The sequence below is a fragment of the Streptomyces sp. NBC_00096 genome, assembly GCF_045041305.1.
In the GTDB taxonomy this organism is placed as follows: domain Bacteria; phylum Actinomycetota; class Actinomycetes; order Streptomycetales; family Streptomycetaceae; genus Streptomyces.
The window spans coordinates 1,895,509-2,009,495 of record NZ_CP108221.1 but is presented as its reverse complement, the minus strand read 5'-3'; the positions used below and the strand labels follow the sequence as shown (position 1 = coordinate 2,009,495).

General features: G+C 72.1%; 105 protein-coding genes, 1 tRNA gene and 1 pseudogene (2 of these 107 only partly in view). 68 read left to right on the top strand and 39 right to left on the bottom strand.

Features of this window, described 5'->3' with window-relative positions; all coding sequences use genetic code 11:
- Positions 1-433 carry the 5' portion of a hypothetical protein gene (locus tag OG904_RS08385; RefSeq protein WP_405488907.1) on the bottom strand. It extends 170 nt beyond the left edge of the window, so 433 of the gene's 603 nt are visible here — the first part of the coding sequence; the start codon lies at positions 431-433; its stop codon lies off the left edge, out of view.
- A gap of 239 nt (positions 434-672) precedes the next feature.
- On the opposite strand from OG904_RS08385, the gene OG904_RS08380 reads away from it, so the two are divergent.
- Positions 673-2,097: a hypothetical protein gene (locus tag OG904_RS08380; RefSeq protein ID WP_405488905.1), complete on the top strand. Its 1,425-nt coding sequence runs from the start codon at positions 673-675 to the stop codon at positions 2,095-2,097.
- A gap of 487 nt (positions 2,098-2,584) precedes the next feature.
- On the opposite strand, the gene OG904_RS08375 is transcribed toward OG904_RS08380, so the two are convergent.
- Positions 2,585-2,857: a hypothetical protein gene (locus tag OG904_RS08375; protein ID WP_405488903.1), complete on the bottom strand. Its 273-nt coding sequence runs from the start codon at positions 2,855-2,857 to the stop codon at positions 2,585-2,587.
- A 36-nt stretch (positions 2,858-2,893) separates the two neighbouring features.
- Here OG904_RS08375 and OG904_RS08370 point away from each other — a divergent pair, with 36 nt between their 5' ends.
- The 5 genes from OG904_RS08370 (at position 2,894) to OG904_RS08350 (ending at position 7,470) form a co-directional block, all read left to right on the top strand.
- A complete protein-coding gene (locus OG904_RS08370; RefSeq protein ID WP_405488901.1) occupies positions 2,894-3,847 on the top strand; it encodes a transposase in 954 nt (317 codons plus the stop codon).
- A 121-nt stretch (positions 3,848-3,968) separates the two neighbouring features.
- Positions 3,969-4,820, top strand: coding sequence for a sulfurtransferase (locus OG904_RS08365; protein ID WP_405488899.1), 852 nt, complete (start codon positions 3,969-3,971; stop codon positions 4,818-4,820).
- A 96-nt stretch (positions 4,821-4,916) separates the two neighbouring features.
- Positions 4,917-5,717, top strand: a complete 801-nt coding sequence (locus OG904_RS08360; RefSeq protein WP_405488897.1) for a HEAT repeat domain-containing protein — start codon at positions 4,917-4,919, stop codon at positions 5,715-5,717.
- A 246-nt stretch (positions 5,718-5,963) separates the two neighbouring features.
- Positions 5,964-6,536 (top strand): suppressor of fused domain protein, encoded by a 573-nt coding sequence (locus OG904_RS08355; protein ID WP_405488895.1) that lies wholly within the window; start codon positions 5,964-5,966, stop codon positions 6,534-6,536.
- Between the two features lie 145 nt (positions 6,537-6,681).
- On the top strand, positions 6,682-7,470 hold the full coding sequence (locus OG904_RS08350) for a DUF4097 family beta strand repeat-containing protein (protein WP_405488893.1): 789 nt from the start codon (positions 6,682-6,684) through the stop codon (positions 7,468-7,470).
- A gap of 77 nt (positions 7,471-7,547) precedes the next feature.
- Here the strand turns inward: OG904_RS08350 and OG904_RS08345 are convergent, their stop codons facing one another.
- Together OG904_RS08345 and OG904_RS08340 are read right to left on the bottom strand one after the other, a co-directional pair.
- Positions 7,548-7,757, bottom strand: coding sequence for a hypothetical protein (locus OG904_RS08345; protein WP_405488891.1), 210 nt, complete (start codon positions 7,755-7,757; stop codon positions 7,548-7,550).
- A 32-nt stretch (positions 7,758-7,789) separates the two neighbouring features.
- The gene (locus OG904_RS08340) at positions 7,790-8,017 is read right to left on the bottom strand and encodes a DUF4259 domain-containing protein (protein ID WP_405488889.1); all 228 of its coding nucleotides are present in this window, start codon (positions 8,015-8,017) and stop codon (positions 7,790-7,792) included.
- A 149-nt stretch (positions 8,018-8,166) separates the two neighbouring features.
- Here OG904_RS08340 and lon point away from each other — a divergent pair, with 149 nt between their 5' ends.
- Together lon and OG904_RS08330 are read left to right on the top strand one after the other, a co-directional pair.
- Positions 8,167-10,563, top strand: coding sequence for an endopeptidase La (gene lon / locus OG904_RS08335; RefSeq protein ID WP_405488887.1), 2,397 nt, complete (start codon positions 8,167-8,169; stop codon positions 10,561-10,563).
- A gap of 172 nt (positions 10,564-10,735) precedes the next feature.
- Positions 10,736-11,176 carry a MarR family winged helix-turn-helix transcriptional regulator gene (locus OG904_RS08330; RefSeq protein WP_405488885.1) on the top strand — a complete coding sequence of 147 codons (441 nt, stop codon included), beginning with the start codon at positions 10,736-10,738 and terminating at the stop codon, positions 11,174-11,176.
- Positions 11,177-11,260: 84 nt separating this feature from the next.
- Here OG904_RS08330 and OG904_RS08325 read toward each other — a convergent pair whose 3' ends face one another.
- Positions 11,261-12,034 carry a protein phosphatase 2C domain-containing protein gene (locus OG904_RS08325; RefSeq protein WP_405488883.1) on the bottom strand — a complete coding sequence of 258 codons (774 nt, stop codon included), beginning with the start codon at positions 12,032-12,034 and terminating at the stop codon, positions 11,261-11,263.
- Positions 12,035-12,458: 424 nt separating this feature from the next.
- Here OG904_RS08325 and OG904_RS08320 point away from each other — a divergent pair, with 424 nt between their 5' ends.
- From OG904_RS08320 to OG904_RS08300, 5 genes are read left to right on the top strand one after another with little or no spacing between them, the layout of a single operon-like run.
- On the top strand, positions 12,459-15,533 hold the full coding sequence (locus OG904_RS08320; RefSeq protein ID WP_405488881.1) for a nitrate- and nitrite sensing domain-containing protein: 3,075 nt from the start codon (positions 12,459-12,461) through the stop codon (positions 15,531-15,533).
- Complete coding sequence (locus OG904_RS08315) at positions 15,530-16,009, top strand: roadblock/LC7 domain-containing protein (RefSeq protein ID WP_405488879.1); 480 nt, start codon at positions 15,530-15,532, stop codon at positions 16,007-16,009. The genes OG904_RS08320 and OG904_RS08315 overlap by 4 nt, the downstream gene beginning before the upstream one ends.
- Positions 16,006-16,395 (top strand): DUF742 domain-containing protein, encoded by a 390-nt coding sequence (locus OG904_RS08310; protein ID WP_405488877.1) that lies wholly within the window; start codon positions 16,006-16,008, stop codon positions 16,393-16,395. Before OG904_RS08315 ends, OG904_RS08310 begins: the two co-directional genes overlap by 4 nt.
- Before the next feature lie 40 nt (positions 16,396-16,435).
- Entirely contained in the window at positions 16,436-17,077 is a 642-nt protein-coding gene (locus OG904_RS08305) for a GTP-binding protein (RefSeq protein WP_405497866.1), read from the top strand.
- A gap of 11 nt (positions 17,078-17,088) precedes the next feature.
- Positions 17,089-18,339, top strand: a complete 1,251-nt coding sequence (locus OG904_RS08300) for a styrene monooxygenase/indole monooxygenase family protein (protein WP_405488875.1) — start codon at positions 17,089-17,091, stop codon at positions 18,337-18,339.
- Here the strand turns inward: OG904_RS08300 and OG904_RS08295 are convergent.
- The 3 genes from OG904_RS08295 to OG904_RS08285 form a co-directional block, all read right to left on the bottom strand.
- The gene (locus OG904_RS08295; protein WP_405488873.1) at positions 18,300-19,589 is read right to left on the bottom strand and encodes an NlpC/P60 family protein; all 1,290 of its coding nucleotides are present in this window, start codon (positions 19,587-19,589) and stop codon (positions 18,300-18,302) included. The two genes, OG904_RS08300 and OG904_RS08295, sit on opposite strands and share 40 nt — an antisense overlap.
- 287 nt (positions 19,590-19,876) lie before the next feature.
- The gene (locus tag OG904_RS08290; protein WP_405488871.1) at positions 19,877-20,224 is read right to left on the bottom strand and encodes a hypothetical protein; all 348 of its coding nucleotides are present in this window, start codon (positions 20,222-20,224) and stop codon (positions 19,877-19,879) included.
- A complete protein-coding gene (locus tag OG904_RS08285; protein WP_405488869.1) occupies positions 20,224-20,613 on the bottom strand; it encodes a DUF6325 family protein in 390 nt (129 codons plus the stop codon). Before OG904_RS08285 ends, OG904_RS08290 begins: the two co-directional genes overlap by 1 nt.
- A gap of 148 nt (positions 20,614-20,761) precedes the next feature.
- Between OG904_RS08285 and OG904_RS08280 the strand changes: the two genes are divergently transcribed.
- Together OG904_RS08280 and OG904_RS08275 are read left to right on the top strand one after the other, a co-directional pair.
- Positions 20,762-22,132: an FtsW/RodA/SpoVE family cell cycle protein gene (locus OG904_RS08280; RefSeq protein WP_405488867.1), complete on the top strand. Its 1,371-nt coding sequence runs from the start codon at positions 20,762-20,764 to the stop codon at positions 22,130-22,132.
- Positions 22,129-23,589 carry a penicillin-binding transpeptidase domain-containing protein gene (locus tag OG904_RS08275; protein WP_405488865.1) on the top strand — a complete coding sequence of 487 codons (1,461 nt, stop codon included), beginning with the start codon at positions 22,129-22,131 and terminating at the stop codon, positions 23,587-23,589. The genes OG904_RS08280 and OG904_RS08275 overlap by 4 nt, the downstream gene beginning before the upstream one ends.
- A 99-nt stretch (positions 23,590-23,688) precedes the next feature.
- Here the strand turns inward: OG904_RS08275 and OG904_RS08270 are convergent, their stop codons facing one another.
- Positions 23,689-24,795 (bottom strand): ferritin-like domain-containing protein, encoded by a 1,107-nt coding sequence (locus OG904_RS08270; RefSeq protein WP_405488863.1) that lies wholly within the window; start codon positions 24,793-24,795, stop codon positions 23,689-23,691.
- 185 nt (positions 24,796-24,980) lie between these two features.
- Between OG904_RS08270 and OG904_RS08265 the strand changes: the two genes are divergently transcribed.
- The 3 genes from OG904_RS08265 (at position 24,981) to OG904_RS08255 (ending at position 27,134) form a co-directional block, all read left to right on the top strand.
- Positions 24,981-25,910, top strand: coding sequence for a diiron oxygenase (locus OG904_RS08265; RefSeq protein WP_405488861.1), 930 nt, complete (start codon positions 24,981-24,983; stop codon positions 25,908-25,910).
- Between the two features lie 218 nt (positions 25,911-26,128).
- Complete coding sequence (locus tag OG904_RS08260; RefSeq protein ID WP_405488859.1) at positions 26,129-26,845, top strand: TetR/AcrR family transcriptional regulator; 717 nt, start codon at positions 26,129-26,131, stop codon at positions 26,843-26,845.
- 10 nt (positions 26,846-26,855) lie between these two features.
- Positions 26,856-27,134, top strand: a complete 279-nt coding sequence (locus tag OG904_RS08255) for a hypothetical protein (protein WP_405488857.1) — start codon at positions 26,856-26,858, stop codon at positions 27,132-27,134.
- Between the two features lie 332 nt (positions 27,135-27,466).
- Here OG904_RS08255 and OG904_RS08250 read toward each other — a convergent pair whose 3' ends face one another.
- The 3 genes from OG904_RS08250 to OG904_RS08240 form a co-directional block, all read right to left on the bottom strand.
- Positions 27,467-28,720, bottom strand: a complete 1,254-nt coding sequence (locus tag OG904_RS08250; RefSeq protein WP_405488855.1) for a histidine kinase dimerization/phospho-acceptor domain-containing protein — start codon at positions 28,718-28,720, stop codon at positions 27,467-27,469.
- On the bottom strand, positions 28,717-29,511 hold the full coding sequence (locus tag OG904_RS08245) for a hypothetical protein (protein WP_405488853.1): 795 nt from the start codon (positions 29,509-29,511) through the stop codon (positions 28,717-28,719). The genes OG904_RS08250 and OG904_RS08245 overlap by 4 nt, the downstream gene beginning before the upstream one ends.
- Before the next feature lie 424 nt (positions 29,512-29,935).
- Positions 29,936-30,562 carry a hypothetical protein gene (locus OG904_RS08240; protein ID WP_405488851.1) on the bottom strand — a complete coding sequence of 209 codons (627 nt, stop codon included), beginning with the start codon at positions 30,560-30,562 and terminating at the stop codon, positions 29,936-29,938.
- Positions 30,563-32,000: 1,438 nt separating this feature from the next.
- On the opposite strand from OG904_RS08240, the gene OG904_RS08235 reads away from it, so the two are divergent.
- A complete protein-coding gene (locus OG904_RS08235) occupies positions 32,001-32,792 on the top strand; it encodes a nuclease-related domain-containing protein (RefSeq protein ID WP_405488849.1) in 792 nt (263 codons plus the stop codon).
- A 436-nt stretch (positions 32,793-33,228) separates the two neighbouring features.
- On the opposite strand, the gene OG904_RS08230 is transcribed toward OG904_RS08235, so the two are convergent.
- Complete coding sequence (locus tag OG904_RS08230; RefSeq protein ID WP_405488847.1) at positions 33,229-34,404, bottom strand: Ku protein; 1,176 nt, start codon at positions 34,402-34,404, stop codon at positions 33,229-33,231.
- A 31-nt stretch (positions 34,405-34,435) separates the two neighbouring features.
- Here OG904_RS08230 and ligD point away from each other — a divergent pair, with 31 nt between their 5' ends.
- Together ligD and OG904_RS08220 are read left to right on the top strand one after the other, a co-directional pair.
- Positions 34,436-35,320, top strand: coding sequence for a non-homologous end-joining DNA ligase (ligD, locus tag OG904_RS08225; protein ID WP_405488845.1), 885 nt, complete (start codon positions 34,436-34,438; stop codon positions 35,318-35,320).
- On the top strand, positions 35,320-36,228 hold the full coding sequence (locus OG904_RS08220) for an ATP-dependent DNA ligase (RefSeq protein WP_405497864.1): 909 nt from the start codon (positions 35,320-35,322) through the stop codon (positions 36,226-36,228). Before ligD ends, OG904_RS08220 begins: the two co-directional genes overlap by 1 nt.
- 39 nt (positions 36,229-36,267) lie before the next feature.
- On the opposite strand, the gene OG904_RS08215 is transcribed toward OG904_RS08220, so the two are convergent.
- Positions 36,268-36,669, bottom strand: a complete 402-nt coding sequence (locus OG904_RS08215; RefSeq protein WP_405488843.1) for a DUF6479 family protein — start codon at positions 36,667-36,669, stop codon at positions 36,268-36,270.
- Between the two features lie 365 nt (positions 36,670-37,034).
- A complete protein-coding gene (locus OG904_RS08210; RefSeq protein ID WP_405488841.1) occupies positions 37,035-38,018 on the bottom strand; it encodes an XdhC family protein in 984 nt (327 codons plus the stop codon).
- 559 nt (positions 38,019-38,577) lie between these two features.
- Here OG904_RS08210 and OG904_RS08205 point away from each other — a divergent pair.
- From OG904_RS08205 to OG904_RS08195, 3 genes and pseudogenes are all read left to right on the top strand, one after another.
- Complete coding sequence (locus OG904_RS08205; RefSeq protein WP_405488839.1) at positions 38,578-40,011, top strand: ATP-binding protein; 1,434 nt, start codon at positions 38,578-38,580, stop codon at positions 40,009-40,011.
- Positions 40,012-40,184: 173 nt separating this feature from the next.
- Positions 40,185-42,665 carry a helicase-associated domain-containing protein gene (locus tag OG904_RS08200; protein ID WP_405488837.1) on the top strand — a complete coding sequence of 827 codons (2,481 nt, stop codon included), beginning with the start codon at positions 40,185-40,187 and terminating at the stop codon, positions 42,663-42,665.
- Between the two features lie 275 nt (positions 42,666-42,940).
- Positions 42,941-43,484, top strand: a pseudogene (locus OG904_RS08195) (transposase).
- A gap of 706 nt (positions 43,485-44,190) precedes the next feature.
- Here OG904_RS08195 and OG904_RS08190 read toward each other — a convergent pair.
- Positions 44,191-44,262 (bottom strand) — tRNA-Arg (locus OG904_RS08190).
- A gap of 106 nt (positions 44,263-44,368) precedes the next feature.
- Between OG904_RS08190 and OG904_RS08185 the strand changes: the two genes are divergently transcribed.
- From OG904_RS08185 to OG904_RS08065, 25 genes are all read left to right on the top strand, one after another.
- On the top strand, positions 44,369-44,839 hold the full coding sequence (locus OG904_RS08185; protein WP_405497862.1) for a response regulator: 471 nt from the start codon (positions 44,369-44,371) through the stop codon (positions 44,837-44,839).
- Positions 44,840-44,943: 104 nt separating this feature from the next.
- Positions 44,944-46,035, top strand: coding sequence for an ArgS-related anticodon-binding protein NrtL (gene nrtL, locus OG904_RS08180; RefSeq protein ID WP_405488835.1), 1,092 nt, complete (start codon positions 44,944-44,946; stop codon positions 46,033-46,035).
- Positions 46,036-46,110: 75 nt separating this feature from the next.
- A complete protein-coding gene (gene lysA / locus OG904_RS08175) occupies positions 46,111-47,502 on the top strand; it encodes a diaminopimelate decarboxylase (protein ID WP_405488833.1) in 1,392 nt (463 codons plus the stop codon).
- Positions 47,503-47,663: 161 nt separating this feature from the next.
- Positions 47,664-48,953, top strand: a complete 1,290-nt coding sequence (locus OG904_RS08170; protein ID WP_405497860.1) for a homoserine dehydrogenase — start codon at positions 47,664-47,666, stop codon at positions 48,951-48,953.
- A 6-nt stretch (positions 48,954-48,959) separates the two neighbouring features.
- Positions 48,960-50,030 carry a threonine synthase gene (gene thrC, locus OG904_RS08165; protein ID WP_405488831.1) on the top strand — a complete coding sequence of 357 codons (1,071 nt, stop codon included), beginning with the start codon at positions 48,960-48,962 and terminating at the stop codon, positions 50,028-50,030.
- A 365-nt stretch (positions 50,031-50,395) separates the two neighbouring features.
- Positions 50,396-51,322 carry a homoserine kinase gene (gene thrB, locus OG904_RS08160; protein WP_405488829.1) on the top strand — a complete coding sequence of 309 codons (927 nt, stop codon included), beginning with the start codon at positions 50,396-50,398 and terminating at the stop codon, positions 51,320-51,322.
- Between the two features lie 454 nt (positions 51,323-51,776).
- Positions 51,777-53,930, top strand: a complete 2,154-nt coding sequence (gene rho, locus OG904_RS08155) for a transcription termination factor Rho (protein ID WP_405488827.1) — start codon at positions 51,777-51,779, stop codon at positions 53,928-53,930.
- 320 nt (positions 53,931-54,250) lie between these two features.
- On the top strand, positions 54,251-55,354 hold the full coding sequence (locus OG904_RS08150; RefSeq protein ID WP_405488825.1) for an LCP family protein: 1,104 nt from the start codon (positions 54,251-54,253) through the stop codon (positions 55,352-55,354).
- Positions 55,355-55,518: 164 nt separating this feature from the next.
- Positions 55,519-55,734 (top strand): 50S ribosomal protein L31, encoded by a 216-nt coding sequence (gene rpmE / locus OG904_RS08145; protein ID WP_405488823.1) that lies wholly within the window; start codon positions 55,519-55,521, stop codon positions 55,732-55,734.
- 111 nt (positions 55,735-55,845) lie between these two features.
- A complete protein-coding gene (gene prfA, locus OG904_RS08140; RefSeq protein ID WP_328300817.1) occupies positions 55,846-56,925 on the top strand; it encodes a peptide chain release factor 1 in 1,080 nt (359 codons plus the stop codon).
- A 77-nt stretch (positions 56,926-57,002) separates the two neighbouring features.
- Positions 57,003-57,848 (top strand): peptide chain release factor N(5)-glutamine methyltransferase, encoded by an 846-nt coding sequence (gene prmC, locus OG904_RS08135; RefSeq protein WP_405488821.1) that lies wholly within the window; start codon positions 57,003-57,005, stop codon positions 57,846-57,848.
- 67 nt (positions 57,849-57,915) lie between these two features.
- A complete protein-coding gene (locus OG904_RS08130; RefSeq protein WP_054224695.1) occupies positions 57,916-58,563 on the top strand; it encodes an L-threonylcarbamoyladenylate synthase in 648 nt (215 codons plus the stop codon).
- Positions 58,560-59,192, top strand: a complete 633-nt coding sequence (locus OG904_RS08125; RefSeq protein WP_405488818.1) for a protein-tyrosine-phosphatase — start codon at positions 58,560-58,562, stop codon at positions 59,190-59,192. Before OG904_RS08130 ends, OG904_RS08125 begins: the two co-directional genes overlap by 4 nt.
- A gap of 235 nt (positions 59,193-59,427) precedes the next feature.
- The gene (gene glyA / locus OG904_RS08120; protein ID WP_405488816.1) at positions 59,428-60,666 is read left to right on the top strand and encodes a serine hydroxymethyltransferase; all 1,239 of its coding nucleotides are present in this window, start codon (positions 59,428-59,430) and stop codon (positions 60,664-60,666) included.
- A 104-nt stretch (positions 60,667-60,770) separates the two neighbouring features.
- A complete protein-coding gene (locus tag OG904_RS08115) occupies positions 60,771-62,105 on the top strand; it encodes an MraY family glycosyltransferase (protein ID WP_405497858.1) in 1,335 nt (444 codons plus the stop codon).
- A 275-nt stretch (positions 62,106-62,380) separates the two neighbouring features.
- The gene (locus tag OG904_RS08110) at positions 62,381-62,818 is read left to right on the top strand and encodes a hypothetical protein (RefSeq protein WP_405488814.1); all 438 of its coding nucleotides are present in this window, start codon (positions 62,381-62,383) and stop codon (positions 62,816-62,818) included.
- Positions 62,819-63,028: 210 nt separating this feature from the next.
- The gene (gene atpB, locus OG904_RS08105; RefSeq protein WP_328304093.1) at positions 63,029-63,865 is read left to right on the top strand and encodes a F0F1 ATP synthase subunit A; all 837 of its coding nucleotides are present in this window, start codon (positions 63,029-63,031) and stop codon (positions 63,863-63,865) included.
- 78 nt (positions 63,866-63,943) lie between these two features.
- Complete coding sequence (locus tag OG904_RS08100; RefSeq protein WP_328300823.1) at positions 63,944-64,186, top strand: F0F1 ATP synthase subunit C; 243 nt, start codon at positions 63,944-63,946, stop codon at positions 64,184-64,186.
- A gap of 41 nt (positions 64,187-64,227) precedes the next feature.
- Complete coding sequence (locus OG904_RS08095) at positions 64,228-64,770, top strand: F0F1 ATP synthase subunit B (protein WP_328300824.1); 543 nt, start codon at positions 64,228-64,230, stop codon at positions 64,768-64,770.
- The gene (locus tag OG904_RS08090; protein ID WP_328300825.1) at positions 64,767-65,582 is read left to right on the top strand and encodes a F0F1 ATP synthase subunit delta; all 816 of its coding nucleotides are present in this window, start codon (positions 64,767-64,769) and stop codon (positions 65,580-65,582) included. The genes OG904_RS08095 and OG904_RS08090 overlap by 4 nt, the downstream gene beginning before the upstream one ends.
- 133 nt (positions 65,583-65,715) lie before the next feature.
- Entirely contained in the window at positions 65,716-67,311 is a 1,596-nt protein-coding gene (atpA, locus tag OG904_RS08085) for a F0F1 ATP synthase subunit alpha (RefSeq protein ID WP_243336230.1), read from the top strand.
- Positions 67,312-67,331: 20 nt separating this feature from the next.
- Positions 67,332-68,249, top strand: coding sequence for a F0F1 ATP synthase subunit gamma (locus tag OG904_RS08080; protein ID WP_405488813.1), 918 nt, complete (start codon positions 67,332-67,334; stop codon positions 68,247-68,249).
- Positions 68,249-69,691, top strand: a complete 1,443-nt coding sequence (gene atpD, locus OG904_RS08075) for a F0F1 ATP synthase subunit beta (RefSeq protein ID WP_405488811.1) — start codon at positions 68,249-68,251, stop codon at positions 69,689-69,691. Before OG904_RS08080 ends, atpD begins: the two co-directional genes overlap by 1 nt.
- Positions 69,692-69,819: 128 nt before the next feature.
- The gene (locus tag OG904_RS08070; RefSeq protein WP_405488809.1) at positions 69,820-70,194 is read left to right on the top strand and encodes a F0F1 ATP synthase subunit epsilon; all 375 of its coding nucleotides are present in this window, start codon (positions 69,820-69,822) and stop codon (positions 70,192-70,194) included.
- Positions 70,195-70,326: 132 nt separating this feature from the next.
- Positions 70,327-70,776 carry a DUF2550 domain-containing protein gene (locus OG904_RS08065; RefSeq protein ID WP_405488807.1) on the top strand — a complete coding sequence of 150 codons (450 nt, stop codon included), beginning with the start codon at positions 70,327-70,329 and terminating at the stop codon, positions 70,774-70,776.
- Between the two features lie 85 nt (positions 70,777-70,861).
- Here OG904_RS08065 and OG904_RS08060 read toward each other — a convergent pair whose 3' ends face one another.
- The 3 genes from OG904_RS08060 to OG904_RS08050 form a co-directional block, all read right to left on the bottom strand.
- Positions 70,862-72,814: a glycosyl hydrolase family 18 protein gene (locus OG904_RS08060; RefSeq protein ID WP_405488805.1), complete on the bottom strand. Its 1,953-nt coding sequence runs from the start codon at positions 72,812-72,814 to the stop codon at positions 70,862-70,864.
- Between the two features lie 113 nt (positions 72,815-72,927).
- Entirely contained in the window at positions 72,928-73,569 is a 642-nt protein-coding gene (locus tag OG904_RS08055) for a response regulator (RefSeq protein ID WP_405488803.1), read from the bottom strand.
- Positions 73,566-74,819 (bottom strand): sensor histidine kinase, encoded by a 1,254-nt coding sequence (locus tag OG904_RS08050; protein WP_405488801.1) that lies wholly within the window; start codon positions 74,817-74,819, stop codon positions 73,566-73,568. The genes OG904_RS08055 and OG904_RS08050 overlap by 4 nt, the downstream gene beginning before the upstream one ends.
- A gap of 173 nt (positions 74,820-74,992) precedes the next feature.
- Between OG904_RS08050 and OG904_RS08045 the strand changes: the two genes are divergently transcribed.
- Positions 74,993-75,589, top strand: a complete 597-nt coding sequence (locus tag OG904_RS08045; RefSeq protein ID WP_405488799.1) for a hypothetical protein — start codon at positions 74,993-74,995, stop codon at positions 75,587-75,589.
- Here the strand turns inward: OG904_RS08045 and OG904_RS08040 are convergent.
- A complete protein-coding gene (locus OG904_RS08040) occupies positions 75,586-76,158 on the bottom strand; it encodes a cob(I)yrinic acid a,c-diamide adenosyltransferase (RefSeq protein ID WP_405488797.1) in 573 nt (190 codons plus the stop codon). The genes OG904_RS08045 and OG904_RS08040 overlap by 4 nt on opposite strands.
- A 163-nt stretch (positions 76,159-76,321) precedes the next feature.
- Here OG904_RS08040 and OG904_RS08035 point away from each other — a divergent pair, with 163 nt between their 5' ends.
- The 3 genes from OG904_RS08035 to OG904_RS08025 all read left to right on the top strand — a co-directional run bounded on the left by OG904_RS08035 (position 76,322) and on the right by OG904_RS08025 (position 80,272).
- Entirely contained in the window at positions 76,322-77,170 is an 849-nt protein-coding gene (locus tag OG904_RS08035; RefSeq protein ID WP_405488795.1) for a 3-hydroxyacyl-CoA dehydrogenase family protein, read from the top strand.
- 173 nt (positions 77,171-77,343) lie between these two features.
- Positions 77,344-77,667: an STAS domain-containing protein gene (locus OG904_RS08030; RefSeq protein ID WP_243336243.1), complete on the top strand. Its 324-nt coding sequence runs from the start codon at positions 77,344-77,346 to the stop codon at positions 77,665-77,667.
- A 202-nt stretch (positions 77,668-77,869) separates the two neighbouring features.
- Entirely contained in the window at positions 77,870-80,272 is a 2,403-nt protein-coding gene (locus OG904_RS08025; protein WP_405488792.1) for an ATP-binding protein, read from the top strand.
- Positions 80,273-80,386: 114 nt separating this feature from the next.
- On the opposite strand, the gene nucS is transcribed toward OG904_RS08025, so the two are convergent.
- Positions 80,387-81,058, bottom strand: a complete 672-nt coding sequence (gene nucS / locus OG904_RS08020) for an endonuclease NucS (protein ID WP_405488790.1) — start codon at positions 81,056-81,058, stop codon at positions 80,387-80,389.
- Between the two features lie 220 nt (positions 81,059-81,278).
- Between nucS and OG904_RS08015 the strand changes: the two genes are divergently transcribed.
- Complete coding sequence (locus OG904_RS08015; protein WP_356649321.1) at positions 81,279-81,671, top strand: SCO5389 family protein; 393 nt, start codon at positions 81,279-81,281, stop codon at positions 81,669-81,671.
- A 111-nt stretch (positions 81,672-81,782) separates the two neighbouring features.
- On the opposite strand, the gene OG904_RS08010 is transcribed toward OG904_RS08015, so the two are convergent.
- A complete protein-coding gene (locus OG904_RS08010; protein ID WP_405488788.1) occupies positions 81,783-82,814 on the bottom strand; it encodes an LLM class flavin-dependent oxidoreductase in 1,032 nt (343 codons plus the stop codon).
- Positions 82,815-83,058: 244 nt separating this feature from the next.
- On the opposite strand from OG904_RS08010, the gene OG904_RS08005 reads away from it, so the two are divergent.
- Complete coding sequence (locus tag OG904_RS08005) at positions 83,059-83,403, top strand: ATP/GTP-binding protein (protein WP_405488786.1); 345 nt, start codon at positions 83,059-83,061, stop codon at positions 83,401-83,403.
- A gap of 78 nt (positions 83,404-83,481) precedes the next feature.
- Here OG904_RS08005 and OG904_RS08000 read toward each other — a convergent pair whose 3' ends face one another.
- From OG904_RS08000 to mce, 7 genes are all read right to left on the bottom strand, one after another.
- Positions 83,482-84,348, bottom strand: a complete 867-nt coding sequence (locus tag OG904_RS08000) for an ABC transporter permease (RefSeq protein WP_405488784.1) — start codon at positions 84,346-84,348, stop codon at positions 83,482-83,484.
- Positions 84,345-85,505, bottom strand: coding sequence for an ABC transporter ATP-binding protein (locus tag OG904_RS07995; protein WP_405488782.1), 1,161 nt, complete (start codon positions 85,503-85,505; stop codon positions 84,345-84,347). Before OG904_RS07995 ends, OG904_RS08000 begins: the two co-directional genes overlap by 4 nt.
- A gap of 177 nt (positions 85,506-85,682) precedes the next feature.
- Positions 85,683-86,459, bottom strand: a complete 777-nt coding sequence (locus tag OG904_RS07990; protein ID WP_405488780.1) for an ABC transporter permease — start codon at positions 86,457-86,459, stop codon at positions 85,683-85,685.
- A 2-nt stretch (positions 86,460-86,461) separates the two neighbouring features.
- The gene (locus tag OG904_RS07985) at positions 86,462-87,484 is read right to left on the bottom strand and encodes an ABC transporter ATP-binding protein (protein ID WP_405488778.1); all 1,023 of its coding nucleotides are present in this window, start codon (positions 87,482-87,484) and stop codon (positions 86,462-86,464) included.
- A 103-nt stretch (positions 87,485-87,587) separates the two neighbouring features.
- On the bottom strand, positions 87,588-88,526 hold the full coding sequence (locus OG904_RS07980; protein WP_328300842.1) for a cellulose-binding protein: 939 nt from the start codon (positions 88,524-88,526) through the stop codon (positions 87,588-87,590).
- Positions 88,527-88,728: 202 nt separating this feature from the next.
- On the bottom strand, positions 88,729-93,318 hold the full coding sequence (scy, locus tag OG904_RS07975) for a polarized growth protein Scy (RefSeq protein ID WP_405488775.1): 4,590 nt from the start codon (positions 93,316-93,318) through the stop codon (positions 88,729-88,731).
- A 179-nt stretch (positions 93,319-93,497) separates the two neighbouring features.
- Positions 93,498-93,926: a methylmalonyl-CoA epimerase gene (gene mce, locus OG904_RS07970; RefSeq protein ID WP_405488773.1), complete on the bottom strand. Its 429-nt coding sequence runs from the start codon at positions 93,924-93,926 to the stop codon at positions 93,498-93,500.
- Between the two features lie 137 nt (positions 93,927-94,063).
- Between mce and OG904_RS07965 the strand changes: the two genes are divergently transcribed.
- The 3 genes from OG904_RS07965 (at position 94,064) to OG904_RS07955 (ending at position 96,424) form a co-directional block, all read left to right on the top strand.
- Positions 94,064-95,260 carry an acetyl-CoA C-acetyltransferase gene (locus tag OG904_RS07965; RefSeq protein WP_405488771.1) on the top strand — a complete coding sequence of 399 codons (1,197 nt, stop codon included), beginning with the start codon at positions 94,064-94,066 and terminating at the stop codon, positions 95,258-95,260.
- Positions 95,261-95,322: 62 nt separating this feature from the next.
- Positions 95,323-96,309, top strand: a complete 987-nt coding sequence (gene meaB, locus OG904_RS07960) for a methylmalonyl Co-A mutase-associated GTPase MeaB (RefSeq protein ID WP_405488769.1) — start codon at positions 95,323-95,325, stop codon at positions 96,307-96,309.
- Positions 96,310-96,349: 40 nt separating this feature from the next.
- Entirely contained in the window at positions 96,350-96,424 is a 75-nt protein-coding gene (locus OG904_RS07955; RefSeq protein WP_383947182.1) for a 50S ribosomal protein bL37, read from the top strand.
- Positions 96,425-96,533: 109 nt separating this feature from the next.
- On the opposite strand, the gene OG904_RS07950 is transcribed toward OG904_RS07955, so the two are convergent.
- From OG904_RS07950 to OG904_RS07930, 5 genes are all read right to left on the bottom strand, one after another.
- Positions 96,534-97,115: a PepSY domain-containing protein gene (locus tag OG904_RS07950; protein ID WP_405488767.1), complete on the bottom strand. Its 582-nt coding sequence runs from the start codon at positions 97,113-97,115 to the stop codon at positions 96,534-96,536.
- A 125-nt stretch (positions 97,116-97,240) separates the two neighbouring features.
- Positions 97,241-97,717 (bottom strand): MarR family winged helix-turn-helix transcriptional regulator, encoded by a 477-nt coding sequence (locus OG904_RS07945; protein ID WP_405497855.1) that lies wholly within the window; start codon positions 97,715-97,717, stop codon positions 97,241-97,243.
- A 72-nt stretch (positions 97,718-97,789) separates the two neighbouring features.
- Positions 97,790-98,593, bottom strand: a complete 804-nt coding sequence (locus OG904_RS07940) for an AIM24 family protein (protein WP_405497853.1) — start codon at positions 98,591-98,593, stop codon at positions 97,790-97,792.
- Between the two features lie 11 nt (positions 98,594-98,604).
- Positions 98,605-99,255 carry an AIM24 family protein gene (locus OG904_RS07935; RefSeq protein WP_405488765.1) on the bottom strand — a complete coding sequence of 217 codons (651 nt, stop codon included), beginning with the start codon at positions 99,253-99,255 and terminating at the stop codon, positions 98,605-98,607.
- Entirely contained in the window at positions 99,255-99,893 is a 639-nt protein-coding gene (locus tag OG904_RS07930) for an AIM24 family protein (RefSeq protein WP_405488763.1), read from the bottom strand. Before OG904_RS07930 ends, OG904_RS07935 begins: the two co-directional genes overlap by 1 nt.
- A 149-nt stretch (positions 99,894-100,042) precedes the next feature.
- Here OG904_RS07930 and OG904_RS07925 point away from each other — a divergent pair, with 149 nt between their 5' ends.
- Both OG904_RS07925 and OG904_RS07920 read left to right on the top strand, forming a co-directional pair.
- On the top strand, positions 100,043-100,387 hold the full coding sequence (locus OG904_RS07925; protein WP_328300851.1) for a DUF3817 domain-containing protein: 345 nt from the start codon (positions 100,043-100,045) through the stop codon (positions 100,385-100,387).
- Complete coding sequence (locus OG904_RS07920) at positions 100,384-100,680, top strand: MTH1187 family thiamine-binding protein (RefSeq protein ID WP_405488761.1); 297 nt, start codon at positions 100,384-100,386, stop codon at positions 100,678-100,680. The genes OG904_RS07925 and OG904_RS07920 overlap by 4 nt, the downstream gene beginning before the upstream one ends.
- A gap of 36 nt (positions 100,681-100,716) precedes the next feature.
- On the opposite strand, the gene OG904_RS07915 is transcribed toward OG904_RS07920, so the two are convergent.
- Both OG904_RS07915 and OG904_RS07910 read right to left on the bottom strand, forming a co-directional pair.
- A complete protein-coding gene (locus OG904_RS07915; RefSeq protein WP_405488759.1) occupies positions 100,717-101,190 on the bottom strand; it encodes a hypothetical protein in 474 nt (157 codons plus the stop codon).
- Between the two features lie 11 nt (positions 101,191-101,201).
- Positions 101,202-101,525, bottom strand: coding sequence for a ribbon-helix-helix protein, CopG family (locus tag OG904_RS07910; protein ID WP_405488757.1), 324 nt, complete (start codon positions 101,523-101,525; stop codon positions 101,202-101,204).
- 78 nt (positions 101,526-101,603) lie between these two features.
- Between OG904_RS07910 and OG904_RS07905 the strand changes: the two genes are divergently transcribed.
- The 3 genes from OG904_RS07905 (at position 101,604) to OG904_RS07895 (ending at position 105,844) form a co-directional block, all read left to right on the top strand.
- On the top strand, positions 101,604-101,795 hold the full coding sequence (locus OG904_RS07905; protein ID WP_405488755.1) for an MTH1187 family thiamine-binding protein: 192 nt from the start codon (positions 101,604-101,606) through the stop codon (positions 101,793-101,795).
- Between the two features lie 170 nt (positions 101,796-101,965).
- Complete coding sequence (locus OG904_RS07900) at positions 101,966-103,801, top strand: glycosyltransferase family 2 protein (RefSeq protein ID WP_405488753.1); 1,836 nt, start codon at positions 101,966-101,968, stop codon at positions 103,799-103,801.
- Between the two features lie 3 nt (positions 103,802-103,804).
- Positions 103,805-105,844: a galactose oxidase-like domain-containing protein gene (locus tag OG904_RS07895; RefSeq protein ID WP_405488751.1), complete on the top strand. Its 2,040-nt coding sequence runs from the start codon at positions 103,805-103,807 to the stop codon at positions 105,842-105,844.
- 467 nt (positions 105,845-106,311) lie between these two features.
- Here the strand turns inward: OG904_RS07895 and OG904_RS07890 are convergent, their stop codons facing one another.
- Both OG904_RS07890 and OG904_RS07885 read right to left on the bottom strand, forming a co-directional pair.
- Positions 106,312-107,349, bottom strand: coding sequence for a glycoside hydrolase family 6 protein (locus OG904_RS07890; RefSeq protein WP_405488749.1), 1,038 nt, complete (start codon positions 107,347-107,349; stop codon positions 106,312-106,314).
- Positions 107,350-107,837: 488 nt separating this feature from the next.
- Entirely contained in the window at positions 107,838-108,827 is a 990-nt protein-coding gene (locus tag OG904_RS07885) for a DUF5937 family protein (RefSeq protein ID WP_405488747.1), read from the bottom strand.
- Positions 108,828-109,172: 345 nt separating this feature from the next.
- Between OG904_RS07885 and OG904_RS07880 the strand changes: the two genes are divergently transcribed.
- From OG904_RS07880 to OG904_RS07860, 5 genes are all read left to right on the top strand, one after another.
- Positions 109,173-110,501: an MFS transporter gene (locus OG904_RS07880; RefSeq protein WP_405488745.1), complete on the top strand. Its 1,329-nt coding sequence runs from the start codon at positions 109,173-109,175 to the stop codon at positions 110,499-110,501.
- Between the two features lie 21 nt (positions 110,502-110,522).
- Positions 110,523-111,032 (top strand): MarR family winged helix-turn-helix transcriptional regulator, encoded by a 510-nt coding sequence (locus OG904_RS07875; protein ID WP_405488743.1) that lies wholly within the window; start codon positions 110,523-110,525, stop codon positions 111,030-111,032.
- Positions 111,033-111,163: 131 nt separating this feature from the next.
- Positions 111,164-111,493 (top strand): DUF3817 domain-containing protein, encoded by a 330-nt coding sequence (locus OG904_RS07870; RefSeq protein ID WP_328300859.1) that lies wholly within the window; start codon positions 111,164-111,166, stop codon positions 111,491-111,493.
- A gap of 88 nt (positions 111,494-111,581) precedes the next feature.
- On the top strand, positions 111,582-113,282 hold the full coding sequence (locus OG904_RS07865) for a methylmalonyl-CoA mutase (protein WP_405488741.1): 1,701 nt from the start codon (positions 111,582-111,584) through the stop codon (positions 113,280-113,282).
- Between the two features lie 47 nt (positions 113,283-113,329).
- Positions 113,330-113,878 (top strand): hypothetical protein, encoded by a 549-nt coding sequence (locus OG904_RS07860; RefSeq protein ID WP_405488740.1) that lies wholly within the window; start codon positions 113,330-113,332, stop codon positions 113,876-113,878.
- Here OG904_RS07860 and OG904_RS07855 read toward each other — a convergent pair.
- On the bottom strand, positions 113,820-113,987 hold the final stretch of the coding sequence (locus OG904_RS07855; protein WP_405488738.1) for a TetR/AcrR family transcriptional regulator. 495 nt of this gene lie beyond the right edge of the window; the window shows 168 of its 663 coding nt (coding positions 496-663); its start codon lies off the right edge, out of view; it ends in the stop codon at positions 113,820-113,822. The genes OG904_RS07860 and OG904_RS07855 overlap by 59 nt on opposite strands.

The following is a 113,987-nucleotide window of genomic DNA, read 5'->3' as shown; positions in this document are numbered from 1 at the left end:
CCTGCAGCGCGGTGCGCAGCTTCGCGAGGGACGCTGCCGGGAGCGTGTCGTGGTCGACCGTCGCGGCCTTCGCGTCGAGCCGCAGGAACGATCCGTCTTCCCTGATGATCAGGGTGCTGGCCTTCCCCGTGATGCCGCCGCTGCGGGTGACCGCGACGAGGGTGGCCTCCGAGGTGGGGGGCGAACCGCCAGGCGTTGGCTGTGTGGCGGTGGCGGTGGCGCCGGTGCCGGGGCTCTGGCTCTGACCGGAGCTCTGCCCGGGGGACGGCGCGCCCGTGCCCGTCGCCGAAGGAGTACTCGCGCCCGTGGTCGTCCCGGGCGTCGGGGAGGCCCCGTGCTTCGCCCCGCCGGACGAGCAACCGCCCAGGGCCGCCGCCGCGGCCAGCGCCACGGTCGCCGCCGTCAGGCCGACTCGCCATCCGCGTGCTCGCACGTCCCACCCCCACAGGTATCCCGCTCGAACCCCGAGTATGGAGTCAGCACCACCCGCACGGATAGCACCCGGAGGCCGACATCCGCCGCTTCGCCCTTTGGCGCTGGCTGCCGCCACTCGCCGCCGTCGCCCTCGGCCTCTGGGGACTTGCGCGCGGCGGCTCCGCGTGGCGCGACGAGTCCGTCACCTGGCAGGTCGCGCACCGGCCGCTCGGCGGGCTCTGGGAACTGCTCGGCCAGGTGGACGCCGTGCACGGCCTCTACTACGCACTGATGCACGCGGTGTTCGCGGTGTCCGCGGCGTTCGGGCCGGCGGGCGGCGCGGGCGGCGGCATCGGCACCGGCGCCGACCTGTGGGCCCTGCGCCTCCCGTCCGTGGCCGCCACCGCCCTGGCCGCCGCCGGGGTGGCCGCCGTGGCCCACCGGCTGGCGGGGGACCGGAGCGGGGACGACGAGGCTGGTGGGGTTGATGGCGATGGCGATGGCGATGGCGATGGCCGGGGCCGTGACCGGGGCCGTGATCCGGCCGGGCGGGGCGGCCACCGGGATCGGGTCGCCCTGCTGGCCGGGCTCGGGTACGCCGCGTTGCCGCCCGTGCAGATGTACGCCCAGGAGGGGCGCTCGTACGCCCTCGTCGCCGCGGCCGTCGTCTGGGCGACCTACCTGATGCTGCGCGAGCGGTGGGTCGCCTACGCCGTGGTCCTGCTGCTGGGGTGCTGGCTGCACGAGTTCGCCGTACTGGCGCTGCCCGCGCACGCGTTCGCCGCCCGGCGGTCGCGCGGCTGGCGGCTCGCCGCCGGGGCCGTGGTGGCCGGGCTGCTGCCGCTCGCCCTGGTCAGCGCGCGGCAGGCGCAGCAGCAGCTGGGCTGGCTCGGGCGGCCGGGCTGGCAGGACTGGGCGGCGTACGGGGTGGTCGCGGCCGTGGCGCTGCTCCTGGCCCGGCGGGGGGTCGCACGGGAACTCCTACGCGTCGCGCTGCCGCTGACGCTGCTGCCGCCGGGGGTGCTGCTGACGGTCTCGCTGGTGCACCCCTGGTACGTGGACCGGTACGTCCTCTACTCGCTCGCCGGCCTCGCCCTCCTCGCGGGGGCACGGCTCGCGGCGGTGCGGGGGTGGGTGCCGTGGCTGCTGGTCGGAGTCCTCCTGGTACCCCTCGGGTTCTGGTCCGCGTGGCTGCGCACTCCCGAGAGCCGCAAGGACGACGTCCCGGCCGTCGCGGCGGCCGTCCACGAGCTCGCGCGCCCGGGCGACGCGGTGCTCTTCCTCCCCTCGCGGCGGCGGGAATGGCTGCTGTCCTCGCCGGAGGTCTACGGCTCCCTGCGCGACCTGGCTTTGTCCCGCACCCCGGCGGCTTCGCGGAGCCTGCAGGGCGTGGAGCGGAGTCCGGAGGGGATCCAGGAGGCGCTGCTGGACCCGGCGGTCGGGCGGGTGATCGTACTGCTGGACCCGGCGGGGGAGCCGGTGGACGGCTACCCGGCGGAGGCGGTGAAGCGCCAGACGCTGGTCTCCGCCTTCGACCTGTGCTCGGTGACGGAGGTCCGGGGCGCCCGGGTGGCCCTCTTCGCCCGGCCGGGCACCTGCGGGGAGCAGGCCGCCCGATCCGGAGCGGCGGCCGTTGGGCCGGTTGCTGCCGGCGAACCCTTTCTGCGGTTCCCGTCCAGGTGACATCGCGTGCCCGGGGATTCTCCCGGAGGTGTGGTGGGCCGGACCGTGGGGTTGTTCCCCACCTGGGAGATGGAGAGTTCCCGTGTCCGCAGTCACCCGGAGGACCGCCACGGCCGCGGCGGCGGCCCTGGCCGGTGTCGCCGTGGCGTGTCCCGCCCGGGCCGGTCCCCTCCGGACCACCGGCGCGGCATCGTGGCGTGCCCAGGAGCCGCCCGCGGTGTTCGCGGAGCCGGGCCGGCACACGCTGGTCCTGCCCGGGCCCGGCCCGAGCGACAGCCAGGGCGCCGGAGGCGAAGGCGAATCCATCGACGTCAATGGGGACGTGAGGCCCGCGCTCACGGGCGCCACCGGATTCGTAGCGGTCACCTGGACCACCGGCTGCTCAGCCGCCCGAGCCCGTGGCACCTGCGGGGGCGGATCCGCTCGAGCGAACGGATCCGTACCCGCACGGCCGCGGTCGGTGCCGGACCCCGGAGAGCGGCTTCTCCTAGGGCGCCTCGCCCACACCCGTCGGCAAGTGGCGGAAGGACCAGGAGTGCAGCGACGCCAGACGCACCGTCCGCTCGCGCGGCGCGCCGTGTCCGGGACCGAAGTACGGGCCGCAGCCCTGCAGCGAGACCAGGTGGGCGACGTAGCTCCCGGCGGTGCGCGGCACGCGGTGGGCCCGGACGCGGAATCCGCCGGAGGCGTCGGCGGGTTCGATGAGCGCGGGCAGGTCGTGCAGGGGCGCTATCACCTCGGTGAAGGTCTCCCGCGCCATCTCTAGTATTCGGCAGGGTGAGGCATCGTCGCTCCAATGGTCCGGCGCGGTACGGGATTCCGTGTCGCGGCAGACGAGCACCGCCAGCCACGGGACGCTGAGCGGTGTACCGGCGGTGTCCCGTTCACAGGGCGGCGGTGCGCCGTGCAGTACGACTTGGGGTGCCACCGTGCTGAAATCTCCGCTGCTTCCGTCGTGGGGCAGCACCTCGTCGATCGCCCCTGGCCCGATCCCGATCCGGGTCCCGACCCCGCTCCCGATTCCGCGAAACGGCGTTCCGTCCGTGTTTCCCTCCTCGGCGCCCATCACCGGTTCCTTCCTCTGAGCCGGGGAACGGCGCTCTGCCGGCCCGGATGGGGTCAGCATCAGGTGCCGCAACCGCCGGTACCACCCGTCCCCGCGGTCGTATGGCCGTCTCATTTCGAATCACTGGACTCGGTCGCTGTGGATCTCGTGGAACGGCTGGTGCCCGATGAGATGTGGAACCTCTTCCAGCGCGTCGTGCCCTGCCATCCCAAACGCCGCCAAGGCGGCGGGCGACGCCGCTACGGAGACCGCGAGGTCTTGGCCGCCATCGTGTTCGTGACGACCTCCGGGTGTTCCTGGCGCCAGCTCCCGCCCTCTTTTGGGCCGTCCGGACCGACCGCGCACAGACGGTTCACCGAATGGACCCGGGCCCGCGTCTGGCCCAGGCTCCGGCACCTCATCCACCGGGAAGAGCACACACGGGACCTGCGCCAGTGGCAGCGCACCGTCATCCGCTCCCTGGCCCTGCGCAGCCGCCCCGCCGGGCGGCCCGGCAGGGCGACCGGCCGGAACCCCTGGCGCGGACTTGACCAAATGAGACGCACCCGCCGAACCGTGAAACGCGGTGAACCCCGGCCCGCGGAGGCCCCGAAGACGATGCGGTGCGGTGGCGCGGCTTCACCCATCCGGGGGACTCACAGCCAGGCCACCAGGGTTGAACCGGGCATCCGCCCCCCGCCGTGACCGTGCCGACCCCCGGGAGTCGATGGGTGGCGGGCGGAGTGGGGCGAGGTGGGGGGGCGTAGGAGGATGGGGGCGAGGGCCGGTGAGTGGGGGGCCCGTTCGTCAATGCCGGAGGTGGCTCATGGCCGTTGCCCGTTCTCTCGCACTGCCCGGGCCGCTCGTCGGGGGCGACTGGCTCGCCGAGCGCCTCGGCGCACCCGGGCTGGTCGTCTTCGACGCATCCGTCGGGGCGCACCGCGACGCGGACCGGCGCATCCCGGGGGCGCGGCCCTTCGACCTCGACGGTGCGCTGTCCGACCACGAGGCCGCCGCCCCGCACACCATGCCGGGCGCCGCCGCCTTCGCCGGGGCGATGCGCGCCCTCGGCGTCGAAGACACCAGCACGGTCGTCGCGTACGACGGCGCCGGGATCTATTCCAGCGCCCGCGCCTGGTGGATGCTCCGGGCCATGGGCTTCGACCGGGTCGCCGTCCTCGACGGCGGGCTGCCCGCGTGGGTCGCCGCCGGACGGCCGGTGGAGGAACACGGACCGGCGTACGAGGGCCCGCGCGGCTCCTTCACGGCCCGCCCCCGCGCCGGGCTGCTGGTGGACGCCGCCACCGTCGCGGCGGCCCTGGCCGATCCGGCCGCGGCGGTGCTCGACGCCCGTACCCGCGAGCGGTTCGCCGGTACCGCCCCGGAGCCCCGAGCGGGCCTGCGCGGCGGCCACATGCCGGGCGCGGTGAGCCTCCCCTTCGGCGAACTCCAGTGCCCCGACGGCCTGATGCGCCCCGCCACCGAGCTGCGCGAGGCCTTCGGCGCCGCGGCGGGGGAGCGGGAGCGGCTGTACTTCAGCTGCGGCTCCGGGGTCACGGCGTGCGTACTGGCGCTCGGCGCGGATCTCGCCGGCTACGGGGACCTCGCGGTGTACGACGGCTCCTGGAGCGAGTGGGGCATGCCCTCCCCGGACCGACCGGTGGTCCAGGGCCCCTAGACCGTCTCTTTCGGATCTTGTCGGTCGGCCCGGCAAGATCCGAAAGAGACGGCCTGGGCCCAGTGCCGTGGCCGTGGTGGCCTAGCATCCCCTCACATGGCGATGTTCGTGCACCTGACCTCAGCGGCCAACGCGCCGCGGATCCGGCGGTCCGGGATCCGGGCAGTCAGCCACGGGCAGGGCAACGCGCGCGGGGTCTACTGCTTCCCGGTGCTGCCGTCGTACACCCTCACCCACCAATGGCTGCGCGAGCTGGCCCGCTTCGGTACCCGGGGCGGGCTCGTGGCCGTCCACGTACGGCTGGACGACGCCCAGCCCGTGCTCGTCGGACGCTACGGCGACCGGGCGCGAGGCGTACAGGTCACCGTTCCCGCGGCGGAGGCGGTGCGGCGGATCGCCGCACTGGAGGATCCGCGGGGGTGGGAGGTGTTCGTACCCCGGGCGGTCCGGCCGTACGAGGTGCACCGGGTCCGCGGCGCACCGCAGGTGGCGGGCTGGCGGTACCTGCCGGACGCGCACGGGGTGCGGCCCTGTACCTGTTTCGGGTGCCGGGTGCGCGGCGGGTACGGGGCGCGGCGCCTGCGCGAGCGGTTGCCGCATCCGCTGGACGGTCCGCCGCCGCCCACCCGGGTGCTGCTCGCCCGGGTCGCCGCAGCCGGTGAGCCCGGGGACCCGGCCGTGCTGCGGGAAGCACTGCACTGGTTCGCCATGCGCCGCCGGGGCCCGCTCGCCCAGTTGGGCCGCCTAGCCGCCCACCCCGACCCCGGGGTGCGGGAGGAGTTGGTGTGGGCGGTCGCCGGCTGGTCCACCCCCGGGGTCACCGATCTGCTGGACGGCCTCGCCGACGATCCGCACCCGGACGTCCGCGAAGCGGTGGAGTCGGTCCGCACTCCGTAGCGTCCACGCCCCCCCCCGCAACCGACCTCCCCGGCCCGGCCCTTGGCCCCGGCTCCGGCCCGCCCCTCCGGCCCCGGCTCCGGCCCGCCCCTCCGGCCCCGGCCTCGGCTCCGGCCCCAGCCCTTGCCTCGGCTCCCGCCTCGGGGTGGGTCTGACGGACTCCGGCCTCGTCCCGATCGGTACTGTCCAGGGGACATTGGCCATCGCCGGGCCCGACGTGCTCGGACGTCAGACAGGAGCGCCCGGGTGCCGGAGCTCATAGACCACCTCGAGCGCCGACTCGGGCGCATGATCGGTGCTTGGTCCCCACCCGCGGGCGCCGCGCAGGGCGCTCCTCAGGTGGCGTGCTTCCGGGAGGGCCGGATCCCGGGCGTGCAGGCGTTCGCGACGGTCGGCCTCTCCCGCACTCCCTTGTGGCATCCGACCTCGGACAGTCACTTCCACCTGGAACTGCTGGCCTGCGAGAACGCCGGCCGCACCAAGGGCTACGGTCACTTCCCCGATGTACTGGAATACGTGGCCGGGCAGCTGACGGCGAGCGGCGGGGCGATCCTCCGCGGCGACGTGGTGCCGCTTCCCGCACCGTTGCCCGGCGGAACCATGACGTCCCTCTACGCGGGGTTGCCCGTCTACTTCGACGAGGACTTCTTCTCGGTCACCGTCGAGAACGGCACGGCCGTGGCCGTCGTCTGGCTGATCCCCATCACGGCGGAGGAGACCGCCTTCATCCGCGACAAGGGCTGGGAGGCCTTCGAGGACGCGCTGGTTCGCCAGGACCCCGATCTCCTCGATCCCGACCGTCCCCAGCTCGACCTGTAGTGCCCTGCCCGTAGTGCCCTGTCCGCGCGGCCCTGCTCGTGCCGGCCGGCGACAGCGGGCGGACAGCGGCCGGGGGTTAACCCCACCGGGGATCCGGGCACGTGCCCCATGCCGCCCGGGCTCCGGCGGCGGCACGATCGGGAACATGACCACGAAGACGCGTACGCGCGGCACGACGGCCACCGCCGCCACCTACACCGCCCTGGCCCTCTCCGCGGGGCTGCTGCTGACCGGGTGTGCCGTCGGGTCGCTCGTCACCCGCGGCGGTCCGGAGAAGACGGCGAGCGCCGACACCGCGGTGGCCGAAGCCGTCACCGCGGTCGAGGTGGCGGACGCCCGCAGCGGGTCGATCGAGGTCATCGCCGGTTCCGGCCCGGGCGTCACCGTCCGCCGTACGGTCCACTACCGGGGCGACCTCGTGCCCGAGCCCGCGCAGCGGGTCTCCGGCGGTGTACTGACCCTGACCAACGGCAGTTGCTCCGGGAGGTGCGCCATCGACTACCGGCTGGAGGTCCCGGCCTCCGCCACCGTCCGGCTCGACGGCAGCAGCGGCCGCATCACGGTGGCGGGAGTGGCCGGGGCCGACATCGCGACCTCCTCCGGCGCGGTCGGGGCCGACCGGATCTCCGGCCCGCTGAAGATCCGTACCTCCTCGGGCTCGATCACGGCCGAGGGCCTGGCCGGTCCGGGCGCGGACGCCCGCTCCGACTCCGGTGACGTCCGCCTGGCCTTCGCGAAGGCTCCGGGCTCGGTCGCCGTGGAGACCTCCTCGGGCGATGCCCGGGTGAGCGTCCCGCAGGCCCCGTACGCGCTCGACGTCTCCACCGACTCCGGCGCGCGCGAGGTCACCGTCCCCGCCGACCCGTCCGCCACCGCCCGCCTCGCGGTGCGGACCTCGTCGGGGGACATCCGGATCTCGACGCTCCCGGTCTGAGCGGTCTGAGCGGTCTGAGCGGTCCGAGCGGTCCGAGCGGTCCGAGAAGTCCGGATGGACGGCCCGCCACGGAGCCGCTACGGAGCCTCCACGACCTGCCAGTCCTCGATCGGCTTCGTCCGGAACATCGCCCGGTACACCCGCCGCGTGAGCACCTCCGCGCCCGGCCCGTACTCGTCGAGCTCCCCGAAGGCCTCGGCGGCGGATTCGTAGACGAACTTCTTGCCCCTCGCGTTCCGGATGACCCACTCCCGAACGGCGGTGACCCCCACACCTTCCACGTACATGCGGTGAGACTAACCCTCCCCCGAGCGGGCCTTCAGGCGGGGCGCGCGGCGGAGCGGCCGTCCGCCGGTGCGGGGGCGAGGAGGGAGCTCCGGAGCCGGACGACGGTCTCCCGCCACGGGCCGGCGCTGTCGGTCCCGCCCCAGAGCTCCAGGAGTTCGCTGGGCTCGGTGACCACGCGGTCGAGGGCCCGGACGGCGAGGTCGCGCAGGTCGGCGGAGAGCCGGGGGAGCGGCGAGTCCGGGCCGTAGGCCGTGGTCACGGGTTCGCCTAGCCCGATGCAGCCGCCGGAACAGACCGGAATCGGGTGTTCACCATCTGTTCGCCCCCGGCGAACGGCCGTTGGGGAACATTGGCGCGCGCACATGCATTGAGTCGGCATAGCTCAACTTCACTGCCGGAGGGAAGATCATGGCTTCGACGTCCGTAACGCTCACCCTGCCTGTGCTGCCGCTTGACGACGAGGTCGTGCTGCCCGGGATGGTCGTTCCGCTGGACCTGTCCGATGCCGAGGTGCGGGGTGCCGTCGAGGCCGCGCAGGCCGCCGCGGCCGGGGGCAAGCCGAAGGTGCTGCTCGTGCCACGGATCGACGGGACGTACGCCGCGACCGGCGTGCTCGGGACCGTCGAGCAGGTGGGACGGCTGTCCGACGGGGATCCCGGGGCGCTGATCCGGGGGCGCGGGCGGGTCCGTATCGGGGCCGGGACGACCGGGCCCGGGGCCGCGCTCTGGGTCGAGGGCGAGACCGTGGACGAGGCCGTCCCCGATCCACTGCCCGGGGCCGTCACCGAGCTCGTCAAGGAGTACAAGGCGCTCGCCACCAGCTGGCTCAAGAAGCGCGGAGCCTGGCAGGTCGTGGACCGGGTGCAGCAGATCGAGGGCGTGGGCGCCCTCGCCGACAACTCCGGGTACTCGCCCTTCCTGACCACGGCCCAGAAGGTCGAGCTGCTGGAGACGGCGGACCCGGTCGCGCGGCTGCGGCTCGCGGTCAAGGCGCTCAGCGACCACCTCGCCGAGCAGGACGTCGCCGAGTCCATCGCCAAGGACGTGCAGGACGGCGTCGACAAGCAGCAGCGCGAGTTCCTGCTGAAGCGTCAGCTGGAAGCCGTCCGCAAGGAGCTGCGCGAGCTCAGCGGAGAGAAGGACGGGGAGGAGTCCGACGACTACCGGGCCCGGGTCGAGGCCGCCGACCTGCCCGAGAAGGTACGGGAAGCCGCGCTCAAGGAAGTCGACAAGCTGGAGCGCTCCAGCGACCAGTCCCCCGAGGGGTCCTGGATCCGCACCTGGCTGGACACCGTCCTCGAACTGCCCTGGAACGAGCGGACCGAGGACGAGTACGACATCCGCGGAGCGCGCGCCGTCCTGGACGCCGAGCACGCCGGGCTCGGTGACGTGAAGGACCGGATCACCGAGTACCTCGCCGTGCGCAAGCGGCGCTCCGAGCGCGGCATGGGGGTCGTCGGCGGTCGCAGGGGCGGCGCCGTGCTGGCGCTCGTGGGCCCGCCCGGGGTGGGCAAGACTTCCCTGGGGGAGTCCGTCGCCCATGCCATGGGACGCAAGTTCGTCCGCGTGGCCCTCGGCGGAGTCCGGGACGAGGCCGAGATCCGCGGCCACCGGCGTACGTACGTGGGCGCGCTGCCCGGCCGGATCGTACGGGCGATCAAGGAGGCGGGGTCCATGAACCCGGTCGTCCTGCTCGACGAGATCGACAAGGTCGGCTCCGACTTCCGGGGCGACCCGGCGGCCGCCCTGCTGGAGGTCCTGGACCCGGCCCAGAACCACACCTTCCGGGACCACTACCTGGAGGTCGAACTCGACCTGAGCGACGTGGTGTTCCTGGCCACCGCCAATGTCCTGGAGGCCATCCCCGAGGCCCTCGCCGACCGCATGGAGCTGGTGCGCCTCGACGGCTACACCGAGGACGAGAAGGTCGTCATCGCCCGTGACCACCTGCTGCCCCGGCAGCTGGAGCGGGCGGGCCTGGGCGCGGAGGAAGTGGTCCTGGAGGAGGACGCGCTGCGCAGGCTGGCGGGGGAGTACACCCGCGAGGCGGGCGTACGCACCCTGGAGCGGGCCATCGCCCGGCTGCTGCGCAAGGTGGCCTCCCAGCACGAGCTCGGGGAGCGGGAGCTGCCGTACCGGATCGGCGCCGCAGACCTGCGGGACCTCATCGGACGGCCGCACCACGTACCGGAGTCCGCGCAGGACCCGGCGGAGCGGCGCACCGCCGTACCCGGCGTGGCCACCGGTCTCGCCGTGACCGGGGCGGGCGGTGACGTGCTGTTCGTCGAGGCCTCGCTGGCCGATCCCGAGACGGGCGCGGCCGGGCTCACGCTGACCGGCCAGCTCGGGGACGTGATGAAGGAGTCGGCGCAGATCGCGCTCAGCTTCCTGCGCTCGCACGGCGCCGAGCTGGAACTCCCGGTCGCCGACCTGAAGGACCGGGGCGTGCACATCCACTTCCCGGCGGGCGCGGTGCCGAAGGACGGCCCGAGCGCGGGCATCACGATGACGACGGCGCTGGCCTCGCTGCTCTCCGGTCGGCAGGTCCGCACGGACGTGGCCATGACCGGTGAGGTCTCGCTGACCGGGCGGGTACTGCCGATCGGCGGGGTCAAGCAGAAGCTGCTGGCCGCGCACCGGGCCGGGCTGACCACGGTCATCATCCCGAAGCGGAACGAGGCCGACCTGGACGACGTCCCGGCAGAGGTGCTGGAGGGGCTGGAGGTGCACCCGGTGACGGACGTACGCCAGGTCCTGGAGCTGGCCCTCGCCGCCGACGCCGTCCCGGTGACGGCCGTCGCCTGACCGGACCCGTCCGGCCGTTCCCGACCGGACCCATTCCGGCCGTTCCCGACCGGACCCATCCGGCCAGGGCCGACCACGACAGGGCCCGGGATCCCGCTCCGGCGGGGTCCCGGGCTCCCGGCGTTTCCGCTGCGAAATACTGGTGCCCCACACACCACCGAAGGAGCGGGACGTGCACGGGAGCGAAGACCAGGAGTTCCTTGCCCTGGAGCGGGAGCTGTCCGTCTTCCTCCGGCGCGCCCGCGCCTCGTCCGGAGAGATGGCGCGCGCCCTGCACCCCGAGCTGGAGCCGGCCGCCTACGGGCTCCTCGTACGCCTGGAGGCGGCCGGCCGGCAGCGGGCCACCGAGCTCGCGGCGTACTTCGGGGTCGGCAAGGCCACGATGAGCCGGCAGCTGCGGGCCCTTGAGGTCCTTGGCCTGCTGGCCCGCGAACCGGACCCGGCGGACGGCCGGGCCTTCCTGGTCGGGCTCACGGAGGAGGGCCGGGAGCGCTTCCTGCGGGTCCGGGGCGCCCGCCGCGAGCAGTACATGCGCAAGCTCGCGGACTGGGACCGGGGAGAAGTGGCGGAACTGGCGCGGCTGCTGAACCAGTTGAACGCGGGCGAGGAGTAATAAGAGGAGTAGGGGGATTGGGCGGTCCCCACGGCCCTACCCGTCACTTCCCCTACCCGTCACTTCCCCTACCCGTCACTCCCCCTACAACTCCGCGTACCCCGCCGACGCGTCGTCGTGGCGTTTGCCGCGGGTGTGCGGGCGGGTGGGGTCCAACTCCAGGGTGCGGACGCGGTCGATCAGGGACTGGGCGCCCTCCTTGCGCAGCACGGCCAGGCACTCGGCCCAGTCGCCCTCCCCGAACGTGTCCGTCCAGCGGCTCGCCCCGTCCGTGAGCGCCGCCAGCGCCCGGACCTCCGCGCGCGGCGTCCGCCCCGTCACCGCGCGGGCCGCCACCGCAGGGTCCGCGGCGGCGGTGAAGAAGCCGCCCTCGGCGTTGCGCAGCTCGTCCGCCGAGGCCTCCGTACGCAGCCGCTCGCGCGGGATCCGGTCCAGCCGGTCGTCGAGGACCGCCCGCACCTCGCCGCCGGGGGCCTCGAGGAGGAGTACGGAGTCCGAGAGCACCAGGTGCTCGACCCAGGACCCGTCCCAGCGGACCACGACCACCGTCGCCTGCGGCGTCCGAACGTGAGAAAGGTCACAGGTGGCGCGATGGGCGTCGGCGGTGGCCCCGATGGCCTCCGCCAGGACGCGGTCCAGGGGCATGTCCCTTCGGGATCCGGACAGTTCGGCCAATCGGCCACCGAGCCGGGCCGCGAACCAGGGGACTCCGTGCGTGCATCCGACGTCGCCGGGCGGCGGGGTGACCCCGTCGAGCGCGACCAGGACTCCGCCGCCCGACGCGGGCGTCGCGGCCGACAGCCAGTCCTCGTTGGGGCGTTCCGGGTCGCCGGGGGCCGAGGAGAGATCGATGCGCATGTGGACATTCTGCCCGCGCGGGGTGCCCTGGGGCGGCAGAATCCGGGAAAGGTACGGACCAAAGTGGGGTGAGTGGGGCAGGTGGGGAGGGAAGGAACCCTGTGGCCAGGGGGGTGACCGCCGGTATGTGGGCGGGCATCCTGCCAAAAGCCGCATCGATCTTTCAACCACCCGTCCACGGCCGCGCCCTGACACCCGGTCGCCGAGTTGGTCGCCAACTCTTCCGTGCTGTTCACTCCTTCGTGTGGCCGGGTGGGTGATGAGCGGCCCTCCCCCCAACTCACTGCGAAGGTCTGAGGCGGTACGGCGGTACAGCGCAGCGGTACAACGGGGGCGAGGGGGCGTTCACTCGCCGGCCGGCCGTCACCTCGGCCACCCGAGCAGACGGGCACGAGCAGCACACGTAACAGGATTGCGAGCACCGGTGCAGAAGAAGCGGCCGCGGAAGAACGGCACCGTCGCGAACGGCACCGCACCCGACGGCACCGCACCCGACCGGCGAGCCACCGACCGGCGGGCCCCCGACGGCCCGGCCGGCGCGCCCGCTCCCGCGGGCCGCCGCGTCCGCGTGCGCCGCAGGCTGGTCATCGGCGTCGCCGTGGCCGGGCTCGCCGTCCTCGCGGCGGGAGCGCCCGCGGCGATCTCCGCCTCGGCCGACCTGAAGGACTCCCAGCACCTGGTCACCCTCGCCGACCGGAGCCGGCAGACCCTCACCCTCGCCCACCTGCTCGGAGACGAGCGCGACGCCGTCACCGAGTACGTGGCCAAGGGCCGCCCCGGCGGCGCGCAGGCCGCGGTCCAGGAGCGCACCGCGGGCACCGACCGGCAGCTCGCCGAGGTCCGGGCCGACGCCGACGCCGACGAGGAGCTCGCCCGCTCCCTCGGCCGGGTCCGCGCCGTGCGCACCGAGGCCCTCCAGGGCAAGGGCGGCGCCCTCGCCGCCCACCAGGCCTACTCCGGTGTCATCGCCGAACTCCTCGCCCCCGGTGCCCGGATCGCCGAACTGACCCCTCCGCGCGCCGCGGACGCCCTCGTCACCACCCGCCCGCTCGCCCCCCTCGGCCAGGCCGTCGAACAGGCCTCCGCCACCCGGGGGCTGCTGCTCGCCGCGCTCGCCGTCCCCCGCGGCGAACAGTCCCCGGGCGCCGCCGCCGTCGACGAACTCACCACCGCCGCCCAGCGGGCGCGCGTAAGGGAGCAGGGCGCGCTCGAGGATTTCGCCCGGGCCGCGCGTCCCGACGTACGCCAGACCCTCGCCGCCACCGTCACCGGACCCGAGGTCAAAACGGCCGACGACTACCTCAAGCGGCTCACCGACCGGCCGACCCTCTCCAGCGCCGACCGCAAACTCGACCCCGGCACCGTGGGACCCGCCCTCACCGCCCGCGTGGACCGGATGCGCTCGGTCGAGGCCACCCTCGCCTCCCAGCGCGCCACCGCCCTCGCGGCGCTGCGGGACGACGACGTGACCGCGCTGGAAAGCCTGCTGGCCTTCCTCGGCGTGCTGTTCCTGCTCACCCTCGGCATCTCCACCGCCATCGCCCGCTCCCTGACCCGCCCGCTGTCGGTGCTGCGGCGCGGCGCGGCGCGGCTGGCGACGCCGGAGGGCTCGGTGGAGCCGGTCCGGTTCACCGGCCGCAACGACGAGTTCGCCGAGGTCGTGCGCCACCTCAACGCGGTGCGCGACCAGACGGTCTCCCTGCACACCCGGATCGCCGGACTCGACGCCGACCGGCGCCGCCTCATCGGCCGCACCGAGGCGCTCGCCTCGGGCCGCGAGGCCCTGGAGGACGAACTCGCGCAGCTGCGGGCGGGGCTGGAGGAGCACCGGCGCATCATGTCGACCACGTCCGTGTCGCTGTCCCTGCGGACCCTGGGGCTCGTCGAGCGGCAACTCGCCGTCATCGAGGAGCTGGAGTCCGAGGAGCAGGACCCGGAACGGCTCTCCACCCTCTTCAAGCTGGACCACCTGGCGACCGTGATGCGCCGCCACAACGAGAACCTGCTCGTCCTCGCCGGCCAGGAACACGGCCACGGGCAGAGCCTGCCGGTGCCGCTCGTCGACGTCATGCGGGCGGCGGTCAGCGAGATCGAGCGCTACGAGCGCGTCGAACTCGGCGTGCTGCCCTCGTACACGCAGGTCGCCGGGCACGCCGCCGACGACATCTCGCACGTGCTCGCGGAGCTGCTGGAGAACGCGACGACCTTCTCGCCGCCGGACGCCAGGGTGAAGGTGTCCGGATGGCTGCTGGACTCCGGTGACGTGGTGCTGTCCGTCCTGGACGAGGGCATCGGGATCACCGGGGACCGGCTGGGCACGCTGAACGAGCGGCTGGCCACCCCCGAGGCCTACGACGAGGAACCCGAATCGGAGCACGGCCTGGGCCTCGGCCTGTACGTGGCCGGGCGGCTCTCGGCCCGGCACGGCGTGGGCGCGGAGCTGCGCACCTCGCGGCACGGTGGCACGGAGGCCCTGGTCGTCGTACCGGCGGCGCTGCTCCCCGCCACCCCGCCGGTGTCACCGGTCCACACCCTGAGCGCGCCGGGGGCACCCGCGCTGCACCTGCCCGGGGTGATCGCGGAGGCCAACGAGAACACGCTGCCCGCACGGGTACGGGGCCTTGGCGCCGCGGAGGCACCGCTCCCGGCGGAGCCGGCGGTGGCCGCCGGACCGGCCGCGATCCCGGAACGGGCCGTCGCCGCCGAGCACGCCGCCGCTGCCGAGCCCCTCGGGTACCCGGAGCCGGCCGCGGCCCCGGAGCCCGTGTCGACCCCGGAGCTCTTCATGGACGCCGCCGGCACCGGGCCCGCCGTGACCTCCGAGCCGGCCCCGGGTCCGGAGGCGTTCCCGGAAGCGTTCCCCGGGCCGTTCCCCGAGCCCGAGCCGGCGCACGAGACCGCGACGGCGCCAGCTGCTGAGCTGCCCGTCAGGACGGTGGCCGCGGAGCCCGCTCCGTCGGCGTTCGCGCCCCCGGCCGGTCAGCTGCCGCCCACGGAGCAGGTGTTCCGGGTCCAGGCTCCGGCCGAGGTGCCCGCGGAGCGGGTGTTCCGCGTGCCGCCGCAGGCGGAGGTGCCCGCCGAGCAGCTGTTCACCGTAGGGGCACCCGCCGAGGCACCCGCACCCGCCGGGGCACCCGCACCTGCCGGGATCCCCGTGGCGGAACCCCTCACCGACAAGGGCCTGCCCAAGCGGACCCCCCGCGTGGTGGCCACCGGCCCGGCGCAGGACGCGCGCCCCGCGCCGGGCCGCGTGGACGCCGGTGAGCTGCGCCGCAGGCTCGGCGGGTTCTACCGGGGCGCCCAGGACGGGCGGCGCGTGGTGGAGGCCGAGCTGGCGCAGGATCGGCAGCAGGACCCGCGGCGGGACGCACGGCAGGACCAGCGCCAGGACCATGGGCGGGCCGACTACGGGCAGACCGACTACGGGCAGACCGACTACGGGCAGACCGATCAGGGGCAGACCGACCGGGGGGACACCGCACAGGAGGCACGCACATGAACGCGCCCAGTACGTACGGACTGAGCACCCAGGCCCGCAACCTTCAGTGGCTGCTGACCGACCTCGTCGAGGAGGTCCCCGGGGTCAACTCCGTGGCCGTCGTGTCCTCGGACGGGCTCCTGCTGCTGTCCTCGGATCCGGCGGCGCCCGAAACGCCCGCCGCCGCCCGCCCCAAGGGCCCGCGCGGCGCGTCCGCCGATCTCGCGACCATCGTCTCCGGCCTCGGCTCGCTCACCACGGGCGCGGCCGCCCTGATGGACGGCGGCCCGGTCAAGCAGACGATGGTGGCGATGGAGCACGGCTCCGTCTTCGTCATGTCCATCAGCGACGGCTCGCTCCTCGGAGTGCACGCCACGCCGGACTGCGACATGAGCGTCGTCGCCTACCACATGGCCTTGTTCGTGGGCCGTGCCGGCCACGTCCTGACCCCCGAAGTCCGCAGTGAGCTGCGCCAGTCGATGGAGAACACCCCTTGAGGAGTCCGGCCTCCGACCGGCTGCCGATACGCGGCGCCGACCGCCGTCCCGCCCGCGTGCGCCCGTACTCCCTCACGGGCGGCCGCACCCGCTTCACGCAGGTCCTGCACGTCGAGACCTTCGTCGCGGCCCTCGACACCAAGCTGTCCGAGCCGCGGAAGCCCGACCGGATGCCGGAGATGCCGGCGATCGTCGAGGTCTGCCGCCGCATGCGCACGATCGCCGAGATCGCCGCGCTGCTGCAGCTGCCGCTCGGCGTGGTCCGCGTCCTGGTCAGCGACCTCGCCGACCAGGGCAGGATCCGCGTCTACGGGACCGGGCACGGCAGCGGCCGTCCCGACCGCGCGCTGCTCGAAAGGGTGCTCAGTGGGCTCCGCCGTCTCTGAAACCGGGCTCCGCGTCCAGGACCCGAACCCGCGCCCGAACCTGCGCCCGAACCCGCGCCCGGCCCAGAACCCGGCCCCGAATCCCGCCCCGCGCGCGGACGAGCCCGTACAGCCCTGGCAGTACGACCGCTCGCGCGCGCCCGTCGCCGTCAAGGTGCTGGTGGCGGGCGGGTTCGGCGTGGGCAAGACCACGTTCGTCGGTTCCGTCTCCGAGATCGAGCCGCTGCGCACCGAGGCCTTGATGACCGCGGCCGCCGCTCCGACCGACGACCTGTCCGCGACTCCGGACAAGCACACCACCACCGTCGCCATGGACTTCGGCCGCGTCACGCTCGACGACGACCTCGTCCTGTACGTGTACGGGACGCCCGGCCAGGAACGCTTCTGGTTCATGTGGGACGACCTGGTGCGGGGCGCCATCGGCGGGATCGTGCTCGCCGACACCCGCCGGCTGCGCGACTGCTTCCCGGCGCTCGACTACTTCGAGAGCTGCGGGCTGCCGTACGCCGTCGCCGTCAACCACTTCGAGGGCACACCGTCGTACGAACCGGACGACGTGCGGGAGGCGCTGACCATACCGGCCGGCGTACCCGTCGTGATCATGGACGCGAGGCGCCGGGTCACGGTGGTGGAATCCCTGCTGACCCTCGTGGGCCACGCCCTCGACTCGACTCCCGAATAGAGAACGTGCACATGCGCAAGATACTCGTCGTCGGTGCCGGCCAGTCCGGCCTCCAGCTCGCCCTCGGACTCCAGGCGAAGGGGTACGAGGTCACCCTCATGTCCAACCGGACGGCGGACGAGGTCCGCACCGGCCGGGTCATGTCCACGCAGGTCATGTTCGACACCGCGCTCCAGCACGAGCGGGACCTCGGGCTGAACTTCTGGGAGCAGCAGGCCCCGAAGATCGAGGGCCTGGGCGTTTCCGTCGCCGCCCCCGACACCAGCCGAGCCGTCGACTGGCTCGGCAGGCTGAAGGGCCACGCCCAGTCCGTCGACCAGCGCGTGAAGATGGCCGGCTGGCTCGACACCTTCGCGCAGCGCGGCGGCCAGCTGGTCATCCACGGAGCGTCCGTCTCCGACCTCGACTACTTCTCCCGCACCTACGACCTGGTGCTGGTCGCGGCCGGCAAGGGCGAGCTGGTCTCGCTGTTCGGCCGGGACGCGGCCCGCTCCCCGTACGACGCCCCGCAGCGCGCGCTCGCGGTGTCGTACGTGCACGGGCTCGGTCCGCGCCCCGAGCACCCGGAGACCGAGGCCGTGCGCTGCAACCTGGTCCCCGGAGTCGGCGAGCTGTTCGTGATGCCGACGCTGACCACCTCCGGCCGGGCCGACATCCTGTTCTGGGAGGGCGTCCCGGGCGGACCGCTGGACGTCTTCGCGGGCGTGCAGGACCCGGCGGACCATCTCGCGCTGACGCTGGAACTGATGGAGAAGTTCACGCCCTGGGAGTACGCGCGGGCGACGAAGGTGGAGCTGACGGACGCGGGCGCCACGCTCGCCGGCCGTTACGCGCCCGTCGTGCGGGGCCCCATCGGCCGGCTGCCCGGCGGCGGTCTGGTGCTGGGCGTCGCGGACGTGGTCGTCACCAACGACCCGATCACCGGGCAGGGCTCGAACTCCGCGGCCAAGTGCGCGGCCTCGTACCTCTCGTCGATCCTCATGCACGGGGACAACCCGTTCGACGAGGCGTGGATGAAGGCCACCTTCGACAAGTACTGGTTCACCAGCGGCAAGCCGACCACCCAGTGGACGAACGCCATGCTCGGCGTCCCGCCGGAGCACGTGCTGAACCTGATCGGCGCGGCCGGGCAGCTCCAGCCGGTGGCGGATCGTTTCGCCAACGGCTTCGACAACCCGGCCGACTTCGACGCGTACTTCTACGACCCCGAGGACGCGGCGGACTACCTGTCGGAGGTCGCGGGAGCCTCGGCCTCCGAGTAGCCCGTGTCGTCCCCTGCCGCCGTCCCCGTCCCCGTCCCCGCCGCCGACGTCCCGGACTCGGGCAGCGGCGGCGGGCTGAAGGCGGTGAGCGGCGCCCCGTCGGGGTCCGGCCGTACCGCGCCGAGCAGCGGATTCGCGGCGATCGGCGAGACCTTGACCTTCGCGCCCGGCCGGGGCGCCTGGATCACCTTGCCGTCGCCCACGTACAGGGCCACGTGCGTGGCGGTCGGGAAGTACACCACCAGGTCCCCGGGCCGGAGCTCGTCCAGGGGCACCCTGGGCAGCTGGGCCCACTGCTCCTGACTGGTCCGGGGGATCGTGCGGCCCGCGTGCGCCCAGGCCTGCGAGGTGAGCCCGGAGCAGTCGAAGGAGGCCGGCCCCTCGGCGCCCCAGACGTACGGCTTCCCGATCTGGGCGGTCGCGTACGTGAGGGCCGTGCCGCCGGCCGCGGTGGGGTTACGGGACTGCGCGCCGAGCTTCCCCGACTCGACCAGCTCCCGCTGCGCGGTGGCGGTGACCTCGGCCTCGCGCGTCCCCAGCTCGGTGAGCTGGGCGGGGGTGAGGGAGGCGATCATGCGCTCGACCTCCCCCAACTGCGCGGCGGCCTCGTCCTTGCGCTTCTTCGTGTCGGCGGCCAGCTTCTGCTCGGAGTCCAGGGCCTTGCGGGCGGCGGCCGCGAGGACGTCGGCCTGCTGCTCGCCCCGGGCGAGCCGGTCCAGCGCGGCCGCCCGCCGGGTGCCCTCGCGCTCCGCGATCCGGCGCTGGTCCAGGGCCCCCTGGGGGTCCCCGGCGAACAGCATCCGGGCGTAGGGGGAGAACCCGCGGGCCCCCTTGTACTGCTCGCGCGCCAGCCGGCCGGCGGTGGCCTGGGCGCCGTTGACCGCGGTACGGGCCTTGCCGAGCTCGGTGCTGAGCCGGCGCTCCTCGCCCTGGCGGGCGGTGAGGGCGGTCTCGGCGGCGTTGTAGGCCTCGGTGGCCTGCTCCGCCCGCTGGTAGAGGCCTTGGAGCCGGGTGAGGAGAACGCCGACGGGCTCGGCGGGGGCGTTTGGCTCCGCGGGTGCATTTGGCTCCGCGGGCGCTTCGGGTGCTTCAGGTGCTTCGGGTGCCCCGGCTGCCCCCGCTGTTTCGGCTGCTCCGGGCACCACCGGTGCGGCCGGCTCGGCGTGGGCGCCGGGGAGCGGGCCAGCCGTGACGAGGGCTGCGGCGAGGCAGGCGGCGCGAAGCAGCCGACGCCGATGTCGACGTGACATGTGGTCACCTCCAGGCGGCCGATGCTGCCACGCCCGGTATGACAAATCGCCCAACGGTGTCGGCCGGTCGCGCCGGGGTCACCCGGTCGGCCCCCTCCCGGCCGCCGCCCTCGCGGGAGCCCGCGGCCGGGCCCGGCCCGGCGGCTGACCGGGAGCCGCCTTCCCGGCTCGGCGGCCCCCGCCGGGTCGTCGTCACGTTCTCCCGGGCCCGCGGCCGGGCATATCCGGACCGGCAGCCGGCCGGGAGCCGCCTTCCCCGCTCGGCGACCCTCCGCCCGCCCGTGCCGTCAGTCCCGGAGCAGCCGGGCCTTGGCCGCCGTGAACTCCTCCGGGGTCAGCAGTCCTTCGCGGGCCAGGGCCGACAGCCGGGTCAGGCGCTCGGTGAGGTCGGTTCCGTCCGCCACCGGCCGGTCCGGGGGGCCGGCCGCGGGGGTCGTAGGGGCCGTGGCGGCCGGGCCGGGTCCGGGCTCGGCGGGGGCGGCCGGGCCGCTGCCGGTGTCCTGCGGGGGGCGGGGGTCCTGCTGCCGGGCCGTGTCCCAGACGTAGGCCCCGCCGGCCAGGATCCCGCGCAGCAGCGGGCTTCCCGAGGGGCGCCGGGAGGGGTTCACGACGGATCCGATGGGGCGGATGAACATCAGGCCGCCCCCAGCCGGTCGGCCGGGAGGCGTACCGCTCCGGCGATCCGGCCGCCCGCCGCCCGTACGGCGATCGCGGCGTCCTCGGCCCATACGTGTTCGACGACCAGGAGCAGGGCGCAGCTGCCGCGGGCCATCAGCCCGGCCGATTCCCGTACGTCCTCCGGGCCGATCAGCGGGGCGGCCTCGCGGTGGGCGAGCAGGCCCCGGAGTTCGACGAACTCGTCGAACTCCGCCGACAGCACCTCGCCGGCCGCGGTCTTGGTGGCGACCAGGCCGTCGATCAGCCGTACCACCCCGGCCTTGCGCAGCCCCATCACCGCCTCGACCGCCGCGACCCGCAGCTGTTCTTCCGGAAAGGCCAGGACGATGAACTCCGCAGGTCCCATGGGGAGAGGCTCCTGATCCGCTGATCTGCTGACCGGACGATCCGATCCGATCCGCTCCGCTACTTCGCTTCCGACCGGTTCTGACGACTCTTCGGCACACTATGACATAAGCGGACATACAACCAGGCTCCTTGCTACGTTTCCCCGTATGACCGCTCTGACGGCAAAGGTGGCGGAGCCCGCTCCGCCACCGCCACCCGATGCCCGCGCTCCCAAGCGCCGCGGAGTCGAGCTGTCGCTGCTCTGCGGCGCCGTCCTGATCGCCGTACTCGGCCACCTCTACGTGGGCCTCACCACCACCGGCCACGTCCCCCGCCCGGCCGCCCACTACGCCGCCGGACTCGCCGTCGCGGCGCTCGTCGCCCACCTCGCCGTCCGGCTGTTCGCCCCGTACGCCGATCCGCTGCTGCTCCCGATCGCCGTCCTGCTCAACGGCCTCGGCCTGGTCCTCATCCAGCGCCTCGACGCCACCACCCCCGGCAACGCCACCGCCGACGAGCAACTGCGCTGGTCCGCCCTCGGGGTGGCGCTCTTCGTGCTCGCGGTCGCGCTGCTGCGCGACCACCGGGTGCTGCAGAAGTACGCGTACCTCTCCGTGGCCGCCGCGCTCGCTCTGATGCTCGTACCGGTCTTCTTCCCGGCGGTGAACGGCGCCCACATCTGGATCCGGTTCGCCGGACTCTCCTTCCAGCCGGGGGAGTTCGCCAAGATCCTGCTCGCCGTCTTCTTCGCCGCCTACCTCGCGGCGAACCGCACCGCCCTGGCCCTCACCGGCCGCACCCTCTTCTGGAAACTGAAGCTGCTGCCCGGCAGGGTCCTCGGCCCGATCCTCGCCATCTGGCTGCTCTCCGTCGGGGTGCTTGTCCTGGAACGGGACCTGGGGACCTCGCTGCTCTTCTTCGGGCTCTTCGTCATCATGCTGTTCACCGCCACCGGCCGGATCGGCTGGATCGCCATCGGGCTGCTGCTGGCCGCCGTGGGCGCGTACGCCGTCGGGACGTTCGAGCCGCACGTGAACAGCCGCGTGGACGACTGGCTGAATCCTTTCGCCTCCATCGAACGCGGAGACGGCCCCGGCCAGCTGGCCCAGTCCCTCTTCGCCTTCGGGGCCGGCGGACTCCTCGGCGCCGGACTCGGCCACGGCCAGTCCTTCCTCATCGGCTTCGCCGCCAAATCGGACTTCATCCTCGCCACGGCAGGCGAGGAGCTCGGCCTGGTCGGCCTCACCGCGATCCTGCTCCTCTACGGGCTCCTCGTCGCCCGCGGCTTCCGCGCCGGGCTCGCCCTGCGCGACCCCTTCGGCCGCCTCCTGGCCACCGGACTCGCCTCGATCGTCGCGCTCCAGGTGTTCGTCATCGCCGGCGGAGTCACCGGGCTGATCCCGCTGACCGGGATGGCGATGCCCTTCCTCGCCCAGGGCGGCTCCTCCGTCGTCACCAACTGGATCATCGTCGCCGTCCTGGCCCGGCTCAGCGACAGCGCCCGCAGACCCCGGCCGGCCGAGGAGGCCGAAGCGTGATCCGCTACATCCGCTGGTGCGCGTACTTCTGCGCCCTGCTGCTCGTCGCCCTGCTGGTCAACGTCGCCCGCGTGCAGGTCTGGGAGTCCGCCGGCTACGGCGCGAACCCGGCCAACAAGCGCCCCGCCATCGAGCGCTACGCCGAACCGCGCGGCGAGATCACCGTCGAAGGCCGTCCCGTCACCGGCTCCCGGGACAGCCGCCAGCTGCTGCGCTACGAGCGGACGTACAAGAACGGCCCGCTCTACGCGCCGGTCACCGGCTTCTCCTCCCAGACCTACGGGACCAGCTTCCTGGAGCGCGCCGAGGACCCGGTCCTCTCCGGCACCGACCCCGGGCTCTCGGCCTTCCCGCTCTGGTACGAGCTCTCGCGCGGGCGTCCGGGCGGCGGCGTCGCCGCCACCACCATCCGGGCGAACATGCAGCTGGCCGCGTACACCGGGCTCGCGGGCAAGCGGGGCGCGGTCGCCGCGATCGAGCCCGCCACGGGCAGGATCCTCGCGCTGGTCAGCAGCCCCTCCTACGACCCGGCGGTGCTCTCCGGTACCGGGGCGCAGGTCAAGGCGGCCTGGGCGAGGCTCAACGCGGACCCCGCCAAGCCGATGCTCAACCGCGCACTGCGCGAGACGTACCCGCCCGGCTCCACCTTCAAGATCGTGACGGCTGCGGCCGCCCTCGACGCGGGCGTGGTCACCGACGTGGACGCGCCGACCCAGACCCCGGACCCGTACCCGCTGCCCGGCACCAGCACCCTGCTGCCGAACGCGGGCACGGGCTGCGCCGACGCCTCGATGGCGGACGCGATCCAGTGGTCGTGCAACACGGTGATGGCGAAGATCGGCGTTCAGGTCGGGCTGCGCGGGATGACGGAGGCGGCGCGCAGGTTCGGGTTCAACGACGGCGGACTGCGGGTGCCCTCCTGGGTGTCGCGGTCGAACTTCGACACCGACATGAGCCCGGACCAGCTGGCCCTGTCCTCGATCGGCCAGTTCAACACCAGGGCCACGCCGCTGCAGATGGCGATGGTGGCGGCGGCCGTCGCCAACGACGGGGAGCTCAAGGCGCCCTACCTGGTGGACCGCACGACACAGGACGACGGGGATCCGGTCCGCCGCACCGACCAGCGCAGCCTCGGCCGGGCGATGACCCCGGTGACCGCGATGCGGATGCAGGAGCTGATGGTGAAGGTGGTGGAGAACGGCACGGGCCGCAACGCGGCGATCCCGGGCGCGGTGGTCGGCGGCAAGACCGGCACCGCCCAGCACGGGGTCGGCAACGCGGGCACCCCGTACGCCTGGTTCATCTCCTGGGCCGGACCCGGGGGCGGGCGGCCACCGGCGGTCGCGGTCGCAGTGGTCGTGGAGGACGCCTCGGCCGTCCGCGGGGACATCAGCGGCAACGGCGCGGCCGCGCCGATCGCCCGGGCGGTGATGGAGGCGGCGCTGTCGACCCCCTGAAACCGGTGATGCGGAGTGACGGCGAGTGGGACCGGCTGCGGCCGTTCCCGCCGGTCACCTCACCTCACCTCACACGTCACCTCACCTCGCCTCACCGCATTAGCCGGCCGATCCCTCGGCGATGGTCCCGGCCACCTCCGCCACCCGCTGCTCCTCCTCGGCCGCGAACCGCTCGCGGTCGAGTGCCTCGGCGATCTCCTCGTCCTGGCGCATCAGCAGGTCCAGGTTGGAGTTGCCCATCTCGAAGACGCCCATGTCCAGGTACGCCTTCTGCAGCCGCTCGCCCCACAGCCCGATGTCCTTCACGCAGGGCACGATCCGGCTGAACAGCAGCTTGCGGAAGAGCGCCAGGAACTCGGAGCGCTCGCTGAAGTCCTCCGCCTCCTTGCGGGGGATGCCGAAGTTCTCCAGCACCTCCACCCCGCGCAGCCGGTCCCGCATCAGGTAGCAGCCCTCGATCACGAACTCCTCGCGCTCGCGCAGTTCGGCGTCCGACAGCTGCTTGTAGTAGTCGCGCAGCGCCATCCGCCCGAACGCCACGTGCCGTGCCTCGTCCTGCATCACGTAGGCCAGGATCTGCTTGGGCAGCGGCTTGTTGGTGGTGTCGCGGATCATGCCGAACGCTGCCAGCGCCAGCCCCTCGATGAGCACCTGCATGCCCAGGTACGGCATGTCCCAGCGGGAGTCGCGCAAGGTGTCGCCGAGCAGGCCCTGCAGGCTGTCGTTGATCGGGTAGAGCATCCCGATCTTCTCGTGCAGGAACCGCCCGAAGATCTCCGCGTGCCGTGCCTCGTCCATGGTCTGGGTGGCGGAGTAGAACTTCGCGTCCAGGTCCGGCACCGATTCGACGATGCGCGCCGCGCACACCATCGCGCCCTGCTCGCCGTGCAGGAACTGGCTGAAGTTCCATGCGCTGTAGTGCCGGCGCAGCTCGCCCCGGTCCCGTTCCGTGAGCTTGGCCCAGTGCCGGGTGCCGTGCAGCGGCAGCGCCTCGTCCGGGGTGCCCAGCGGATCGTACGGGTCCACCTCCATGTCCCAGTCGATGCGCTTGGCGCCGTCCCACTGCTTGTCCTTGCCCTTCTGGTAGAGCGCGAGCAGCCGTTCGCGGCCCTCCGCGTACTCCCAGCTGAAGCGGGCACTGCCGGACGCGGGGACCGACCAGACGGTTCCACCCGGGTCACTGGTGTAGAGCTCGTGCGTTGACACTGACGCCCCCCATGTCTCGCGTAGCCGTGTACTACTTCCGTACAGGACCGGACCGGACAGTTGGCAGCGTCACACGTTGGTAGACGCGCGGTCAACAAGTCGTGCGTGAGGGATTGACGGTCTTGCTGACAGGCAGTCTCATAAGAAGTGACCGCCGGTAACTCGACGACGAGGTGTCCGAAGCCATGACCACCGTGACCGAACGAGCCGAGCTCCGCGACGCCCTCGGCCTGCTCAAGGACCGCGAGCAGATCGCCGAGCGGCTGCTCGAATCCTCGGCGAAGCACTCCTTCGACCCGGACAGGGAACTCGACTGGGACGCCCCGCCCATCGACGGCAAGTACTACTGGCCGCCGGAGTTGCTCTCCCTCTTCGACACCCCGCTGTGGAAGAAGATGGGCGAGGAGCAGCGCATCGAACTCTCCCGCCACGAGGCGGCGGCGCTCGGCTCGCTCGGCATCTGGTTCGAGATCATCCTCATGCAGCTGCTCACCCGGCACATCTACGACAAGCCGCTGACCAGCAATCACGTCCGGTACGCGCTCACCGAGATAGCCGACGAGTGCCGCCACTCGATGATGTTCGCCCGCATGATCAAGACGGGCGGCGCCCCCGAGTACCCGGTCTCCCGCACCAACCACAACCTCGCCCGCGTGCTGAAGACCGTCTCCACCACCCCCGGTTCCTTCGCCTGCACCCTCCTCGGCGAGGAGATCCTCGACTGGATGCAGCGCCTGACCTTCCCGGACGAGCGCATCCAGCCCCTCGTGCGCGGAGTCACCCGCATCCACGTCATCGAGGAGGCCCGCCACGTCCGCTACGCCCGCGAGGAGCTGCGCCGCCAGATGCTCACGGCCCCGCGCTGGGAGCAGGAGCTGACCCGCGTCAGCTGCGGCCAGGCGGCCCGCGTGTTCTCGCAGGCCTTCGTGAACCCGGCGGTCTACGACAACGTCGGCCTCGACCGGCGCGAGGCACTGGCCCAGGTCAAGGCGAGCGGCCACCGCCGGGAGGTCATGCAGGCCGGGGCGAAGCGGCTCACCGACTTCCTCGACGACATCGGCGTCATGCGCGGGGTCGGCCGCAAGCTGTGGAAGCGCTCGGGGCTGCTGGCTTGAGGGCTCCGGGGGGGGCGTATGTGAGGGCTGCGTGCCCGGGGGTTTCCGCACCTGAGGTTTCCGCACCGGGAGGCTACGCTCCCGGGTTTTCCGCATCTGAGGACTCCTCGGTCGAGGCCCTTCGGGAGGGGGTTCCCCGACGGGGACTTCGCGGTCGGGGGGCTCCTGGACCGAAGACCCCGCACCTCAAGACCGTTCAGTGGGGTTACCCTGCGGACATGACAGCCGTACGGGCGTACCGCAGGATGAGCGTCGACGAGCGGCGGGCCCAGCTCCTCGACGCGGCCCTGACGTTGTTCGCGCACCGGGCGCCGGAGGACGTCTCGCTGGACGACGTCGCCGAGGCCGCCGGTGTCTCGCGCCCCCTCGTCTACCGCTACTTCGCCGGCGGGAAGCAACAGCTCTACGAGGCCGCCCTGCGCTCGGCGGCCGACGCCCTGCGGCTCTGCTTCGCCGAACCTCAGGCGGGACCGCTGACCCAGCGGCTCTCCCGGGTTCTGGACCGCTACCTCGCCTTCGTCGACGAACACGACGCCGGCTTCTCCGCGCTCCTCCAGGGCGGCAGCGTGGTCGAGACCTCCCGCACCACCGCCACCGTCGACGGCATCCGCCGGGCGGCGGCCGAGGCGATCCTCTTCCACCTCGGCGTACCGGCCCCCGGGCCGCGCCTGCGGATGATGGTGCGGACGTGGATCACGGCGGTCGAGGCGGCCTCGCTGATCTGGATCGACGAGGGCAAGCAGCCGGAGGTCGACTCGCTCCGGGACTGGCTGGTGGACCAGTTCATCGCGCTCCTGACGGCGACGGCCGCCACCGACCCGGAGACGGCAGAGGCGGCCCGCGCCGCCCTGGCGCTCGAATCGGCGGAGGGTCCCGTCGGGGTGCTGGCCCGTCGCGTCATCCCGGTGGTCTCCGAGGCGGCCCACCTGCTGTGAGACTGGAGGGGTGAGAAGCCAACCCACCTCCTTCGAGGGCGGCCCGATGGACGGCCGTACCCTCCCGGTCCTCCTCGGCCCGACCGGCCACCCGCCGAAGTGGTACGAGATCCCGGTCCCCGACCCGGACGGCGGCGCCCCCGAGGTGCTGCTCTACGAGCGGGTCCCGGCGGGCTACTCGAAGCGCCTGGGACTCCAGAAGGGCTGGAAGTACGCCTACGTCCCCGACGCCCGCAAACCGAAGCTCCGCTGGCCCTGGACGAAGCCGACCCCTCCGCCGATGTCCTGAAGTCCCCCTGACCAACGGCAGGCCACCCCGCACCGCAGGACGGCTCATCCCAGCTCGCCGCCTCCGCGGGCGGCGATCCCAGCCCCGCCGGCGTTTGAGGCGCGGTCACGGTGCGGCAGCGGAAAGTGGTCGGGGCCACGACCCGGGCCCGGCCCACCCGCACCACAGACAGCGGCGGCCGGCGCGCCGGATCCCAGAGCCACCAGGAGGCCCCTCCAAGCGGCGGCCGGGGGAGTTCGAGGCGCGGCCGCGGCGCCGCGCCAGCGGACGGCGGCGGCCACGGATCCCGGCGCGGGCCCGGCCGGCCCCGCCGAGGACGGCGGGGGCCGCGCTCACTCCACCCGGGTCTCGACCAGCGTCAGCACCGCCTCCGCCCCACCGCCCGCATCCACCGCCTGCCGGAACACCAGCTCCGCGCCGATGACCTCCGCCTGCCCCACCGCGATCGTCAACCCCAGTCCGTGTCCCTTGCCCCCGCCCCCGGTCCGGAACCGCTGGGGCCCGTGCGACACGAGGTACTCGGGATACCCGTCCCCGTGGTCCCGTACCGTCACCACCGGCCCGTCCACCGTCACCACCACCGGCGCCCGGCCGTGCTTGTCGGCATTGGCGACCAGGTTCCCCAGCACCCGCTCCAGCCGCCGCCGGTCCGTCTCCACGTGCGCGTCCCGCAGGACGACCACCTCCGTGACCGTCCCCGACGCCCGCACCACCCGGTTCGCCAGCCGCCCCAGCTGGTGCAGGTCCGTCTCCACCACGCCGCTGCCCGAGTCGAGCCGGGAGATCTCCAGCAGGTCCTCCGTCAGCTGCCGCATCGTGCGGACACGTTCCTGCACCAGCTCCGTCGCCCGCCCCTCCGGCAGCAGTTCCGACGCCGCCTGCAGGCCCGTGAGCGGAGTGCGCAGCTCGTGCGCGACGTCCGCCGTGAACCGTTGCTCGCTCTGCAGTTTGGCCTGCAGGCTGCCCGCCATCGTGTCCAGGGCGCCCGCCACCGTCGCCACCTCGTCCTGGTGGCGGGAGGGATCCTTCGTCCGCGGGTCCCCGACCCGCGCGTCCAGGTCGCCCTGGGTGATCCGCCGGGCCACCGTCGCCGTCTGGTGCAGTCGCCTGGTCACCCGCGTCACGGCGAAGGCGCCGACCAGCAGCGTCCCGCCGATGGCCAGTACCGAGGATCCGATGATCGCGTTGTCCAGGCCGCTGATCGTCCGCGCGCTCTGCCCGTAGTCGACCGCGGTGGCCAGCGCCTTCCCGTCGGCCGGGGCCGCCGCCCACATCAGCTGCCGGCCCTCGTAGTCCGCCACGAGCGTCCCGCGCTGCCCGGACAGGGCCAGCGCCCGCAGCCGGTCCGGCAGCCCGGGCGGATCCAGCCCGGACTCGGGCGGCAGGGTCTCGCCGGCCTCGTAGGCGCGCGAGGCTTCGTGCAGTTTGCCGAGGGCCTTCTCCCGGGCCGTCGCGACGGTCTGCCGGGTCACCTCCACGTGCACCAGCACGCCCAGCACCGCGGCCAGCGAGCAGCACATCACCACGATGAAACAGGCCGACTTCCAGGTCAGCGTGGCCGTCCACGAGGGCAGCCGGGGTCTCACCGCGCCGCTCCGGCCGGTCCGGGACTCGGAATCGGCCCAGACCCCGACCCCGAGCTCGGTCCCGGCCTCGACCCCGAGCTCGGTCCAGGCCCCGACCCCTGCCCGGGCACCCGTACGATCTGCTCCCGCGTCGGCAGCATCGAGCGCTGCGTCGCGTCCCAGGACCAGGTGGTGTTCACCTCGTAGCCCGCGTTGCCGCTCGGGACCCGCACGATCACGTCCCGGCCGGCGAGCTCGACGCTGATGACGGTGTCGGTGGTCGCCATGATCCGGTTGAGCCGGCCCTCGGCGTCCGCCGTGTACACGCGTACGGACATCTGCTGCTCGGGGTACTCGATGCCGACGATGAGCTCGTCCTTGCCGTTGCCGGTGAGGTCCCGGTAGTACGGAGTCAGCACCGGGCACTTCCGTGGATCGGCTCCTTCCGCCCCGCAGGCCCTGATCGCGGCGGAGGTCTCCCCGGGCATCCCGTCGGGACCGGTCTGGACGTTCGGGTGGTCCCGCAGCTCCGCCTGGACGAGGGCCACCGGGTCGATCACGTGCACGTTCTGGTCCGGCACGGGCGCGATCCCGGGGACGTACTCGGGCGGCGCACCCCCCGGATCGGCGGGCGGTACGACGGCCCCCGCGCGCCCCGGCCACAGATGCACGGGCCCGCTCGCGGTCGGCGTCACCCCGGCGGAAACCAGCCCTCCGGTGTCACCGCAGGCGCCGGTCAGCGGCAGCAGCAGCACGGTCAGCAGCCCCGTGGCGGCACGACGGCCCGGGTGGGCGCCGGAGGGGGAGCTCATCACCCTTACGCCCTCCTCTCCCGTAACCCTGTGCAGATCCACAGTAAGCAGAGCCGCATCGTTTCTGCCCGTACGTGCGGCCCGGGCGGGGCGGCGCCGAGGGGACGGAGGGGGGGGCTCCTGCGGGCCCGGCTTGGGTTCGGGCGGACTTTCGCCGGGCTTCTGCGGCCGTTCCTCGGGCTCCTTCGGACTTCCCTCCGGATCCCGTGAGCCTTCCGGGGGCTCCCCCGGGACACCCCTGGACGCCCCCGCATACTGCGGACTTCCGTGAAGCTCCCGCGGACTTCCTAGAGTTCGCCCGACACCTCGCCCGACACCTCGCCCGACACCTCGCCCGACACCTCGCCTGACACCTCGCCCGATGCCTCGCCCGATGCCCTCCGGAGGTTCCGAGGGACTCCCTCTGCCTTCCTTGGCGGGCTGCCTACGCGTCCGTGCGCCCGCGGCGCAGCATGGCGAAGCCCAGACCGGCGGCGCCGATCGCCGCGATGCCGCCCCCGGCGGCGAGCAGCAGCATGCCGTCGCCCGGGCCGTCGGCCAGGGTGTGCAGGCCCAGTGCCTCGGCGGCTCCCGTGCCGGAGCGCAGGGGCGCGACGGCGGGGACGACCTGGCCGTCCCGGCTCGCGGTCTTGTGCCCGTGCTCACCGGTGCCGGTCGCGCCGCTCCCGGCGTCCCCGACCCAGGAGCTGAGCCGGCCGTCGGCCCGGAGCGCAAGGTGCAGCTTCCCGGCGTCACCGAGGCCGGTACTGCCGTCGCGGCTGGTCAGCGTGGCGGCCCTGGAGCCGTCGGGGTTGAGGACCTCGGCCTGGTAGGCGTCCTTGGCGACGCGGTACACCCTCGCGGTGGAGACGCCGTCGGCGAGGGAGAGGGTCTGGACCAGCGTGCGCTGAGGAGTCGCGGCGTGCCCAGAGGAAGCGGCGTGCGCCGAGGAAGCCGCCGGCACCCCGTCGGCGAGCGCGGCGGCCGCCGGGAACGCCAGCAGGGTCCCGGCGCACACGGCCACGGCGGCGGCGCGTACGAGAGTGCGGCGGCTGCGGCTCACGGTGTTCACGGGGCGTCCTTCGGTGCTGGTCAGGCCCTGGTGCGTCCAGGTGGGATAAACGTATGCACCGGCCGTTGCGGTAACGCGTTGCTTCTGTAACAGCCACGCCTCAGCGACCCGACGGAGTCGTTACACGGGCCGTTACACGGGCCGTTACACGGACCCACCCCAGTACCCGGCACGCCCCGCGAGCCACCCACCCCAGGCCACGGCAGCCACCGCGAACATGCCGGACACCCACCGCCACCCGCTCGCCCCGGGTCCCGGCGGCCGGGCACTCACACCGGCCGTTCGCCCGGGGGCGGGGCAGCCACCAAGCAGCGGGCCGTACACGCGCCGGCAGCCGCTCGCCCCGGGTCGTGGCGGCGGGCGCTCGCCGCCAAGCCACTCGCCCGGGGTCGCGGCAACGACCAGACCGGTGCCGGACACGCGCCGACAACTGCTCGCCCCGGGTCGTGGCGTTCGCCGGGCAGTCGCCAGTCGAGCACCAGCAGCCATCCGGCCCAGGGCACGGCGCGCGCCGTGCAAGGACCGGCGGGGCCACGGGTCCCGTGCACGGAGTAGGCCGACCCCCCGCGTCCCGGCATGGGCTTGTGGCTGGGCCCTTGCCTTGCACCCGTTTCGAGTTCCGGCTCAGGGCGCGGCGCGCGCCGTGCATGGACCGGCGGGGCCACCGGTCCCGTGCACGGAGCAGGCCGACGCCCCGCGTCCCGGCATGGGCCTGTGGCTGGGCCCTTGCCTTGCACCCATTTCGAGTTCCGGCTCAGGGCGCGGCGCGCGCCGTGCATGGACCGGCGGCCACCGGTCCCGTGCACGGAGCAGGCCGACGCCCCGCGTCCCGGCATGGGCCTGTGGCTGGGCCCTTGCCTTGCACCCATTTCGAGTTCCGGCTCAGGGCGCGGCGCGCGCCGTGCATGGACCGGCGGCCACCGGTCCCATGCACGGAGCAGGCCACCGCCCCGCGCCCCGGCCCCGGCGAGCACCCACCAGGCGCCCCGGCACGCGTACTTGGCACGCCCGCTGCCACGAGCCGGCCACTCGCCTCGGAACGCCCCCGCCGTGCACCCCACCTAGGCCTCCGGCACGGCCCCTGCAACACGCTCCGCACGCTCCGAACGGGCTTCGCCAGGGGGTTCTGCCAGGGCCCCGGCTCCGGCACGGGCTCCGGCAGCGGGCCCCGGCTCCGGCCCCGGGCTCTGCCAGGGTCCCTGCCTCGCGCCCCACACGCCCCCCGAGGGGCCCGGCAGCTCCCCCGCTCTGTGCCCGGCACCTCCCCCTGCAACCACCACCTGCCACTGGCACCGGGGCCGCGCCCGGCAGACCCCGTGCGCGCACCAGGACGTACCCAACCCACACCCCACCCGGCGCGGCTGCCCGGGACAGGACACATCCGGGGGATTGCCGCCGGGCGTCCGGGCTGCTCCCATGGACGACGGGGGTGAGGCCAATGGCTTCGCGGGGACTGAAGGTGCTGCCGAGCGGCCGGCCGGGCCGCGGTCGGCTGTACGTGAACCTGCCCGACGGCCGGGCGGTCGCCTGGTACGACCGGCGGGCCAACCGGATCAGCGTGCTGGCGGACGAGCGCCGCGAGGAGATCCTGGCCGCGTTACGCCCGTACCTGAACGGGACCGTCTCGATCGGCCCGCCGCCCGTCCCCACCGCCGCGGACCTGCTCCGTCTGGCACTCCCGCCCGACGAGGACCTGGCCCCGAACCGTGCGGGGGAGGAGCTCCTGGGCGAGCTCGCCCACGGCTCCGCAGGCACCCGTGCCCGTCACCGGCTCCGCCAGGAGCTCACGGCGCGGCAGCGGATGGGGGAGGTGCTGGACGCGCTGGCGGAGGCCGAGGACTGGCGGGTCCTGCACTCCATCGCCGGCATCGCGGACCACCTGGTCATCGGCCCGCCGGGGGTCTTCTGCCTCCTCACGGTGCAGGGCCGCCGCCAGCGCGCGGTGGTCGGTGACCTCCTCATCGCGGTGGGCCGCACAGAGCCCGCCCCGGCCCCGCGCACGGCCCGCCGCGCGGCGGCGTACGCGACCCGCGCCCTGTCGGCCACGGTGACCCCGGTCCTGGCGGTGGTGGACGCCACCCGCCTGGAGGTGACCCCCACCCTCCGCGACCTCAGAGTCCTCACCCCGTCGACCACGACCCCGTTCCTGACGAACGCCCCCACCACCCTCAAACCCCCGGACGTAGAAGCCCTCTACGCCACGGCAAGGGACCACCGCACCTGGCAGTAGCCATCAAGGGCCCCCTCCAGCCACCGACATCCGGGGACCGCCCCAGCCGTCCGGTATCCGGGGGTCCGCCCCCGGCCGTCCGGTGCCCGGGGGTCCGCCCCCGGCCGTCGGGCATGTGGGGACTGGCCTTCAGCCGTCCGGTGTTCGGGGTCCGCCCCTCGGTCGTCCGGCGTGTGTGGACCGGCCCTCAGCTCATCTGGCGTTGGGGGACCGGCCCCCAGCGGCCCGGCGCTCGGGGACCCACCCCCAGCCCGTCCGGCGTTTGAGGACCGGGGTCTGGGGCGGAGCCCCAGGGGCCTCGGGCGGAGCCCGGGCTTGGCGGGTCCGGGCGGAGCCCGGGGAACGGGGGAAGGGCGGGTAGGGGACAGCCCCGCAGGGCGGGCCGATCGGCAGGGCGGACCTACAGGGCGGCCGATCCGCAAGGCGGACCGCCCCCTCAGGCGGAGGACCGCTTGCGCGGCGTCGCGGCCTTCTTCGAAGCAGCGGAAGCGGAAGCGGCAGCCCCCTTCGCCCTCGTCCCCGCCCCCGCGGACTTGGCCGAGGCCGACTTCTTCGCAGCCGCAGCCGCAGCCGCAGCCGCAGACGCTGCCGCAGCCCCAGCCGCCGGCTTCTTCTTCGCAGCCGGCGCAGCCGTCGACTTCTTCCCGGCCCCGGCCCCGGCCCCGGCCCCAGCCCCAGCACCGGCACCGGCCCCACCCCCACGGACCCCCGCCGCCGTCGACTTCTTCCCACCCCCCGCCTTGGGCGCAGCCCCTGCACCGGCCGCCCGCTTCCGCCGAATCGGCGTAACCTCCGCAGCCACCGCCTCCGAATCGGAATCCGCCCCCGCCCGAGCCGCCTTCGCCACCCGCACGCTGTTCTCCAACGCCGCCATCAGGTCGATGACCTGCCCCCCGGCCTCCTCCGAAGCCGCCGGCACGGCCACCGCCCCGTCCTCCCCGCCCGCCTTCGCCGCGACCATCGCCTCCACCGCCTCGCGGTAGTCGTCGTGCAGCGAGTCCATCTCCACTTCCCCCAGCGTCGCCATCAGCGCATCCGCCAGGTCCAGTTCGGCCTCGCGCACCGACACCGTCCCCTCCGGCGCGACGCCCTCCGGCGCCCGGATCTCGTCCGGCCACAGCAGCCCGTGCATCGCGATCACGTCGCCGACGACCCGCAGCATGGCCAGCCGCTCCCGCCCCCGCAGCGCGTACTTCGCGATGGCGACCTTCCGGCTCCGCTTCAGCGCCTCCCGCAGCAGCGTGTACGGCTTGGCCGCCGTCGCCCCGCTCGCCGCCAGGTAGTACGCCGCGTCCATCTGCAGCGGATCGATCTGATCCGCGGGCACGAAGGAAACGATCTCGATGGTCTTGGCGGTGGCGATCGGCAGCTGCGCAAGGTCCTCGTCCGTGATCGGGATGATGGACCCGTCCGCTTCCTCGTACCCCTTGCCGATCTCGGCGGTCGACACCTCCTCCCCGTCCAGCTCGCAGACCTTGCGGTAGCGGACCCGCCCGCCATCGCTCACATGGATCTGGCGGAAGGAGATCGAGTGGCTCTCGGTGGCGTTCACGAGCTTGATCGGAATGCTGACCAAGCCGAAGGAGATTGCCCCGTTCCATATGGATCGCACGGTTCCTCCTGTTTCGTGGCAATCTCATCGTATGACGCCGATCACCATGGTGGAGGGCCGTCGCATCGCGCTCAGCAACCTCGACAAGGTCCTCTACCCCGAGACCGGCTTCACCAAGGGCGAGGTACTCCACTACTACGCCACGGTCGCGGACTCCCTGCTCGCCCACATCGCCAACCGGCCGGTGTCCTTCCTCCGCTACCCCGACGGCCCGGACGGCCAGCTCTTCTTCACCAAGAACCCGCCGCCCGGTACCCCCGCCTGGGTGAAGACCACCCCGGTCCCGCGCTCCGAGGACCCCCGGGCCGAACAGGTGGTCATCGCCGACCTGCCCACCCTCATGTGGGCCGCCAACCTCGTCGTGGAGTTCCACACCCCCCAGTGGCCGGCCGGCGCCCCGGCCCTCGCCGACCGCCTGATCCTCGACCTCGACCCCGGCCCGCCCGCCACCGCCGTCGAATGCTGCGCCGCCGCCCTCTGGCTCCGCGACCGCCTCGCCGCCGATGGCCTGCGCGCCTGCCCCAAGACCTCCGGGTCCAAGGGTCTCCACCTGGCAGTACCCCTCGAACCGACCCCCTCCGAGCACGTGTCGGCGTACGCGAAGACCCTCGCCCAGGAGGCCGAGCGCGAGCTCCCCGACCTCGTCGTGCACCGGATGACCAAGGCGCTGCGCCCCGGCAAGGTCTTCGTCGACCACAGCCAGAACGCCGCCGCCAAGACCACGGCGGCCCCCTACACGCTGCGCGCCCGCGCCCTGCCCACCGTCTCCGCCCCGGTCTCCTGGGCGGAGGTCGAGGCCTGCCGGACCCCTTCCGACCTGGTCTTCCTCGCCGACGACATCGCACCCCGGCTGGCTCGCGACGGCGATCTCTTCGCCCCCCTGCTCGACCCCGGACTGGCCGGGCGGATCCCGTGATCACCGTCGCGCTCGCCGCCGCCGTACGGACCCTGCCGCGCGCGCCCGGTCTCGCGTACGAGCCGAAGTTCGACGGTCACCGCCTCCTCGTCCTGCGCACCCTGGAGGGGGTGACCCTCCAGGCCCGGTCCGGCCGCATCGTCACCGGCGCCTTCCCCGACCTCGCCGCGGCCGCACGCCGGCTCCCGGCCGGGACGGTCCTCGACGGTGAGGTGGTCGTCTGGCACGCGGGCCGCACCGAGTTCGCCCTCGTACAGCGCCGGGCGGCGGCCGCCACGGCCGCGCGGGCCGCCGTACTGGCACAGAGCCTGCCGGCCTCGTACGCGGCCTTCGACGTCCTCGAGCTCGCCGGGCTGGACCTGCGCGCCCGGCCGTACGAACGCCGGCGCGCGCTCCTCGTCGACCTGCTGCTGCCGCTGGGCCCACCGCTCCAGCCGGTGCCGATGACGACCGACCCGGAGCTGGCGGAGACCTGGTACGAGACCCTGCCCGCCAGCGGCATCGAGGGCCTGGTCGTCAAGCGGCTGGACGAGGCCTACCCGGCCGGGCGCCGGGCCTGGCGCAAGCTCCGCCACACCAACGTCCGCGACGCGGCGGTGGTCGGCTACACGGGCACCGCCCGGCGCCCGCTCGCCCTCGTCCTGGTGCTGCCGGTCGGGGACGGGACCCCGCTGGTGTCGAGCCCGCTGACGGCAGCGCTACGGACCGAGGTGGCGGCGGCGGTGGCCACCGGGGCCCCGGGGGCGGGGGCGGGGGCAGGGTCAGGGGCCGGGGGAGCCACGGTCACGGCGATCGGCCTCGGCGAGGTCCCCTTCCACCCCCTGGACCCACCCCTGACCGCCGAGGTCCGCCACACCTCGGCCCGCCACCCGCCGCCGGAGGTGCTGCGGCTGCGGACGGACCTGTGACCCGCGGCGGGATGGCCGCGGGTCACGGGTCGTGGTCGGTCAGGCGGGCTTGACGCCGCCCAGCGGCGGCACGGTCGGAGGCTGCTTCCGGGGTGGCGGATTGGGGTGCTCGTACCCGGATTCCCGCTCCGCCCGCGCCTCGTCCTGATGGCTGTGGGTCCGGGAGCCGAAGTTCCCGTAACCCTGCATCTCGTGCGGGCGCAGTCCGTTCTCGGGGAATTCGACGTACTCCCGCTCCTCGGAGACCTCGTACACCGCACCGCCGTCGGGCAGGTGCGGCTGGCTCTCGGGAGTGGGCGGTGCGGGTTCCTGTGCCCGGACCCGCTTGCCCAGCATGAAACCGCCGAGCAGGAAGCCGACCACGATGAGCCCGACGACCAGGAACCACGCGATGTTGGTCAGTGTTCTGTCCAACGCGAGGAAGGTCAGAGTCGTGTCCATACTTCCCAGTTTCCCGCATCAGCCCAATTTCCACCCGACTGGCGGAAATGGACCGGCCGGTATCGGCCCGGCGGGAACGGGCCCGGCGGGATCGGGCCCGGCGGTATCGGACCGGGCGGGATGGGACCGGGCGGGAATGGCCCGGCGGAGCGGACCCGCCGGGAATGGCCCGGCGGAACGAACCGCCCGCCCCTCCGTCGCTCCGCCCCCGTCCCCGTCCCCGTCCCCGTCCCCGTCCCCGTCCCCGTCCCCGTCCCCGTCCCCGTCCCCGTCCCCGTCCCTCCGTCCCTCCGTCCCTCCGTCCCCCGTCCCCCTTCCCCCGTCCTCCGTCCTCCGTCCCCCCCCCGTCCGTCGAGACGGGGGACTCACCCCTTGAGCGGCCGGTCCGCGTCGCGCACCCCGCGGACCTCCCGGCCCCCGAGCACCGCCAGGATCTCGGCGCAGATCGCCAGCGCCGTCTCCGCCGGGGTCTGGCCGCCCAGATCCAGCCCGATCGGCCCGTGCACCGTCCGCAGCCGCTCCTCGCTCACACCGGCGGCGAGCAGCCCCTCGCTCCGCCGCGCGGTCGTCTTGCGGGAGCCGAGCGCGCCGACGTACGGAATCCCGAGCGCGAGCGCGGTCCGCAGCGTCGGCACGTCGAACTCCGGATCATGACTGAGCATGGCGAGACACGCGGCGTCCCTCCGCGCCTCGAGCACCTTCTCCGCCTCGGAGACGGAAGCCACGACACTCACTTCCCACCCGAGCAGCCGGGCCTGCGCCTCGATGACCTCGGCGAGCTCCCCGGTACCACCGATGACCACGTACGGGGCCGACGGGTACGCCTCCACGAGCACCAGCCCGGAACCCCCGTACAGCGCGTCCCGCCCCGGCCGCCGGCTCCTCAGCAGCTCCCCGGCCCGCCGCTCGGAGTCGTTCCCCGGGACGTCCGCACCCCGCACCACGACACTGACGGCCCGATCCGCCCGCTCGCTCAACCGGGTCACGAGCGCGACCCCGACCCCCTGCCCGAGCAGCTCCCACCACTCGGCGGGAATCGCGCTCAGCGGCTGCAGCAGCACCTCGGCCTGCCCACCGCACGTCAGCTTCGCCTCGACGGCCTCGCCGGCCCCCACGGACACCTCGCACACCCGCGCGGTCTCCCCGACCCCCATCGCCGCGGCCTCCGCCACGAGCTCGGCGTCGAACACCCCCCGGTACAGGGCCCCGGCACACTCCCCGCGCGCATCCACGAGCAGGGCCCCGGCCGGATCCCGCGGCCCGAACCCCTGCTCGGTCACGGGCCGCGCCAGAAACCCGACCCGCCCCTCGGCCACCCACCGCTGAGCCGTCTCCACCAAGTCACGCATCCGCGCAGCCCCATCCTCACCGTCAGAGCACGCCACAAAGCACCAGGTCAGCGGCGCAAAGTGGCCTCCACCCCAACCTACGCACCCCAGCCCCCCACCCCCACCCCCCAAAACCCACAGATCCAGCCCCACTTCCTTCGTACGGACCACCGGAACAGTCCGGGCCCACCTGGCACGCACCCTGGCCCGCCGGCCAACCTTCCAAAAGATGGTCACGGGACGATCGCGCCTACGGGGCCCTGTGGGTGGTCACCGGGACCCGGCTGACGCGAACAACGCGGCCACAGCGGGGACGCGGCCGTCCAAGTACGCCGGATCGAGCGGCCCCTGCGGACCGTCCACGCGGACGTGATCTCCTCTACGTCGGCACTCCGCCCGAAGGGGCGCGGAACGACGAGAGGCAGCCGCGTCGGCGGAATCGCGTGGAGGCACGCGACTTCATCTCCCCTCCGCCTCGGCGGGGCTGTCGGCGAGGCGTTGGAAGCGAGCTAGGATCTAAGTAAGATTCAATCTACGTAATATCGAATCTATGTTTAACGAATGCTAGGGATGGGCGCCGATGGAGTTCAAGGGCAGGTCTGCCGACCTGGATCAGCTGGCTCGGCAGCTGGGGCTGGTGGTAGGCGGTACGGGGGCCACTCGCGGTCAGGCCGTGACCGTGACGGGCCGGCGCCGGGTGGGCAAGTCTCGTCTGGTCCAGGAGTTCTGCGACCGTTCCGGGCTTCCTTACGTGGTCTTCCAGGCGACCCGGGGACGCAACGCGGTGGCCGAGCGGGCGGACTTCGCCGCGACGCTGGCGCATTCCCCTCTTCCCGGGGCCGAGCTGGTGGCCGGGCTGCAGGCCGCCGACTGGAACCAGGCACTGCGTTCCCTGGCGGTCGCGATTCCGGACGATGCACCGAGCATTGCGGTGGTCGACGAGGTGCCGTGGCTGGTCGAACAGGACGGGGAGTTCGAGGGGGCGCTGCAGACGGTCTGGGACCGACACTTGTCCGCCAAGCCCGTCCTGTTGATCCTGGTCGGCAGTGACATGTCGGTGATGGAGGCGCTCCAGTCCTATGGCCGCCCCTTCTTCGGCCGGGCGGCCAAGATGACCGTACAGCCGCTGCATCTGGCCGATGTGCAGGCGATGACCGGCCTTGACGCGGCGGAAGCCGTGGACGCGCTGCTGATCACCGGAGGGTTCCCGGAGATCGTTCAGTCCTGGCGGCCGGGGATGGGCCGCCAGGACTTTCTGCGCGAGGCTGTGTCCAACCCACTTGCCCCGCTGTTGGTGGCGGGCGAACTGTCGCTGCTGGGGGAGTTTCCCGAGGCGTCCCACTCGCGCGCGATCCTGGAAGCGGTCGGCAGCGGCGAGCGGACCTTCTCCACCATTGCCGCACAGGCCGGCGGTGCGGGCGCGCTGCCCTCGGGCACGCTGTCTCCGCTGCTGAACACGCTGCTGGCCAAACGGGTCCTGGCCGCTGACCTGCCGCTCTCGGTCAAGGCGGACAGCAAGAACAAGCGCTATCGCATCGCCGATCCGTACCTGCGGTTCTGGCTGGCTTTCCTGCAACGCGGGATCCCGCTCATCGAGCGCGGTCGCGGTGATCTGGCGCTGGAGCGCATCGAGCGGTCGTGGACGACATGGCGGGGCCGGGCCGTCGAGCCGGTCGTCCGGGAGTCGCTGCTGCGGCTGCTGCCCGACGAGATGTGGCCGCAGACGGAGGCGGTCGGGGGCTGGTGGAACCGGCAGAACAACCCGGAGATCGACCTGATCGGAGCCGACCGTGAACCCGTCGCCGGGCAGGTTCATTTCATCGGCTCGGTGAAGTGGCTGGAGTCGCAGCCGTTCGGCCGTCGTGAGTACGACGCCCTGGTGCGGGACATGCTCGCCGTGCCCGGCGCCGAGTCGGACACGGCGCTGATTGCGGTGTCCCGTTGCGGTGTCGAGGACGATCTCCCTCTGGCGGCGCATTGGGGTCCGGAGGACCTTGTCCGTGCCTGGCGGTAGCCGGGGAAAGCGCCAGGCACGGTCATGGTGATGTACCTGCCCCGGGCGCCCAGTGGCGGAGGCATCGACCGTATTCTCAGAACCTTTCGGACATCGAAGCCCGTCTGCGCGGCGGCGAGGTGACGGGCCCGGTTCACCCCCGCGGGGTGACCTGACGGCGCTAGCCTGGCCGGGTGAATGCGCGTACCACCCTCGCGAAATGGCTGGGCACCCTGGAACCCGAGCGGCTGACCGCGTTGCTGGAGGAGCGTGATCTGCCGCTCGCCGCCGGGTACCGACGGATCACGACCCTCCGCGAGCTCGCCGAACACCTGCTCACCGACGAGTCGGTGGGTCAGGGCCTGATGGCGGGCACCGCCGGAGAACTGGAATTGCTCGCTTCCATCGCCGCCCTTGCTCTGGAGCGGCACGGCCCCGTAGCCGACGGCGAGGCCGAGGACGGGCCCCGGTATCCCTGGCAACAGCGGAAGCCCGTTGCCCCCGTGGAACCCGCGGACCGATTGGTGCCTGAGCGGGACGTACTGTCCTGGTTCGAACCGGGGGAGAAGCGGCAGCGGGCGGAACACACACTCACCCGACTGCGGGAGCGCGCGCTGTTGCTCCCCGCGCCCAAGGGCCGACTGGCGCTCCCCCCACTGCTGCACGTTCGCGCCGCCAGGTTCGACGGTTACGGGCGTACGGCCGACCGGCTGCTGACCACCGCCTACAACGCCCCTGAGGTCAAGCGGATCGCCGCCAACCTCTTCGGCGAGGGGGCGGCCCGTACCCGCGACCAGGCCCAGGAGCTGATCACCGCTCTGCTCGCCGATCCCGCCCGGGTGCGGGCGCTGGTGGCGGACGCCCCGGTCCGGGCGCTGGAGCTGCTGGACCACCTGGTACCCGGCCCGCCGCTGCTGCGGACCCACTGCTTCGTCGGCCGGTACGGGGGGCAGTACGCGGGCCCGGACGCCAAGTACGTCTTCCGGGAGGGCGGCAGTGGCGACGAGGGCACCGACTGGCTGGCCGGGCGCGGACTGCTTATCCCCTCCGGCCTCGACCTGGTGGAACTTCCGTACGAGGTCGCCCGTGCGCTCCGCGATGCGGGCGCGGCGCCCAGCCCCCGGCTGGAGCCGGAGCCGTTCACCGCCACCGCGCCGCTGCCGTCCGGCTGGAAGGGCGAGGGCGGCACGGCCGCCGCGGCGGCCGCCTGGCGGGCCGAACTGGTCCTGCGGGCGCTGGCCGCCCAGCCGGTCGCGATCCGCAAGGCGGGCGGGATCGCCGTACGGGACACCCGGCGGCTGGCCAAAGCGGCCGGGGCCGATGAGGCGGACACCCGGCTGTGGCTGGACCTCGCGGTGAACGCCGGACTGGCCGCGCCCCGGGACGACGAACCGGCCCCCGCTTCCCGCGGCCGCCGGAACCCTAAGGGCCCCAAGCCCTCCGCCCGGCTGTTGCCGAGCGACCGCTACGACGCCTGGGCCGCCGCCCCGCCCGCGGGCAAACTGCTGTCGCTCCTGGCCGCCTGGGCCGTGGTCCCCGCAGTACTCAGCCACTGGCCGGACCCCGACGAGACCCCGGTCGCGCTCATCAGTCCGCAGGACGAGGACGCCGTGACCCTCCGCACCGGGGTCCTGCGAGCGCTCGCCGTCCTCCCCGACGGACACGGGCTGACGGCGAACGCGCGCGGATACACCGAACTGCTCTCCCTGGCCGCATGGTTCCAGCCCGCCCTGCGCGCTCACCTGGCCACAGACGCCACGGGGGAGCTGACCGGCCTGGACGAAGTCCTCGACCGCATGGCGGCCACCCTGACAGAGGCGGCCCTGCTCGGTGTGGTGGCCCACGGCGCGCTCACCCCTGCCGGGCGGGCCCTGTGCCGGCTGCTGGAGGCGGGAGCCGCCCACCACTATCCGGCAGTGCCCGGCGCGGGCGCCGACCCGTCCGCCCGCGGCTCGGAGGGCCTGGGCGAAGACCTCGCCCTCCGCCCCACCCTGGCGAAGGCGGTGACCACCCTCCGCGAGGAGCTGTACGCAGCGCTGCCCGAGCCCAGCGACAAGGCCCGGTTCCAGAGCGACCTGACCGCCACGGTCACCGGCGCGCCCGCGCCCGCCCTCGCCGACCTGCTCTCCGCCGTCGGCGACATCGAGTCCGAGGGGCACGCGGTGGTCTGGCGCATCACGGCAACCTCCATCCGCCGGGCCCTGGACGCCGGCTGGAGCGCGGACGAACTCCTCGACCGCCTCACGGCGGCAAGCGAGCGCGACACCCCCCTCCCCCAACCACTGGCCTACACGATCAAGGACACCGCCCGCACCCACGGCCAACTCAAGGTCGTCCGCTCCGCCTGCTGCATCCGCTCCGACGACACCGCCCTGATCGCCGAGGTGGCCCAGTCCCGCGGCCTCACCAAACTGGGCCTGCGCCGCATCGCCCCCACGGTCCTGATCTCCACGGCCCCGCCGGAGGAGACGCTGTCAGCCCTCCGCACGGCCGGCTACGCCCCCACCCAGGAAGCCGAAACGGGCACCACGGTCCTGGACCGTGCCCCCACCGACCGCGCACCGAGCCTCCTCCCGTCCCTCGACCAGGCCCACCCCCCCTACGGCGAACAACAAGGTCTGGGTGTCCCTTCCAGTGCCCGAAACCTGGCGGTGACGATCACCGGGACCGGGTAAGGCGCGTGCTGGGCGGCGCCGTTACCCAACAGCGCTGTCAGTGCGGCGTGTGGGCCTGGGAAGCATGATGCACTCCGCGACCGTCCTCCTCCGGGGGCACGAGGAACTTGCGCAGGCGACGCCGGACACCGCCGCTTGGCTGATCATGTTCTTCCTGGACTTCAGCACTGTCTGGACAGCCCTTCTCTGGATCGTCACTGGGTCTCTTCACGGCTGTGGCTGTACGGCCCGGCCAACTTGGCAGCAGGCCTGATGCTCTACGGAGCGCTCGGCGGATGGGGTGGGCCGTACTTGTCGAAGTCGTAGCCCCGACCGGCATACAGACGCCGGGGCTTGCGGCGTGGGCGTCCTCGCAGGCCCCGAATCGCTGGCACGGTCGACGGGCGGGGGACCGACGTGATCCCCACGTCCTGTCGGACGCGAACGGACTGCCCCTCCTTGTCTGCGTCGCCGCCGCCAACACCCACGACAGCCTCGCCCTGAAGCCCATGATCATGGGTCGCCAAACGAGACACGACCCCCACCGCGGTCGCCACTTCAAACTCCAACGCCTCCACGCCGACAAGGCCTACGACGTTCCCCACCTGCGAAAATGGCTGCGTGGGGAACGGAGGTTGGTCCGCATTGCGCACAAGGGCATCGAGTCATCGGAACGACTCGGTCGGCGCCGGTGGGTGATCGAGCGGACCGTGTCCTGGCTCACCGGCTACCGCCGCCTCAACCACCGCTACGAACGGCACCCCCCGCAACTACCTGGCCTTTCTCGGCCGCGCCGCCGCCATCTGCTGCTACAAACGCCTCGTCCGCCTCACCACATAGGACACGGTCTCAGCGTGGGTGTCGGGTACCTGGATACGTGGCTACTTTCGGCAGATGGTTGATTTCATGTCGCTTCTGCAGTTGCTCGGAGCAGGAAGTGCCGGAGCCGTCGTCTCTCAGTACGTGACTGCGGCTCCCGAAAGGCGTCAGTCGCGAGCGGCAGCCCGCGAGTCGATGGCCGCGCTAGAACAGAGGCGTTGGTATCAGAGTGCCGAGGGCGAATGGGGGAGCTCCGGAAGGCTGTGCACAGTTTCGAGTCTGCTGCCCTCATCGCGGGAGTCCCTCGGGAAGTTTCGCAATGGTACGGAAGGACGACCCTAGCGACCTTCGGCGAGAGTCGAAGGAACTGGACGGAGGACCCGGGGCACCCGTACGCCGGCGGTGTAGCCGGGGCCCATCTCGATGCCTACGCCAGTGCTGCGGAGCTTGTACAGGATGTGCTGTGGCATCCCCAGCGGTCGAAGTTCGTGTGGCGTCGGCGGTTGCGCCTCTCACGGGCCAAGGTCATGGAGGCGACGCAGGGCTCATCTGCCATCCAGAGTGATCTCCACAGCCCTAGCGCCTGACCGAGCCCGTCCTCTATCGCAGGTCTATCGCGAGCAGTGCGTAACAACGACAAAGACCTGGACTCAGTGGGACTGGGTCCAGGTCTTCATGCTTGGCACTCGTGCAGATCAGCGGGTGTTTCACGCTGGTCCAGCAGGAGTGCCCCCGGCAGGATTCGAACCTGCGCACACGGCTCCGGAGGCCGTTGCTCTATCCCCTGAGCTACGGGGGCGCTGTCGCTGGTGTTGCGGCGACGGGTTGAACACTACCAGCTTCCGGACGGTGATCAGCAACGGATTGAGGGGGAGGGGGGAGTGGGTCGCCCGGAGGGGGTGGAAGTGGCAAAAACCCGGACGCGGGGGCCCGGGTCGACCTACTCTCGAGTTGTGTCAGGCGCCTCGGGCCGGGTGCTTGTTGTCGACGACAACAAGGTCATCCGGCAGCTGATCAAGGTCAATCTCGAGCTGGAGGGCTTCGAGGTCGTGACCGCGAACGATGGTGCCGAATGCCTGGACGTCGTGCATCACGTGCGGCCGGATGTGATCACTCTTGATGTGGTCATGCCCCGTCTGGACGGTTTCGGGGCGGCCGCGCAATTGCGGGCCGATCCCCGGACGCGGGACCTGCCCGTTGCGATCGTGAGTGCCTGTACGCAGAACGAGGTCGAGGCCGGGATCGCCGCCGGGGTGGACGCGTTCCTCGCCAAGCCCTTCGAGCCCGCCGAGCTGGTGCGGGTCGTGCGCCGGCTCATCGAGCGCCGTGACCGCAGGGAGCGGAAAGGGGCTCCCGCAGGGAGGGGGAGGGGATGATTTCCGTCCTCCGGGAGCGTGCCGGCTTTGCTGCCCGGCGACCCCTCTGTTCACATGGCGAAACCGTTCGCGTGACGTGGGGCCTTCTCCCCTAGGCTGGCCACGTGACCCCCGCTGACCTCTCCCGTTCCGTCGTGCGCGCCGTGCGCCGCGCCGTCGAGGACGGGGAGCTGCCCGCGGGTGTGGTCGTACCCGAGCGCGTCGTCGTCGAGCGGACCCGGCCCGGGGGAGTGGGGGACTACGCCTCACCCGTCGCGTTCGGGGTGGCCAAGGGCGCCGGGGTCGCACCCCGTGGAGTGGCCGAGGTGCTGGCCCCGCGGCTGGCGGACCTTTCCGGGATCGAGCGCGTGGAAGTCACCGGCGCCGGGTTCCTGAACTTCGTACTCGCCCCGAGTCCGGTGGGAGAGCTCGTACGGAGCGTTCGTGAGCAAGGGCTTCGGTACGGGTTCGCCGCCGGCGCCACCAGCGACGTCCCCGAAGACCAGGGCCTCCTCGATACCGCCCACCTGCGTGAGCGGGTCGTAGGCCGGGCCGTGCTGCGGATCGGGCGGAGTCAGGGTGGGGCCGGGGAGCGGACCGGGCCCCTCGACGCCGCCCGCGTCACCCCCGTCGCCCCCGTCGCCCCCGTCGCCAAGCGGGACGGGGACGTGTGCGCCGCCTACGGGGCCGATGCCGCCGCCTGGGCGATGCTCTGCGTGCCCGGACACGAGACCCCCATGTTTCCTGCGTGGCTGCTGGTGCAGGACGAGTCCAGTGAGTTCTTCCGGGTGCGGTACGCCCACGCCCGGGTCCGGGCCCTGACCCGTAACGCCGAGCAGCTCGGGTTCCGCGCCGAGCCCGGCGAGACCCCGGAAGAGACCCCCCGCGGCGAGGCCCCGGAAGAGACCCCCGGCGGCAAGACCCCCCGCCGCCATCCCCCGGAAGAGCCCCCCCGCGGCGCCCCCCTCATCCGTGCCCTCGCCGACCACCCCCTCGTGCTCGAGGCCGCCGCGCACCACCGTGCGCCCGAGCGGCTCGTCCGGCATCTCGTCGTGCTGGCCGACGCCCTGCTCGACTTCCAGTACGCCGTTCTGCCCAAGGGGGACGAGAAACCCTCGGCCGCCCACCGCGCCCGGCTGGCCCTTGCCGAAGCCGCCGGGACGGTGCTGGCCGGCGGCCTGACCCTCCTCGGTATAGACGCGCCCGACCACCTGTGATGCGGATGCGCACGTGATCCGATGTGATTCACCTGCGGTCCGGATGCTCCGGATGATTGTGAAGAGAGAGTTTCGATGAGCCGTTCCGCACACCCCGCCGGCCCCCGCCACGCCGACGTGCTGCCCGAGGGCCACTACTCCCCGCCGGCCGCCGATCTCAACGCGCTCGACGAGAAGGTCTGGGCGCGGACGGTCGCCCGCAACGCCGACGGTGTCGTGACCGTGGGCGGGATCGAAGTCACCAAGCTCGCCGAGGAGTTCGGGACGCCCGCCTACTTCCTCGACGAGGAGGACTTCCGCGCGAGGTGCCGCGCCTGGGCGCACGCCTTCGGGCCGGACGCGGACGTCTTCTACGCAGGCAAGGCCTTCCTCTCCAAGGCCGTCGTGAAGTGGCTGCGCGAGGAGGGGCTCAACGTGGACGTGTGTTCCGGCGGCGAGCTCGCCACCGCGCTCGCGGCCGGCATGCCCGCCGACCGGATCGCCTTCCACGGCAACAACAAGTCCACCGCCGAGATCACCCGTGCAGTCGAGGCCGGCGTGGGGCGGATCGTGCTCGACTCCTTCCAGGAGATCGCCCGCGTCGCGCACGTCGCCCGCGAGCTCGGCGTACGCCAGCCCGTGCAGATCCGCGTCACCGTCGGCGTGGAGGCGCACACCCACGAGTTCATCGCCACCGCGCACGAGGACCAGAAGTTCGGCATCGCCGTGGCCGACGGCTCCGCCGCCGAGGCGGTGCGCCGGGCGCTGGGGCACGACAGCCTGGAGCTGCTCGGCGTCCACTCCCACATCGGCTCGCAGATCTTCGACATGGCCGGCTTCGAGGTCTCCGCCAAGCGCGTCGTGCGCCTGCTGGCCGCCGTGCGCGACGAGCACGGGGTCGAGCTGCCCGAGATCGACCTCGGCGGCGGGCTCGGCATCGCCTACACCTCCGCCGACGATCCCCGCGAGCCGCAGGAGATCGCCAAGGCCCTGCACGAGATCGTCGCCCGCGAGTGCGAGGCCTCCGGTCTGCGCGCCCCGCGGATCTCCGTGGAACCCGGACGGGCCATCGTCGGTCCGACGGCCTTCACCCTCTACGAGGTCGGGACGATCAAGCCCCTCGAAGGACTGCGGACGTACGTGTCCGTCGACGGCGGCATGTCCGACAACATCCGCACCGCCCTCTACGACGCCGAGTACGCCGTCACCCTGGTCTCCCGCACCTCCGACGCCGAGCCCATGCTCGTGCGCGTCGTGGGCAAGCACTGCGAGAGCGGTGACATCGTGGTCAAGGACGCGTTCCTGCCCGCCGATCTCGCTCCCGGGGACCTCCTCGCGGTCCCGGCCACCGGCGCCTACTGCCGCTCGATGGCCAGCAACTACAACCACGCGCTCCGGCCGCCCGTCGTCGCCGTGCGCGACGGCGGGGCCCGTGTCATCGTCCGCCGGGAGACGGAGGAGGATCTCCTGCGCCTCGACCTCGGATGATCCGCATTCTTCTGGGGGAAGCCCCCCAGACCCTGAAATAGGTGTCTCACTCAATGGACCGAGGGTGGAAACTGTTGTCCATTGAGTGAGACTGGTTCACACCTGGGATGCAAACCGCTCACCAGGTACTGCTGTGAAGATCGAAAGGCGTAGGTCGAATGATGCGTACGCGTCCGCTGAAGGTGGCGCTGCTGGGCTGTGGAGTGGTCGGCTCAGAGGTGGCGCGCATCATGACGACGCACGCCGACGATCTGACGGCCAGGATCGGCGCGCCCGTCGAGCTCGCCGGCGTGGCCGTACGCCGCCCCTCCAAGGTGCGCGAAGGCATCGACCCGGCCCTCATCACCACCGATGCGACCGCGCTGCTCAAACGCGGCGACATCGACGTGGCCATCGAGGTCATCGGCGGCATCGAGCCGGCCCGCACCCTGATCACCACCGCCTTCGAGCACGGCATCTCCGTCGTCTCGGCGAACAAGGCGCTGCTCGCCCAGGACGGCGCCGCCCTGCACGCCGCGGCCGAGCAGCACGGGCTGGACCTGTACTACGAGGCCGCCGTCGCCGGTGCCATCCCGCTGGTCCGCCCGATGCGCGAGTCCCTCGCGGGCGACAAGATCAACCGGGTGATGGGCATCGTCAACGGCACGACGAACTTCATCCTCGACAAGATGGACTCGACCGGCGCCGGGTACCAGGAGGCCCTCGACGAGGCCACCGCCCTCGGGTACGCCGAGGCCGACCCCACCGCCGACGTGGAGGGCTACGACGCCGCCGCCAAGGCCGCGATCCTGGCCGGCATCGCCTTCCACACCCGGGTCCGCCTCGACGACGTCTACCGCGAGGGCATGACCGAGGTCAGCGCCGCCGACTTCGCGTCCGCCAAGCGGATGGGCTGCACCATCAAGCTCCTCGCCATCCTGGAGCGCGCCGCCGACGGCGAGTCCGTCACCGCGCGCGTCCACCCGGCGATGATCCCGCTGACCCACCCGCTGGCTTCCGTCCGCGAGGCCTACAACGCCGTCTTCGTCGAGGCGGAGGCCGCCGGGCGGCTCATGTTCTACGGGCCCGGCGCGGGCGGTTCTCCGACCGCGTCGGCGGTCCTCGGCGACCTGGTCGCCGTCTGCCGCAACAAGCTCGCCGAGGCAAAGGGGCCGGGCGAGTCCGCGTACGCCCAGCTGCCGGTCAGTGCCATGGGCGAGGTCGTCACCCGCTACCACATCAGCCTCGATGTGGCGGACAAGCCGGGCGTACTCGCCCAGGTGGCGACCACCTTCGCCGAGCACGGGGTGTCGATCGACACCGTCCGCCAGCAGGGAAAGGACGGCGAGGCCTCCCTCGTCGTCGTCACTCACCGGGCACCCGACGCCGCCCTCTCCGGGACCGTCGAGGCGCTGCGGAAGCTGGACACCGTCCGCGGTGTGGCCAGCATCATGCGTGTTGAAGGGGAGTAAGGACCCATGAGCAGCAATCGCACCCACCAGTGGCGCGGCATCATCGAGGAGTACCGGGACCGTCTGCCGGTGACGGCCGCGACTCCCGTGGTCACGCTCCGCGAGGGTGGAACTCCCCTCGTGCCCGCGCAGGTGCTCTCCGAGCGCACCGGCTGCGAGGTGCACCTGAAGGTCGAGGGGGCCAACCCCACGGGCTCCTTCAAGGACCGCGGCATGACCATGGCGATCACCAAGGCCAAGGAGGACGGCGCCAAGGCCGTCATCTGCGCCTCCACGGGCAACACCTCGGCCTCCGCCGCCGCCTACGCGGTGCGCGCCGGGATGGTCTGCGCCGTCCTCGTGCCCCGCGGCAAGATCGCGCTGGGCAAGATGGGCCAGGCCCTGGTCCACGGTGCCAAGATCCTGCAGGTGGACGGCAACTTCGACGACTGCCTGGACCTCGCCCGCGCGCTGTCCGACAACTACCCGGTGGCGCTGGTCAATTCCGTCAATCCGGTACGCATCGAGGGCCAGAAGACGGCCGCGTTCGAGATCGTGGACGCGCTCGGCGACGCCCCCGACATCCACGTGCTGCCCGTCGGCAACGCCGGCAACATCACCGCGTACTGGAAGGGCTTCAAGGAGTACAAGGCCGACGGCCTGGCCTCCCGTACGCCCCGCGTGTGGGGTTTCCAGGCCTCCGGTTCCGCGCCCATCGTGCGCGGGGAGATCGTCAAGGAGCCGCACACCATCGCCACCGCGATCCGCATCGGCAACCCGGCCTCGTGGGACTACGCCCTGCAGGCCCGGGACGAGTCGGGCGGCTTCATCGACGAGGTGACGGACCGCCAGATCCTCGCGGCCTACCGCCTGTTGGCCGCGCAGGAGGGCGTCTTCGTCGAGCCCGCCTCGGCCGCGTCCGTGGCCGGTCTGCTCAAGGCCGCCGAGCTCGGCCTGGTCGACCCCGGCCAGAAGATCGTGTGCACGGTCACCGGCAACGGCCTGAAGGACCCCGACTGGGCGGTCGCCGGCGCTCCGCAGCCGGTCACCATTCCGGTCGACGCCGAGGCCGCCGCCGTGCGCCTCGGTCTCGTCTGACCGGGAGTTCCGGCCAGAAGTACGGCAGTAACCGAGTTGCCGGATTCCGGAAGTCTTTCGAAGGCCGAGAAATCCGGCAACTCGGTCCGTACGGCACCAAACCCCAGCGGAAACCCGGTGGAAACCGGGCGGAGGCCGGGCAGAATTCGGCAGGAGCCCGCGACACGCATCGTGCGCCTGCTGTGCGCCCTATGTCGGAGAAGAACCTTCCTTCGATAGGCTGTACTTACATCCGCCGCCGCGCATATGACCGCGGTGCTGCCCACAGGGCCTTCGGGTGTCGTACGTTCTCCAGTACATTCACAGCGAGCAAGCGAGCCAGCGAACATCTCGTCTCGCACAGTCACAAGGAGTGTCATCGGACGATGGCCGGTCCAGCGTTCCGCGCCGCCGCCGTACGGGTGCGCGTTCCCGCCAGCAGTGCCAACCTCGGCCCGGGCTTCGACGCCTTCGGCCTGGCCCTGGGGCTCTATGACGACGTCGTCGTCCGTGTGGCCGATTCCGGCCTGAACATCGACATCGCGGGCGAAGGTGCGGACACCCTCCCGCGGGACGAGAGTCACCTCCTCGTACGTTCCATGCGCACCGCCTTCGACCTGCTGGGCGGGCAGCCGCGCGGGCTCGAAGTGGTCTGCGCCAACCGCATCCCGCACGGTCGCGGCCTCGGCTCCTCCTCCGCCGCCATCTGCGCGGGCATCGTCGCCGCCCGCGCCGTGACCATAGGCGGAGAGGCCAAGCTCGACGACGTGGCCCTGCTGGAACTGGCCACCGAGATCGAGGGCCACCCCGACAACGTCGCCGCCTGTCTGCTCGGCGGTTTCACCCTCGCGTGGATGGACGGCGGCAGCGCCAAGGCGATCCGCATGGAGCCCGCCGATTCCATCGTTCCGGTGGTCTTCGTCCCCTCCAAGCCGGTGCTGACGGAGACCGCGCGCGGCCTGCTGCCGCGCACCGTCCCGCACGTGGACGCGGCCGTCAACGCGGGCCGCGCGGGTCTGCTCGTGGAGGCCCTGACCAGGCGTCCCGAGTTCCTGCTGCCGGCCACCGAGGACCGTCTCCACCAGGACTACCGGTCCCCGGCGATGCCCGAGAGCCTGGCTCTCGTGGCCCGACTGCGGGCGGACGGCATCCCCGCGGTGATCTCCGGCGCGGGCCCCACGGTCCTCGCGCTGGTCGACAACGGTGCGGCCGACAAGGTCGCGCGGCTCGCGGGCGAGGGGTGGGCGGCCAACCGGCTCGCACTCGACGCCGCGGGCGCGAGCGTACTTCCGCTGGGTACCCAGGGCGGCTGAATCCTGCCGTGGGGCAGACAGCCGGCCAGGGGCGGGCGGCCAGGGCAGGCCGCCCGCGCGGAAGGGCTCGATTGCCGGTGATTGAGAGGGGGAATGTCTGTTGGATCCGGTAGTGTTAGTCTCAAGTGCGCATCCGAAGCCGCCATGGCTTGGTGCTCAGTGTCCCTATCAGGGACCACCTTTCTTCCGGGAGCCTCCCCGACTGCTTTGATCGCTGCCAGCAGTTTCGAGCACGCTCCGGAATCGGCGTGACATTCCCACGCTTCCAGCTCGGGGGCTTCTCGCCGGAACCACCCATGCACATGCACATGCACGTTTCTCTCCGCCGTATTTCTATCGGCGGACCACCGCCCCGGCTGCAGTCCATGCCTCATCAAGTCACGGACTGCCGTCGGACAGCACAACCGGTCGCCGAGCCAGACAGGCCGACGTCCGCTCCAGGGAAGGACCCTTCGTGAGCGACACCACCGATCTGATGGGCGCTGCCGACACCAACGTCGACACCAGTGCCCCCGCCGCGGGCGCCGCGACCAAGCGTCGCCGCTCCGGCACCGGCCTTGATGGCATGGTCCTGGCCGAGCTCCAGCAGGTCGCGTCGGGCCTCGGCATCAGGGGCACCGCGCGGATGCGCAAGGGCCAGCTGATCGAGGTCATCAAGGAGACGCAGGCGGGAAGCAGCGCCCCCAAGGCCGCGGCCTCCGCGCCCGCCGCCTCCGCCGACAGCGCCGAGACGAAGCCGAAGCGCCGCGTCACCAGCAAGGCCCGTACGGGCGAGGCCGCCGCCGAGGCGCCCGCCGAGAAGACCGCTACGCAGGCGCAGATCGACATCCCCGGCCAGCCGGCCAGCGAGGACGCCCCGGTCGGCGAGCGCCGCCGCCGCCGGGCCACCGCCCCCTCCGGCAGCCCCGAGGGTTCGGCTCCCGCCGCCGTGCAGGTCGAGGCCAAGGCCGAGGCCGCCGCCCCGGCCGCGCAGGCCGAGACGAAGACCGAGGCGGCCACCGCCGCTTCCGGTCAGGCTCAGGGCCAGGACGGCGAGGGCCGCGGCCGCCGCGACCGCCGCGAGCGGGGCAGCGAGCGCACCGACGGCCGTCGCGAGCGCCGTGACCGCGGTGCCAAGGCCGATGACCAGGGCCAGGGCGCCCAGGGTCAGGGCCAGGGCCAGGCCGGTCAGGGTGGTCAGGGTCAGGGCCAGAACCAGGGTCAGGGCCAGGGCCAGCAGGGCGGCCGTCAGGACCGGACCGACCGTCAGGACCGCCAGCAGGGCGGCCGCGGCCAGGGCCAGAACCAGGGCCAGAACCAGGGTCAGGGCCAGCAGGGCGGCCGGCAGGACCGGGACCGTCAGGACAACGGCCCGCAGGACGACTTCGACGAGGACGGCCGCCGCGGCCGCCGTGGCCGTTACCGCGACCGCCGTGGCCGTCGCGGCCGCGACGAGTTCGCTCCGGCCGAGCCGCAGGTCGCCGACGACGACGTCCTGATCCCCGTCGCGGGCATCCTCGACATCCTCGACAACTACGCGTTCATCCGGACCTCGGGCTACCTGCCCGGCCCGAACGACGTGTACGTCTCGCTGGCCCAGGTCCGCAAGGCGGGGCTCCGCAAGGGCGACCACACCACCGGTGCGGTCCGCCAGCCCAAGGACGGCGAGCGCCGCGAGAAGTTCAACGCGCTCGTCCGCCTGGACTCCGTCAACGGCATGGCGCCCGAATCCGGCCGCGGCCGCCCGGAGTTCCAGAAGCTGACCCCCCTGTACCCCCAGGACCGGCTCCGTCTGGAGACCGACCCGGGCGTGCTGACCACCCGGATCATCGACCTCGTGTCGCCGATCGGCAAGGGCCAGCGCGGTCTGATCGTGGCCCCGCCGAAGACCGGCAAGACCATGATCATGCAGGCGATCGCCAACGCGATCACGGTCAACAACCCCGAGTGCCACCTGATGGTCGTCCTGGTCGACGAGCGTCCGGAAGAGGTCACGGACATGCAGCGGTCGGTGAAGGGCGAGGTCATCTCCTCGACCTTCGACCGCCCGGCCGAGGACCACACCACCGTCGCCGAGCTGGCCATCGAGCGCGCCAAGCGTCTCGTCGAGCTCGGCCACGACGTGGTCGTCCTGCTTGACTCCATCACCCGTCTGGGCCGCGCGTACAACCTCGCCGCCCCCGCCTCCGGCCGCATCCTGTCCGGTGGTGTCGACTCGACCGCGCTGTACCCGCCGAAGCGCTTCTTCGGTGCCGCGCGCAACATCGAGGACGGCGGCTCGCTGACCATCCTGGCCACCGCGCTGGTCGACACCGGCTCGCGCATGGACGAGGTGATCTTCGAGGAGTTCAAGGGCACCGGCAACATGGAGCTCAAGCTCGACCGGAAGCTCGCCGACAAGCGCATCTTCCCGGCCGTGGACGTGGACCCCTCGGGCACCCGCAAGGAGGAGATCCTCCTCAACAGCGAGGAGCTCGCCATCGTCTGGAAGCTGCGCCGGGTGCTGCACGCGCTCGACTCGCAGCAGGCCATCGAGCTGCTCCTCGACAAGATGAAGCAGACGAAGTCGAACGCCGAGTTCCTCATGCAGATCGCGAAGACGACCCCGTCGGGCAAGAACGACGACTGACGTCTCCCCGTAGCACCTGCCTGACCACGAAAGCCCCCGCCGCATCCGCGACGGGGGCTTTCGGGTCAAGTGCGACCTTTGCCACACTCCGTACCCCGGTCAACCCCCGGGAGTCACCGCGTGTCCCGCGCGAAACCGCAGGTAGGCGCTTCCTTGCGCGCTGTTCATCCCGGTTCGTCCGGAGAGCCGGCCCATTCCGGACACACCGGTGGCCGTGGAACCCTGGGGGACGTCCGCCCGTCTGTGTCAGAGGGAGCGGGGAGCCGGCCCGGACCGGGACGCGGACGGACAGCGGACAGAGCAGACGGGCAGAGGAGAGCATGAGCCAGGACAACAGGGGTCGCGGCCGAAGGGCCGCCGCAGGCCGGCGCCGGCAGAAACCGGCCGCGCGCCGCAGGGCCTTCGTCATCGCCGCGTGGACCGCTGCCGGCGTCGTCCTCCTGGGCGGGGCGGGGCTCGGCTACTTCTACTTCAAGCTCAACGGCAACCTCAAGACGGTCGACATCGACGCGGCCCTCGGCAAGGACCGCCCGCAGAACGTGGACAACGGCTCGATGGACATCCTCGTCCTCGGGTCCGACTCCCGCGGCGGGGCGAACGGCGAGTACGGGCAGGACGACGGCGGCTCCGCCCGCTCCGACACCGCGATGATCGTCCACCTGAACGAGGGCCACACCAAGGCCAGCGTCGTATCGATACCCCGCGACACCCTGGTGACCCGGCCCTCGTGCAAGGAGCCGAACGGCAGGACGGACCCGGGCGGCCCGCGCAAGATGTTCAACGAGTCCTACACCGTCGGCGGGGCGGCCTGCGCGGTCGCCACCGTGGAGAAGATGTCGGGGATCCGCATGGATCACTACCTGGAGGTCGACTTCACCGGCTTCAAGGGGATCATCGACAACCTCGGCGGGGTCGAGGTGACGACCACCAAGCCGATCAAGGACCCGTACAGCCACCTCGACCTGCCCGCCGGCACCCACAAGCTCAACGGGGAGCAGGCCCTCGGCCTGGTCCGCACCCGCCACGGCGTGGGCGACGGCGGCGACCTCGGCCGAATACAGCTGCAGCAGGCCTTCATCAAGGCGCTGATCAAGCAGGTCAAGAGCATCGGCGTCTTCGACAACCCGAAGCGGCTGCTCGACCTCGCCGACACCGCCACCAAGGCGCTCACCACCGACAAGCCGCTCGGCGACGTGAAATCCCTCATGGGCTTCGCCCAGGGCCTCCAGGGCATCAGCCCGGAGAACATGCAGATGATCACCCTGCCCGTGGTCGGGGACACCCGTGACCCCAACCGGGTCGTCCCGCTCACCCAGGAGTCCAAGATGGTGTGGGAGGCCCTCCTGGCGGACCGGCCGATCCCGGCCGAGGCCACCGCGAATTCCGCCGGGGACAAGGGCACGGCGGGCACGGTCGTGCAGTAGGCCGGGCGGCGGCGGAATAGATGGCGACCCCCCTCCGTTGAGGGAGGCGTCCTCAGAATTTTGACAGGCAGCCCGGTCCTGGCAGACTGGTCTGTCGGCCCCGGTTCACGCAGCGCGCAATTCGGCTCCTGCGACCCGGCGCCCTCCCGAATCTAGGAGACACCTTGAAGCGCGATGTTCACCCCACGTACGTCGAGACCCAGGTCAGCTGCACCTGTGGCGCGTCGTTCACCACCCGTAGCACCCTGACCGAAGGCACCATCCGTGCCGAGGTCTGCTCCGAGTGCCACCCGTTCTACACGGGCAAGCAGAAGATCCTCGACACCGGTGGCCGTGTGGCCCGCTTCGAGGCCCGCTTCGGCAAGGCTGCGCAGAAGTAGCGAGCCTCCGGCGCCGGATTCCGGCTGCACCCTGTTGCTACGGGGGCAGCCGGACCGGCGCCTTTCGCGTCCCGCAGCCCCTTTTTTCACTTTCACCATCAGGAGCCCCCGATGTTCGAGGCGGTCGAGGAACTGATCGGCGAGCACGCCGATCTTGAGAAGAAGCTCGCCGACCCTTCGGTCCACTCGGATCAGGCCAACGCGCGCAAGCTGAACAAGCGCTACGCGGAGCTGACCCCGATCGTCGCGACCTTCCGTGCCTGGAAGCAGTCCGCCGAGGACATCGAGACGGCCAAGGAGTTCGCGGCCGACGACCCCGACTTCGTGGCCGAGGTCAAGGAACTGAGCGCCCAGCGCGAAGAGCTCACCGAGAAGCTCCGCCTGCTGCTCGTCCCGCGCGACCCCAGCGACGACAAGGACGTGCTCCTCGAGGTCAAGGCGGGCGCGGGCGGCGACGAGTCGGCCCTGTTCGCCGGAGACCTGCTGCGCATGTACCTGCGCTACGCCGAGCGCGTGGGCTGGAAGACCGAGATCATCGACGCCACCGAGTCCGAGCTCGGCGGCTACAAGGACGTCCAGGTCTCCGTCCGCACCAAGGGCGGCAACGGCGCGACCGAGCCCGGCCAGGGCGTCTGGGCCCGCCTGAAGTACGAGGGCGGCGTGCACCGCGTCCAGCGCGTTCCGGCCACCGAGTCCCAGGGCCGCATCCACACCTCCGCCGCCGGCGTGCTCGTCACCCCGGAAGCCGAGGAGGTGGAGGTCGAGGTCAACATGAACGACCTCCGCATCGACGTGTACCGCTCCTCGGGCCCCGGCGGCCAGTCCGTCAACACCACCGACTCGGCCGTGCGCATCACGCACATCCCGACCGGTGTGGTCGCCTCCTGCCAGAACGAGAAGAGCCAGCTCCAGAACAAGGAGCAGGCGATGCGCATCCTGCGCTCGCGCCTGCTGGCCGCAGCCCAGGAAGCCGCCGAGCAGGAGGCCTCCGACGTGCGCCGCAGCCAGGTGCGCTCCGTGGACCGCTCCGAGAAGATCCGTACGTACAACTACCCGGAAAACCGGATCTCGGACCACCGGACGGGCTTCAAGGCGTACAACTTGGACCAGGTGCTCGACGGAGACCTCGACCCGGTCATCCAGGCCTGTGTCGACACGGACTCCGCCGCCAAGCTCGCGTCCGCGCACTGATTCCCCCCGCAGGACCCCGCACCACCCCGCAGGATCCCCGCACCACCCCCCGTACGACAGCAGCCCGGAGGACCAGCGTGAACTTGCTGCTTGCCGAGGTGGCCCAGGCCACCCAGCGGCTGGCCGCCGCCGGCGTGCCCTCACCGCGTTTCGACGCGGAGGAGCTCGCGGCCTTCGTGCACGGCGTCAAACGGGGGGAACTGCACCACGTCAAGGACGCGGACTTCGACGCCCGGTACTGGGAGACCATCGCCCGCCGCGAGGCGCGCGAGCCGCTCCAGCACATCACCGGCCGCGCCTTCTTCCGGTACCTGGAGCTCCAGGTCGGGCCCGGGGTCTTCGTGCCCCGGCCCGAGACCGAGTCGGTCGTGGACTGGGCCATACAGGCCGTCCGGGCGATGGACGTCGTCGAACCGCTGATCGTGGACCTGTGCACCGGCTCCGGCGCCATCGCGCTCGCCATGGCGCAGGAGGTGCCGCGCTCGCGCGTGCACGCCGTCGAGCTGTCCGAGGACGCCCTCCAGTGGACCCGCAAGAACGCCGAGGGCTCCCGGGTCACCGTCCACCAGGGCGACGCACTCAGCGCCCTGCCCGAGCTGGACGGACAGGTCGACCTGGTCATCTCCAACCCGCCGTACATCCCGCTCACCGAGTGGGAGTACGTCGCCCCCGAGGCCCGCGACCACGACCCCGAGATGGCGCTGTTCTCCGGTGAGGACGGCCTCGACACCATCCGCGGCATCGAGCGCACCGCCCACCGTCTGCTGCGCCCCGGCGGCATCGTCGTCATCGAGCACGCCGACACCCAGGGCGGACAGGTCCCGTGGATCTTCGCCGAGGAGCGGGGCTGGGCCGACGCCGCCGACCACCCCGACCTCAACAAGCGCCCGCGCTTCGCCACCGCCCGCAAGGCCCTGCCGTGACCGGCCCGGCCGGCGTGGCCGACGCGAGCATTCCCGCCACCCCCCTGCTGCACGAGGAGTCCCGCTGATGGCCCGGCGATACGACTGCAACGACGCGACGGACCGCAAGACGGGCCTGCGCGAAGCCGCCTCCGCCGTGCGCCGCGGCGAGCTCGTCGTGCTGCCCACCGACACCCTGTACGGGATCGGCGCGGACGCCTTCAGCGCGGAGGCCGTCGGCGACCTGCTCGCCGCCAAGGGGCGCGGCCGAAACATGCCCACCCCCGTCCTCATCGGCTCCCCGAACACCCTGCACGGCCTGGTCACGGACTTCTCCGAGCAGGCGTGGGAGCTCGTCGACGCGTTCTGGCCGGGCGGGCTGACCCTCGTGGCCAAGCACCAGCCCTCGCTGGCGTGGGACCTGGGGGAGACCCGCGGGACCGTGGCCGTACGCATGCCCCTGCACCCCGTCGCGATCGAGCTGCTGACCGAGGTCGGCCCGATGGCGGTCTCCTCGGCGAACCTGACCGGGCACCCGGCCCCGGAGGACTGCGACGCGGCCCGCGAGATGCTGGGCGACTCCGTCTCCGTGTACCTCGACGGCGGGCCGACCCCGAGCACCCTGCCGTCGTCGATCGTCGACGTCACCGGAAAGGTTCCCGTCCTGCTGCGCGAGGGGGCGCTGACCGCCGAGCAGCTGCGTGAGGTCGTACCCGACCTTGAGGTGGCCCCGTGAGCCCTGAGGGGCGTGGCATAGCCGGGGACAGCACCTTCCGCATACTCCACGTCAGCACGGGCAACGTGTGCCGCTCGCCCATCACCGAGCGGCTGACGCGGCATGCGCTGTCCCACCGGCTCGGGGGGCTCGTCACGGGCGACCTGATCGTGGAGAGCGCGGGCACCTGGGGCCACGAGGGCGCGCCCATGGAGGCCAACGCGGCCGCCGTGCTGGCGGACTTCGGGGCGGATGCCACCGGGTTCACCGGGCGGGAGCTGCTGGACGAGCACGTCATACGGGCCGACCTGGTGCTGACCGCCACCCGGGACCACCGGGCGCAGGTCATCTCCATGGGGCACTCGGCGGGATTGCGGACCTTCACGCTGAAGGAGTTCACGCGGCTGGTCCGGGCGATAGACCCGGCGACGCTGCCGCCGCTCGAGGACGGGATGGTGGAGCGGGCGCGTGCGCTGGTACGGGCCGCGGCTGCCCTTCGGGGGTGGTTGCTGGCCCCTTCGCCGGACGCGGATGAGGTGTACGACCCGTACGGGGCGCCGATCACCTTCTTCCGCTCGATCGGCGACGAGATCAACCAGGCGCTGGACCCCGTGGTCACCGCCCTGACCGGCGTCACCGCTTCCCGCTGACCTGCGGCGCCGTCGCCGGGGGCGCCGCCCCCGGACCCCCGCGCCTCAATCGCCGGCGGGGCTGAAAGACCGGGGCTCCGCCCAGGACCCCGCGCCTCAAACGCCGGCGGGGCTGAGATGCCGCCAGGGCCGAGATGCCGCCGGGGTCGGATTTGCCCGGAGGGTTCGTCGTAGAGCGCGATGCGCGGCCCCGGCCTACAGTGGCTGGTACCCGGTACCTCCCTGGAGTCCTGCCATGAGCGTCATCACCGAGCCGATGCCGATGGACCTGCTGCGCCGGCAGGATCCCCAGATGGCCGACGTGCTCGCCGGCGAGGCGCAGCGGCAGGCGGGCTCCCTGCAGCTGATCGCCGCCGAGAACTTCACCTCGCCCGCCGTGCTCGGCGCGCTCGGGTCGGCGCTGGCCAACAAGTACGCCGAGGGGTACCCCGGCGCCCGCCACCACGGCGGCTGCGAGTACGCCGACCTCGCCGAGCGGATCGCCGTGGAGCGGGCCCGCGCCCTCTTCGGGGCCGAGCACGCGAACGTGCAGCCGCACTCCGGCTCCGCCGCCGTGCTCGCCGCGTACGCCGCGCTGCTGCGGCCCGGGGACACCGTGCTGGCCATGGGGCTCCCCGCCGGGGGGCACCTCACGCACGGGTCGCCGGCCAACTTCTCCGGGCGGTGGTTCGACTTCGTCGGCTACGGGGTGGACGCCGGGACCGGGCTCATCGACTACGCCCAGGTGCAGGAGCTCGCGCACGCGCACCGGCCCAAGGCCATCGTGTGCGGGTCGATCTCGTACCCGAGGCATCCCGAGTACTCCGTCTTCCGGGAGATCGCCGACGAGGTCGGCGCGTTCCTGATCGTGGACGCCGCCCATCCCATCGGGCTCGTGGCCGGCGGGGCCGCGCCCAGTCCGGTGCCGTACGCCGACATCGTCTGCGCCACCACGCACAAGGTGCTCCGCGGCCCGCGCGGCGGGATGATCCTGTGCGGGGCCGAGTTCGCCGAGCGGATCGACCGGGCGGTGTTCCCCTTCACCCAGGGCGGCGCCCAGATGCACACCATCGCCGCCAAGGCGGTGGCCTTCGGCGAGGCCGCCGGGCCCGCGTTCACCTCGTACGCCCACCGCGTGGTCGCCAACGCGCGCGCCCTGGCGGACGCCCTCGCCGCCCGCGGGTTCGCGATCACGACCGGCGGGACCGACACCCACCTGATCACCGCGGACCCGGCACCGCTGGGCCTCGACGGCGTGGGGGCCCGGGGCCGGCTGGCCGCCGCCGGGATGGTGCTGGACACCTGCGCCCTGCCCTACGGTGACCAGCGCGGGATCCGCCTCGGCACCGCGGCAGTGACCACGCAGGGCATGGGGGAGGCGGAGATGGTCCGGATCGCCGAACTGTTCACGGCCGCGCTGGCCGGAGAGGAGCCCGCGAAGATCCGCAGGGAAGTCAACGAGATGGTGGTCAGTTTTCCGCCGTATGGGGTTTAAAAGGGACAAGGGCGGCGTACCGCAACCGGGATACGGCCACCGCGCGTCCCCGACAGTGAGTACATCGCAGCTAGTGTGTGGGGCTGAGATGGCCGGCGATACATCTGGGGCAGCCCGTGCGTGAATATCTGCTGACGCTTTGCGTCACGGTCGCGGTGACGTATCTACTCACCGGGCCCGTGCGGAAGTTCGCGATCGCCGTGGGCGCGATGCCGGAGATCCGCGCCCGTGACGTGCACCGCGAGCCCACTCCGCGGCTCGGCGGCATCGCGATGTTCGGCGGACTGTGCGCCGGACTGCTCGTCGCGGACCACCTGCAGAACCTCAACGGCGTCTTCGCGCTGTCGAACGAGCCGCGGGCCCTGCTCTCCGGAGCGGCCCTGATCTGGCTGGTCGGCGTCCTTGACGACAAGTTCGAACTCGACGCCCTGGTCAAGCTCGGCGCACAGATGATCTCCGCCGGTGTGATGTGCATGCAGGGCCTGACCATCCTGTGGATCCCGGTCCCGTGGATCGGGACGGTCATACTCACTCCGTGGCAGGGCAACCTGCTCACCGTGGCCCTCGTCGTGGTCACCATCAACGCGGTGAACTTCGTGGACGGCCTCGACGGCCTCGCGGCCGGCATGGTCTGCATCGCGGCCTGCGCGTTCTTCCTCTACGCCTACCGGATCTGGTTCGGCTACGGGATCGAGGCGGCCGCGCCCGCGACGCTCTTCGCCGCCATCCTGATGGGCATGTGCCTCGGCTTCCTGCCGCACAACATGCATCCCGCCCGGATCTTCATGGGGGACTCCGGCTCGATGCTCATCGGCCTCGTGCTGGCCGCCGGCGCCATCTCCATCACCGGACAGGTGGACCCGGACGCGATGGCGCTGTGGCTGGACGGCGAGCGCAACGCGACCCACGCGATGCTGCCGGTCTTCATCCCGCTGATCCTGCCGCTCACGATCATCGCGATCCCGATGGCTGACCTGATCCTGGCCATCGTGCGCCGCACCTGGAAGGGCCAGTCGCCGTTCGCGGCGGACCGCGGGCACCTGCACCACCGGCTGCTGGAGCTCGGGCATTCGCACAGCCGCGCGGTGCTCATCATGTACTTCTGGTCGGGGCTGATCGCCTTCGGCACCGTGGCGTACTCGGTGCATTCCGCCTCGATGTGGATCGTGCTGGTGATCTCCGCGCTGAGCGCCCTGGGACTCCTCCTGCTCCTGCTGCCGCGCTTCACCCCGCGGACCCCGCAGTGGGCGGAGCGTCTCGTCCCGCCGCGCTACCGGCACGCCGAACGGGCCGCGGAGGCAGCCGTGCAGGACGCCTCGGCGGTGGAGCCGGAGCCGGCGCGGCCGATCGCGGCGGGTGTGTCCGGCGTCAACGGGGCGACCGCGGTAGGCCCCCGTTCGCGCTTCCCCGACCGGCGTAAGGCGGAGTCGTCCCGCTGACACAGTGGGCGCATGTCGGACATGAACGCCCTTTACCAGACAAGACACTTGGCTGTCGCGCACACACGCGCAGGGTCACTCTCATGTGTGACAGTCGGCACACCCCACGGGTAAAGCTCTCATCAAATACTTTGTGATACCGTTCACTAAACCCGGCGCCAGAGCCGAAGGACCGTAGTGCGACGGTCCATTGGCCTGAGGCTCTCCCTCGGACCGGGCTTACGCTCGTCCAGTACGAGTCCCTGTGCCCCCACCACCACGCGGAGCAAACCGCCATGCGGTCAGATGACGTCCGATCCCTCCTGCAATCCGCCGTACCCACCGCTGTCGTCGGCGCACTCGCCGCCGTCATCAGTGGCATCGCGGTCGGTGGCAAGGGGGCCGTGGGCGCCGTCGTCGCGACGGTGGTGGTGATGCTGTTCATGGGCATCGGATTCCTCGTGCTGCAGCGCACGGCGAAATCGCTTCCGCACCTGTTCCAGGCCATGGGGCTCTTGCTCTACACGGTCCAGATCCTGCTGCTCTTCGTCTTTCTCGCCGTGTTCAAGAACACGACGCTGTTCCACCCCAAGGCCTTCGCGATCACGCTCGCCATCACCACCCTCGTGTGGATCGGCGCGCAGGCGCGTGCTCATATGAAGGCCAAGATCCTCTACGTCGAACCGGAATCGATGAAGGGCGACAAGCCCGGAAATTCGGGACCGAAGCCGTGAGGGGTAGGGGCGGGATAAGTCCGCGTTCGGGATGCTGCTATCGTCCGGTTCCAACTGCGGCGATGCGGACGCGGGCATCCGAGCTGACGCCTGTTCCATCGCGAGGCTCGATGCCTGACCGCCGCCCCCCAATCCGAAACACCAGTCCAGTGCCGAACAGCGGCTGTGCGCCGCGCCGACACAACGAGGTTGCCGTACCTATGCGCCACGCTGAAGGAGCCCGCGGTGAGTGCTGACCCGACGACGGTGCTCGCCTTCGAGACCGATTGCCACATCTTCGACGGTTGTGGATTCCCGGCTCCCGGCCTGCACTCGTTCCTGTTCCAGCCGATCTTCGGGGACGGTGACAGCAGCCTCTACTTCAACAAGACGATGCTGCTGGCGCTGCTCGGTACCGTCGTCATCGTCGGCTTCTTCTGGGCCGCCTTCCGCAAGCCGAAGGTCGTCCCGGGCAAGCTGCAGATGGTCGCCGAGGCCGGCTACGACTTCGTACGCCGCGGCATCGTCTACGAGACGCTGGGCAAGAAGGAGGGCGAGAAGTACGTCCCCCTGATGGTCTCGCTGTTCTTCTTCGTCTGGATCCTGAACGTCTGGTCGATCGTCCCGCTGGCCCAGTTCCCGGTGACGTCGATCATTTCGTACCCGGCGGCCCTCGCGGCCATCGTCTACGTGATCTGGATGAGCGTGACCTTCAAGCGTCACGGCTTCGTCGGCGGCTTCAAGAACCTGACCGGCTACGACAAGTCGCTCGGCCCGGTTCTGCCGATGGTCATGGTCATCGAGTTCTTCTCGAACGTCCTGGTGCGCCCGTTCACCCACGCGGTCCGACTGTTCGCGAACATGTTCGCCGGTCACACCCTGCTGCTGCTCTTCACGATCGCCAGCTGGTACCTGCTGAACGGCATCGGGATCGCCTACGCGGGCGTCTCGTTCGTCATGGTCCTGGTGATGACCGCCTTCGAGCTCTTCATCCAGGCTGTCCAGGCGTACGTCTTCGTCCTCCTGGCTTGCAGCTTCATTCAGGGCGCGCTCGCAGAGCACCACTGAGTCAAGCCCTCCCCCAAACCACTATGTCGTCCGGTGGCCAACCCCCACCGGGTCCGTGAAAGAGAAGGAAGAACCGGCATGTCCGCTCTCCAGACCATCGCCGCCGAAGGCGTCACCGGCTCCCTCGGCTCCATCGGTTACGGCCTTGCGGCCATCGGCCCCGGCGTCGGCGTCGGCATCATCTTCGGTAACGGTACCCAGGCCCTCGCTCGTCAGCCCGAGGCTGCCGGCCTGATCCGCGCCAACCAGATCCTCGGCTTCGCCTTCTGTGAGGCGCTCGCCCTCATCGGTCTGGTCATGCCGTTCGTCTACGGCCCGTGATCCTCGGATCCACGACCACCACCTAGACGAAAGGCACTGAAGTGAACCTCCTGGTTCTCGCGGCTGAGGGCGGGGAAAACCCCCTCATCCCGCCGATCCCCGAGCTCGTCATCGGTCTGATCGCCTTCGTCATCGTCTTCGGTTTCCTCGCGAAGAAGCTCCTCCCGAACATCAACAAGGTTCTGGACGAGCGCCGCGAGGCCATCGAAGGCGGTATCGAAAAGGCTGAGGCCGCTCAGACCGAGGCTCAGAGCGTGCTGGAGCAGTACAAGGCCCAGCTCGCCGAAGCCCGGCACGAGGCCGCTCGCCTGCGCCAGGACGCCCTGGAGCACGGCACTGCGCTCAAGGAAGAACTGCGCGCAGAGGGCCAGCGGCAGCGTGAGGAGATCATCGCTGCCGGTCACGCCCAGATCGAGGCCGACCGCAAGGCCGCCTCTTCTGCGCTCCGTCAGGACGTGGGCAAGCTCGCCACCGACCTGGCCGGAAAGCTCGTCGGCGAGTCCCTCGAGGACCACGCCCGGCAGAGCCGCACGATCGACCGCTTCCTCAGCGAGCTCGAGGAGAAGGCCGAGGCCGCCCGATGAACGGAGCGAGCCGCGACGCGCTGGCCACCGCCCGCGAGCGTCTCGACGCGCTGACGGACAACACGTCCGTCGACGCGGCGAAGCTCGCCGGTGAGCTGGCGGCCGTCACCGCGCTGCTCGACCGTGAGGTCTCGCTGCGACGGGTCATCACGGACCCGTCGCAGTCCGGCGAGGCCAAGGCCGAGCTGGCCGGTCGTCTGCTCGGTGGTCAGGTCGGCGGGGAAACCCTCGACCTGGTGTCCGGCATGGTCCGGTCCCGCTGGTCGCAGTCCCGTGACCTGGTGGATTCGCTCGAGGTACTGGCGGCCACCGCCGACCTCACGGCGGCCCAGAACAGCGGCGGCCTCGACGACGTCGAGGACGAGCTGTTCCGGTTCGGCCGGATCGTCTCCGGAAGCACGGAGCTGCGTGCCGCACTGACCGACCGGTCCGCGACTGCCGCCGCCAAGAGCCAGCTGCTGCGCAGCCTGCTCGGCGGCAAGGCGAACGCCGTCACCGAGCGTCTGGTCACGCGTCTCGTCACGCACCCGCGTGGACGTAGCCTGGAAGCGGGCCTCGAGTCCCTTTCCAAGGTCGCCGCCGAGCGCCGTGACCGCATGGTCGCCACCGTGACCACCGCGGTTCCGCTCAGCGACGTCCAGAAGCAGCGTCTCGGCGCGGTGCTGGCCAAGCTGTACGGCCGCCAGATGCACCTGAACCTCGACGTGGACCCCACGGTCCTCGGCGGGATCTCGGTGCGGGTCGGCGACGAGGTCATCGACGGCACCATCGCGGACCGCATCGCAGAGGCGTCCCGTCGCATGGCCGGCTGACCAGCCACCAAATTCAGAACAAAGCATTCCTAGCGGCCCGGTTGGGCCGTGCAGAACTTGCAGAAGATTCCTGGGGGTCGCCCCCAGACCCCTAAAGAAGCTTCAGGCCCAACAAGGAGAGCAGGGAACCCAGATGGCGGAGCTCACGATCCGGCCGGAGGAGATCCGGGACGCACTGGAGAACTTTGTCCAGTCGTACCAGCCGGACGCGGCCTCGCGCGAGGAGGTCGGTACGGTCAGCGTTGCCGGCGACGGCATCGCGAAGGTGGAGGGCCTGCCCTCCGCCATGGCGAACGAGCTGCTGAAGTTCGAGGACGGAACCCTCGGTCTCGCCCTCAACCTCGACGAGCGCGAGATCGGTGCGGTCGTCCTCGGCGAGTTCAGCGGTATCGAGGAGGGCCAGCCGGTGCAGCGCACCGGTGAGGTGCTCTCCGTCGGCGTCGGCGAGGGTTACCTCGGCCGCGTTGTCGACCCGCTCGGCAACCCGATCGACGGCCTCGGCGAGATCGCGACCGAGGGCCGCCGCGCCCTCGAGCTGCAGGCCCCCGGCGTCATGGTCCGCAAGTCGGTCCACGAGCCGATGCAGACCGGCTACAAGGCCATCGACGCGATGGTGCCGGTCGGCCGTGGTCAGCGTCAGCTGATCATCGGTGACCGTCAGACCGGCAAGACCGCTCTGGCCGTCGACACGATCATCAACCAGCGCGACAACTGGCGCTCGGGCGACGTGAACAAGCAGGTTCGCTGCATCTACGTCGCCATCGGCCAGAAGGGCTCGACCATCGCGTCCGTTCGCGGCGCCCTGGAAGACGCCGGCGCGCTCGAGTACACGACGATCGTCGCGGCCCCGGCGTCCGACCCGGCCGGCTTCAAGTACCTGGCGCCGTACACCGGTTCCGCCATCGGCCAGCACTGGATGTACGCCGGCAAGCACGTCCTGATCATCTTCGACGACCTGTCGAAGCAGGCCGACGCCTACCGCGCCGTCTCGCTGCTGCTGCGCCGCCCGCCGGGCCGCGAGGCCTACCCGGGCGACGTCTTCTACCTGCACTCCCGTCTGCTGGAGCGCTGCGCGAAGCTCTCCGACGACATGGGTGCCGGTTCGATGACCGGTCTGCCGATCGTCGAGACCAAGGCGAACGACGTGTCGGCGTTCATCCCGACCAACGTCATCTCCATCACCGACGGTCAGTGCTTCCTGGAGTCCGACCTGTTCAACGCGGGCCAGCGCCCGGCGCTGAACGTCGGCATCTCGGTCTCCCGCGTCGGTGGCTCGGCCCAGCACAAGGCCATGAAGCAGGTTTCCGGCCGTCTGCGCCTGGACCTGGCCCAGTACCGCGAGCTGGAGGCGTTCGCCGCCTTCGGTTCCGACCTGGACGCCGCGTCGAAGGCCTCGCTGGAGCGCGGCAAGCGTCTGGTCGAGCTGCTGAAGCAGGGCCAGTACCAGCCGATGCCCGTCGAGGAGCAGGTCGTCTCCGTCTGGGCCGGCACCACCGGCAAGATGGACGACGTCCCGGTCAACGACATCCGTCGCTTCGAGTCGGAGCTGCTGGACCACCTGCGCCTCGAGCGCAAGGAGCTCCTGACCTCCATCGCGGACGGCGGCAAGATGTCGGACGACACCCTGTCCTCCATCGCGGACGCCATTGCCGCCTTCAAGCGGCAGTTCGAGACCTCGGACGGCAAGCTCCTCGGCGAGGACGCGCCGGCCGTCAACGTCTCCAAGTGACGACGGAAGGGACCTGACTCATGGGAGCGCAGCTCCGGGTCTACAAGCGTCGCATCCGTGCCGTCACGGCGACCAAGAAGATCACCAAGGCGATGGAAATGATCGCCGCCTCGCGCATCGTCAAGGCGCAGCGCAAGGTGGCGGCATCGATGCCGTACGCGACCGAGCTCACCCGTGCGGTGACCGCGGTGGCGACCGGTTCGAACACCAAGCACGCCCTGACCACCGAGGTCGAGGCGCCGACGCGTGCCGCGGTCCTGCTCATCACGAGCGACCGCGGTCTGGCCGGCGGCTACTCCTCGAACGCCATCAAGCAGGCGGAGCGGCTCACCGAGCGGCTGCGCGGCGAGGGCAAGGAGGTCGACACGTTCATCGTCGGCCGCAAGGGCGTCGCCTACTACGGGTTCCGTGAGCGCAAGGTCGCGGACTCGTGGACCGGCTTCACGGACAGCCCGGCCTACGCCGACGCCAAGCGCGTCGCGGCGCCGCTGATCGAGGCCATCCAGACGGTTACGGCCGAGGGTGGCGTCGACGAGCTGCACATCGTCTACACGGAATTCGTGTCGATGATGACGCAGAACGCGGTGGACGGCCGGATGCTGCCGCTCAGCCTTGACCAGGCCGCGGAGGAGACCGGCGCGAAGGGCGAGATCCTTCCGCTGTTCGACTTCGAGCCGTCGGCGGAGGACGTCCTCGACGCCCTTCTGCCGCGCTACGTCGAGAGCCGCATCTACAACGCACTGCTGCAGTCGGCCGCTTCCGAGCACGCCGCCCGCCGCCGCGCGATGAAGTCGGCCACCGACAACGCCGGGGATCTCATCAAGAGCCTCTCCCGGCTTGCCAACGCGGCCCGCCAGGCCGAAATCACCCAGGAAATCAGCGAGATCGTCGGTGGCGCGAGCGCCATGGCTGACGCGACCGCGGGGAGTGACAAGTAATGACGACCACTGTTGAGACGGCCGCCGCCACGGGCCGCGTCGCCCGGGTCATCGGCCCGGTCGTCGACGTGGAGTTCCCCGTCGACGCCATGCCCGAGATCTACAACGCGCTGAAGGTCCAGGTGGCCGACCCGGCCCAGGACGGTGCGCTCAAGACCCTGACCCTCGAGGTCGCGCAGCACCTGGGTGACGGCGTCGTCCGCACCATCTCGATGCAGCCGACCGACGGTCTGGTCCGCCAGGCCCCGGTGACCAACACGGGCGAGGGCATCACCGTCCCCGTCGGTGACTTCACCAAGGGCAAGGTGTTCAACACCCTCGGTGAGGTGCTGAACTACCCGGAGGAGAACGCCAACGTCACCGAGCGCTGGCCGATCCACCGCAAGGCGCCCCGATTCGACGAGCTCGAGTCGAAGACCGAGATGTTCGAGACCGGCGTCAAGGTCATCGACCTTCTCACCCCGTACGTCAAGGGTGGAAAGATCGGTCTGTTCGGTGGTGCCGGTGTCGGCAAGACCGTTCTGATCCAGGAAATGATCTACCGCGTCGCCAACAACCACGACGGTGTGTCGGTCTTCGCGGGCGTCGGTGAGCGTACCCGTGAGGGCAACGACCTCATCGAGGAAATGGCCGACTCGGGCGTCATCGACAAGACGGCCCTCGTCTTCGGCCAGATGGACGAGCCGCCGGGCACGCGTCTTCGCGTCGCGCTGGCCGGTCTGACCATGGCGGAGTACTTCCGCGATGTGCAGAAGCAGGACGTGCTCTTCTTCATCGACAACATCTTCCGTTACACCCAGGCCGGTTCGGAGGTGTCGACCCTTCTGGGCCGCATGCCGTCCGCCGTGGGTTACCAGCCGAACCTGGCTGACGAGATGGGTCTGCTGCAGGAGCGCATCACCTCGACCCGCGGTCACTCGATCACCTCGATGCAGGCGATCTACGTCCCCGCGGACGACCTGACCGACCCGGCGCCGGCCACCACCTTCGCCCACCTCGACGCGACGACGGTTCTTTCCCGTCCGATCTCCGAGAAGGGCATCTACCCGGCCGTGGACCCGCTGGACTCGACGTCCCGCATCCTCGACCCGCGGTACATCGCGGCGGACCACTACGCCACGGCGATGCGCGTCAAGGGGATCCTGCAGAAGTACAAGGACCTCCAGGACATCATCGCGATCCTCGGTATCGACGAGCTGGGCGAGGAGGACAAGCTCGTTGTCCACCGTGCCCGTCGTGTCGAGCGCTTCCTGTCGCAGAACACGCACGTCGCCAAGCAGTTCACCGGCGTCGACGGTTCGGACGTTCCGCTCGAGGAGTCGATCGTGGCCTTCAACGCGATCTGCGACGGCGACTACGACCACTTCCCCGAGCAGGCGTTCTTCCTGTGCGGTGGCATTGAGGACCTCAAGGCCAACGCCAAGGAGCTGGGCGTCTCCTGAAGCCGGGCTCCGCGTGAGCACAGCTGACTGACGGAGAGGGGCGGGGGTGTCCCGTCCCTCTCCCCACGCCCATTAGAATTTGACCCAACACCCGGCTTTCCCGCCGGGTGGTGACCCGAGGAGCCACCTTGGCTGCTGAGCTGCACATCGAGCTGGTCGCGGCGGACCGGAGTGTCTGGTCCGGCAAGGCCACCCTGGTTGTCGCCCGCACCGCCTCCGGCGACATCGGCGTCATGCCCGGTCACCAGCCGCTTCTCGGTGTGCTGGAATCGGGCCCGGTGACCATCCGCACCACGGAGGGCAACACTGTTGTCGCCGCGGTGCACGGCGGATTCATCTCGTTCGCGGACAACAAGTTGTCGCTGCTGGCCGAGATCGCCGAGCTTGCCGACGAGATCGACGTCGAGCGGGCGGAGCGGGCACTGGAGCGCGCGAAGGCGGAGACCGATTCGGTCTCCGAGCGTCGCGCCGATGTCCGGCTGCGCGCGGTTTCGGGGCGCTGAGCCCCGGTACCGGTAAGAGTTTCAAACCTCAGCCGCGGCCTGTTCCGGAATTTTCCGGACCGGGTCGCGGCTGAGGCGATGCGGGTCCGTTTTTCGTTTTGGGTATTCGATGAGCGAGGAGGTCGGTGAAAGATGCTCCTCGCTCTGCTTGTGAGCGGCCTGGTCGTAGTAGCCCTGGTGGTGATCGGGCTGTTTGTCTTCGGGCTGCGCCGCAGACTGATCCAGCGCTCCGGCGGCACCTTCGACTGCAGCCTGCGCTGGGGTGTGGCCGAGGAACCCGACATCTCCGGCAAGGGCTGGGTGTACGGGGTCGCGCGCTACAGCGGTGACCGCATCGACTGGTTCCGCGTCTTCAGTTACTCCCCCCGGCCGCGCCGGCTGCTGGAGCGGTCCTCCATCGAGGTCATCGCCCGCCGCGCCCCCGAGGGCGAGGAGGAGCTGGCCCTGCTCTCCGACGCCGTCGTGCTCGGCTGTGTCCACCGCGGCACCCGCCTGGAGCTGGCGATGAGCGAGGACGCGCTGACCGGTTTCCTGGCGTGGCTCGAGGCGGCGCCTCCGGGCCAGCGGGTCAACGTGGCCTGAGTGGCCCCGGACGTGACGGAAGCCGGGGAGACGGGGGCGGACCCGTCTCCCCGGCTTCTTCGTTCACCGGTTCAGAGCGTGGGGGCTACTGAAGGCCGGCGTGGACCGCGGAGGCCAGTTCGCCGTTCGTGGTGTCTCCGCTGAACTCCCAGAAGAAGGCGCCCCTGAGGCCCTGCTGCTTCACCCAGGCCGTCTTCCCGGCGATGGTGGCGGGGGTGTCGTAGCTCCACCAGTTGCTGCCGCACTTGGCGTAGGCGGTGCCGGCGATGGTGCCGGTCGCGGGGCAGGTGTTCTTCAGGACCTTGTAGTCCTCGATGCCCTGCTCGTAGGTGCCCGGGGCCGGGCCGGTGGCGGTGCCGCCGGGGGCGGCCTGGGTGACGCCGGTCCAGCCGCGGCCGTAGAAGCCGATGCCGAGGTTGAGCTTGGAGCCGGCTATGCCCTTGCCCTTGAGCTTGGTGATGGCGGCCTCGGAGTTGAAGCCGGAGATCGGGATGCCGGTGTACGAGGTGAGCGGGGAGTGCGGGGCGGTCGGGCCCTTGGCGTCCCACGCGCCGAAGAAGTCGTAGGTCATGACGTTGTAGAAGTCGACGTACTGGGCCGCGCCCGCGTAGTCGGCGAGGTCGAGCTTGCCGCCGTTGGAGCCGTCGGCGGAGATCGCGGCGGTGACCAGGTTGCTGCTGCCGAACTTCGTGCGCAGCGCCGAGAGCACGTTCTTCAGGGAGGCGGCCCCACTGGTGTCGCAGGACAGGCCGCAGGCGTTCGGGTACTCCCAGTCGATGTCGATGCCGTCGAAGACGTCGGCCCAGCGCGGGTCCTCGACCAGGTCGTAGCAGGACTGGGCGAAGGCGGCCGGGTTCGCGGCGGCCTGGCCGAAGCCGCCGGACCAGGTCCAGCCGCCGAAGGAGTACAGGACCTTGATGTTCGGGTACTTCTTCTTCAGCTGGCGCAGCTGGTTGAAGTTGCCCGCGACCGGCTGGTCCCAGGTGTCGGCGGTGCCGGAGACGCTGGAGGAGGCGTCGTAGGTCTTCTGGTAGTCGGCGTAGGCGTCACCGATCGTGCACTTGCCGCCCTGGACGTTGCCGAAGGCGTAGTTGATGTGCGTGATCTTGGCGGCGCTGCCGGAGGTGACCAGGTTCTTCACGTGGTAGTTGCGCTGGTAGACGCCCCAGTCCGTGAAGTAGCCGAGCTTGACGGCGGATCCGGGGTTGCCGGGGTCCGGGTCGGGCGGGGTGGTGGTGCCGCCGGTGGTGGTCACCGAGAGGGCGCCGGAGGAGGGGCCGGTCTGGTCGATGGTGTCGCGGGCGGTGACCGTGTAGCCGTACGTCGTGCCCTTGGTCAGGCCCGAGTCGGTGTACGAGGGGGTCGTGACGGTGGCTATCTTGGCGCCGCCGCGGTAGACGTCGTAGTTCTTGACGCCCTTGTCGTCGGTGGCCGCGGCCCAGCCGAGGGTCAGGCCCGTGTCGGTGACGCCGCTGGCCGTGGGGGTGCCGGGGGCGCCGGGCGGGTTGTCGGTGGGGGTGGTGGTGCCGTCGCAGCTGCCGCCGTTGACCTTGCAGCCGGTGGGGGCGCCGGAGCCGGTGCCGTTGAAGCCGAAGCTGACGGTGGCGCCGGGGGCGAGGGAGCCGTTCCAGCCGACGTTCTTGCCGGTCCAGTGGGTGCCGGAGCTGGTGACGGTGGCGTCCCAGGCGGAGGTGACGGCTGTGCCGGACGGGTAGTCCCACTCCACGGTCCAGCTGCTGAGGGTGGTCGTGCCGGTGTTCTTCACCGTCCACTTGCCCTCGAAGCCGGAGCCCCAGTCGGAGACCTTGGTGTACGTCGCGGAGGCCGAGGCGGCGGCCTCGGCGGGTCCGGCGATGGCCACGAGCCCGGCGAGGGGCAGGGTGAGTACGGCCAGGGCGGCCGCGACTCTGCGCAGCAGCGGTGCGCGTCGTGGGGGTGCTGTGCTCAAGGGTGCTCCTCCGAGGTCCGTCGCGGCCGTGGGGCCGGCCGCGGCATGGGGGTGGGACCTGCGCCGCCCGTGAGGGTGCCCGCTGACCATTTGTCATGGCACGCTCACCACAGTTGTGCGTGAGAGTAGAAAGGTCTGGACCAAGCGTCAAGAGGTCCAGACCTCCTCGCGGAAGCCTTGAGCGCATTTCCGGTCGGATCCGACTACAGCCCCAACTCCTGTGCCAGCACGGCGGCTTGGACCCGGCTGCGCAGCTCCAGCTTCCCCAGCAGCCGGCTGACGTGGGTCTTCGCCGTGGCCTCCGCCATCTCCAGGCGCACCGCGATCTCCGCGTTCGACAGGCCCTTCCCCAGGCACCCCAGCACCTCCCGCTCCCGCGGGGTCAGGGATTCCACCGCCGCCGGTACGGGCGCCCGTACCGGCCGCGGGGCCGCGAACTCCGCGATCAGCCGGCGGGTCACCGCCGGGGCGATCAGACCCTCCCCGCGCGCGACCGTCCGTACCGCCCCGATCAGCTCCGCCGCGTCCGCGTCCTTCAGCAGGAAACCGGACGCCCCCGCGCGCAGCGCCCCGAAGACGTACTCGTCCAGGTCGAAGGTGGTGAGCACCAGGACGTCCGCCAGACCCTCCGCGACCACCCGGCGGGTCGCCGAGACCCCGTCCAGGCGCGGCATCTGCACGTCCATGAGCACCAGGTCGGGCCGCAGCTCGCGGGCCAGGCGCACGGCCTCCTCCCCGTCCGGGGCCTCGCCCACCACCTCGATGTCGCCCGCGCTGCGCAGGATCAGGACCAGCCCGGCGCGTACCGCGCTCTGGTCCTCCGCCACCACGACCCTGATCGTCATGTCCGTACCGCCTCCTCGTGTGCGGGCAGCGCCGCCCGGACCCGCCAGACCGCTCCCGCGCGGCCCGCCTCGAACTCCCCGCCGAGCAGTTCCGCCCGCTCCCGCATGCCGATCAGCCCGGCCCCGGAGCCGGGTGCGCGGGGGCCGGGGCGCTGACCGTAGGGGGAGTCGACCGCCACGCGGAGCATCTCGCCCGTGCCCGTGCCCGTGCCCGTACCCGCACTCGGGCCCGCACCGCCGTCGCGGTCCCGGGTCAGGCGGACGGTGACCTTGCCCGGGGCGGCGTGCTTGAGGGCGTTGGTCAGCGACTCCTGGACGATCCGGTACGCCGCCAGCTCCACCGGGGCCGGCAGCGGCGGCTCGCCGGGCTTCGAGGGCGCCGCGGGCCGCTCGTCGAGGAGTACGAAGTCCATCCCGCTGCCGGCTCCGTTCGTCCGGGCCTGCTCCAGCAGTGCCTCCAGCCCGTCCAGGGAGGGCATCGCGACGGCCTCCTGTCCGGCGCCCGCGTCCCGGAGCAGCCCGATCAGCCGGCGCATCTCGGCCAGGCCCTGGACGCTGTTCTCCCGGATCACCCCGAGCGCCTCGCGGCTGGTGGCGGGGGAGTCGATGGAGAGCGCGGCCGTGGAGTGGATGGCGATCGCGGACAGGTGGTTGGCCACCATGTCGTGCAGCTCCCGGGCCATCCGCGCCCGCTCGGCGACGACGGCCTGGCTGCGGTCCATCTCGGCCAGCAGCGCGGTCTGCTCGGCGCGCAGCCGGGCGGCCACGGCGGCCTCGCGGTGGTTGCGCAGGGTGGCGCCGGTCAGCGCCGGGGCGAAGCTCACGATGCCGGTGATCACGCCGATCAGCAGGGCCTGCGGGGTGCGCAGCCAGGCCACCGAGGCGATGGTGACGGCCACGGTGATCAGGCCCGTGGAGACCGGGAGGCGGCGGGCCATGGCGGGTTTGCCGTAGACGACGGCCGCGTACATCAGGTCCGTGAAGATCACGACGGTGGCCAGGCTGCCCACGGTGAACTGGTCGGCGACCAGCCCGGCGGTGCCGACGGCCAGGGTCACCCGGGGCGCGCTGCGGCGCAGCAGCTCCAGCGCGCCGAGGATGACCAGGGGCACCAGCGCGGCCCAGTCGGGGAGCAGGTGGCGGGAGGGGGAGCTGTACACCCCGAGCGACCACAGGAGCAGCCCCGCGGCGATGCTGACCACGGCGAGGAGGACGTCGTCGCGGTGCGGGGGCGGGATCTTCCGGGGCATGGGTCCCATCCAACAGGGTGCGGCGGGCGGCGGGCATCGCCGTCAGGGCCGAGGGCCCGTACATCGAAGGATGCAGCGGGCCCGCGCGGCTTTCGTCAGCGGCGACGAGGAATCGGGGCGCGCGGGGCGGGAGGCTGGATCCGTCCCCCACCACCGCCGGAACGGAGCGGCCCGTGCTCGTCACCCTGATCATCGCCTGCGAGGTCGGCTTCTGGGTCCTGCTGACCGGCGGCCTGGCCCTGCGGTACCTCGCGAAGAAGCCGAAGCCCGGCGCGGCGGTCCTGCTCTGCGAGCCCCTGCTGGAACTGACCCTGCTGGTGGCCACCACCCTGGACCTGCGCGGCGGCGCCGAGCCCGACTGGAAGCACGGGGTGGCCGCGCTCTACCTCGGCTACACCGTCGCCTACGGGCACTACACCGTGAAGTGGCTCGACGGCCACGCCGCGCACCGCCTGGCCGGGGGCCCCAAGCCGGCCGGGGCCGGGTACGGGAAGGCGCGGGCCCTCCACGAGTGGCGGCTGGCCGGCCGCACCGCCCTCGCGGCGGCGGTCGCGATCGGCCTGCTCCAGATCGCCGTCTGGTACGTCGGCGGCTCGGGGGACACCGGTTCGCTGCGGGGCTGGCAGCTCACGGCACTGCGGATGACCGGCATCCACGCGCTGATCGCCGCCACGTACACGCTATGGCCGAAAAAAGCCCCCGCGGACGCCGGACCGCGCGACCGGGTCGGCCGGTCGGGCCAGGCAGGCCGGTCGGGCCAACCCGGCTAGCGCTCGCCGCCCGGGACCCACAGGACGTCGCCGAGCTCCTTGTTGGCCGTGCGGGCCAGGATGAAGAGCAGGTCGGAGAGGCGGTTGAGGTAGGTGGCCGTCAGGGGGTTCATCACCTCGCCGTGCTCCTCCAGCGCCGCCCACGTGGAGCGCTCGGCGCGCCGGACCACCGTGCAGGCCTGGTGCAGGAGGGCCGCGCCGGGGGTGCCGCCGGGGAGGATGAAGCTGCGGAGCTTCTCCAGCTCGCCGTTGAAGGCGTCGCAGTCCGCCTCCAGCTTGTCGACGTAGAACTGCTCGACGCGCAGCGGCGGGTATTCGGGGTTCTCGGCGACGGGAGTGCACAGGTCCGCGCCGACGTCGAACAGGTCGTTCTGCACCCGGACCAGGACCTTCACGACATCGTCGGGCAGCGCGCCGAGCGCGATGGCCGTCCCGATGGCCGCGTTGGCCTCGTTGGTGTCGGCGTACGCCGAGATCCGCACATCGGTCTTGGCCGTGCGGCTCATGTCGCCGAGCGCGGTCGTGCCCTTGTCGCCGGTGCGGGTGTAGATGCGCGTGAGGTTCACCATGCCGTCAGCCTAGTGCGGGCCAACTGCGGCCCCCTGTCGCACTGCTGAGCCGTCCCGGTGTGATGTCCGTCATCTGAGACGTGACGCGTGTTACTTCACGGTCAATGCGCCCCTCCCGGGCGCTAGTCTCCGCCGGAGAACGAACGACAGCTAGGGGTGTGCAGTGGCTGGGAAGCTCGCCGTCATCGGTGCCGGACTGATGGGTTCCGGAATCGCGCAGGTCTCCGCTCAGGCGGGTTGGGACGTCGTGCTGCGCGACGTCACCGATGCCGCTCTGACGCGCGGTACCGACGGGATCAAGGCCTCGTACGACAGGTTCGTCTCCAAGGGCAAGCTGACGGCCGAGGACGCGGAGGCCGCCCTCGCCCGCATCACGACGACCACCGACCTCGAAGCGGTCTCCGACGCCGACATCGTCGTCGAGGCCGTCTTCGAGAAGCTCGAGGTCAAGCACGAGATCTTCCGCGCGCTCGACAAGCTGGTGCGCGAGGACGCGATCCTCGCCTCCAACACCTCGGCCATCCCGATCACCAAGATCGCGGCCGTGACGGAGCGTCCGGAGCGGGTCGTCGGCGCGCACTTCTTCTCGCCCGTCCCGATGATGCAGCTGTGCGAGCTCGTGCGCGGCTACAAGACGAGCGACGAAACCCTCGCCACCACCCGGGCGTTCGCCGAGTCCGTCGGCAAGACCTGCATCGTCGTCAACCGCGACGTCGCCGGTTTCGTGACGACCCGTCTGATCTCCGCGCTGGTCGTCGAAGCCGCCAAACTGTACGAATCGGGCGTCGCTTCGGCGGAGGACATCGACATCGCCTGCAAGCTGGGCTTCGGGCACGCGATGGGCCCGCTGGCCACCGCGGACCTCACCGGCGTCGACATCCTGCTGCACGCCACCAGCAACATCTACACCGAGTCGCAGGACGAGAAGTTCGCGCCGCCGGAGCTGATGCGCCGCATGGTGGACGCGGGCGACATCGGCCGCAAGAGCGGTCAGGGCTTCTACAAGCACTGAGGCGGGGACAGGGGGGCGTTCGAACGAGTCCTTCACCCCCCGGAGTGAATTAGGTATCGGTTCGCTCACGGTCGGCAACTTCCCCGCCCCTGAGGCAGTCAGTTGCAGTGAGAGTTGCCGACCACGGACCAGTCGGACCATTCGTACGCAGTACCGCACTGCCGGGAGCACACATGCACATCAGGGGCGACCACGCCGAACTCGCAGTCGGGGGTCGCCTCGACGTGCGCAGCGCGGCGGACGCCCGTACGGTCCTGCACACCGCCCTCGACGACGGTCACGGCGACCTCGTGCTGGACCTCACCGGGCTCGACTCCTGGGACGCGACGGGCCTCGGCGTGATCATGGGCGCCCACCGCCGGGCCGGCCGGACCGGCCGGCGGCTCGTGCTGCGCGGGGTGCCGCCGCAGATGCAGCGGCTGCTCGTCGCCACCCGGCTGCACCGGATCCTCGCGATCGAGGGCGGACTGGAAGCGGAGTCGCTGCCCCGCGCGTGACGCCCGCGACCGCGTGAGCGGCGCGAACGGGCCGCGCGAACGCACCGCGCGAACGTAACGGTCCGGTGGTGAAGGCACCCCTGCGGTTCCTGCGGGGCCGGGCACGGTCTAGGGTTCGGGCGGAAACCGGACCAGTAGCGACAGCGGCGTGTGCGAAGGCCGGGCGGTACGACGGCGCACGGCGCGATCGGAGGACTCGGTCATGGACCGCACTCAAGGGCAGGCCGATCCGGCCCAGCAGCCCGCACGGGTGGTGACGCTGACCGCCGGGGACTTCACCCTCACCGTGAACCCGGTCGACGGCAGCGAGATCGAGCCGACCCACCGCCCCGGCGGTGAACCCGCCGGCATCCCCGCCAAGCGCACCCCCGCCGCCCGCGCCTCCAGGGCGGCCGCCGCGCGGCCCCCCGTACCGCCGGGCGCCCCGGCCGGCACCCGGCCGCTGCTGGGCCGCGAGGAGGAGCACGAGCGCCTCGTACGGCTCCTCGCGCGCGGCCGCTCCGTACGGCTGACCGGCCCGCCCGGCTCCGGGCGCACCGCACTGCTCGACTCCGTGGCCGAAGCCTGCGCGGACATGGCCCCCGACGGGGTCGTACGGCTCTCCGCGCACGGGCACCAGCAGCCGGCCGAGCTGCTCCACGCGCTGTACGCCACCGTCTACGAGGCTCCGGCCGAGCGGCCCGACCGGGCCGGGCTCCTCGCCCGCGTGCGGGAGATCGGCGCGGTCGTCCTCCTCGACGACCTCGACATGGGCGGCCCCGCCCTCGACGAACTGCTGCGGGCCACCCCGGAGTGCGCCTACCTGCTGGCCGCCACCCCCGACACCCGGGCCCCCTCCGACGACTCGCACCTCGAAGAGGTCTTCCTCGGCGGGCTGGCCCGCGCCGACTGCGTGGCCCTGCTCGAAGCGGGCACCGGACGGGCCCTGACCGAGGCCGAGACGGCCTGGGCGGGAGACCTGCGCTTCGCCTCCGAGGGGCTGCCGCTGCGCTTCGTACAGGCCGCCGCCCTGCTGCGGCAGCGCGACGAGCTCAACCGGACCGACCCCGACGACGAGGACGAGGAGCCCGGCGTCTTCGAGGAGCGGCCGCGCGACACCGTCTTCGTGCCGCTGCCGACCCTGGCCGAGGGCGCCGCCCCGGCGGAGCTGCTGGCCTCGCGGGTCAGCGAATCGGCCCGGGCCGCGCTGCGGATCGCCTGCGCACTGGGCGGGGAGCTGCCCCACCACGCGCACCTGCCCGCGCTGGTCGGGGACACCCACGCCGACACGGCGGTCGCGGAACTGATCGACTGCGGGCTGCTGAGCCCCGTCGGGCCGCGCTACCGGCTGGCCGCGGGGGTCGCGCGGCAGCTGGAGGAGATCGGGTACGGGGACACCACGGCCGAGGAGGCCCGGACGGCCGCCCGGCACTACGCCTGGTGGACCGGGCACACCTCGGTGAGCCCGGAGCGCATCGCGTCGGAGGCCGACGCGGTGCTCGCTGCGCTGGCCGGGGCCGATGTGGTGGCCGCGGTACTGCTCGCGCGCACGGCGGCCCCGGCCTTCGCGGCCTCGCTGCACTGGGAGGCCTGGGAGCGGGTGCTGCGCTCGGGCGCGGAGGCCGCGCGCAAGGCCGGGGAGGTCGCGGAACAGGCGTACTTCCACCACGAGCTGGGCGTACTGGCCCTGTGCGAGGGCCGGCTCGACCGGGCGAGGGCGGAGCTGGAGGCCTCGATCGGGCTGCGCGGCGCGCTCGCCGACAAGCGGGGGACCGTGGCGGGACGGCGGGCGCTGGCCCTGGTCACCGACCGGGAGGCGGCCGGGGTCCAGGTGTCGCCGCCGCTGCGGCTGGCCCCGCCGGCGGCCTCTCCCGCTCCGGCGGCCCTGCCGCCCGCCGGTCCGGCCGCGGGGCTGCCCGCGGGGCCCGCGCCGAGGGGGTTCTCGCCCCCGGCCGGGGTGGCTCCGGTGTCCACCGTGAAGCCCGCGCCCGCACCCCTGGCCGCCGCCCTGGAGCCGCAGGACGCGGAAGCCGTCACGACGGTGGTGCCCGCGGTGGCGCCGGCCGGTTCCGTGGCGCCCGTGACCCTGGCGGAGGTGTTCGAGGACGCCTTCCCGCTCAACCCGGAGCCCGCGCCCGCGCCGAGGCCGCTGCCCGAGCCGCGGCCGAAGCCGCTGTCCGGGCGCAAGCCGCTCCTGCTGGCCGCGGCCGGGGCACTGACGGTGGTGGTGCTGGGCACGGTGGTGGCGCTGGCGATGTCCGGCGAGGAGCAGACCCCGCCGCCGGCCCAGGGGCCGGGCGTCTCCACGATCCCGACCACGGAGGAGTCACAGACGCAGCCGAGTGCGCCGGGTACGAGCGGGAACGATCCTTCACCGGCGCCGGAGGCCTCGTCCCCGGAAGCGCAGGCGCCGGGCACGACGCCGACGCCGCGGAGGTCCTCCTCGCACAAGCCGTCGCCGACCCCGCAGTCTTCGAGCCCGGTGGGCCCGACCCCGCCGGCGTCGAGCCCGGCCGATCCGACGCCCACGCCGACCAAGCCGCCGGAACCGACCGCGCCGACGACCCCGCCCGCGCCGACCCCGACGGCCACGACGGGCGCGCCGGCAAGCACGACGACGCCCTGAGACGGGCCCGTACGCCCTGAGACGGGCCGCGCACACGGCTGCGCGCCGCCACCGCGATCAGCGGCGGGCGGCGCGCAGAGGGAGCCAGGGGGAAGCCAGGGGGAAGCCAGGGGGCTAGAACAGGCGGAGCTTGTCGTCCTCGATGCCGCGCATGGCGTTGTAGTCGAGGATCACGCAGTCCATGCCGCGGTCGTTCGCCAGGACGCGGGCCTGGGGCTTGATCTCCTGGGCCGCGAAGATGCCCTTGACCGGCGCCAGGTGCGGGTCGCGGTTCAGGAGCTCCAGGTAGCGCGTGAGCTGCTCGACGCCGTCGATCTCGCCGCGCCGCTTGATCTCCACCGCGACCGTCGCGCCGGAGGCGTCCCGGCACAGGATGTCGACCGGGCCGATCGCCGTCATGTACTCGCGGCGGATCAGCGTGTACCCCTCGCCGAGGGTGTCGATCCGGTCGGCCAGGAGCTCCTGGAGGTGGGCCTCGACTCCGTCCTTGATCAGACCCGGGTCGGTGCCCAGCTCGTGCGAGGAGTCGTGGAGGACTTCCTCCATGGTGATGATGAGCTTCTCGCCCGCCTTGTTGACGACCGTCCAGACACCGGCCTCGTCCCCACTCCCCTCCTTGAGGGTGCACGGCGGCGACATCCAGTTGAGCGGTTTGTACGCTCGGTCGTCCGCGTGGATCGAGACACTGCCGTCGGCCTTCACGAGGATCAGACGGGGTGCCGAGGGCAGATGGGCGGTGAGCCGGCCCGCGTAATCGACGGAGCAGCGGGCAATGACGAGACGCATGGTCGGCAACGCTACTCGACCGACGGGCCTGCACGCGATTCGCCCCCGAAAGCCCCCTTCGTGGATGGCGCGTTGTATGCGCATTCTCCTGGTGCGGTACCCACGGGGCGCCTACCGTGGTGAGCGGGAGGTTGCGAAGCGTGCACACTGCGTCGCGATCTCCTTCCCTGCCCGTAAGGCTCCGGCAACCCAAACGGCCGGAGTCGCGAGAGGAGAACCCATGTCGCTCGACGTCTCACCGGCCCTACTCGAACAGGCCGAGCGAGGCGAGGTCGACGAAGCCGCTTTCGTCGACTGCGTCCGGACCTCCCTGCCCTACGCATGGGAGATGGTCAGCTCGCTGGTGGCCCAGCTGAAGGTGGACGGCGGACAGTTCGCCGACAACCAGACGCCGCCGCCGGACGAGCAGGCGCGTGGTCAGCTGCTGCGCGCCCTCGCGAGTGACGCGATACGGGGTGCGCTGCAGCGCCACTTCGGAGTGCGCCTGGCATTCCAGAACTGCCACCGGCTAGCGGTGTTCCCGCTCGACTCCTCGGTGGACGACCGGCTGGCCAAGTTCACTTCGATCCGTGGTCAGCTGCTCAACCAGTCGCCCGAGCTGCGCGACTGTTAGCAGGACGACCGTACGACCGCACCTCCGTACGACCGCACCTCCGCACGACGTCAGACCGCACGACCCGTATCGCGCTGCCGCTCCGGTGCCAACGGAGCGGCAGCCCTGGTCTCAGCCGAGCCGGGGCACCACTTCGGCGCCGAGGCGCCGGAGGTTCTCCTCCGTCGCGGCGAGGTCACCCGAACCTTCCGTCAGCAGGGCGAACCGCGTGATGCCCGTACGTTCCGACGTGACCGCCAGCCGGTCGGCCGCCAGCTCCGGTGTGCCCACGGGGTGCAGATCGCAGAGCAGTTCGGTGTACGCGACCGGGTCCCGCATCGCGCGCACGCGGCCGTCCACCGTGACGTGCGCGTCCAGGCCCTGCTTGAGCCAGCCCGGCATCGCCTTCAGCAGCGTTTCCCGGGCGTCCGCCGTCCGGTCCGCCAGCTGGCAGACCCCGGCCGACACGTGGCCCGCCTCCGGGCAGCGGCCCGCGGCCCGCGCCGTACGCCGCCACAGCTCGACCATCGCCGCCTTGTCCTCGTCCCCGCAGTGCATGCCGAGCAGCATCGGCAGTCCGCGCTCCGCGGCCAGCCGTACGGAGGCGGGGGAGGTGCACGCGACGATCAGTTCCGGCCCCGTCCCGTCCCCGTGCAGCGCCTCCGACGGACGCGGTACGACGGCCACCTCGCGGAACCCGTACCGGGCCCCGGCCTCCGCCCCCGCCACCCCCACCCGTGGTTCGGCGAGCCAGCGGCGGAGCAGGTCCAGGTCCTCCGGGAAGCGGTTCTCGTACGCGTCGAGCCCGCCGCCGAAGACCTCCAGGTCCACCCAGGGCCCGCCCCGCCCCACCCCCAGGGAGAACCGTCCCTCCGAGGTCAGGTGCAGCAGGGCCGCCTGTTCCCCCAGGGCCACGGGGTGGGCGCTCGGCAGCACGCTCACCGCGGTGCCCACGCGCAGCCGCCGGGTGCGGCCCAGCATCAGGGCCGCCAGGGTCACCGCCGACGGGCAGACCCCGTACGGGACGAAGTGGTGCTCGGCGACCCAGACCGAGTCGAGTCCGGCCTCCTCGGCCACCTCGGCCGTCCGCACCGCCCGGTGCAGTGCCTCTCCCGGTCCCTGGCCAGGGAACTGGGCCGCCAGTACAAACGCTCCTACGCGCATCGCCTTTAGCCTCCTCGCGGCTGACGCGGCCTCCCCCAGGCGGACCGGTTTCCTTACCGGCAACAACGTCTGACACGTGCCAAAGGCACGGCCTGACAGGAAAGTTATTGGGATTGTCGGGCCAGTCGCGCGCTTTTCGGATGGTGGGCCTGGTGGTCGTCCTTCGGCCACCCTGCGGGTACCCGCTCTCGCTGCGCGTAGTCTGGGAGAAAGTCACTGCCGTCCGCCCATCCGTGAGGTATACGTGTCTCCGCGCCACAACCGCCCCCGGGGCGGCGAGAATCCAGCCGATCGTTCGGACCAGGGCTCGGGCCCTGGCGGCGGCCTCGACCGGTACGGCCTGGAGCGCACGGAGGAGTACCAGGGCGAGGAGTGGAAGGTCCGGCACGTCGCGGGTGCGAGCGCGGCGGGCAAGCGGTACCGCTGCCCCGGCTGCGACCAGGAGATCCCCTCCGGCACCCCGCACCTGGTGGCCTGGCCGGAGTACGGCGGCGTCGACGACCGCCGGCACTGGCACAAGGCCTGCTGGAACGCGAAGGACCGCCGCACCTCCAAGGTGCAGCGGTCCCGCAACGCTCCCAAGTACTAGGTCGGCTCCTTCGGATCTTGCCAGGCGTCGCGGGCCCGGCAAGATCCGAAAGAGACGGCCCAGCCGCGGCGGCCCGGCCTACACGTCCCGGCGCCCGGTCACCACGTACGAGGCGGCCACCATCGTGCCCGTCAGCAGCAGGATCAGCAGCATGTGGCTCAGGCTGCTCGGGGACCCGAGGCCGTCCGCGGCCGGGTCCGGGTCGTCACTACCGGTGGGCAGCCCGAAGAGCTCCATCAGCGCCACCGGCGAGTTGTACTGGAGCAGGGCGCGGCCGAAGGGGGCGAGCGCCTCCCAGCTGGTGACCACCGCCCCTATGACCGGCGGCAGCGTGACGAGGCCGAGCATCACGGCGATCGCGCCGGCGGAGTGCCGCACCAGCGCCCCGACCGCCATGGCCAGCACGCCGAGCAGGGTCACGTAGAGGCTGCCGAGGAGCCCGGAGGCCCACTCCGAGGCCGTGTGCACCCCGGAGCCCGGGCCGTCGTGCAGGATCGACGCGGTGAGCCCGACCAGGCTGACCGACCCGGCCGTGGCGAGGAACGCGGTGATGCCGAAGACGAGGTACTTCGCGGTGAGCACCCGGTACCGGTCGGGGGCCGCCGTGAAGGTGGTGCGGACCAGGCCGGTGCCGTACTCGGAGGTGATCGTCAGCACCCCGAGCACCATCACCGAGAGCTGCCCGACCAGCAGTCCGAACAGCGCGGGGGCGACGAAGGGCATCTGCTCGTAGTCCAGGGACCTGGTCTGCACGATCACCGCGCCGCCGATGCCGGTGACGAGCAGCACCATCGAGCCGAGCGTCCACATCGTGGAGCGCACCGAGGTCAGCTTCGTCCACTCCGAGGCCAGCGCGTGCCCCAGGTGCGGCCGGGGGGTCGGCAGGGGCGAGCTGTAGCCCTTCGGGCCCCGCTCCCCGGCGGTCGCGGTCGTCGGGGCGCTCATCTGCTGTCCTCGGGCTTCTGCGCGGGGGCGTGGACGGGGTCGGGGTCGGGGGAGTGCGCGGCGGCGGGGGCGGCGAGCTCGCCCGCGGTGGCGGGCATCAGGAACGGCTGCCCGTCCGCCCCGGGCGGCGGGGGCGCGAAGAATCCCGCCTGCGGGACCCGCAGGGCCTCGGCGGGCTCCTCGTCCTCCCACTTCGGGACGCTCAGCGGTTCGGGCTCCCACAGCCCGGCGCGCGGGTCCTCGGTGGAGGTGTACTCGACGGAGGACTGGGTCATCCGCATGTACGCCTCCTCCAGCGAGGCCCGGTGCGGCGACAGCTCCCACAGCCGTACGCCGGCCGCGTGCGCGAGGTCCGAGATCCGCGGCAGCTCCAGGCCGGTCACGCGCAGTGCCCCGTCGGGCTCCCTGAGCACCCGGGCGCCCGCCTTGGTGAGGACGGAACCCAGCGTGTCCCAGCCGGCCGGGTCGGTGTCGGCCGTGCGGACCCGGGCGAATCCGGCCGAGTTGTGGGTGATGAAATCCTGGGTGCTCATGTCGGCGAGCAGCCGGCCCCGGCCGATCACGATCAGGTGGTCGGCGGTCAGCGCCATCTCGCTCATCAGGTGGGAGGAGACGAAGACGGTGCGGCCCTCGGAGGCGAGGTGACGCATCAGGTTTCGGACCCAGAGGATGCCCTCCGGGTCGAGGCCGTTGACCGGCTCGTCGAAGAGCAGCACCTGGGGGTCGCCGAGCAGGGCGGTCGCGATGCCGAGCCGCTGGCCCATGCCGAGGGAGAAGCCCTTCGTGCGCTGCCGGGCCACGTCCTGGAGGCCCACGACGCCCAGGACCTCGTCCACCCGCTTCTCGGGGATCCCGGAGAGCTGGGCGACCGACAGGAGGTGGGTGCGGGCCCTGCGGCCGCCGTGCACGGCCTTGGCGTCGAGCAGGGCGCCGACGTGGCGCTGGGCGTTCGGGAGATCGCGGAAGGGCCGGCCGTTGATCGTGACGCGGCCGGAGGTGGGGCGGTCCAGGCCGACGATCATGCGCATCGTGGTGGACTTCCCGGAGCCGTTGGGCCCCAGGAATCCCGTCACGTGACCCGGCCTGACCTGGAAGGAGAGGTCGTCGACGGCGGTCTTCGCGCCGAAGCGCTTGGTCAGGCCGACGGCCTCGATCATGTGCTCTGCCCCTTGCCCGGCGGGGACGACGTTCGCCCTGTAAGGGTTAAGAGGATATCCAGTCTCCTACGGTTCCGCCTCGTCCCCGAGCCTGACCCGACCCTGACCCGCCCCTGAGGCCGACCCGGGGATCTCCCGTAGGACGTCAGGCGTCCCTGCCCTTTGACGCTCTTTACGTCAGGCGTCCCTGTTCTTGAGGACGAGGTAGCCCCCGAGCACCGAGGCGGCCACCCACAGGAGCATGATCCCGAGGCCGCCGTAGGGACCGTAGGGAGTCTCCGGGCTGCCCATGGCGTCCGGCACGATCTGCATGATCTTCGATCCCGCCTTGTCGGGCAGGTACTGGCCGTACTTGCGGGTCGACTCGAAGCCGCTGAGGAGGTTCGAGACGATCAGGAAGAACGGGATCAGCACGCTGATCGAGGCGACCGAGCTGCGCAGCATGGCGGCCACGCCCATGGAGAACAGGGCCAGGAGCGCCATGTACAGGCCGGCGCCGACGACCGCGCGCAGGACGTGCTCCTCGCCGATGCCGCTGGCGCGGTCGCCCAGGATCGCCTGGACGAGGAAGAACGAGACGAAGCTGGTCAGCAGCCCGACCACCAGGGCCAGCGCCGTGGCCACGGTGAGCTTGCCCAGCAGGAAGCTCCCGCGCCGGGGGACGGCGGCCAGCGAGGTGCGGATCATGCCCGAGCTGTACTCGGTGCTGACGACGAGCACACCGAAGACGATCATCGCCAGCTGGCCGAACTGCATCCCGGTGAAGCTCAGCAGGGTGGGGTCGAACGTGGCCTTCTCCTCCGGCTTCATGCTGTCGAAGCTCGCGTTGATCAGGGCGGACAGGCCGGTGCTGAACCCGACGGTGGCGAGGAACGCGATGGCGAGGGTCCAGCTCGTGGAGGCGACCGTACGGATCTTGGTCCACTCGGACTCGAGGACTGCGGGCAGTGCCATGCTCACTTACCGCCCTTGCGCGTCGCCTCGAAGCCGGCGCCCCACGCGGGGACGTCGGCCGGCCGGGCCGGATTGTCGGTGGCCGCGCCCGGACCCGCCGGGAACCCCGGGGCCCCCGGTGCGTGGGCGTGGTATTCGACGGAGTCCGCCGTCATGCGCATGAACGCTTCCTCCAGTGAAGCCCGCTGCGGGCTGAGTTCGTGCAGCACGATCTGGTGCTGGGCGGCCAGCTCGCCGAGCCGCTCCGCCTCCACGCCGTCGATCTCCAGCGTGCCGGTCGCCGGGACGCTGATCGCGTCGATCCCGGCTTCGTGCAGGACGTCCTTGAGCCGTTCCTGCTGCGGAGAGCGCATGCGGACGTAACTGCGGGAGTTCTGCTGGATGAAATCGGCCATGGACAGGTCGGCGAGGAGTTTTCCCTGTCCGATGACGACCAAATGCTCTGCGGTCAGTGCCATTTCGCTCATCAGGTGGGAGGAAACGAAGATCGTCCTTCCCTCTGCCGCGAGCCCCTTCATGAGATTGCGGATCCAGAGAATTCCCTCGGGGTCCAGACCGTTGACGGGTTCGTCGAACATCAGGATCTCCGGGTCACCGAGCAGCGCGGAGGCGATTCCGAGCCGTTGGCCCATGCCCAGCGAAAATCCTTTCGACTTCTTCTTCGCCACGGCGGTCAGGCCGACCAGGTCCAGGACCTCCGACACGCGGCTGCGCGGGATCCGGTTGGACTGGGCGAGGCAGAGCAGGTTGTTGTACGCGCTGCGCCCGCCGTTCATCGCCTTCGCGTCCAGCAGCGCCCCGATGTACTTCAGTGGCTCCGGCAGGTCCCGGTAGTGAACCCCGTCGATCCGGACCGTACCGCTGGTCGGATTGTCGAGGTCGAGCATCATGCGCATGGTCGTGGACTTCCCGGCCCCGTTGGGGCCGAGGAAGCCGGTGACCACCCCCGGTTTGACCTGGAAGCTGAGGTTGTCCACGGCGGTCTTCGCGCCGAATCGTTTCGTGAGTCCCTCGAGCTCGATCATTCAGCCACGCTAGAACGCCCGAGGGTCCTGCGCCACCTCTAACAGGTGACACAGGACCCTCGGTGTTGAAGCGGAGCGTTGGCTTCCGGCGGCTGGCGGGCGACTAGCGGCTCTGCTGCGCCGGAACGCCGCGGGTGACCGGCTCGTCGTCGATCGGGGAAGCGGCGGCGGCGACCGCGGCACCCGTCAGCGTCGCCAGCATCTCGCGGACGTTGGTGAGCTGCGCGTTGATCGAGTCGCGGCGGTTGGTGAGCGCCGCCAGCTCGCGCTCGGACTCGCTGCGGATCCGGTCGGCCTTGGCGTTGGCGTCGGCCACGATGTCCTCGGCCTGGCGCTGCGCGGTCTCCACGGTCTGGCGGGCGCGGCGCTCGGCGTCCGTACGGAGCTTCTCGGCCTCCAGGCGCAGCTGCTCCGCGCGGTGCTCGATCTCCGCGAGGCGCTTCTCGGCCTTGGCCTGACGGCCGGCCAGGTCGCGCTCGGACTGCTCGCGGCGCTTGGCGAGGTTGGTCTCGAAGTCCGCGGCGGCCTGGGCGGCCTTCGCACGGGTCTCCTCGAAGAGCGCGTCGGCCTCCTCGCGCTTGGAGGCCGCGTCCTTCTGGGCCTCGGTGCGCAGCGAGGCGGCGTCGCCCTTGGCCTTCTCGACGATCCGGACACCCTCGTCCTCGGCGGTCGACTTCCGGTCGGCGGCGAACGACTCGGCGTCGTTGCGCACCTGCTGGGCGGCCGACTCGGCCAGCTCACGGTGCTGCTCGGCCGCGCGACGGGCCTCCTCGCGCAGGTCCTTCGCCTCCTCCTCGGCCAGGCGCAGGATCTTCTCGACCCGGGCGCCGAGGCCGGCGTACGACGGCTCGGCGTCGTTCACCTGGGCCTGGGCGTTCTGCGTCTCGAGGTGCAACTCCTCGATCCGCTTTTCCAGAGAGTTGATACGTCCAAGGGCGCTGTCGCGGTCGGAGACCAGCTTGGTGATGCGGTCGTCCACCTGACCGCGGTCGTAACCACGCCGCACGAGCTCGAAGCCGAAGGGGGAGGAAGTGTCGCTCATGGGGTTCCTGTCGAATGAGACCGATGAGGTACTACGCGAGGTGTTAGGTGTTAAGGGGAATCCTAGGCGCCAGGACGGCGTGTCATCGAGTCAATCTGCGTTTGATCTGGACAATGACACCCCTTTTGAGTGGCAAGGCGACAGAATGCTTGTCACTCGTTCGCCTGAACCTCCATCAGGAGCACACGGTCCTGCGCACTGACTAGCCTTCTGACGTCTTGCCACCCGAACGAGTGGAACCCGCTGTGGCACCGGCCTTCACGCCCCCCGCGCCCTGGCCGCCGCCCCCGGGCTTTCCGCCACCCGAAGGCGCCTCGAATGATTCCAACGCCTCAAGAACGTCCTGGACACGGGAGATCTCCGCCTGAATGTCCTCGCGCCTGCGCACCAGGACCGCCAGCTCGCGCCGGCCCTCATCGACGAGCCGCTCGGCCTCCGCGGTCGCTTCCGCCAGACGGCCCTCTGCCAGCCGCACCAGCTCGGCCTTCTTCTGCTCGGCCTCCTTGAGCAGCGCCTCCGCCTTGCGCACCGCGGCGATACGGACCTTGCTCGCCTCGCTGCTCGCGTCCGACACCAGCTCCTTGGCCTTCGCCTCGGACTCGACGCTCTGCTCGGTCGCCGCCCGCACCAGCTTGTCCACGCGCTCGCCGGCCGACTTCATCTGCTCGGCCGACTCCCGGCGGGCCCGCTCGTGCAGCTCCTCGACCTCCGCCTCGACGCGGCCGCGCAGCTCCTCCGCCCGTTCCCTTATGGCCGACGCGTCGCTGCGCGCCCCCACCAGCAGTTCGTCGGCGTCGGTACGGGCCTTCTCCACCAGGGAGTTGCCCTCGACGGTCGCCTCGGAACTGATCCGCGCGGCTTCCTTGCGCGCCGCGTCGACCATCGCGTCCGCCTGCTCCTCGGCCGCCGTCGTGGCGGCCAGGGCCTGCTTCTGCGCGTCCCCGGTGAGCTTCTCGGCCTCCGAGGAGGCCTCCGTGATGAGCCGGTCGACCTGCGTCGCGGCCTCGCTGCGGCGCTTGTTGGCCTCCTCGCGGGCCTCGTCCAGCATCCGCTCCGACTCGGCGCGGGCCTCGCCGCGGATCCGCTCCGCCTCGGTCGCCGCCTCCGCCTTGACCCGCTCGGCCTCGGACCGGGTGCGGGTCGCGTGCTCCTGCGCCGAGGACAGGGCCTCGGACGCCTCCGCGCGCAGCCGCTCGGCCTCGTTCGCCGCCTCACCGACCGTGCGCTCGTTGTCCTTGCGGGTCTGCTCGGTGAGCCGGTCCGCTTCCGCGACCGCCTCGCCGATCAGCTGGTCGGCCTGCTCGGCGGCATCGGTACGGATCCGTCCCGCCTCGGTGCGCGCCTCGTCCAGGGCCTGCTCGGACTCCCGCTCGGCGCCCGCCAGCGTCTCGTTCGCCGCGACCGTGACGCGGTCCGCCTCCGCGGTGGCCTCGCCGATGATCCGGCCGCCCTCCGCGCGGGCGTCGTCCAGGGTGCGCGCCGCCTCGGTCCGCAGCCGGTCGGCCTCCGCCGCGGCCTCCCCGACGGTCGCCTCGTTGGCCTTGCGCGTCTCGTCGACGAGCCGGTCGCCCTCGGTGCGGGCGTCGACGAGGATCCCCGTCGCGTCCCGCTCGGCGCCGGCCAGCGTCGCGGCCGCCTGGGCCGTGAGCCGCTCCGCCTCCGCCCGCGCCCCGTCCAGGGCGGCGGCCGCCTCCGCCCGCAGTTCCCCGGCCGCGGTCTCGGCCGCGCCGACGGTCAGCGCGTTGGCCGCGCGGGTCTCCTCCGTGTGCCGGTCGGCCTCCGCGGTGGCCTCGGAGATCAGGCGGTCCGCATGCTCCGCCGCCTCCGTGCGCAGCCGGTTCGCCTCGGCGCGGCCCTCGTCCAGCGCGCCCGCGGCCTCGGCGCGGGTCGCCTCGGCGGCCGCCAGGGCCTGTGCCGTGAGCCGCTCCGCCTCCGCGGCGGCCTCGCCGACGGTGACGTCGTTGGCCGCGCGTGTCTCCCCGGTGAGCCGCTCGGCCTCGGCCGTGGCCTCCGCCACGATCCGGCCGCCCTCGGCGCGCGCGGACTCCAGGGACTCCGCGGCCTCGCCGCGGATCCGGTTCGCGTCGTCCCGGGCGTCGGCCTTCGTACGGGCCGCGTCGCGCTCGGACGCGGCCAGCGCGTCCGTGGCCTCCGTGCGCACCCGCTGCGCGTACTCCGCGGTGTCGCTGCGCAGCTGCTCGGCCTCGGCGATCGCGTCGCCGACCGTCCGCTCGGCCAGCGCCTTCGCCGCGTCCGTCTCGGTGCGCGCCTCGCTGCGGATCCGGTTGGCGTCCTCGGTGGCCCGCTCCCGCTCCGCGTAGGCGTCGGAGCGGACCCGGTCGGCCTCTTCCTCCGCCTCGGTCCGCGTGCGCTGTGCCGCGTGCTCGGCCGCGCTGCGCAGCCCCGCGACCTCTTCCTCGGCCTGCTCGTGCAGCCCGGCCACGGAATCGCGTACCTGCTGGGCGGTGGCCTCGGCCGCCGCGACCACCTCGGACGCGCGCCGCTCGGCCTCCTCGGTGAGCCAGACCGCTTCTGCCTGGGCCTCCTCGGAACGCTTGCGGGCCTGGGCGAGGAGCTCCTCGCTCTGCTCCCGGGCCTGCGCCCGCTCGCTCTCCGCGTCCGTGCGCGCCGAAGCCAGGGTCTCCTCGGACTCCCGGCGGCGCCGGGCGGCCTCCTCCTGGGCGGCGGCCAGCGCCTCGGCGGCCTCCTGCGCGACCCGCTCGGCGGCGGCCTTGGCCTCCGCGCGCAGCCGGTCGGCGGTCTCCTGCGCCTCGGAGCGCAGCCGCTCCGCCTCGGCCTCGGCCTCGCCGGTCAGCCGTACCGCGCTCTGCTCGGCCTCGGCGCGGACCCGGCCGGCGTCCTCGGCGGCGTCGGTGCGCAGCTGGTCGGCCTCCGCCTCCGACTGCGTCTGCAGGGTGCGGATGCGCTCCGCGGACTCGGCGCGCAGCCGGTCGCTCTCCTCGGTGGTCTCCTTGCGGATGTTCTCGGCGGCCTCCCGGGCGTCGCGCAGGGTCTGCTCGGCGCCGGCCAGGCGTCCCTCGGCGTCGGTGTGCAGCCGGACGAGCTCTTCGTCGGCCTCCGCCCGCTTCGCGGACAGGGCCTGCTCGGTCTCCTCGCGCCGCAGGGCCGCCGCGGCGTCCGCCTCGGCCCGGACGGATTCCGCCTGCCCCTCGGCCTCCGCGCGCAGCCGCTCGGCCTCGGCGCGGGTCCGCTCCAGGGTCTCCTCGGCCTGCTTGCGCAGGGTGGTGGCCCGCTCGACGGCTTCGCCGCGGACGCGCTCGCTCTCGGCGTTCGCCCCGGTGCGCACCTCGTCGGCGTCGGAGCGGGCCTTGCCCAGCAGCTCCTCGGCGGTGCGGGCCGCCTCCTCGATCTGCTGGACCGCCTCGCGGCGGGCCTCGCCGCGGATCCGCTCGCCTTCGGCGACGGCCTCCGCGCGCAGCTGCTCGGCCTCGCCGCGCAGCCGGCGGGCCTCCTCCTGGAGCTCGACCGTACGGGCCCGGTACTCCTCGGTGTCGTCCTTCGCGGCGCCCTTGAGCTCGTCGGCCGAGGCCGCGGCCTGGGCCTGCAGGCGCAAGGCCTCCGCCTCGGCCTCGCCGCGGATCCGTTCGGCCTCCTCGGACGCCGCCCGGGTGGTGGCGCGGGCGTCCTCCGAGGCCTTGTCCAGGACTTCCTCGGCGGTGCGGGCCGCCCTGGCCAGCTGGGCCGCGGCGTCCTCGGCGGCCGCGGTACGGGCCTGCTCGCCCGCCTCGCCGCGCAGCCGGTCCGCGTCCGCGCGGGCATCGGCCAGCGCCTGCTCGGCCTCGCCCTTGAGGATCTCGGCTTCCTTGGTGGCCTCGCCGACCAGGCGGGCCACCTGCTCCTTGGCGGTGCGGGTGCGCTGCTCGTTGACGGATTCCGCCGAGGCGAGCTGCCGTGCGGCGCTCTCCTTGGCCTCCGCCAGCAGCTTCTCCGCGGCCGCGCGTGCCTCCCGTAGGGCCCCGTCGGCCTCCTGGGCGCGCTGCTCGGCGACCCGGCCCAGGTCCATCGTCTGCTGGCGGGTCTGCTCGGCCTCGGCGGAGGTGCTGGAGCGCAGCCGCTCCGCGTGCTCGGTGGCCTCCTGGGCCTGCGCGGAGGCGGCGGTCAGCAGCCGCTCGGCCTCCTTGCGGGCGCGCAGCAGCGTGGATTCGGCCTCGGCGCGGGCGGATTCGTTCTCGGAGGCGAGCCGGCGGGTGGCCTCGGAGGTGACCCGGGCGGCCTCGGCGCGCGCGACGTTGAGGGTCTGGTCGGCCTCGGCGCGGGACTCGTCCATGAGCCGGCGGGCCTGCGATTCGGTGCGGGCGCGCAACTGCTCGGCCCAGGCCACGTTCTCGTTGACGTGGGCTTCCACCGTCTGGCGGCGCTCGGCCAGCTCCTGGTCCAGGCGCTGGCGGCGGTTGACGGCCTCGGCGTGCAGTTCGGCCTGGAGCCGCGCCTGGTGCTCGGCGTGCTCCTGGAGGATGCGCTGGGTCTGCGCCCGTACGTCGCGCAGCTCGCGCTCGGCGTCGGAACGCATCTGGTCGGCCTGGATCTGGGCATTACGGAGCAGCTGCTCCGCCTGGTAGCCCATGTCCGCGCCGTCGTAGGCGGGGCGGGACGCCAGATTGCGGCGTACCTCGTGGAGCTTGGCGCGCAGCACCTCGACCTGGTACCCCAGGTCATCGGCGTGCTGGACGGCCTTCCCACGCTCCTTCTTCAGCCGCTCCATCTCGGCTTCGAAGCGCGAGAGATGGTCGGCCTCGGCCTGTTGGCTCTCCTGGCTTTCGTAGCCCCGCACAGCGCGGTCCCATCCGTCCCCTGGTCGCAAGCTCATTCCCAAATGAGCACCGTCCGCCCGCTGAACGACGCCCCCGGGGAATGGTGTCAGATCCAGGGGAGGGCTCACAGGCCCCGACCCCCGTCCGCACCGAACCCCGGCCGAGCCAGAGCCACTCTACCGGCCGGGGAAACGGGACATCAGTGCTCGGGGTTGCTCGTGACCAGTTCGGTCAGGACGCCGTGGCAGTCCTTGGGGTGCAGGAAGGTGATCGAGGAGTCCATCGAGCCGGTGCGGGGCTGGTCGTAGAGGACGCGGACGCCCTTGCCGCGGATGGCCTCCGAGTCGCCCTGGACGTCCTCGGTGCCGAAGGCGATGTGGTGGACGCCCTCGCCGTTCTTGGCCAGCCACTTGCCGACCGCGGAGTCCTCGCGGGTGGGCTCCAGGAGCTGGAGGTAGGAGGCGCCGCCGTCGGAGGTCTCGTTGATCTTGAGCATGGCCTCGCGGACGCCCTGCTCCTCGTTGACCTCGGAGTGGAACACCTCGAAGCCGTAGGTGGCACGGTAGAACTCAACCGTCTTGTCCAGGTCGAAGCAGGCGATCCCGATGTGGTCGATTCTTGTCAGCATGGACACAGTGCAGCGCTCCGGGTGGTGGTTACGCAACGTGCGCGCGATCACACTGGCGCGCCGGTGACGCCACGGGTACCGCTCAGTACATTCGGGTAAACCCTCGTTCACTCCTCATCATCAAGGGGCTGTGCTCCATGTCCGGAACGAACAACACCACGTCAGTGATCGTCGCCGGGGCCCGCACGCCCATGGGACGGCTGCTGGGCTCGCTGAAGTCCTTCTCGGGCGCCGACCTCGGCGGCTTCGCCATCAAGTCCGCGCTGGAGCGGGCCGGGATCTCCGGCGACCAGGTCCAGTACGTGATCATGGGCCAGGTGCTCCAGGCCGGTGCGGGCCAGATTCCCGCCCGCCAGGCCGCCGTCAAGGGCGGGATCCCGATGAACGTGCCCGCGCTCACCATCAACAAGGTGTGCCTGTCGGGCCTCGACGCCATCGCCCTGGCCGACCAGCTCATCCGCGCCGGGGAGTTCGACATCGTGGTCGCGGGCGGCCAGGAGTCCATGACCAACGCCCCGCACCTGCTGCCGAAGTCCCGCGAGGGCTACAAGTACGGTGCCATCGAGATGCTCGACGCGATGGCCTACGACGGCCTCACCGACGCCTTCGAGAACATCGCGATGGGCGAGTCCACCGAGAAGCACAACACCCGTCTGGGCATCGAGCGCGCCCCGCAGGACGCCTTCGCGGCCACCTCCCACCAGCGGGCCGCCGCCGCGCAGAAGAACGGCGTCTTCGAGGCCGAGATCACCCCGGTCGAGATCCCGCAGCGCAAGGGCGACCCGGTGATCTTCTCGCAGGACGAGGGCATCCGTCCCGAGACCACCGCCGAGTCCCTCGGCAAGCTGCGCCCGGCCTTCGCCAAGGACGGCACCATCACCGCCGGCACCTCCTCGCAGATCAGCGACGGCGCGGCCGCCGTGGTCGTGATGAGCAAGGCCAAGGCCGAGGAGCTGGGCCTGGAGTGGCTCGCCGAGATCGGCGCCCACGGCAACGTGGCCGGCCCGGACAACTCGCTCCAGTCGCAGCCCTCCAACGCGATCCTGCACGCCCTGAAGAAGGACGGCCTGGAGGTCGCCGACCTGGACCTGATCGAGATCAACGAGGCCTTCGCGGCGGTCGCCGTGCAGTCGATGAAGGACCTCGGAGTGACCCCGGAAAAGGTGAACGTCAACGGCGGCGCCATCGCCCTGGGTCACCCGATCGGCATGTCCGGTGCCCGTGTGGTGCTGCACCTGGCGCTGGAGCTCAAGCGCCGCGGCGGCGGCGTCGGCGCGGCCGCCCTGTGCGGTGGCGGCGGGCAGGGCGACGCCCTGATCGTCCGCGTGCCGTAGCGGGCCGCCCGCAGCCGGCCGCCCAGAGCACGACCCGTACGAGAACCGAGGAGCGCACACGTATGACGGCGGTGGACGTCCCCCAGCTGGTGGCACAGGCCCGTGAGGGCAGGCCGCGAGCGGTCGCCCGGCTGATCTCGCTGGTCGAGGGGGCGTCCCCGCAGCTGCGCGAGGTGATGGCGGCGCTGGCGCCGCTCACGGGCAACGCGTACGTGGTGGGCCTCACGGGCTCCCCGGGGGTCGGCAAGTCCACGACCACCTCGGCGCTGGTCTCCGCGTACCGGCAGGCCGGCAAGCGGGTCGGCGTGCTGGCCGTCGACCCGTCCTCGCCGTTCAGCGGGGGCGCGCTGCTCGGCGACCGGGTGCGGATGTCGGACCACGCCTCCGACCCGGGGGTCTACATCCGCTCCATGGCCACCCGCGGCCACCTGGGCGGTCTCGCCTGGGCCGCGCCGCAGGCGATCCGGGTGCTGGACGCGGCCGGCTGCGAGGTGATCCTGGTCGAGACGGTCGGGGTCGGGCAGTCGGAGGTGGAGATCGCCGCGCAGGCCGACACCTCGGTGGTGCTGCTGGCTCCCGGCATGGGGGACGGGATCCAGGCCGCGAAGGCGGGCATCCTGGAGATCGGCGACGTCTACGTGGTGAACAAGGCCGACCGGGACGGCGCGGACGCCACGGCCCGGGAGCTGAACCACATGCTGAGCCTCGGGGAGTCCCGCGGCAAGGGCGACTGGCGGCCGCCGATCGTGAAGACGGTCGCGGCCCGGGGCACGGGCATCGACGAGCTGGTCGAGGCACTGGAGAAGCACCGGGCGTGGATGGACGAGCGCGGGGTGCTGGCGCAGCGCCGTACGGCCCGGGCCGCCCGCGAGGTAGAGACGATCGCGATCACCGCGCTGCGGGCCCGCCTGGCCGACCTGCACGGCGACACCCGGCTGGAGGCGCTGGCCGCCCGGGTGGCCGGGGGCGAGCTGGACCCCTACGCCGCCTCGGACGCGCTGCTGGCGACTCTGACGGAACCGGATGCGGAGCCCGCGGGCCGGTCATAGACTGGCGAACGCCCGGAATGCCCCAACGCAGGGAGGTTTCATGGCGAAGCGCGGCAACAAGAAGCGAGCCCGCAAGAAGAAGAAGGCCAACCACGGCAAGCGCCCCAACTCCTGACCGTGGGGAATTGACCGCATACGGAAGCCGCACCCCGTCATCGGGGTGCGGCTTCCGTATGCGGGGACCTGGCCCTCATGCCGGGACCTGTTCGCCCGGGTACCGGGACCTATCCGTTGTCGTCGTTCTTGTCGTTGTCGTGGGAGACGGTGGCCTTGCCGGACGTGGGGTCGACGTGGACGTTCGTCGTCCTGCCGTTGGACTTGATCTCCACGTTCCAGTAGGCGACGTTCTTGGCGTTGTCGTCGTCGTCCCACTCCACCGAATAGACCTGGCTGCCCTGACGGCCCGCGAGGGCGGCCTTCATGGCCTGCTGGGCGGTGACCTTCGCGGCGATCAGGGCGGCGTACTCGTTGCCCTCGTCGTTCTGGTCGTCGTTCTGGCCGTCGTCCATGACGGCTGCCTTTCCGCTGACCACGTTGACGCGCACCTCCGTGGTGCTGCCGTCCTTGCCGATCACGTTCACGTGCCAGATCGGCCCGTCCTTGCCGATGGACTTGATGACTCCGGGGTGGTCCTTGAGGGCCGCGGTGGCGGCCCCGTCGGCGTCGACCGACGCGCGCAGGGGCGCGGAGACCGGCGCGGAGCCGGTGGCCGCCGCGGCGGTGGACGCGGCGGCGGCCGCCACCGGTCCCGCGACGAGCAGGACCGCGGCGGCCGCGGCCGACGAGACGTACAGGGTGCGCTTCATGGCTTGACCTCCTCAGGCCGGCCATGGCGCTTACGGTTGCTCGGCGGCGGCCGGCGAGCGAGCGTTACCGCCCATTCTCCGGCCTCGGGCCGAGGAGCGCCGCCCGGGACTCCCGGGTCCGGGGCTCAGGCCTTGCCGCGCCCCGCGCGCAGGTGCTCGGCAACCGGGCTGAGGGACGCGCGTAGAGCTGCGAGCGCGTCCGGCGGGAGCAGGTCGATGAAGTGCCGGCGGACGGACGCCACGTGGTGCGGGGCGACCTTGCGCATCGTCTCCATGCCCTCGGGGGTGAGCACGGCGTAGAGCCCGCGGCGGTCGGACTCGCAGTTCATGCGGCGGACCAGGCCCGCCGATTCCATGCGGGTGATCTGGTGCGAGAGCCGGCTCTTGGACTGGAGGGTCGACGTCGCGAGATCGCTCATCCGCATCCGGTGTTCATCGGATTCGGAGAGGTTCACGAGGATCTCGTAGTCGTTGTTGGTGAGCCCGAAGGGCTGGAGATCCTTTTCCAGCTGGTGCATCAGCAGTCTGCTGACGTCCAGGTGGGTGCGCCAGGCACACTGCTCGGCGTCGTTCAGCCAGGGGGTGGCCGTCTCGGTCTCGATGGTCTCCATGAAAGAACTCTACCTAAGAAGTTGAATTGCGTACAAAAATCCCGGGTGGGAGGGGTGGTGCGGCTACAGCCCGAAGCGGCGCTGGAGATCACCCAGCTGCCCGGGCATCCGCGGAACGCCCAGCTGCCCGAGCGGCCCCTGCGCGGCCCCGGGGACGCCCTGCGCGTTGCCGGTGGCCGCACCGGCGCCCACGGCCCCGATCGCCTGCTCCGCCATCAGCATCTCCGACGACTGGAGCAGCACCGTACCGGCCCCCACGAACTCGAACTGGTGCTCCTCGCCCGAGGAACCGCCGATGCCCGTCAGTGAGCGCAGGCCGCCGATCACGCCCGACATGTATCCGTGGTCGTAGTGGTGGCAGGGGGAGGGGCAGTCCGCCCACCCCACCAGCGCCTGCGGGTCCACGCGCAGCGGCGGTTCCATGAACACCACCGGTCCATTGGACGCGGCCACGAACTTCCCGGTTCCGATCAAGGTGAGGAAACCGGGGACGATCGACTGCTTCAGCGCGAGCGAGGGCTGGTAGGCCAGCAGATTGCCCGACCGGATGGTCAGGTTGCCGTTGTCCAGATCGTACGAGTTCACGTCGAAGGCCCGGTCGGCGAGCAGCATCTTGCCCTGGCCCTCGGCCACCACCCAGTCGCTCGCGTGCAGCGGCGAGTGGAAGCTGGTGCGCAGCAGTCGGTCGAAGCGGCCGTGGCCGATGCCGTTGAAATCGATCCGCCCGTAGTAGGCGATCATCTTGCCCTTCTGCAGGAACCACTGGCTCCCTTTGAGCTCCACGCAGAAGGTGTAGGCGTTGACGTTGTCGTCGGACGGCAGGGTGTACGGGTCGAAGACCGTCGGCCCTCCCGGTCCACCGGTCACAGGACCAAAGTTCACAGCTTCTCCTCCGAGGCCTGTACGTACACCGCGCCCTGCCCGGACAGCTCCAGCTGGAAGGCCTCGCCCGAGCCGCGCCCGACCATGTCGCGCCAGCCCAGCGCCGTGGACAGCTTGTTGCGGACCTCGCCGTGGTGGGCGACGTAGGCCTGCGGGTCCACGTGGACGGGCCGCTGCGGGGTGATCGGCAGTTCGATGACCCCGCCGTGGGCCATCACGGCCACCGAGCCGTGACCCTTGAGGGTGGTGGTGAACAGGCCCTGGCCGCTCACCTGGCCGCGCACCATGCCCATGACCCCGCCCTGCGAGCCCATGAACATCGTCCCCTGCTGCAGGGTGCCGTCGAAGGCGAGCAGCCGGTCCGCCTCCACGTACAGGGTCTCCCCGGTCAGGTTGATCACCTGGATGTGGTGGCCACCGTGGCCGAACATCACGGTGCCGCTGCCCTCGACCTCCATCAGCGGGGTCTGCTCGTTCGCCACGCGGCGGCCGATCATGCCCATCACCCCGCCCTGGCCGCCGGTCAGGCTCGGGGTGAAGGAGACCTCGCCGCGGTACGCGAGCATCGCGCCGCGCTGGCTGTACATCTTCTGCCCCGGTACGACCTGGGCCTCGACCATCTTGGAATTGATCTCGCGGAACGGCATCAGATGTCGCCCCCGATGGTGTTGCGCTCGCTCGGCTGTACGTACACCAGGCCCTCGCCCTCGAAGCGGATCTGGAACGCCTCGCCGGAGCCCTCGCCGATCAGCGTGCGGAAGGTCACACCGGACTGGAAGGACTGCTGGAGGTTGCCGGTGTGCGCGATGTACGCCCCCGGGTCGACGGAGAGCGGGTACTGGGCGCTGACGCGCAGCACCACCGCCGGGCCGTCGGACATGATCGCCGCCTGCCCGTTGCCCTCGACGGTCGTGGTGAACAGGCCGTTGCCCGTCACCCCGCCGCGCAGGCCGGTGAAGGTGGTGCCGGTGCGTAGGCCGGCATCGGTGCACAGCAGGTTGCTGGACTCTACGTAAAGCTTCTCGCCGCGCAGATTGACCAGATTGATCTCACTCGCCCGGTCGGCGAAGAAGCAGGTGCCGTGACCCTGCACTTCCATCACGGTCATCTGTTCGCCGGTGAGCCGCCGGGTCACCATTCCGCGGAGGCCTTCGCCACCGCCGGTCATCTTTTTGAAGGCCATCTGGCCGTCGTACGCGACCATGGCGCCGTTCTTCGCTTTCACGGCGTCACCGGTCAGGTCGACGGCGAGCACCTTGCTGCCTTGGAGTCGGAACTGAGCCACGGGAAGACGTTATCGGCAGAGGGCGGGACCGAACAGGGCCCGTTGGCCGATATCGGCTCCGATCGGCCGCGACCGGGCCCCGCGCCAAGATCTTCCGGGGCGGCTGAGACACTGGGACGGACCCCCGGCATCCACCCCGAAGGTTCCACGTGGACATCAAGACCGCTTCCGCCCTGCACCGGCTGCGCCTCATCTCCGTACCGGAGGCACTGTCGTTCCCGGCGCTGCTGATCTTCGGCTCGGTGCTGAGCCGGATCTCGGACATCGACTACCTGATGATGCCGCTCGGCATCCTCCACGGGATCCTGTTCGTCATCTACGCGGTGTTCCTGCTGGATGTCTGGAACAAGGCCAAGTGGCCCCTGAAGAAGGTCGCCCTGTTCTTCCTGCTGGCCCTGGTCCCCTTCGGCGGGCTCTACGGCGACCGCGTCCTCAAGCGCGAGGAGTCGGCCGGCGTGCTCGCCGCCCGCGCCCGTGAGGCGGCCCGCGCATGATGATCGCCTTCTCGGTGACCCCGCTGGGCGTGGGCGAAGAGGTCGGCGAGTACGTCGCCGACGCCGTCCGCGTCGTCCGGGAATCCGGCCTGCCCAACCGCACGGACGCCATGTTCACCACCATCGAGGGGGAGTGGGACGAGGTGATGGACGTGGTGAAGCGCGCGGTGCAGGCCGTGGAGGCGCGTGCACCGCGGGTCTCCTTCATCCTCAAGGCCGATATCCGTCCCGGGGTCAAGGACGGCATCACCTCCAAGGTGGAGACGGTGGAACGCCACCTCGCCGGGGGCTGAGCCCCGCCCGCTGCCCGCTCGCACGGCGCGGACGTGTCACACGGAATGGACGTGCACATCGGGCGGCCGAAGCACTGACAGATACGCGGTGATGTCCTCCGGATCACTGGTGAAGATCACCGCGCTGCCGTGCTTGGCGGCGGCCAGGGCCACGCAGGCGTCAACGGCGTCCGGCCGCTTCTTCGGAGGCAGTTCGGCCTCCCCGAGGGCGGTACCGATTCTGCGCCAGTCCGTCAGGTCGAAGCCCATCGCGCAGGAGATGCACTCCGGACGGCCTGCCTTCGTCTCGCGCATCGGCGGGGCCGAAGTTCTTGCCTGTGGCACGGAACAGTCCTTGAGCGTCGTGGCCAGCGCATGTACCAGCGCCGGGTTGGGGCGCCACACTTGAGCCAGCACCGGCCCGAGGACAAGGGCCCGGTGCGGGGTCTCCTTCAGGGCTTCGTGCAGGTGAACCGCTTTGGCCTTGCGATCGGCGAGAGCGATGAGCATCCCGGTGTCGTAGACGGGCACCCTCCCCGCGCTCACGCGGCTTTTCCGGAACGCGCACCGGGCCGATCTGCCCCGTAGACGAGATCGAGGGCCGCCTCGACCTCCCGCCGCTCCTGCTCCGTCAGTGCCCCGAGGGCCGTGTCGTCCTGCGGCGCGCCCGCAGCCTCGGCTTCAGCCGCAGCGATCAAGGCGTCCACGTCCGCGAACTGCGCCTCAATGGTTTCGGTCTCCGCCATCTGCCGCGTCGCGGCGTGTACGAGGTAGGCGGAGACGTCCAAGCCGGCTCGCTCGGCATGCCGCCTGATGCGCTCGGCCTGGTCCTGCTCAAGGCTGATACTGATCCTGGTCTTGGCCACAGTCAAAGTGTATGACGCGTATTACGCTCCGCCAAGCCCGGCTCACCCCGTGGTGTCCGGGCGGAAACAGGGGCCAGGGTGCGCGCTCAGGGGTGCGCGCTTTCGGGAGAGTGGGACGAGGTGATGGACGTGGTGAAGCGCGCGGTGCAGGCCGTGGAGGCGCGTGCACCCCGGGTCTCCTTCATCCTCAAGGCCGACATCCGTCCCGGGGTCAAGGACGGCATCACCTCCAAGGTGGAGACGGTGGAACGCCACCCCGCCCAGGGCTGATCCCGCGCGGACACCCGTCCCGCCCAGGGCTGATCCCGTGCGGACACCCGTACGGCCCCCGCGCGAGGACACGAAGCGGAACCGCCCGCTCGGCCGAATCCAGTTCGACATGCCCAGGTATCTCCCCTTTCGTTGGGGTATCCACCTCGGTTTCGATCCCTGGAGGAACCGTGCGGCAGGAATCCTTCGACTACGAGACCCACAGCCGGCTCGCCGGTCCCCTCGAGGAGCCCGATCCTGCCGCCGCCTACCGGGTGACGTACCGTTCCCTGCTCGCGGGCGAGGACCTGCGGACCCGAATACGGGCCCTCGCGCTCATGACCCTGGCCCCCCTCGCCGCCGCCGGGCTGCTCCTCTACCTCGTCTGGCCCACGCACTGGACGGTCCGGGAGGGCGGCGAGCGCTGGCTGGTGCGGTGCGATGCCGTCATGCTCGGCTCCATCGCCCTGATCATGCTCTTCATGCTGGTCAACGTGGTGTCGATCGCCCACGCCACGATGGCCGCCCGGGACCCCGTGCCGGTCACCGCCGAACCCGGGACCCGCGTCGCCTTCCTCACCACCTACGTGCCCGGCAAGGAGCCCCTCGCCATGGCGGCCGCCACCCTGCGCGGGGCGGTGCGCGTGCGCCACGACGGGCCGCTCGACGTCTGGCTCCTCGACGAGGGCGACGACCCGGGGGCCAGGGCGCTGTGCGCGGAGCTCGGCGTGCACCACTTCACCCGCAAGGGCGTCGCCGAGTGGAACACCGCCGCGGGTGCCCACCGGGCACGCACCAAGCACGGCAACTACAATTCCTGGCTGGCCCGGCACGGCGGGGACTACGACTACTTCGCCTCCGTCGACACCGATCACGTACCGCTGCCGCAGTACCTGGAGCGGATGCTCGGCTTCTTCCGCGACCCCGACACCGCCTTCGTCGTCGGCCCGCAGGTCTACGGGAACTACACCACCGCGGTCACCAAGGCCGCCGAGTCCCAGCAGTACCTCTTCCACGCACTGATCCAGCGCGCGGGAAACCGCTACGGCGCCCCCATGTTCGTCGGCACCAACAACGCGGTGCGGATCAGCGCCCTCGTGCAGGTCGGCGGGCTCTGCGACTCCGTCACCGAGGACATGGCCACCGGCTTCGAACTGCACCGCCGCCGCAACCCCGCCACCGGGCGGTTCTGGCGCTCCGTCTACACCCCCGACGTGCTCGCGGTGGGGGAGGGGCCGAGCACCTGGACCGACTTCTTCACGCAGCAGCTGCGCTGGTCGAGGGGGACGTACGAGACCCTCCTGCGGCAGTACTGGCGCGGCTGCTTCCGGATGCCCCCGGGCCGCTGGCTCAACTACACGCTGATGCTCGTCTACTACCCCATGACGGCCGTCAACTGGCTGCTCGGGGTCCTCAGCTGCGTCCTGTTCCTGTGGTTCGGCGCCTCGGGAACCCAGGTCTCCTCCGAGGTCTGGCTGATGCTCTGGACCGACGCGGCCGCCCTCCAGGTCGGCCTGTACCTGTGGAACCGCCGTCACAACGTCTCCCCGCACGAGCCCGCCGGCTCCGGCGGGCTCGCCGGCATGGCCATGTCCGCGATCTGCGCGCCGGTCTACCTCAAGTCGCTCGGCTCGGCGGTGCTGCGCACGCGGGGCCGGTTCGTCGTCACCCCCAAGGGCGGCGTCGCCAGCCCCGACCGGCCCGCGACCTTCCGGATCCACCTCCTGTGGGCCGCCGTCCTGCTCGTCTCCCTCGCCGCCTCCGTGCGCTACGGCCACACCCACGCGGCCATGCGCCTGTGGGCGGTGCTGGCGCTGGCCGTCGCCCTCGCGCCGGTGGCCGTGTGGGGGGTGACGGCGCTGCGGAGCCGGTGCGGGCGCCGCGGCCGGGTGCGGGCGACCGTGCCCGGCGGGGAGGGCGGGCCGGGTGGTGGAGCCGGGCCGGGTGGTGGACCTGGGCCGGGTGGCGGACCTGGGCCGGGGGAGGAGCCGGAGCCCGCGTTCGCGACGACCACGGGAGGGAACTGAGCCATGGCGTACCGCCCTTCGAAGCAGTTCAAGAAGACCGCCCTGGGAGCCGGGGCCGCCGCCCTGCTGCTCGCGCTCAACGCGCCCGCCGCGCTCTCCTTCGCCGGGGACACGTACCACTCGTACAAGATCGGCCGGTACAGCTACCGCATCCAGTACGGCTCGTGGGGGCTGATCGACCTGCCCGCCGAGTACCGGATCAACGCCATGCACGCGGCGCTGCTGCACACCGGCAAGGTGCTGCTGATCGCCGGCTCCGGCAACAACCAGCGCAACTTCGACAAGGGCACCTTCTCCACCGTCCTGTGGGACCCGAAGGACGACACCTTCAGGAAGATCCCGACCCCGGAGGACTTCTTCTGCTCGGGCCACAGCCAGCTGCCCGACGGACAGCTGCTGGTGGCCGGCGGGACCGCGCGCTACGAGGTGCTCGGCGGGAAGGTCACCCGCGCGGGTGGCGGCATGCGGGTCAAGAACGAGAGCCCCGACAAGGAGGTCAGGCTGGCGAAGGGCACCGTCTTCCGCTCCCCCTCCGGGGTCGAGTACGTGTCGAAGTTCGACGTCACCGTGCCGAAGGCCACCCGCCGGTTCGAGATCCCGTACGGGCAGGGCGGGCGGATGATGCCGTGGAAGACCGTGGTGGTCGCGGCGGAGGCGCGGGTCTTCGTCGAGGCGGTCCGGGAGGGCGCCGGGGGGCTGACGACCCAGGCCGCGCAGTACGCGGTGGCCGGGCTCACCGGCAGGGACGCCCACGACGTCTACGGGCTCGCGGAGCGGCTCAGTGCCGACAAGCAGGACTTCCAGGGCATCAAGTCGGCCTACGAGTTCGACCCGGTGGCGGAGAAGTACGTCCCGGTCGACCCGATGAGGGACGCCCGCTGGTACCCGACCCTGGTGGGGCTCCAGGACGGGCGGGTCCTCGCCGTGTCCGGGCTCAACGACGTGGGCGACGTCGTGCCCGGCGACAACGAGTACTACGACCCGCGGACGAAGAAGTGGTCCGAGGGGCCCTTCCGCTACTTCCCGACCTACCCCTCCCTCTTCCTCGCCCAGGGCGGGAAGCTGCTCTACACCGGCTCCAACGCGGGCTACGGCCCCAAGGACAAGGGGCGCGAGCCGGGGGTGTGGGACCTGGCGACCAACCGGTTCCGCAAGGTCGGCGGACTGGCCGACCCGGACCGGCTGGAGACCTCCTCCTCGGTCCTGCTCCCCCCGGCCCAGGACCAGAAGGTGATGGTGCTCGGCGGCGGCGGGGTCGGCGAGTCCCGGCTGTCCACCGCCCGGACGGCGGTCGTGGACCTCAAGGAGGCCGAGCCGGTCTTCCGCCCGACGGCCCGGCTGCCGCAGGGCGTGCGCTACCTCAGCAGCGTGCTGCTGCCCGACGACTCCGTCTTCACCACGGGCGGCTCGGCCGACTACCGGGGCCGGGGCGCCAGCGACATCCGCAAGGCGCAGTTCTACTACCCGCGCACCGACATCTTCGTGGCCGCCGCCTCCCCGACGGTGGGGCGCAACTACCACTCCGAGGCGCTGCTGCTGCCCGACGGGCGGGTGGCGACCTTCGGCTCCGACCCGCTCTTCGCCGACAAGGACAACACCAGGCTGGGGAAGTTCGAGCACCGGCTGGAGGTGTACAGCCCGCCCTACCTGTACCGGGACGCGGCGCGGCGGCCGGTCCTGGGGGAGGGCCCGGCGGAGCTCGCGCCCGGCGCCCGGGCCACCTTCCGGGCGCCGCGGGCGGAGCGGATCCAGCGGGCCCGGCTGATGCGGCCGAGCGCGGTCACGCACACCACCGACGTGGAACAGCGGTCGGTCGAGCTGGGCCTGGAGAAGACCGCCGGCACGGTGACGGTCACCGTGCCGGCGGACCCGACGCTGGTGCCGCCCGGCTGGTACATGCTCTTCGTGACGGACGCGGACGGAACCCCGTCGGTGGCGAAGTGGCTCCGGGTGCGGCCGGACCGGCCGACTGTTCCTCCGGCCGTTCCTCCGGCCGTGGCTCCGGTCGCTCCGCAGGAACACGGAGACGGCTGGCTGGACTAGGCCGTCCCCGGGCAGCCGGTCTGGCTGGACGGACCGGCCTGGCCGGTGAAGCACCGGCTGAAGCACCGGCTGAAGCACCGGCTGACGGGGAGGAGCCGATGGGCTGGTGCCTGGTGGCCAACGTCGCGCGGGAGACGGCCCATGGCGACGGCGGCCTGGAGATCCGCGACGGACCGCGGCACTGCTCGCCCGGCGCGCTGGTCTGGGCGACCCCTCCGATGTGGGGCGACGGCGGGGAGCGGATGCGGGTGACGGGCCGTCGCCGCAAGGACCGGTGGAGCTACCTCTCGGTCGTGGTGCACTCCCGCCACCTGGAGAACTTCCGGGTGAAGGGCGTCTACAGCCCGGCCCTGCTCACCGCCCTGGAGGGGACCCGCACCACGGGGCCCCGCGCCCGCACCCACCCCCTGTGGGGTTCGCGGGAGCGGGCGCAGGAGTTCGCGGACCGAGCCGCCGGCGGACCGGGCCTAGTCCGTGGAGCGGCGGGCCAGGCCCAGTGCGTAGTCGGGCCACCAGGTGCCGGCCGGCGGGCCGCCGCGGCAGGTGCCGTCGGATTCGCCGGGCCGCTTGATCCAGAGGTACGCGTCCACGAGCGGGTCGCCGGTCCCGGCGGTCGGCGGCGTGCCGAGGGCGCGGCCCGGCGGGTTGCACCAGGCCTGCTCGCGGTTGCCCCGGAGGGGGCCGTCGCCGTTGCGGCTGGTGTCGATGACGAAGTGCTTGCCCTTGGTGGCCTTGGAGAGGGTGGCGCCGTACTTCTGGCCGGCCGCGCTGGGCTGGAAGTTCGAGACGTTGAGGGAGAAGCCGTCGGCGTGGTCGAGCCCGGCCTCGTGGAGGGGGCCGACCAGTTTCGCCGGGTCCGGGATCCAGGCCGGGTTGCCGGCGTCCAGGTAGACCCGGGTGTTCTTGTTGCGCTTGAGCCGGTCGACGGCCTCGGAGAGCAGCCGCAGGCGTTCGTCGTGGTGGTCGGCCCGGGTGCACCCGTCGACGAGGTGCGCGATCGCGTCGGGCTCCAGGACGACCAGGGCCTTCGTGTCGGCGATGTTGTCGGCGAAGGCGCCGATCCAGCTGCGGTAGGCGGCGGCGTCGCGGGCGCCGCCGGCGGAGTGCTGGCCGCAGTCCCGGTACGGGATGTTGTACGCGACGAGGACCAGGGTGCGGCCGGCCGCGCGGGCGCTCGCCCCGGCCCGGCGGATCTCGGGGCCGGGGTCGTCGCCCGGACCCCACAGGGCCATTGGCCGGTCGGCGATGCGCCGGAGCACCTGGGCGTCGCTGTTGCGGCCCTGTGCTTCCCAGGTGGCGACCTGGCGGGCGGCGGCGCTCTGCGGGTCCACCCAGAAGGGGGAGCTGTCGACGAGGCCGACTCCCGTCGGGTGGTGGGGGGGTGCGGATTCCGGGTGGGGGGTGGGGGTGGGGGTGCAGGCGGTGGTGGTGGCGGCGGTGGTGGCGGCCAGGGCCAGGGCTAGGGCGAGGAGGGTGACGGGGCGTCTGCGGGGGCGGCCTGGCATCCGGGTTCCTCGGGGGAAGGGGGGGTGATCGGTGGACCGGGACATCGTGACATAAGGGGCAGATGGGGTGGTCTGCGACACCTTCGTGTGCGGCCGGGTGGCGGTGTGGCCCCGGGGGCGGGGGTGCCGCTGCGCGGGGCGGAGTCCCCTACCCGCCCTTCCACCGTTCCCCGGGCCGTGCCCGGACCCCTCCTGGGGCTCCGCCCCAGACCCCGCTCCTCAAACGCCGGAGGGGCTTGGTGTGGCTGCGGCCGGACCTCCTGGGGCTCGGCCCCGGACCCTGCTCCTCAAACGCCGGAGGGGCTGGATATGGGCGTCGGTGGGGCTGGGCGCGCGCGCCGGTGGGGCTGGGCGCGCCGGTGGGGCTGGGTATGGGCGTTGGTGGGGCTGGATGTGTGGCCCGGTGGGGTTGGACGTGTGCCGTGGGGTTGGACATGCGTGCCCGAGGGGTGGATGGGTGCCGGTGGGGATGGATTTATTTGGGGGATTCACGCGGTGGTCGGGCTGGTGAGGGCGATGGCCAGGGGGGTGCGTTCGTAGAGGATTTGGTGGCCGTGGCGGGAGGGGATGAGGAGGCCCGCGCCCTGGAGGGTCTTCAGGTGGGAGGAGACCGTGGAGGGGGCCAGGGACAGGCGGTGGGCCAGAGTCGTGGTCGAGGCGGGTTCGGTCAGGGCACAGAGGACGTCGGCGCGGGCCCGCCCCAGGAGGCGCGCCAGGGCCAGGGGGGCCGGGCCCGCCGGGGCGGTCCACAGTGCGCCGATGCCCCGGGCCGGGTAGACCAGGGTCGGCTGCCACGGAGGGTCGTAGCCGCCGACCACCTCCGGCCAGACGAAGGCGCTCGGCATGAGGAGGAGCCCCTGGCCGTCCAGCGAGCGGTCGTGGTGGTTGCGGCGGTCGATGGTCAGGGTGTTGCCCGACCACCGCAGATCCGGGTGGAGGCCGTCGAACAACGCCTCCAGTCCGCCCGCCGCCAGCCGCCGGGAGTGGAACAGGATGTCCGCCTCCAGCAGGGCCCGCAGCCTGGGCCAGTGCGGGGCCACCAGCGCGTGCCAGGCCTGTTCGTAGAGATCGGCCAGCTCCCGGACCGCCCGCGCGGGATCCGCCAGCATCCGCTGCCCGGCCCCGCTCTCCAGCGCGCCCGGGGTGCACACCAGGCTCCGCCGCAGGTCCTCCCGCGCCGCTTCGGGATCGGCGGCCCGGACCCGCGCCAGCTCCTCCTCGAAGGTGACCGACGGGCCCGTGGGGGGAGGGCTGAGGAAGTCCGGGTTGTGCCCGCCGGCGAGCGGCATCAGCAGCCACAGGGTCCGCAGGTCCAGCCCGGCCGCCGCCGCGTGGATCTGGCGGAGCCAGGGCAGGTGGTAGGACTGCCGCCGCGGTTCGCGCAGGACCCGGATCGCCTCCTGCGTCTCCCAGCGCGGGGAGATCGAGAACCGGCACCGCAGCAGGTCGGCGGGCCCGAAGCGAAAGTGGAACGGCACGCTGCCCTCCGGGTGGACGGTGAGGATCTGCCGGGGCCTTGCCCCAGCCTGCCCAGGCCTGCTCGGGCCCGCCGGGCCTGTGCGGATGGCCCGCCGGGCCTGCCGAGCCTGCCGGGCCTGTGCGGATGGCCCGCCGGGCCTGCCGGGCCTGTCGGGCCCGCCCAGGCCTGCTGGGCCCGCCCAGGCCTGCTGGGCCCGCCCAGGCCTGCTGGGCCTGCCGGGCCCGCCAGGCCCGCCGGGTGGCCCGCCGGGCCCGCCCCGGGTCCCCGGGGCCGCCCCCGCCCAGTGATTCGGGCCAGGGCGAATCTCTGTCCCCGCAGCCTAGGCGCCCGCAGCGTGGTCCGCATGACCACCGTCGATCCGGGCGTGCCCGCCGCCGAACCCCGTACCGCCCCTGCGGAGGAATCCGCCGTGGGCCCGAGCCCCGCCGCCCCCGCCCCCGCCGAGGAATCCGGCGGCTACCGCGCCGTGTTCCGCGTCCGGGAGTTCCGGCCCGTCTTCGCCGCGCACCTGCTGTCCGTGCTCGGTGTGGTCGTCGCCGAGATCTCCCTCACCGTGCTCGTGTACCGGGCCACCGGCTCCCCCCTGATGAGCGCCCTCACCTTCGCCCTCGGATTCCTGCCCTACGCCCTCGGCGGGACCCTCCTCGCCCCGCTCGCCGACCGGCTCCCCGCCCGCCGCGTGCTCGTCGGCTGCGACCTCGTCTGCGCGGCCTGCGCGGCGGCCATGGCCGTGCCCGGCATCCCGGTGGCGCTGCTCCTCGTCCTGCGCTGCGCGATGGCCTTCGTCGCGCCGCTGTTCCAGGGCGCCCGCAGCGCCTCCCTCACCGATGTCCTCGGCACCGGCGACGCGTACGTCCTGGGCCGCTCGCTGCTGCGCATGGTCGCCCAGAGCGCGCAGCTCATCGGCTTCGGCCTCGGCGGACTGCTGCTCACGGTCCTGGCCCCGCGCGGCGCCATCCTGCTCACGGCCGCGGGCTTCCTCGGCTCCGCGACCCTGCTGCGCCTGGGCACCCGGGCCCGGCCCGCCCGGAGCGCGGGCCCGGGCGGCGAGGGCCCGCGGGTCTCCCCGCTCGCCGGACTGCGCGCCGTCCTGGGGCACCGCAGGCTGCGGGCGCTCACCCTCCTGTGCTGGCTGCCGCCGCTCTTCGTGGTGGTGCCCGAGGCGCTGCTCACCCCGTACGCCGCGGGCCTCGGAGCCTCCACGGCCGCGCTCGGGCTGCTGATGTGCGCGATGCCGGCCGGAGCCATCGCGGGGGAGCTGTGGGCGGGCTCCGCGCTCACCGCCCGAACGCGTTCGCGGCTCGTGACCCCGCTCGCGGCCGTCTCGCTGCTCCCGCTGCTCGGCTACGCCGGCCGGCCCGGCGTGCCGCTCCTGCTGGGCACGCTCGTCCTGGCCGGGCTGGCCCACGCGTACACCCTCGGCCTCGACCAGTGGTACGTCGAGGCCGTGCCCGAGGAGCTGCGAGGCCGTGCGATGACCCTGCTGAGCACCGGGTTGATGACCCTTCAGGGCGTCGGGATGGCGCTCGCCGGGGTCGCGGCGGAGTTCCTGCCCGTCCACGCGGTGGTCACTGGGGCCGCGGTCCTCGGCACCGGGGCCGTCCTGCTGCTGCTCGCCGGGGTGCGCCGGACGGACGGGCCGAGGAGTGAGACGGGTGCCACTCGCAAATGACCGCCGGGTAGGGTCTGGTGCGTGCCCAAGCCGCTCAGCCTTCCCTTCGACCCCATCGCCCGCGCCGACGAACTGTGGCAGCGGCGCTGGGGTCCGGTGCCCTCGATGGCCGCGATCACCTCGATCATGCGGGCGCAGCAGATCCTGCTCGGAGAGGTCGACGCGGTCGTCAAGCCGTACGGCCTGACCTTCGCGCGCTACGAGGCGCTGGTGCTGCTGACCTTCTCCAAGGCCGGGGAACTGCCGATGTCGAAGATCGGCGAGCGGCTGATGGTCCACCCGACCTCGGTGACGAACACGGTGGACCGGCTGGTGAAGTCCGGCCTCGTCGCCCGGCGCCCGAACCCGAACGACGGGCGCGGCACGCTCGCGTCGATCACGGACAAGGGGCGCGAGGTGGTCGAGGCGGCGACCAGGGCGCTGATGGAGATCGACTTCGGGCTGGGCGTGTACGACGCGGAGGAGTGCGAGGAGATCTTCGCGCTGCTGCGCCCGCTGCGGGTGGCCGCGGCGGACTTCGACGAGAAGTAGTCGGAAGCAGCCCGGGAGCAGCCGGGGAGCAGCCGGGAAGTACGAGGAGCGGACGGGCGCGGTCGGGGCGTAGCGGCCGTCACGTCGGCCCCCGTCAAGATCGTGCAAACCGGACGGCTAGGCTCGACGGCATGAAACGAAGCGTGCTGACCCGCTACCGCGTCATGGCCTACGTGACCGCGGTCATGCTCCTGATCCTCTGCTCCTGCATGGTGGCGAAGTACGGCTTCGACACCGGTGCCGACCTGACCTTCGCGGTCTCGCAGGCGCACGGTGTGCTGTTCATGATCTACCTGGTGTTCGCCTTCGACCTGGGCTCCAAGGCCAAGTGGCCCTTCGGCAAGCTCCTGTGGGTCCTGGTCTCCGGCACCATCCCGCTCGCCGCGTTCTTCGTCGAGCGCAAGGTCCGCGCCGAGGTCGAGCCCCTGGTCGAGGGTGGCGTGGCCACCGCCCGCGCCTGACCTCGAGCGATCACCCCCCCACCCCCGGGACGACTCCCCGGGGGTCGGCCATCGACATTTACTAGGACGTCCTAGTAAATTCATGGGTATGGACGCTGACGCCATTGAGGAGGGCCGCCGTCGCTGGCAGGCCCGGTACGACAAGGCCCGCAAGCGCGAGGCCGATTTCACCACGCTCTCCGGCGACGCCGTCGATCCCGTCTACGGACCCCGGCCCGGCGACTCGTACGAGGGCTTCGAGCGCATCGGCTGGCCGGGGGAGTACCCGTACACCCGGGGCCTGCACGCCACCGGCTACCGGGGGCGGACCTGGACCATCCGGCAGTTCGCCGGGTTCGGGAACGCCGAACAGACCAACGAGCGCTACAAGATGATCCTGGCCGCCGGCGGCGGCGGGCTCTCGGTCGCCTTCGACATGCCCACCCTCATGGGGCGGGACTCCGACGACCCGCGCGCGCTGGGCGAGGTCGGCCACTGCGGGGTCGCCATCGACTCCGCCGCCGACATGGAGGTCCTCTTCAAGGACATCCCGCTCGGCGACGTGACCACCTCCATGACCATCAGCGGGCCCGCCGTCCCCGCCTTCTGCATGTACCTCGTGGCCGCCGAGCGGCAGGGCGTCGACCCGGCCGTCCTCAACGGGACGCTCCAGACCGACATCTTCAAGGAGTACATCGCCCAGAAGGAGTGGCTCTTCGAGCCCGAGCCGCACCTGCGCCTCATCGGCGACCTCATGGAGTACTGCGCGGACGGCATCCCCGCCTACAAGCCGCTCTCCGTCTCCGGCTACCACATCCGCGAGGCCGGGGCCACGGCCGCGCAGGAGCTCGCGTACACCCTCGCCGACGGTTTCGGGTACGTGGAGCTCGGCCTCTCGCGCGGGCTGGACGTGGACCACTTCGCGTCCGGGCTCTCCTTCTTCTTCGACGCGCACCTCGACTTCTTCGAGGAGATCGCCAAGTTCCGCGCCGCCCGCCGGATCTGGGCCCGCTGGATGAAGGAGGTGTACGGGGCGAAGTCCGACAAGGCGATGTGGCTGCGCTTCCACACCCAGACGGCCGGGGTCTCCCTCACCGCCCAGCAGCCGTACAACAACGTCGTGCGCACCGCCGTGGAAGCCCTCGCGGCCGTCCTCGGCGGCACCAACTCGCTCCACACCAACGCCCTCGACGAAACCCTCGCGCTGCCGAGCGAGCAGGCCGCCGAGATCGCTCTGCGCACGCAGCAGGTGCTGATGGAGGAGACGGGCGTGGCCAACGTGGCCGACCCGCTGGGCGGTTCCTGGTTCGTCGAGCAGCTCACCGACCGCATCGAGGCCGAAGCCGAGAAGATCTTCGAGCAGATCAAGGAGCGCGGGCTGCGCGCCCACCCGAACGGGCAGCACCCGATCGGCCCGATCACCTCGGGCATCCTGCGCGGCATCGAGGACGGCTGGTTCACCGGGGAGATCGCCGAGTCGGCGTTCCAGTACCAGCGCTCGGTGGAGAAGGGCGACAAGCGGGTCGTCGGAGTCAACGTCCACCACGGCTCGGTCACCGGGGACCTGGAGATCCTGCGGGTCAGCCACGAGGTGGAGCGCGTACAGGTACGGGAACTCGCGGAGCGCAAGGCAGGCCGGGACGAGGCCAGGGTGACGGCGGCGCTGGACGCCATGCTGGCCGCCGCCCGGGACGGGTCGAACATGATCCCGGCCATGCTGGACGCGGCGCGCGCCGAGGCCACGATGGGCGAGATCTGCAACCTGCTGCGCGACGAGTGGGGCACCTACACGGAGCCGCCGGGCTTCTGACGCCCGCCCGGACCCAACGACCCCCCGGAGCCCCTAAGGTGGCGGCCATGACCGGCCGCCACCTTCCCGTTCCCGTGTACGGGGTGAGCGCCCGCGTGGTCATGCAGACCGGCCGCGGGCCGTACGCGTACGTCGCCGCCGACTTCGAGCCGCCCGGCCGGGGCGGGCAGACGGAGGTCCTGAACGCCGTGCCGGACGCCCGGCTGCCCGCGCGGTACGTGTCCTGCGTGCGGGCGGGCATCGTGCGCGGACTGGACGGTGTGGCGGCCTCGGTGCTGCTCACCGACGCCGGGTTCCACGAGACGGACTCCTCGGAGTACGGCTACCGGCTCGCCGGGCTGGATGCGGGCCGGGCGGCGCTCGTGGCCTGCGGGCTGCTCCCGCCGGAGGAGGCGGACAGCCTGCGCTGGGCCGACTGGCCCGGCCGCCCGAGGCCCTGGCCGGGCCACAACCCGCGCTCGGACGCGCTGGTGGCTTCGGCCCCGGCCTGGTGCGCGGACTTCCTGCCCCTGTCGGACGGCGGCCGGCCCGCGGTGGTCACACCGCCGGAGCGGCGCCGGAAGGGCCGGCGCCGGGGCCCCGGAGGCCGTGCATGAGCAGGGCGGTGAAGGTGGTCACCCACAGCTCGTCCACCGGCTCGGAGCTGACCAGCGCACGGTGCACGACCGTGCCCGCGATCACGTCGAAGATCAGGTCCGTGGTGTG

Bases quoted from the DNA above. Each gene is read 5' to 3' on its own strand.
- OG904_RS08375 (WP_405488903.1), bottom strand. From the start codon at position 2,857: ATGGCGCGGGAGACCTTCACCGAGGTGATAGCGCCCCTGCACGACCTG.
- OG904_RS08370 (WP_405488901.1), top strand. From the start codon at position 2,894: ATGGTCCGGCGCGGTACGGGATTCCGTGTCGCGGCAGACGAGCACCGC.
- OG904_RS08365 (WP_405488899.1), top strand. From the start codon at position 3,969: ATGGCCGTTGCCCGTTCTCTCGCACTGCCCGGGCCGCTCGTCGGGGGC.
- OG904_RS08360 (WP_405488897.1), top strand. From the start codon at position 4,917: ATGGCGATGTTCGTGCACCTGACCTCAGCGGCCAACGCGCCGCGGATC.
- OG904_RS08350 (WP_405488893.1), top strand. From the start codon at position 6,682: ATGACCACGAAGACGCGTACGCGCGGCACGACGGCCACCGCCGCCACC.
- OG904_RS08345 (WP_405488891.1), bottom strand. From the start codon at position 7,757: ATGTACGTGGAAGGTGTGGGGGTCACCGCCGTTCGGGAGTGGGTCATC.
- lon (WP_405488887.1), top strand. From the start codon at position 8,167: ATGGCTTCGACGTCCGTAACGCTCACCCTGCCTGTGCTGCCGCTTGAC.
- OG904_RS08325 (WP_405488883.1), bottom strand. From the start codon at position 12,034: ATGCGCATCGATCTCTCCTCGGCCCCCGGCGACCCGGAACGCCCCAAC.
- OG904_RS08315 (WP_405488879.1), top strand. From the start codon at position 15,530: ATGAACGCGCCCAGTACGTACGGACTGAGCACCCAGGCCCGCAACCTT.
- OG904_RS08300 (WP_405488875.1), top strand. From the start codon at position 17,089: ATGCGCAAGATACTCGTCGTCGGTGCCGGCCAGTCCGGCCTCCAGCTC.
- OG904_RS08295 (WP_405488873.1), bottom strand. From the start codon at position 19,589: ATGTCACGTCGACATCGGCGTCGGCTGCTTCGCGCCGCCTGCCTCGCC.
- OG904_RS08290 (WP_405488871.1), bottom strand. From the start codon at position 20,224: ATGTTCATCCGCCCCATCGGATCCGTCGTGAACCCCTCCCGGCGCCCC.
- OG904_RS08285 (WP_405488869.1), bottom strand. From the start codon at position 20,613: ATGGGACCTGCGGAGTTCATCGTCCTGGCCTTTCCGGAAGAACAGCTG.
- OG904_RS08280 (WP_405488867.1), top strand. From the start codon at position 20,762: ATGACCGCTCTGACGGCAAAGGTGGCGGAGCCCGCTCCGCCACCGCCA.
- OG904_RS08265 (WP_405488861.1), top strand. From the start codon at position 24,981: ATGACCACCGTGACCGAACGAGCCGAGCTCCGCGACGCCCTCGGCCTG.
- OG904_RS08260 (WP_405488859.1), top strand. From the start codon at position 26,129: ATGACAGCCGTACGGGCGTACCGCAGGATGAGCGTCGACGAGCGGCGG.
- OG904_RS08245 (WP_405488853.1), bottom strand. From the start codon at position 29,511: ATGAGCTCCCCCTCCGGCGCCCACCCGGGCCGTCGTGCCGCCACGGGG.
- OG904_RS08235 (WP_405488849.1), top strand. From the start codon at position 32,001: ATGGCTTCGCGGGGACTGAAGGTGCTGCCGAGCGGCCGGCCGGGCCGC.
- ligD (WP_405488845.1), top strand. From the start codon at position 34,436: ATGACGCCGATCACCATGGTGGAGGGCCGTCGCATCGCGCTCAGCAAC.
- OG904_RS08215 (WP_405488843.1), bottom strand. From the start codon at position 36,669: ATGGACACGACTCTGACCTTCCTCGCGTTGGACAGAACACTGACCAAC.
- OG904_RS08210 (WP_405488841.1), bottom strand. From the start codon at position 38,018: ATGCGTGACTTGGTGGAGACGGCTCAGCGGTGGGTGGCCGAGGGGCGG.
- OG904_RS08205 (WP_405488839.1), top strand. From the start codon at position 38,578: ATGGAGTTCAAGGGCAGGTCTGCCGACCTGGATCAGCTGGCTCGGCAG.
- lysA (WP_405488833.1), top strand. From the start codon at position 46,111: ATGAGCCGTTCCGCACACCCCGCCGGCCCCCGCCACGCCGACGTGCTG.
- OG904_RS08170 (WP_405497860.1), top strand. From the start codon at position 47,664: ATGCGTACGCGTCCGCTGAAGGTGGCGCTGCTGGGCTGTGGAGTGGTC.
- thrC (WP_405488831.1), top strand. From the start codon at position 48,960: ATGAGCAGCAATCGCACCCACCAGTGGCGCGGCATCATCGAGGAGTAC.
- thrB (WP_405488829.1), top strand. From the start codon at position 50,396: ATGGCCGGTCCAGCGTTCCGCGCCGCCGCCGTACGGGTGCGCGTTCCC.
- OG904_RS08150 (WP_405488825.1), top strand. From the start codon at position 54,251: ATGAGCCAGGACAACAGGGGTCGCGGCCGAAGGGCCGCCGCAGGCCGG.
- prfA (WP_328300817.1), top strand. From the start codon at position 55,846: ATGTTCGAGGCGGTCGAGGAACTGATCGGCGAGCACGCCGATCTTGAG.
- OG904_RS08130 (WP_054224695.1), top strand. From the start codon at position 57,916: ATGGCCCGGCGATACGACTGCAACGACGCGACGGACCGCAAGACGGGC.
- glyA (WP_405488816.1), top strand. From the start codon at position 59,428: ATGAGCGTCATCACCGAGCCGATGCCGATGGACCTGCTGCGCCGGCAG.
- OG904_RS08110 (WP_405488814.1), top strand. From the start codon at position 62,381: ATGCGGTCAGATGACGTCCGATCCCTCCTGCAATCCGCCGTACCCACC.
- OG904_RS08100 (WP_328300823.1), top strand. From the start codon at position 63,944: ATGTCCGCTCTCCAGACCATCGCCGCCGAAGGCGTCACCGGCTCCCTC.
- OG904_RS08090 (WP_328300825.1), top strand. From the start codon at position 64,767: ATGAACGGAGCGAGCCGCGACGCGCTGGCCACCGCCCGCGAGCGTCTC.
- atpA (WP_243336230.1), top strand. From the start codon at position 65,716: ATGGCGGAGCTCACGATCCGGCCGGAGGAGATCCGGGACGCACTGGAG.
- OG904_RS08080 (WP_405488813.1), top strand. From the start codon at position 67,332: ATGGGAGCGCAGCTCCGGGTCTACAAGCGTCGCATCCGTGCCGTCACG.
- atpD (WP_405488811.1), top strand. From the start codon at position 68,249: ATGACGACCACTGTTGAGACGGCCGCCGCCACGGGCCGCGTCGCCCGG.
- OG904_RS08065 (WP_405488807.1), top strand. From the start codon at position 70,327: ATGCTCCTCGCTCTGCTTGTGAGCGGCCTGGTCGTAGTAGCCCTGGTG.
- OG904_RS08060 (WP_405488805.1), bottom strand. From the start codon at position 72,814: ATGGTCAGCGGGCACCCTCACGGGCGGCGCAGGTCCCACCCCCATGCC.
- OG904_RS08055 (WP_405488803.1), bottom strand. From the start codon at position 73,569: ATGACGATCAGGGTCGTGGTGGCGGAGGACCAGAGCGCGGTACGCGCC.
- OG904_RS08050 (WP_405488801.1), bottom strand. From the start codon at position 74,819: ATGCCCCGGAAGATCCCGCCCCCGCACCGCGACGACGTCCTCCTCGCC.
- OG904_RS08040 (WP_405488797.1), bottom strand. From the start codon at position 76,158: ATGGTGAACCTCACGCGCATCTACACCCGCACCGGCGACAAGGGCACG.
- OG904_RS08030 (WP_243336243.1), top strand. From the start codon at position 77,344: ATGCACATCAGGGGCGACCACGCCGAACTCGCAGTCGGGGGTCGCCTC.
- OG904_RS08025 (WP_405488792.1), top strand. From the start codon at position 77,870: ATGGACCGCACTCAAGGGCAGGCCGATCCGGCCCAGCAGCCCGCACGG.
- nucS (WP_405488790.1), bottom strand. From the start codon at position 81,058: ATGCGTCTCGTCATTGCCCGCTGCTCCGTCGATTACGCGGGCCGGCTC.
- OG904_RS08015 (WP_356649321.1), top strand. From the start codon at position 81,279: ATGTCGCTCGACGTCTCACCGGCCCTACTCGAACAGGCCGAGCGAGGC.
- OG904_RS08010 (WP_405488788.1), bottom strand. From the start codon at position 82,814: ATGCGCGTAGGAGCGTTTGTACTGGCGGCCCAGTTCCCTGGCCAGGGA.
- OG904_RS08000 (WP_405488784.1), bottom strand. From the start codon at position 84,348: ATGAGCGCCCCGACGACCGCGACCGCCGGGGAGCGGGGCCCGAAGGGC.
- OG904_RS07995 (WP_405488782.1), bottom strand. From the start codon at position 85,505: ATGATCGAGGCCGTCGGCCTGACCAAGCGCTTCGGCGCGAAGACCGCC.
- OG904_RS07990 (WP_405488780.1), bottom strand. From the start codon at position 86,459: ATGGCACTGCCCGCAGTCCTCGAGTCCGAGTGGACCAAGATCCGTACG.
- OG904_RS07985 (WP_405488778.1), bottom strand. From the start codon at position 87,484: ATGATCGAGCTCGAGGGACTCACGAAACGATTCGGCGCGAAGACCGCC.
- OG904_RS07980 (WP_328300842.1), bottom strand. From the start codon at position 88,526: ATGAGCGACACTTCCTCCCCCTTCGGCTTCGAGCTCGTGCGGCGTGGT.
- mce (WP_405488773.1), bottom strand. From the start codon at position 93,926: ATGCTGACAAGAATCGACCACATCGGGATCGCCTGCTTCGACCTGGAC.
- OG904_RS07965 (WP_405488771.1), top strand. From the start codon at position 94,064: ATGTCCGGAACGAACAACACCACGTCAGTGATCGTCGCCGGGGCCCGC.
- meaB (WP_405488769.1), top strand. From the start codon at position 95,323: ATGACGGCGGTGGACGTCCCCCAGCTGGTGGCACAGGCCCGTGAGGGC.
- OG904_RS07950 (WP_405488767.1), bottom strand. From the start codon at position 97,115: ATGAAGCGCACCCTGTACGTCTCGTCGGCCGCGGCCGCCGCGGTCCTG.
- OG904_RS07935 (WP_405488765.1), bottom strand. From the start codon at position 99,255: ATGCCGTTCCGCGAGATCAATTCCAAGATGGTCGAGGCCCAGGTCGTA.
- OG904_RS07920 (WP_405488761.1), top strand. From the start codon at position 100,384: ATGATGATCGCCTTCTCGGTGACCCCGCTGGGCGTGGGCGAAGAGGTC.
- OG904_RS07895 (WP_405488751.1), top strand. From the start codon at position 103,805: ATGGCGTACCGCCCTTCGAAGCAGTTCAAGAAGACCGCCCTGGGAGCC.
- OG904_RS07890 (WP_405488749.1), bottom strand. From the start codon at position 107,349: ATGCCAGGCCGCCCCCGCAGACGCCCCGTCACCCTCCTCGCCCTAGCC.
- OG904_RS07880 (WP_405488745.1), top strand. From the start codon at position 109,173: ATGACCACCGTCGATCCGGGCGTGCCCGCCGCCGAACCCCGTACCGCC.
- OG904_RS07870 (WP_328300859.1), top strand. From the start codon at position 111,164: ATGAAACGAAGCGTGCTGACCCGCTACCGCGTCATGGCCTACGTGACC.
- OG904_RS07865 (WP_405488741.1), top strand. From the start codon at position 111,582: ATGGACGCTGACGCCATTGAGGAGGGCCGCCGTCGCTGGCAGGCCCGG.
- OG904_RS07860 (WP_405488740.1), top strand. From the start codon at position 113,330: ATGACCGGCCGCCACCTTCCCGTTCCCGTGTACGGGGTGAGCGCCCGC.